Source organism: Thermodesulfovibrio sp. 1176 (assembly GCF_029946585.1).
Lineage (GTDB): Bacteria > Nitrospirota > Thermodesulfovibrionia > Thermodesulfovibrionales > Thermodesulfovibrionaceae > Thermodesulfovibrio.
On record NZ_JARZRZ010000001.1, the window covers coordinates 575,781 to 687,331 of the forward strand.

Annotated in this window: 124 protein-coding genes, 2 tRNA genes and 3 pseudogenes (1 of these 129 only partly in view); 102 read left to right on the plus strand and 27 right to left on the minus strand. The window is 33.7% G+C overall.

Annotated elements, in window-relative coordinates:
* Positions 1–276 carry the 5' portion of a phage integrase SAM-like domain-containing protein gene (locus tag QI155_RS03145; protein WP_281321070.1) on the minus strand. It extends 216 nt beyond the left edge of the window, so 276 of the gene's 492 nt are visible here — the first part of the coding sequence; it begins with the start codon at positions 274–276; its stop codon lies beyond the left edge, outside the window.
* Between the two features lie 222 nt (positions 277–498).
* On the opposite strand from QI155_RS03145, the gene QI155_RS03150 reads away from it, so the two are divergent.
* On the plus strand, positions 499–918 hold the full coding sequence (locus QI155_RS03150; protein ID WP_281321071.1) for a transposase: 420 nt from the start codon (positions 499–501) through the stop codon (positions 916–918).
* Between the two features lie 426 nt (positions 919–1,344).
* Here QI155_RS03150 and QI155_RS03155 read toward each other — a convergent pair whose 3' ends face one another.
* The 7 genes from QI155_RS03155 to QI155_RS03185 all read right to left on the minus strand — a co-directional run bounded on the left by QI155_RS03155 (position 1,345) and on the right by QI155_RS03185 (position 7,592).
* Positions 1,345–2,196, minus strand: a complete 852-nt coding sequence (locus tag QI155_RS03155; RefSeq protein WP_281321072.1) for a GGDEF domain-containing protein — start codon at positions 2,194–2,196, stop codon at positions 1,345–1,347.
* A 961-nt stretch (positions 2,197–3,157) separates the two neighbouring features.
* Complete coding sequence (locus tag QI155_RS03160) at positions 3,158–3,907, minus strand: DUF5131 family protein (protein WP_281321073.1); 750 nt, start codon at positions 3,905–3,907, stop codon at positions 3,158–3,160.
* Between the two features lie 102 nt (positions 3,908–4,009).
* Positions 4,010–4,504, minus strand: coding sequence for a hypothetical protein (locus QI155_RS03165; protein WP_281321074.1), 495 nt, complete (start codon positions 4,502–4,504; stop codon positions 4,010–4,012).
* Positions 4,501–5,442, minus strand: coding sequence for a hypothetical protein (locus QI155_RS03170; RefSeq protein ID WP_281321075.1), 942 nt, complete (start codon positions 5,440–5,442; stop codon positions 4,501–4,503). The genes QI155_RS03165 and QI155_RS03170 overlap by 4 nt, the downstream gene beginning before the upstream one ends.
* Entirely contained in the window at positions 5,439–6,290 is an 852-nt protein-coding gene (locus QI155_RS03175) for a DNA methyltransferase (protein ID WP_281321076.1), read from the minus strand. The genes QI155_RS03170 and QI155_RS03175 overlap by 4 nt, the downstream gene beginning before the upstream one ends.
* Before the next feature lie 2 nt (positions 6,291–6,292).
* On the minus strand, positions 6,293–6,799 hold the full coding sequence (locus tag QI155_RS03180; RefSeq protein ID WP_281321077.1) for a thermonuclease family protein: 507 nt from the start codon (positions 6,797–6,799) through the stop codon (positions 6,293–6,295).
* A 43-nt stretch (positions 6,800–6,842) separates the two neighbouring features.
* Positions 6,843–7,592: a helix-turn-helix transcriptional regulator gene (locus QI155_RS03185; protein ID WP_281321078.1), complete on the minus strand. Its 750-nt coding sequence runs from the start codon at positions 7,590–7,592 to the stop codon at positions 6,843–6,845.
* A gap of 184 nt (positions 7,593–7,776) precedes the next feature.
* Between QI155_RS03185 and QI155_RS03190 the strand changes: the two genes are divergently transcribed.
* From QI155_RS03190 to QI155_RS03245, 12 genes are all read left to right on the plus strand, one after another.
* The gene (locus tag QI155_RS03190; RefSeq protein WP_281321079.1) at positions 7,777–8,238 is read left to right on the plus strand and encodes a hypothetical protein; all 462 of its coding nucleotides are present in this window, start codon (positions 7,777–7,779) and stop codon (positions 8,236–8,238) included.
* 83 nt (positions 8,239–8,321) lie between these two features.
* Positions 8,322–8,480, plus strand: a complete 159-nt coding sequence (locus QI155_RS03195; RefSeq protein WP_281321080.1) for a ribbon-helix-helix protein, CopG family — start codon at positions 8,322–8,324, stop codon at positions 8,478–8,480.
* Positions 8,477–10,585 carry a VapE domain-containing protein gene (locus QI155_RS03200; protein ID WP_281321081.1) on the plus strand — a complete coding sequence of 703 codons (2,109 nt, stop codon included), beginning with the start codon at positions 8,477–8,479 and terminating at the stop codon, positions 10,583–10,585. The genes QI155_RS03195 and QI155_RS03200 overlap by 4 nt, the downstream gene beginning before the upstream one ends.
* A gap of 722 nt (positions 10,586–11,307) precedes the next feature.
* A complete protein-coding gene (locus tag QI155_RS03205) occupies positions 11,308–11,547 on the plus strand; it encodes a hypothetical protein (RefSeq protein ID WP_281321082.1) in 240 nt (79 codons plus the stop codon).
* A 362-nt stretch (positions 11,548–11,909) separates the two neighbouring features.
* Complete coding sequence (locus QI155_RS03210; protein ID WP_281321083.1) at positions 11,910–12,134, plus strand: hypothetical protein; 225 nt, start codon at positions 11,910–11,912, stop codon at positions 12,132–12,134.
* Positions 12,131–12,400: a hypothetical protein gene (locus tag QI155_RS03215; RefSeq protein WP_281321084.1), complete on the plus strand. Its 270-nt coding sequence runs from the start codon at positions 12,131–12,133 to the stop codon at positions 12,398–12,400. Before QI155_RS03210 ends, QI155_RS03215 begins: the two co-directional genes overlap by 4 nt.
* Before the next feature lie 103 nt (positions 12,401–12,503).
* On the plus strand, positions 12,504–12,740 hold the full coding sequence (locus QI155_RS03220; protein ID WP_281321085.1) for a hypothetical protein: 237 nt from the start codon (positions 12,504–12,506) through the stop codon (positions 12,738–12,740).
* 115 nt (positions 12,741–12,855) lie between these two features.
* On the plus strand, positions 12,856–13,203 hold the full coding sequence (locus QI155_RS03225) for a hypothetical protein (RefSeq protein ID WP_281321086.1): 348 nt from the start codon (positions 12,856–12,858) through the stop codon (positions 13,201–13,203).
* Positions 13,204–13,259: 56 nt separating this feature from the next.
* Positions 13,260–14,540 carry a hypothetical protein gene (locus tag QI155_RS03230; protein ID WP_281321087.1) on the plus strand — a complete coding sequence of 427 codons (1,281 nt, stop codon included), beginning with the start codon at positions 13,260–13,262 and terminating at the stop codon, positions 14,538–14,540.
* 3 nt (positions 14,541–14,543) lie between these two features.
* Complete coding sequence (locus QI155_RS03235) at positions 14,544–15,329, plus strand: hypothetical protein (RefSeq protein WP_281321088.1); 786 nt, start codon at positions 14,544–14,546, stop codon at positions 15,327–15,329.
* 607 nt (positions 15,330–15,936) lie between these two features.
* Positions 15,937–16,380, plus strand: a complete 444-nt coding sequence (locus tag QI155_RS03240; protein ID WP_281321089.1) for a hypothetical protein — start codon at positions 15,937–15,939, stop codon at positions 16,378–16,380.
* Entirely contained in the window at positions 16,381–16,854 is a 474-nt protein-coding gene (locus tag QI155_RS03245; RefSeq protein ID WP_281321090.1) for a transposase, read from the plus strand.
* Positions 16,855–16,943: 89 nt separating this feature from the next.
* Here the strand turns inward: QI155_RS03245 and mobF are convergent, their stop codons facing one another.
* Positions 16,944–21,911 carry a MobF family relaxase gene (gene mobF / locus QI155_RS03250; protein WP_281321091.1) on the minus strand — a complete coding sequence of 1,656 codons (4,968 nt, stop codon included), beginning with the start codon at positions 21,909–21,911 and terminating at the stop codon, positions 16,944–16,946.
* Between the two features lie 495 nt (positions 21,912–22,406).
* On the opposite strand from mobF, the gene QI155_RS03255 reads away from it, so the two are divergent.
* The 18 genes from QI155_RS03255 (at position 22,407) to QI155_RS03340 (ending at position 32,975) form a co-directional block, all read left to right on the plus strand.
* Positions 22,407–22,814 carry a hypothetical protein gene (locus QI155_RS03255; RefSeq protein ID WP_281321092.1) on the plus strand — a complete coding sequence of 136 codons (408 nt, stop codon included), beginning with the start codon at positions 22,407–22,409 and terminating at the stop codon, positions 22,812–22,814.
* Between the two features lie 39 nt (positions 22,815–22,853).
* Positions 22,854–23,036 (plus strand): hypothetical protein, encoded by a 183-nt coding sequence (locus tag QI155_RS03260; protein WP_281321093.1) that lies wholly within the window; start codon positions 22,854–22,856, stop codon positions 23,034–23,036.
* A 6-nt stretch (positions 23,037–23,042) separates the two neighbouring features.
* Positions 23,043–24,758, plus strand: a complete 1,716-nt coding sequence (locus QI155_RS03265) for a type IV secretion system DNA-binding domain-containing protein (protein ID WP_281321094.1) — start codon at positions 23,043–23,045, stop codon at positions 24,756–24,758.
* Positions 24,759–24,827: 69 nt separating this feature from the next.
* Positions 24,828–25,184 carry a hypothetical protein gene (locus tag QI155_RS03270; RefSeq protein WP_281321095.1) on the plus strand — a complete coding sequence of 119 codons (357 nt, stop codon included), beginning with the start codon at positions 24,828–24,830 and terminating at the stop codon, positions 25,182–25,184.
* Positions 25,165–25,443 (plus strand): hypothetical protein, encoded by a 279-nt coding sequence (locus tag QI155_RS03275; protein ID WP_281321096.1) that lies wholly within the window; start codon positions 25,165–25,167, stop codon positions 25,441–25,443. Before QI155_RS03270 ends, QI155_RS03275 begins: the two co-directional genes overlap by 20 nt.
* Complete coding sequence (locus QI155_RS03280) at positions 25,440–25,757, plus strand: hypothetical protein (protein WP_281321097.1); 318 nt, start codon at positions 25,440–25,442, stop codon at positions 25,755–25,757. The genes QI155_RS03275 and QI155_RS03280 overlap by 4 nt, the downstream gene beginning before the upstream one ends.
* Positions 25,758–25,820: 63 nt before the next feature.
* Positions 25,821–25,997 (plus strand): hypothetical protein, encoded by a 177-nt coding sequence (locus tag QI155_RS03285; protein WP_281321098.1) that lies wholly within the window; start codon positions 25,821–25,823, stop codon positions 25,995–25,997.
* Positions 25,994–26,179, plus strand: coding sequence for a hypothetical protein (locus QI155_RS03290; protein WP_281321099.1), 186 nt, complete (start codon positions 25,994–25,996; stop codon positions 26,177–26,179). The genes QI155_RS03285 and QI155_RS03290 overlap by 4 nt, the downstream gene beginning before the upstream one ends.
* Positions 26,180–26,195: 16 nt before the next feature.
* Positions 26,196–26,489: a hypothetical protein gene (locus QI155_RS03295; RefSeq protein WP_281321100.1), complete on the plus strand. Its 294-nt coding sequence runs from the start codon at positions 26,196–26,198 to the stop codon at positions 26,487–26,489.
* A gap of 46 nt (positions 26,490–26,535) precedes the next feature.
* A complete protein-coding gene (locus QI155_RS03300) occupies positions 26,536–26,988 on the plus strand; it encodes a hypothetical protein (RefSeq protein ID WP_281321101.1) in 453 nt (150 codons plus the stop codon).
* Between the two features lie 518 nt (positions 26,989–27,506).
* A complete protein-coding gene (locus QI155_RS03305) occupies positions 27,507–28,031 on the plus strand; it encodes a DUF481 domain-containing protein (protein ID WP_281321102.1) in 525 nt (174 codons plus the stop codon).
* An 81-nt stretch (positions 28,032–28,112) separates the two neighbouring features.
* On the plus strand, positions 28,113–31,088 hold the full coding sequence (locus tag QI155_RS03310) for an N-6 DNA methylase (protein ID WP_281321103.1): 2,976 nt from the start codon (positions 28,113–28,115) through the stop codon (positions 31,086–31,088).
* Between the two features lie 293 nt (positions 31,089–31,381).
* Positions 31,382–31,603 (plus strand): type IV secretion system DNA-binding domain-containing protein, encoded by a 222-nt coding sequence (locus tag QI155_RS03315; protein WP_281321104.1) that lies wholly within the window; start codon positions 31,382–31,384, stop codon positions 31,601–31,603.
* A complete protein-coding gene (locus QI155_RS03320) occupies positions 31,578–31,913 on the plus strand; it encodes a hypothetical protein (protein ID WP_281321105.1) in 336 nt (111 codons plus the stop codon). Before QI155_RS03315 ends, QI155_RS03320 begins: the two co-directional genes overlap by 26 nt.
* Before the next feature lie 14 nt (positions 31,914–31,927).
* Positions 31,928–32,230, plus strand: a complete 303-nt coding sequence (locus QI155_RS03325) for a hypothetical protein (protein ID WP_281321106.1) — start codon at positions 31,928–31,930, stop codon at positions 32,228–32,230.
* Positions 32,223–32,558: a hypothetical protein gene (locus tag QI155_RS03330; protein WP_281321107.1), complete on the plus strand. Its 336-nt coding sequence runs from the start codon at positions 32,223–32,225 to the stop codon at positions 32,556–32,558. Before QI155_RS03325 ends, QI155_RS03330 begins: the two co-directional genes overlap by 8 nt.
* Entirely contained in the window at positions 32,551–32,790 is a 240-nt protein-coding gene (locus QI155_RS03335) for a hypothetical protein (RefSeq protein ID WP_281321108.1), read from the plus strand. The genes QI155_RS03330 and QI155_RS03335 overlap by 8 nt, the downstream gene beginning before the upstream one ends.
* 8 nt (positions 32,791–32,798) lie before the next feature.
* A complete protein-coding gene (locus QI155_RS03340) occupies positions 32,799–32,975 on the plus strand; it encodes a hypothetical protein (protein WP_281321109.1) in 177 nt (58 codons plus the stop codon).
* Positions 32,976–34,061: 1,086 nt separating this feature from the next.
* On the opposite strand, the gene QI155_RS03345 is transcribed toward QI155_RS03340, so the two are convergent.
* A tRNA-Pro gene (locus QI155_RS03345) sits at positions 34,062–34,136 on the minus strand.
* A gap of 102 nt (positions 34,137–34,238) precedes the next feature.
* Here QI155_RS03345 and QI155_RS03350 point away from each other — a divergent pair.
* The 6 genes from QI155_RS03350 to QI155_RS03375 all read left to right on the plus strand — a co-directional run bounded on the left by QI155_RS03350 (position 34,239) and on the right by QI155_RS03375 (position 38,790).
* A complete protein-coding gene (locus QI155_RS03350) occupies positions 34,239–34,859 on the plus strand; it encodes an MBL fold metallo-hydrolase (protein ID WP_068861565.1) in 621 nt (206 codons plus the stop codon).
* Positions 34,860–34,865: 6 nt separating this feature from the next.
* Positions 34,866–35,672 carry a biotin--[acetyl-CoA-carboxylase] ligase gene (locus tag QI155_RS03355; RefSeq protein ID WP_068861566.1) on the plus strand — a complete coding sequence of 269 codons (807 nt, stop codon included), beginning with the start codon at positions 34,866–34,868 and terminating at the stop codon, positions 35,670–35,672.
* Entirely contained in the window at positions 35,666–36,421 is a 756-nt protein-coding gene (locus QI155_RS03360; RefSeq protein WP_068861567.1) for a type III pantothenate kinase, read from the plus strand. Before QI155_RS03355 ends, QI155_RS03360 begins: the two co-directional genes overlap by 7 nt.
* Before the next feature lie 9 nt (positions 36,422–36,430).
* Positions 36,431–36,871, plus strand: coding sequence for a universal stress protein (locus tag QI155_RS03365; protein ID WP_068861568.1), 441 nt, complete (start codon positions 36,431–36,433; stop codon positions 36,869–36,871).
* 5 nt (positions 36,872–36,876) lie between these two features.
* Positions 36,877–38,031: an NAD(P)/FAD-dependent oxidoreductase gene (locus tag QI155_RS03370; protein ID WP_068861569.1), complete on the plus strand. Its 1,155-nt coding sequence runs from the start codon at positions 36,877–36,879 to the stop codon at positions 38,029–38,031.
* 102 nt (positions 38,032–38,133) lie between these two features.
* Positions 38,134–38,790: an energy transducer TonB gene (locus tag QI155_RS03375; RefSeq protein WP_281321110.1), complete on the plus strand. Its 657-nt coding sequence runs from the start codon at positions 38,134–38,136 to the stop codon at positions 38,788–38,790.
* Here QI155_RS03375 and rsfS read toward each other — a convergent pair.
* From rsfS to QI155_RS03405, 6 genes are all read right to left on the minus strand, one after another.
* Positions 38,756–39,139 (minus strand): ribosome silencing factor, encoded by a 384-nt coding sequence (rsfS, locus tag QI155_RS03380; RefSeq protein WP_281321111.1) that lies wholly within the window; start codon positions 39,137–39,139, stop codon positions 38,756–38,758. The genes QI155_RS03375 and rsfS overlap by 35 nt on opposite strands.
* Positions 39,136–39,858: a 16S rRNA (uracil(1498)-N(3))-methyltransferase gene (locus QI155_RS03385; protein WP_281321112.1), complete on the minus strand. Its 723-nt coding sequence runs from the start codon at positions 39,856–39,858 to the stop codon at positions 39,136–39,138. The genes rsfS and QI155_RS03385 overlap by 4 nt, the downstream gene beginning before the upstream one ends.
* On the minus strand, positions 39,859–40,734 hold the full coding sequence (gene argB, locus QI155_RS03390; RefSeq protein ID WP_281321113.1) for an acetylglutamate kinase: 876 nt from the start codon (positions 40,732–40,734) through the stop codon (positions 39,859–39,861). It lies immediately after the preceding gene.
* Positions 40,731–41,789, minus strand: a complete 1,059-nt coding sequence (locus QI155_RS03395) for a DRTGG domain-containing protein (protein ID WP_068859660.1) — start codon at positions 41,787–41,789, stop codon at positions 40,731–40,733. Before QI155_RS03395 ends, argB begins: the two co-directional genes overlap by 4 nt.
* A 17-nt stretch (positions 41,790–41,806) precedes the next feature.
* The gene (acs, locus tag QI155_RS03400; protein WP_068859662.1) at positions 41,807–43,894 is read right to left on the minus strand and encodes an acetate--CoA ligase alpha subunit; all 2,088 of its coding nucleotides are present in this window, start codon (positions 43,892–43,894) and stop codon (positions 41,807–41,809) included.
* 186 nt (positions 43,895–44,080) lie between these two features.
* On the minus strand, positions 44,081–44,269 hold the full coding sequence (locus QI155_RS03405; protein ID WP_281321114.1) for a hypothetical protein: 189 nt from the start codon (positions 44,267–44,269) through the stop codon (positions 44,081–44,083).
* 360 nt (positions 44,270–44,629) lie between these two features.
* On the opposite strand from QI155_RS03405, the gene thrS reads away from it, so the two are divergent.
* The 7 genes from thrS to mnmE are packed head-to-tail and all read left to right on the plus strand — an operon-like array spanning position 44,630 to position 50,533.
* Positions 44,630–46,480: a threonine--tRNA ligase gene (gene thrS / locus QI155_RS03410; protein WP_254045441.1), complete on the plus strand. Its 1,851-nt coding sequence runs from the start codon at positions 44,630–44,632 to the stop codon at positions 46,478–46,480.
* Between the two features lie 29 nt (positions 46,481–46,509).
* On the plus strand, positions 46,510–46,983 hold the full coding sequence (gene infC, locus QI155_RS03415; protein ID WP_254045444.1) for a translation initiation factor IF-3: 474 nt from the start codon (positions 46,510–46,512) through the stop codon (positions 46,981–46,983).
* A 59-nt stretch (positions 46,984–47,042) separates the two neighbouring features.
* A complete protein-coding gene (gene rpmI, locus QI155_RS03420) occupies positions 47,043–47,243 on the plus strand; it encodes a 50S ribosomal protein L35 (RefSeq protein WP_068859670.1) in 201 nt (66 codons plus the stop codon).
* Positions 47,244–47,258: 15 nt separating this feature from the next.
* On the plus strand, positions 47,259–47,399 hold the full coding sequence (gene rpmH, locus QI155_RS03425; protein WP_012545609.1) for a 50S ribosomal protein L34: 141 nt from the start codon (positions 47,259–47,261) through the stop codon (positions 47,397–47,399).
* Positions 47,399–47,605: a membrane protein insertion efficiency factor YidD gene (yidD, locus tag QI155_RS03430; RefSeq protein ID WP_348650826.1), complete on the plus strand. Its 207-nt coding sequence runs from the start codon at positions 47,399–47,401 to the stop codon at positions 47,603–47,605. The genes rpmH and yidD overlap by 1 nt, the downstream gene beginning before the upstream one ends.
* Positions 47,606–47,609: 4 nt before the next feature.
* Positions 47,610–49,154 (plus strand): membrane protein insertase YidC, encoded by a 1,545-nt coding sequence (gene yidC, locus QI155_RS03435; protein WP_281321116.1) that lies wholly within the window; start codon positions 47,610–47,612, stop codon positions 49,152–49,154.
* On the plus strand, positions 49,151–50,533 hold the full coding sequence (mnmE, locus tag QI155_RS03440; protein WP_083200057.1) for a tRNA uridine-5-carboxymethylaminomethyl(34) synthesis GTPase MnmE: 1,383 nt from the start codon (positions 49,151–49,153) through the stop codon (positions 50,531–50,533). The genes yidC and mnmE overlap by 4 nt, the downstream gene beginning before the upstream one ends.
* On the opposite strand, the gene QI155_RS03445 is transcribed toward mnmE, so the two are convergent.
* From QI155_RS03445 to QI155_RS03460, 4 genes are all read right to left on the minus strand, one after another.
* The gene (locus QI155_RS03445) at positions 50,534–51,418 is read right to left on the minus strand and encodes a peptidyl-prolyl cis-trans isomerase (RefSeq protein ID WP_068859676.1); all 885 of its coding nucleotides are present in this window, start codon (positions 51,416–51,418) and stop codon (positions 50,534–50,536) included. It abuts the gene before it with no gap.
* Between the two features lie 126 nt (positions 51,419–51,544).
* Positions 51,545–51,907 (minus strand): hypothetical protein, encoded by a 363-nt coding sequence (locus QI155_RS03450; protein ID WP_068859678.1) that lies wholly within the window; start codon positions 51,905–51,907, stop codon positions 51,545–51,547.
* Positions 51,904–52,548, minus strand: coding sequence for a cytochrome b N-terminal domain-containing protein (locus QI155_RS03455; RefSeq protein WP_068859680.1), 645 nt, complete (start codon positions 52,546–52,548; stop codon positions 51,904–51,906). The genes QI155_RS03450 and QI155_RS03455 overlap by 4 nt, the downstream gene beginning before the upstream one ends.
* Positions 52,545–53,018 (minus strand): ubiquinol-cytochrome c reductase iron-sulfur subunit, encoded by a 474-nt coding sequence (locus tag QI155_RS03460; RefSeq protein ID WP_281321117.1) that lies wholly within the window; start codon positions 53,016–53,018, stop codon positions 52,545–52,547. Before QI155_RS03460 ends, QI155_RS03455 begins: the two co-directional genes overlap by 4 nt.
* Positions 53,019–53,110: 92 nt before the next feature.
* On the opposite strand from QI155_RS03460, the gene QI155_RS03465 reads away from it, so the two are divergent.
* The 31 genes and pseudogenes from QI155_RS03465 to QI155_RS03620 all read left to right on the plus strand — a co-directional run bounded on the left by QI155_RS03465 (position 53,111) and on the right by QI155_RS03620 (position 81,832).
* The gene (locus tag QI155_RS03465) at positions 53,111–55,303 is read left to right on the plus strand and encodes a molybdopterin-dependent oxidoreductase (RefSeq protein ID WP_281321118.1); all 2,193 of its coding nucleotides are present in this window, start codon (positions 53,111–53,113) and stop codon (positions 55,301–55,303) included.
* A gap of 1 nt (position 55,304) precedes the next feature.
* The gene (locus QI155_RS03470; protein WP_068859686.1) at positions 55,305–55,862 is read left to right on the plus strand and encodes a 4Fe-4S dicluster domain-containing protein; all 558 of its coding nucleotides are present in this window, start codon (positions 55,305–55,307) and stop codon (positions 55,860–55,862) included.
* Positions 55,862–56,848: an NrfD/PsrC family molybdoenzyme membrane anchor subunit gene (gene nrfD / locus QI155_RS03475; RefSeq protein WP_068859688.1), complete on the plus strand. Its 987-nt coding sequence runs from the start codon at positions 55,862–55,864 to the stop codon at positions 56,846–56,848. Before QI155_RS03470 ends, nrfD begins: the two co-directional genes overlap by 1 nt.
* Before the next feature lie 42 nt (positions 56,849–56,890).
* Positions 56,891–57,145, plus strand: coding sequence for a hypothetical protein (locus tag QI155_RS03480; RefSeq protein ID WP_068859689.1), 255 nt, complete (start codon positions 56,891–56,893; stop codon positions 57,143–57,145).
* Positions 57,146–57,357: 212 nt separating this feature from the next.
* Positions 57,358–58,149: a hypothetical protein gene (locus QI155_RS03485; RefSeq protein ID WP_281321119.1), complete on the plus strand. Its 792-nt coding sequence runs from the start codon at positions 57,358–57,360 to the stop codon at positions 58,147–58,149.
* A gap of 15 nt (positions 58,150–58,164) precedes the next feature.
* A complete protein-coding gene (gene tatB / locus QI155_RS03490) occupies positions 58,165–58,485 on the plus strand; it encodes a Sec-independent protein translocase protein TatB (RefSeq protein WP_068859693.1) in 321 nt (106 codons plus the stop codon).
* A 6-nt stretch (positions 58,486–58,491) separates the two neighbouring features.
* Positions 58,492–59,286, plus strand: a complete 795-nt coding sequence (tatC, locus tag QI155_RS03495; RefSeq protein ID WP_068859695.1) for a twin-arginine translocase subunit TatC — start codon at positions 58,492–58,494, stop codon at positions 59,284–59,286.
* Positions 59,270–59,533, plus strand: a complete 264-nt coding sequence (locus tag QI155_RS03500) for a hypothetical protein (protein WP_068859697.1) — start codon at positions 59,270–59,272, stop codon at positions 59,531–59,533. The genes tatC and QI155_RS03500 overlap by 17 nt, the downstream gene beginning before the upstream one ends.
* On the plus strand, positions 59,530–60,579 hold the full coding sequence (locus tag QI155_RS03505) for a DUF933 domain-containing protein (RefSeq protein WP_068859699.1): 1,050 nt from the start codon (positions 59,530–59,532) through the stop codon (positions 60,577–60,579). The genes QI155_RS03500 and QI155_RS03505 overlap by 4 nt, the downstream gene beginning before the upstream one ends.
* A 21-nt stretch (positions 60,580–60,600) precedes the next feature.
* Entirely contained in the window at positions 60,601–62,232 is a 1,632-nt protein-coding gene (locus tag QI155_RS03510) for a methyl-accepting chemotaxis protein (protein WP_068859701.1), read from the plus strand.
* Between the two features lie 27 nt (positions 62,233–62,259).
* Positions 62,260–62,350: transfer RNA gene (locus QI155_RS03515), tRNA-Ser, on the plus strand.
* Between the two features lie 12 nt (positions 62,351–62,362).
* On the plus strand, positions 62,363–62,971 hold the full coding sequence (locus QI155_RS03520) for a VTT domain-containing protein (RefSeq protein WP_068859703.1): 609 nt from the start codon (positions 62,363–62,365) through the stop codon (positions 62,969–62,971).
* A 151-nt stretch (positions 62,972–63,122) separates the two neighbouring features.
* Entirely contained in the window at positions 63,123–63,539 is a 417-nt protein-coding gene (locus tag QI155_RS03525; protein ID WP_068859705.1) for a universal stress protein, read from the plus strand.
* Between the two features lie 550 nt (positions 63,540–64,089).
* A pseudogene (locus QI155_RS11045) lies at positions 64,090–65,199 on the plus strand (TSUP family transporter).
* Between the two features lie 21 nt (positions 65,200–65,220).
* Positions 65,221–66,057 carry a phosphate/phosphite/phosphonate ABC transporter substrate-binding protein gene (locus QI155_RS03540; protein WP_068859710.1) on the plus strand — a complete coding sequence of 279 codons (837 nt, stop codon included), beginning with the start codon at positions 65,221–65,223 and terminating at the stop codon, positions 66,055–66,057.
* A gap of 175 nt (positions 66,058–66,232) precedes the next feature.
* Entirely contained in the window at positions 66,233–68,326 is a 2,094-nt protein-coding gene (locus QI155_RS03545; protein WP_068859713.1) for a molybdopterin-dependent oxidoreductase, read from the plus strand.
* 11 nt (positions 68,327–68,337) lie between these two features.
* Positions 68,338–68,844, plus strand: a complete 507-nt coding sequence (locus QI155_RS03550; protein WP_068859715.1) for a 4Fe-4S dicluster domain-containing protein — start codon at positions 68,338–68,340, stop codon at positions 68,842–68,844.
* A gap of 151 nt (positions 68,845–68,995) precedes the next feature.
* Entirely contained in the window at positions 68,996–69,520 is a 525-nt protein-coding gene (locus tag QI155_RS03555) for an NADH-quinone oxidoreductase subunit B (protein ID WP_068859750.1), read from the plus strand.
* The gene (locus tag QI155_RS03560; protein WP_068859717.1) at positions 69,502–70,707 is read left to right on the plus strand and encodes an NADH-quinone oxidoreductase subunit D; all 1,206 of its coding nucleotides are present in this window, start codon (positions 69,502–69,504) and stop codon (positions 70,705–70,707) included. The genes QI155_RS03555 and QI155_RS03560 overlap by 19 nt, the downstream gene beginning before the upstream one ends.
* On the plus strand, positions 70,704–71,276 hold the full coding sequence (gene nuoI / locus QI155_RS03565) for an NADH-quinone oxidoreductase subunit NuoI (protein ID WP_068859719.1): 573 nt from the start codon (positions 70,704–70,706) through the stop codon (positions 71,274–71,276). Before QI155_RS03560 ends, nuoI begins: the two co-directional genes overlap by 4 nt.
* A complete protein-coding gene (locus QI155_RS03570; RefSeq protein WP_068859721.1) occupies positions 71,276–71,656 on the plus strand; it encodes an NADH-quinone oxidoreductase subunit A in 381 nt (126 codons plus the stop codon). Before nuoI ends, QI155_RS03570 begins: the two co-directional genes overlap by 1 nt.
* Positions 71,641–72,162 carry an NADH-quinone oxidoreductase subunit C gene (locus QI155_RS03575; RefSeq protein WP_068859723.1) on the plus strand — a complete coding sequence of 174 codons (522 nt, stop codon included), beginning with the start codon at positions 71,641–71,643 and terminating at the stop codon, positions 72,160–72,162. Before QI155_RS03570 ends, QI155_RS03575 begins: the two co-directional genes overlap by 16 nt.
* A complete protein-coding gene (gene nuoH, locus QI155_RS03580) occupies positions 72,159–73,154 on the plus strand; it encodes an NADH-quinone oxidoreductase subunit NuoH (RefSeq protein ID WP_068859725.1) in 996 nt (331 codons plus the stop codon). Before QI155_RS03575 ends, nuoH begins: the two co-directional genes overlap by 4 nt.
* Entirely contained in the window at positions 73,151–73,654 is a 504-nt protein-coding gene (locus QI155_RS03585) for an NADH-quinone oxidoreductase subunit J (RefSeq protein ID WP_068859727.1), read from the plus strand. Before nuoH ends, QI155_RS03585 begins: the two co-directional genes overlap by 4 nt.
* A complete protein-coding gene (gene nuoK, locus QI155_RS03590; RefSeq protein WP_068859729.1) occupies positions 73,651–73,968 on the plus strand; it encodes an NADH-quinone oxidoreductase subunit NuoK in 318 nt (105 codons plus the stop codon). Before QI155_RS03585 ends, nuoK begins: the two co-directional genes overlap by 4 nt.
* Positions 73,961–75,424 (plus strand): monovalent cation/H+ antiporter subunit D family protein, encoded by a 1,464-nt coding sequence (locus QI155_RS03595; protein ID WP_068859731.1) that lies wholly within the window; start codon positions 73,961–73,963, stop codon positions 75,422–75,424. Before nuoK ends, QI155_RS03595 begins: the two co-directional genes overlap by 8 nt.
* A 1-nt stretch (position 75,425) precedes the next feature.
* Positions 75,426–75,638 (plus strand): hypothetical protein, encoded by a 213-nt coding sequence (locus tag QI155_RS03600; protein ID WP_068859733.1) that lies wholly within the window; start codon positions 75,426–75,428, stop codon positions 75,636–75,638.
* Positions 75,631–77,400, plus strand: a complete 1,770-nt coding sequence (locus QI155_RS03605) for a Na(+)/H(+) antiporter subunit D (RefSeq protein WP_068859735.1) — start codon at positions 75,631–75,633, stop codon at positions 77,398–77,400. Before QI155_RS03600 ends, QI155_RS03605 begins: the two co-directional genes overlap by 8 nt.
* 10 nt (positions 77,401–77,410) lie before the next feature.
* On the plus strand, positions 77,411–78,853 hold the full coding sequence (locus QI155_RS03610; RefSeq protein WP_068859738.1) for an NADH-quinone oxidoreductase subunit M: 1,443 nt from the start codon (positions 77,411–77,413) through the stop codon (positions 78,851–78,853).
* Complete coding sequence (locus QI155_RS03615) at positions 78,850–80,211, plus strand: NADH-quinone oxidoreductase subunit N (RefSeq protein WP_068859739.1); 1,362 nt, start codon at positions 78,850–78,852, stop codon at positions 80,209–80,211. The genes QI155_RS03610 and QI155_RS03615 overlap by 4 nt, the downstream gene beginning before the upstream one ends.
* A 37-nt stretch (positions 80,212–80,248) precedes the next feature.
* Positions 80,249–81,832: a methyl-accepting chemotaxis protein gene (locus QI155_RS03620; RefSeq protein WP_068859740.1), complete on the plus strand. Its 1,584-nt coding sequence runs from the start codon at positions 80,249–80,251 to the stop codon at positions 81,830–81,832.
* A gap of 69 nt (positions 81,833–81,901) precedes the next feature.
* Here QI155_RS03620 and QI155_RS03625 read toward each other — a convergent pair whose 3' ends face one another.
* From QI155_RS03625 to QI155_RS03650, 6 genes are read right to left on the minus strand one after another with little or no spacing between them, the layout of a single operon-like run.
* The gene (locus tag QI155_RS03625) at positions 81,902–83,248 is read right to left on the minus strand and encodes a sigma-54 dependent transcriptional regulator (protein ID WP_068859742.1); all 1,347 of its coding nucleotides are present in this window, start codon (positions 83,246–83,248) and stop codon (positions 81,902–81,904) included.
* A gap of 6 nt (positions 83,249–83,254) precedes the next feature.
* Positions 83,255–84,856 (minus strand): ATP-binding protein, encoded by a 1,602-nt coding sequence (locus QI155_RS03630; RefSeq protein ID WP_254045443.1) that lies wholly within the window; start codon positions 84,854–84,856, stop codon positions 83,255–83,257.
* Positions 84,822–86,438, minus strand: a complete 1,617-nt coding sequence (gene phnD, locus QI155_RS03635; protein WP_281321120.1) for a phosphate/phosphite/phosphonate ABC transporter substrate-binding protein — start codon at positions 86,436–86,438, stop codon at positions 84,822–84,824. The genes QI155_RS03630 and phnD overlap by 35 nt, the downstream gene beginning before the upstream one ends.
* A 13-nt stretch (positions 86,439–86,451) precedes the next feature.
* Positions 86,452–87,081 (minus strand): MBL fold metallo-hydrolase, encoded by a 630-nt coding sequence (locus QI155_RS03640; RefSeq protein ID WP_068861657.1) that lies wholly within the window; start codon positions 87,079–87,081, stop codon positions 86,452–86,454.
* Positions 87,081–88,634 carry a murein biosynthesis integral membrane protein MurJ gene (gene murJ, locus QI155_RS03645; protein ID WP_281321121.1) on the minus strand — a complete coding sequence of 518 codons (1,554 nt, stop codon included), beginning with the start codon at positions 88,632–88,634 and terminating at the stop codon, positions 87,081–87,083. Before murJ ends, QI155_RS03640 begins: the two co-directional genes overlap by 1 nt.
* 1 nt (position 88,635) lies before the next feature.
* Positions 88,636–89,346, minus strand: coding sequence for a tetratricopeptide repeat protein (locus QI155_RS03650; RefSeq protein WP_281321122.1), 711 nt, complete (start codon positions 89,344–89,346; stop codon positions 88,636–88,638).
* Positions 89,347–89,453: 107 nt separating this feature from the next.
* On the opposite strand from QI155_RS03650, the gene QI155_RS03655 reads away from it, so the two are divergent.
* From QI155_RS03655 to QI155_RS11050, 23 genes and pseudogenes are all read left to right on the plus strand, one after another.
* Complete coding sequence (locus QI155_RS03655) at positions 89,454–90,392, plus strand: hypothetical protein (RefSeq protein WP_281321123.1); 939 nt, start codon at positions 89,454–89,456, stop codon at positions 90,390–90,392.
* Positions 90,393–90,856: 464 nt separating this feature from the next.
* The gene (locus tag QI155_RS03660; protein WP_068861653.1) at positions 90,857–91,438 is read left to right on the plus strand and encodes a winged helix-turn-helix transcriptional regulator; all 582 of its coding nucleotides are present in this window, start codon (positions 90,857–90,859) and stop codon (positions 91,436–91,438) included.
* On the plus strand, positions 91,426–91,935 hold the full coding sequence (locus QI155_RS03665) for a UpxY family transcription antiterminator (protein ID WP_281321124.1): 510 nt from the start codon (positions 91,426–91,428) through the stop codon (positions 91,933–91,935). Before QI155_RS03660 ends, QI155_RS03665 begins: the two co-directional genes overlap by 13 nt.
* 71 nt (positions 91,936–92,006) lie before the next feature.
* Positions 92,007–92,147: pseudogene (locus tag QI155_RS03670) on the plus strand (GDP-mannose 4,6-dehydratase); the annotation flags it as partial.
* 235 nt (positions 92,148–92,382) lie between these two features.
* Complete coding sequence (locus QI155_RS03675) at positions 92,383–92,763, plus strand: hypothetical protein (RefSeq protein ID WP_068861650.1); 381 nt, start codon at positions 92,383–92,385, stop codon at positions 92,761–92,763.
* 98 nt (positions 92,764–92,861) lie between these two features.
* Positions 92,862–93,068: pseudogene (locus tag QI155_RS03680) on the plus strand (helix-hairpin-helix domain-containing protein); the annotation flags it as partial.
* A 224-nt stretch (positions 93,069–93,292) separates the two neighbouring features.
* On the plus strand, positions 93,293–94,609 hold the full coding sequence (locus QI155_RS03685) for a lipid II flippase MurJ (protein ID WP_068861648.1): 1,317 nt from the start codon (positions 93,293–93,295) through the stop codon (positions 94,607–94,609).
* Positions 94,610–94,622: 13 nt separating this feature from the next.
* Positions 94,623–95,627 (plus strand): class I SAM-dependent methyltransferase, encoded by a 1,005-nt coding sequence (locus QI155_RS03690; RefSeq protein ID WP_281321126.1) that lies wholly within the window; start codon positions 94,623–94,625, stop codon positions 95,625–95,627.
* 45 nt (positions 95,628–95,672) lie between these two features.
* Positions 95,673–96,554: a glucose-1-phosphate thymidylyltransferase RfbA gene (rfbA, locus tag QI155_RS03695; protein ID WP_281321127.1), complete on the plus strand. Its 882-nt coding sequence runs from the start codon at positions 95,673–95,675 to the stop codon at positions 96,552–96,554.
* A 7-nt stretch (positions 96,555–96,561) separates the two neighbouring features.
* Positions 96,562–97,125 (plus strand): dTDP-4-dehydrorhamnose 3,5-epimerase, encoded by a 564-nt coding sequence (gene rfbC / locus QI155_RS03700; RefSeq protein WP_281321128.1) that lies wholly within the window; start codon positions 96,562–96,564, stop codon positions 97,123–97,125.
* Entirely contained in the window at positions 97,122–98,114 is a 993-nt protein-coding gene (gene rfbB / locus QI155_RS03705; RefSeq protein WP_281321129.1) for a dTDP-glucose 4,6-dehydratase, read from the plus strand. Before rfbC (QI155_RS03700) ends, rfbB begins: the two co-directional genes overlap by 4 nt.
* Positions 98,111–98,947 carry a dTDP-4-dehydrorhamnose reductase gene (rfbD, locus tag QI155_RS03710; protein ID WP_281321130.1) on the plus strand — a complete coding sequence of 279 codons (837 nt, stop codon included), beginning with the start codon at positions 98,111–98,113 and terminating at the stop codon, positions 98,945–98,947. The genes rfbB and rfbD overlap by 4 nt, the downstream gene beginning before the upstream one ends.
* Before the next feature lie 13 nt (positions 98,948–98,960).
* Complete coding sequence (locus QI155_RS03715) at positions 98,961–100,037, plus strand: glycosyltransferase family 2 protein (protein ID WP_348650827.1); 1,077 nt, start codon at positions 98,961–98,963, stop codon at positions 100,035–100,037.
* 57 nt (positions 100,038–100,094) lie between these two features.
* Complete coding sequence (locus tag QI155_RS03720) at positions 100,095–100,280, plus strand: hypothetical protein (protein WP_068861163.1); 186 nt, start codon at positions 100,095–100,097, stop codon at positions 100,278–100,280.
* Positions 100,281–100,427: 147 nt separating this feature from the next.
* The gene (locus QI155_RS03725) at positions 100,428–100,592 is read left to right on the plus strand and encodes a hypothetical protein (protein ID WP_159426690.1); all 165 of its coding nucleotides are present in this window, start codon (positions 100,428–100,430) and stop codon (positions 100,590–100,592) included.
* Positions 100,593–100,759: 167 nt separating this feature from the next.
* The gene (locus QI155_RS03730; protein WP_348650816.1) at positions 100,760–101,161 is read left to right on the plus strand and encodes a DDE-type integrase/transposase/recombinase; all 402 of its coding nucleotides are present in this window, start codon (positions 100,760–100,762) and stop codon (positions 101,159–101,161) included.
* 175 nt (positions 101,162–101,336) lie between these two features.
* Positions 101,337–102,407 carry an O-antigen polymerase gene (locus QI155_RS03735; protein ID WP_281321132.1) on the plus strand — a complete coding sequence of 357 codons (1,071 nt, stop codon included), beginning with the start codon at positions 101,337–101,339 and terminating at the stop codon, positions 102,405–102,407.
* A gap of 217 nt (positions 102,408–102,624) precedes the next feature.
* On the plus strand, positions 102,625–103,848 hold the full coding sequence (locus QI155_RS03740) for a glycosyltransferase (RefSeq protein ID WP_068861160.1): 1,224 nt from the start codon (positions 102,625–102,627) through the stop codon (positions 103,846–103,848).
* Positions 103,849–103,860: 12 nt separating this feature from the next.
* The gene (locus tag QI155_RS03745; protein ID WP_068861159.1) at positions 103,861–104,970 is read left to right on the plus strand and encodes a glycosyltransferase; all 1,110 of its coding nucleotides are present in this window, start codon (positions 103,861–103,863) and stop codon (positions 104,968–104,970) included.
* Between the two features lie 53 nt (positions 104,971–105,023).
* Complete coding sequence (locus QI155_RS03750) at positions 105,024–105,275, plus strand: sugar phosphate nucleotidyltransferase (protein WP_068861158.1); 252 nt, start codon at positions 105,024–105,026, stop codon at positions 105,273–105,275.
* A gap of 34 nt (positions 105,276–105,309) precedes the next feature.
* The gene (locus QI155_RS03755) at positions 105,310–105,588 is read left to right on the plus strand and encodes a sugar phosphate nucleotidyltransferase (RefSeq protein WP_068861157.1); all 279 of its coding nucleotides are present in this window, start codon (positions 105,310–105,312) and stop codon (positions 105,586–105,588) included.
* Between the two features lie 548 nt (positions 105,589–106,136).
* Complete coding sequence (locus QI155_RS03760; protein WP_068861156.1) at positions 106,137–106,358, plus strand: type II toxin-antitoxin system HicB family antitoxin; 222 nt, start codon at positions 106,137–106,139, stop codon at positions 106,356–106,358.
* 56 nt (positions 106,359–106,414) lie between these two features.
* Positions 106,415–106,636: a type II toxin-antitoxin system HicA family toxin gene (locus QI155_RS11050; RefSeq protein ID WP_348650817.1), complete on the plus strand. Its 222-nt coding sequence runs from the start codon at positions 106,415–106,417 to the stop codon at positions 106,634–106,636.
* A 214-nt stretch (positions 106,637–106,850) separates the two neighbouring features.
* On the opposite strand, the gene QI155_RS03765 is transcribed toward QI155_RS11050, so the two are convergent.
* Complete coding sequence (locus tag QI155_RS03765; protein WP_281321133.1) at positions 106,851–107,930, minus strand: glycosyltransferase; 1,080 nt, start codon at positions 107,928–107,930, stop codon at positions 106,851–106,853.
* 746 nt (positions 107,931–108,676) lie between these two features.
* On the opposite strand from QI155_RS03765, the gene rfbA (QI155_RS03770) reads away from it, so the two are divergent.
* The 4 genes from rfbA (QI155_RS03770) to QI155_RS03785 all read left to right on the plus strand — a co-directional run bounded on the left by rfbA (QI155_RS03770) (position 108,677) and on the right by QI155_RS03785 (position 111,268).
* The gene (gene rfbA, locus QI155_RS03770) at positions 108,677–109,552 is read left to right on the plus strand and encodes a glucose-1-phosphate thymidylyltransferase RfbA (RefSeq protein WP_068861154.1); all 876 of its coding nucleotides are present in this window, start codon (positions 108,677–108,679) and stop codon (positions 109,550–109,552) included.
* Between the two features lie 8 nt (positions 109,553–109,560).
* Positions 109,561–110,118, plus strand: a complete 558-nt coding sequence (gene rfbC / locus QI155_RS03775; protein WP_068861153.1) for a dTDP-4-dehydrorhamnose 3,5-epimerase — start codon at positions 109,561–109,563, stop codon at positions 110,116–110,118.
* 305 nt (positions 110,119–110,423) lie between these two features.
* A complete protein-coding gene (locus QI155_RS03780; RefSeq protein WP_281321134.1) occupies positions 110,424–110,861 on the plus strand; it encodes a nucleotidyltransferase domain-containing protein in 438 nt (145 codons plus the stop codon).
* Positions 110,858–111,268 (plus strand): HEPN domain-containing protein, encoded by a 411-nt coding sequence (locus tag QI155_RS03785; protein WP_068861151.1) that lies wholly within the window; start codon positions 110,858–110,860, stop codon positions 111,266–111,268. The genes QI155_RS03780 and QI155_RS03785 overlap by 4 nt, the downstream gene beginning before the upstream one ends.
* Positions 111,269–111,551: the final 283 nt, after the last annotated feature.

Consider the following 111,551-nt stretch of genomic DNA (forward strand, 5'->3'; position numbering starts at 1 on the left):
TACTGATATAGCACTGAGACCTTTGCTAATAAGATAACTCTGAAAACTATCTACAGCTTTGGTGTCAATTTCTGAAAGAGTTAGTTCTCCGAAAAATGGAAGTATCCATTTTTTGATAGCAGGATTGATACTTCTCTCAGAGTGGATTCTGCCCTTTGCATAGTAGTAGTCGTAGTGATTGAAAAATTCAGAAAAAGTAATGTTGTTCTGGTTTTCAGGAAACCATTGATTCAGAATAATTTTTGCCTTGACTGTTTCGTAAATTTTTTCTGCCACTTTTCTGTCTGAGGTTATAGTGCTGTAATAAAAAATGCGTCCCTAGTGACGGATAACCATCCACCAGTTAGGGGGAGTCTTTTCTTCTGTAGAGTCCCATATTCTTTTTTACCTCCTTTTAATATGAGACCCTCCCAATAAAGCATAATCTTATCTAAGTTTTATTGGGAGGAATAAAGTCAAATTTGAAAAAAATAGAAAAATAAGTTTTTTAAGAAAATTTTGCCGATAAAACTACTTCAGAGTCCATCAGTAATAGAAGGATTAAACAAAAGGGGTGGGAAAAAATACATAAAGACAGAAGGACAAAACAGATATATTCTTGATGAATCTTTAATAAAAAGAGATAGGGAATTTGATGGATACTATGCAGTGCAGAGTTCTGAAAACCTTAGTCCAGAACAAATCCTTTCAGCCTATCACAGTTTATGGAAGATAGAGGAATCTTTCAGAATAATGAAGCACACCATAGAGGTAAGACCTGTATATCACTGGACAGAAAGAAGGATAAGGGGGTATCTGGTAGTATGTTTTCTTTCCTTTTTATTTATGAGGATGTTAGAGTTTGCATTAAACAAAGATGTATCAACAGAAAGAATAAAAGAAGCTTTAAGGAGCGTACATTTACAGAGTTTAGTATAGATGGCAAGGAATACTATTTAAAGAATAAGATGGATAAGATAGGAAAGACTCTATTTAGGGCATTAAAAATATCAGAACCAGCCCATATAACAGCCAAGGAAGAATTCGGAATCTAAAAATACAGGAAAAATCAAAGAATTACCCATCTTGTTGTATAAAAATTTGTATTTTTAAAAAATAAAATTCAATATTTTCAATAACTTACAAAATTAAGTTGATAAACTCAGGAAAAAAGAATCAATAAACATTAAAGAAACCCACACTTGAAAATTTAAAGAAAAAAACTTTGTTTTCGGAGATTCAAATGCAAAAAATGTATGATTGGCAAATTCTTTCTAAAACTATCAGGATCAGGGGAATGATTGGAAGAACTTATGTCCACTTTAGTCTTTTTTATTCTATAGGCAATCCTAACATTAAGATTCTTCAAATTTGATTTTCTATTCGATTCAATTCAAGAAAATAAACTTCATTCCCGGATTTTATTATGCCTATTTTACCTTTTTGGCTCCTTTTTACAGCATAAAGTGCTTTATCTGCTCTTTCTAATAATGAGTGGTACCCTTCATCAGTTTCGAAGACTTCTGTTAATCCGATGCTTACAGAAAGCTTTTTAATAAATCTTATTTCATTAATACACCTTAATATTCTTAACGCAACAATTTCAGCATCTTTTATTGAAGTATTTGTTAACACAATTAAGAATTCATCACCACTTAATCTACCAGTTACATCTGAAGCACGTATGTTCGCTTTTAAGCAATTTGATATTTTTATTATGGCTTCATCACCACTTAAATGACCGAAGTTATCATTTATTTCTTTTAGGTGGTCTATATCGACATATATTACAGAGAAGATTTGTTTATATCTTCTCCAAAGCGTGAAAGTTTTATCCAAAAAATTTTCCATAAATTTTTTGTTATAAAGTTTAGTTAATGAATCAAGAATGGCAGTTCTTACAAATTCTAACTTTGTTATATTTATAATGCTTTCATAAAAAAGTCCGCCTAATGGAATATTTCCATAACTTCTTAAATATACTTCGAAATCAAGAGTTATTGTATCTATATTAGTTTGTTTATGATAAACTGGGCATTTTATATTTTTTTGATAACATGGAGAATCAAATCCATAGATAATTTTATAGCATTTTTCGCCCCTGACATCTCCAAGCATATTTTGAGCAGTTGTATTAAGAGCTAAAATATTGTAATAGTTGTCGACAATAATACATGGAATAAGATTTTTTATATCTTCTATTTCTGAAAAATTCATTTTTTATTATCATATCATTTCATTTTTTACAAAATTTTTTCAACTGAAAATTTTTATCCTGAAATTGCCTATTTTCTTTTTCCTTAAAGGTTTTCCTGCAGTGTATGTAAATACATTGGAGTCGTCTTTATTTGGACTGTATCCCAAACTTCTTTTACTTCTATAAAAATAAAATTTCATTTGCTTTTTTCTTTTGATAGAGTTTTTTAAGGATTTCCCGTGCGATGTTACAAAATGGAATAATTTTTTCTCAGATTTTTTGGGTTTTAGGCTCTTTTTAATTTGTATTTTTACTATTTTTGTGTGAAAGTCAACATTATTCCACGGTTATTATAAATCAGTCTATCAATAAAATGTTTCCTTAAAAATTATTCTCACATTTTTACACAAAATTTTTTAAAGATATGAAATAGATAGTGAGAGTATATAGATTTTTCTTTATTTTTTAAATATTTACAATCGGGGCGAGTGGATTTGAACCACCGACCCCCTGCTCCCAAGATGTATGTTCTCATAAAAAGTCACTGAAAAGAAAGAAAAAATCAAAAAAGTAAGTAACCACATGTGGTTACCAGTCCACAGTTGTCCCCCAGGATTGCGTAGAATCGATTTAGAGCCTCTTTTTTGCCTTGACCTATAGTTAGGTATACCCCTTTTGCCTCTTTTCTTGCCTGAGAGGTTATTAATCCCTCTTTTCCCAGAAAATTATCTTAAAATCCTTTAAGATAATGGTCATTATCTTAAATTTAACCCTTTGACTACTAATTTCTTATACTCAAAAATGTATGATTAAAATTAGTAGTCAAAAGAGGAGATAAAGAAAGCCTTTTTGTCGCTTTTTATCATACCATCGTCGCTTTTTATCATACCATTTTCCATCTCATAGCCCGCAAGGTATCTCCTAAGAGGAGCCCTAATCAGGCTTTTTTATTGGCTTTATGTTTGGTGGAAAAATTTTCCACTAAGGGAATTGTTGAACAAAATAGTTTGAATATCTTTTGATATTTTCTTTAAAAAACAGAGGTATGTTGTATTTGTTTGATTGTTTGATAATTTCATCTATCCATTCTGTTTTAGGAATAAAAGGATTTTTTCCTGTCTGAGCACCTATTATTATCCAATCTATTCCTTTTAGGTCAAAAGTAATAGGTCCAAGGAGAGGTTCAATACTTAAGTATTTTATCTTTGCCTTTGATTGTTTGATAAAGTTTGATCGCTTGATATCTTTGTCTGAGTTTACTGAAGTTCCAACCCATGCATTATCGGGAAATTCATACTTAATGAGCCTTTCAGGATTTTTTGTAAGAAACTGAAAGGTATGCCAACTACAATGTCTTACTACATTTAAAATCTGCTCAATCCATTCCTCTGGAACCCAACCACCAAACATATCTCCCGTATCCACAACAAATATTTTTGCAGGATTTTTAACCTTAAGAGGTTCATTAAGCCTGTGGGGATAAAAGGTAGGGTCATAACCATAAGGGTATATTTCTCCCTTTTGGGCTATATGGCACTGTCCTGTTTGCCTGCTTTTCCAATTTTTCTCGTAGACAAGAGAACCATTCTTAGCTTTATATCTTGCTCCAAATCTGTTTAAGGGAGAAGTAGCTTTCATGGTGTTATAGCAATAGGTGTTTCTGCAGGGATGGAAACAGCCTGTTATAGAGTTCCAAGTATAGTCGCACCATTCAATTGAAGTTTTGTTCATAGAACCTCCTGCTCAAGGATATATAGAAAATATATTTTAAACTAAAAATTCTTTTATATGGGATTTATATAGTACCAGATTTCTTTTTCCACTAAACTTTTGTTATAATTTCCCCCGGTGATATCCAGGTGGTAAGATTGAACTCCAAACTGGTTCTTTTTTTTGAATATCCCATGTTAGAATTTTTATATTTCTATTTTTATCATAACTAAGAATGTCATATCTACCATAGATTTTTAAGAGTTGATAAAGAGGTTCTGACGTTCCTCTGGGCGAAATTAAAAAAGCTTCTATAGGTTTAGCAACCAGACTATAGCCCAAAAGTTGTCCTACATCTAATAATCGAATTGGTTTGATTTTGCATTCAACAAAAACTAATTTTAGATTATTTTTGTCTTTTATTATTCCAGTTATATCTACTTTTATATCATAGGCAGAATATTGAGGAATTAAGTTTTGTAGATTATTCTTCACTATAAAATCTGAAAGATTTACCTTATGAGTATCCTTTACTATAATTTCTTTTCTTTTGTTCCATGAATTTAAATAATTATATAACCACTTTGAAACTTGTGAATATAAATCTTGTTCTTTCATAATTCATCTTCGTAAAGCTCTTTTTGATTGCCTTCTTTCCCTTGTGTACAACCTAAAGCACAACATATTTGAAAATAAGTATCAAAATGTTTACCTCTTATTTCCGATGGCAATTTTTCATTACTTTCGTCAGAATGTCTTGGTTTAATTTGATTTGCTCTTATTTTTTTTATTTTAGGGTTACAGTATTTAGAATTATGACCTTTTTCTAAATTATATTTTGCCAGTTCTTTTAAAATTTCTTGTTTATATTCAAAGTTAAATCCAATTTTTACAAATTCTTCTGCATATATTCTCATTCTATGTTCTTTTGCCCAATGTCCTTCATCTTCTCCAGGAGTTCTTACATTAGGATGCCCCCATAAAATATGTTGAACCTTTATACCTAAATTTTCCTGTAAAAGCTTACAAACTTGTAAAGGTAATCGCCAATTTTGATATGGAAATTGGAAAACTATTCTTTGATAGCCAGCCTGATCTCTATCAGAATAACTTGGAGATGAAGCAGCATCAGCTATTCCTCTAATAAACTCTTTTTGAATATCTTCAGGCATTTCATACATTACTTCAGGAACCTCAAATTCATAAAAGTTTGTCTTGTTTTTACATAATAGTCTTAAATTTCTCCATGACATTGTATTTTTTGTAAATACAGCTTTTAAAGATATAACATTTTTGTTTCTTTCAATATCTACATTAACATCCAAAAGTTCATTAATTCTTCTTCTTATGTCATCTAAGCTAAGCCTAATTTTTTCATCTTGATTAAACCTTAAATTACTATTTGGTAAAGCCTGAACTTCCATTAATTGATAAGGAAAATGAATTATTAAACGCCTTACATCACCTTCAATATGAAAGGTTCCTCTTATCATTATCAATCCGAGCAAGTAAGCTACATCGTTATCCATATAATCATCTAAAATCCTGATACTCATTTCTTTTCCTTTTTTGGTTTAATAAAAATTAAGAGATATTCATGTATTTTGTTAATTCTAAACACGTAAGGATATCCAAGAGGCTTTAAATTGTTATATTCTTGTCTTCTATCCCAAATTATGATATCATCTAATACAAATCCAACTTTAGTCATAAAATTGCTAATATCCATGTGATAGGCATAGTACTTATCTTTTTTCCTTATATCCATAACATTTATCACGCAATATGACCCTTTTTTAAGAACTTTAAAGACTTTTTTGAATATTTCCTCTAATTCAAGTAAAAACTCCTTATAGCTTTTTATCTCACTTAAATTTCCTTCTTTTTTTTCGTAATCTTTTTTCTCTTTTAAATCCGCAGTTCTTTTTTCAGATAGAATATCCCAGTAAGGAGGAGAAGTAATACATAAATCAATTGATTCAGGCTCTAAATATTTATCTATGTTTCTTGCATCATCAATATAAATAATCGGAGTATATATTTCATCCGCAAACAACTTCTGTTGTGATTCCAACCTGTTTTTTGCAATTTTTGCATACTCTTCAGATATTTCAAATCCTATACCTTGTTTTCCACACTCTAAAGCAGCTACCAAAGTAGAACCAACGCCCATGAATGGATCTAATATTTTTTTCTGTTCATTATTTGTAAACATTTTAATTAGTCTTATAGGCAATTCCTTAGGAAACATGGCAGGATGTTTTAAAAAGGCTTCTTCCTTGGTTTTGACAATATCATTCCAAACGCTAATAGAATACTTTAACCAAGTTTTTCCATCAAGTTCATTTATTTTCTTTTTTGTAGGCTTTAACTCTTCTTGTTCAAATAATACTTGCTTTTTCATATTTATCTATTCCTCTTTCTCCACTCCCAAGGTGGAGTGGGATTGCTTTCTTGCCACAGCCCTAATCTCTGTTTTCTTGCCTGTTTCTCTGCTTCGTAAAACTCACTTGCATAGGGTCTATCTAAGTATTCAGTATATGCCCATGCCATACCTTTCTTTACCTGTTCAAGATTTATGTTGGTATTACCAATCCAGACATAAGCAACAACTCTACCATATCTATCTATGTCTTTAATCTCAAGACGCACTGTTTTGCCACCAATCATGTCCTTAAGAGATAACCTTGCATCCTCACCATAGGCTTGTCTCTTCTCAGGAGCATCAACTCCTCGCATGCGAACTGAAACGGTGCTATCTTTGTGAACCTTGGCACCAAACGGTGTTTTTTCAGGCAGGCAGTGGAATGTATCTCCATCAAGAACACGGGTAACAGAGCAGGAAAAAGCAAATACAAATGAGGGAATAAACAAAAATAGTATAACAAAAAAGACATGTATTACTTTTTTCATACAAAAATTATAACATAGAGTTTGGTGGAAAAATTTTCCACTGTTATAAACCAAAATTTTTTAGCACCTTTCCCAATCTTTTTTCATACTCTTCTTTGTCAACCTTTTCGAACTTAGTGCAATACTCAAGAACTAAATTTTGTAAATGCCTCCTTTTTTTTTCTTCGTTTGTTTCATACTGAATGTATTTATAGAAATCTCTTAAAATAGTTGCAATCGGGACTTCATGAACATAACTTGTAGAACCATCTGGCGTTTGGACTGGAACACGACGACTTTGATAAGAATATGTATAATACAAAAAATCATTCAAGTTTTCTTTTGTCATTTTCTTCTCCTGCAATAGCTGCTTAACTTGCTCATTTTCAGTTTCATTTTTTTGAATGGCATTTGTAAAAATTGATTTAACTACATTTTTTATTTCTTCTATGTTTTTCCCTTTAAAAACAATAATATAAAAATTGTCTGAAAAGTTTTCGTGTAGCAAAATAAAAGTTTCAAAAAACACAACCTCAGTAATATCTAATATTTTTGATACAGTTTTTAAATATTCAACATCTTTTTCATAATTCAAATAAAAATAAAAAACTTCATCCTTCCTTAAAAACCTCTTTTTCTCGTAATCAATGCCAATTTCTTGACATATTTTCCTGATTGTAGCTTCAGATAAGGTTGCAATTCCTCGTTCCCAATTTGCTATCCCCCCTTTACTTTTTTTAATTTTTTCAGCGATCTCTTTGATTTTGAGTCTTTGTAACTCTCTTGCAGCTCTCACAATTTTTCTTAGTTCCATGTTTTCACCTCCCATTTAAAAATAATGCAATCATAACACAAAATATTATTTTTTGTCATTCTGTATACCTGTCAATATACCTGTCAACTTTTTGTATATCAAATTTTACTACTTGACAAGAGTAAAGATATATAGAATACTAAAATTAGATATTTTGAATATCAAAGCAAAGAAAGGAGGTAAAATGATAAAAGTAAACAATTTTCAAGGGCTAAAAAAATATCTCAATGCAGCTCTTCGTCGATGTGAATGCAGCCTCGACGACGACAGAAAAAGCGAAATAGAACTTTTTCTCATCGAAAAATTTTGGCTACAAGGAAAAAACATCCCCACCCAAGCAGGCAAGAAAAAAGATGTAGGAGTCAAATGGGCACTTCGGACAAAACTTCGTGACATAGGCTTCAAAAATCATACGATTTCAAGCATTTGCAATGAAGATGGCGAGGAAGTGGATATTTTTGAATGCATCGGAGAAAACGAACAGAGATACACCGAAATCGAGCAGTGGCATGATATCTGTCGCACAGTAGGACCCGAACCCGCAAAAGCAATGCTGTTCGGACTGTACGAAGAGCAGGAAGAGCAGGAAAAAGAGACATCTGAGGAAAAAGAAAAGTGGGAAAGCAGGCAGGGAGTGCTTTTTTGAAAAAATTTCCCTTGCAAAATAAAGGAGAATTTTGAACCCCTATATATAGAAAAGTAAAACATTGAAATACAGGAGGTATAAAAATGAAGAGAAAAGGAACAAATATTAGGATGAAAGAGGAAGTAAGAAACAAGATATTCGATATAGCTCAGAAATCAGGCAGAACTCTATCGGAAATAGTTCGGGAAGCTGTAGAGGAATGGCTTAAAAAAAGGGAAAAAAGAGAAAGGAGTGTAAAATGATAGAGTTTGAAATTATATCAAGTTCTGTTGAAAAATTGAATGATTTTTTAAGACAAGTAAAGCAAGCTCAAGCAGAGAAAAATATTCATATAGTTTTTTCATCCCTAAGCCAGAAACTAAGAGAATCAGGCTATATAATAATTCCTTCTAATGGTAAAATTCCGATTCACAAATATAATTCTGAAAGCGACAAAAAGATAGCAAACGCTAAAAAAATAGAGAACAGTGCTCTATTACTTCTTCCAAGCTGGCTGGCTGTAATTGATATAGATGATGTAAACCTATTTTGCGAGAAGTTTTCTGTAGATATAGACGAAATTGAAAAAGTAGCCAACGTTAGAACGGGTAAAGGGTATCATATATATATAAATGACCCACAAAAAACACTTAAAAGTGTTAACTTGATCAAAAAATTTGGTTTCGAAATATTGCGAAGTGAGAATGATCTTGTAATGTTGCCAGGCAGCAGGATATATCACGAAAGATTACAGAAAAACGTAATTTACGAAGTGGTTAATCCCGAAGTTTTAGAAATAGATGATATTGGTATGCATCTTTTTTTAAAGAATTGCCTAAGTGTTGCAGGTATAGCAGAACAAGGGAATGGCAATGGACACGGAAACAATATAAGCAGAGAGAAAAGAATAACACAAAAAATAGATTTAGATAGACTCAGCAAAATAATAAAAAGGCATTACAAGCACGGTGACAGACAGAATATATGTATATACACAGCTGGACTACTCGCAAAGAATGGAATTGACATAGACACAGCAATAGCGATTGTATCTGAGATAGCTTCAGGAGATACTGAACTTCGTATGCGGATAGCTGGAGTAAGACATACATATCAGGACTTTGAGGCCGGAAAAGAAGTTAAGGGCATTTCAGGTTTAAAAGAGCTTGGAATTGAGGAGATTGAAGAAGTATTTTCCGAGAGCAAAGAAAAAGAAATAAAAATAACAATTCCTACAGTGACCGAACTTTTATTTGAATTTTGTACAGAAAACAACATAAAAATAGATTATGATGAATTTTACATTAAAATATTTATTAACGACAGGGAAATCAGTAGAGAAGTAGAAATATATATTCAATCAAAACTCGAAAAACGAATAAACAAGAGAATTCCAGATGATGTATTCCAGAAGTCTATAGAAAGTATAGCATACTCTAATAAAAGAGACCGACTAATAGAGTTCCTTAAACTATGCAAACATCAATGGGACGGAATTCCGAGAATTCATACATTCTTCTACGATGTATTTAAAACGCCTTTATCTCAGTATAGTATCACTGTCTCAAAAAACTTTTTTGTTTCTGCTGTTGCCAGGGCTTTTTGCCCTGGGTGCTTCCAGAAAAACATAGTAGTTATTCAGGGTGCTCAAAACATAGGGAAATCAAGGGCTTTGATGGCTTTAGGTAAAGAGTTTCATCGTGAAATCAATGTCTCAATCACCACTGAAAAAGACTTCTACATGGCGATTCAGGGAGTATGGCTTGCCGAGATTCCTGAGATGGATGCCTTGCGTAAGGCAGACAGAAATCGGATCAAGGCAATAATATCAAGTACGGTGGATAGATTTCGACCGCCATATTCAAGACACATGAAAGACTTCCCGAGAAGAAGCGTTTTTACGTGCACAACGAATGACCAGACTATATATGACGACCCCACAGGAGGAACAAGATTTTGGATTCTTGAGGCTCGGGGAAAAGCAAATATAGAATACATAGAAAAGTATAGAGAACAGCTTTTTGGCGAAGCGGTATGGGAGCTTGAGAAAGGCTACAAATATTGGGAAGTCGATGAGCAAGAAGCTCAAGAGATCCAAGAAAACGCACGCAGGCATGATGAATGGGAAGAAATTATATCGGAGTATATAGAAAAAAACAAAATAGAAAAAACAACGGTAGTTGAGATAGCCGAAAAAGCTCTCTATATTCCACCGAAAGACCTCGATAAAACCAAACAAATGCGAATCGCAGAATGTCTTACTGTTATGGGATTCGCCAAAAGAACAGTCAGAGAAGCAAGTAAGATAAAAAAGGTTTGGTTTAAAATTTTAGATTCAATTCAGCCCCAGGAAACTGACCCCTTTTAAGAGGTGGTAACACTAAAAAACTTTTGAGTTTCAACGAGTTAGCCTTATTATTCCCCATTTGTTACTACCGTTTCCACCAGTTTTGTATATTTTTCTTTTTTCATTTTTTTTCAAAAAATTTTTTTGGGAAATTTTACCCCCATTTTTTACCATTAGGTGGTAACAATCCAGTATTATCAACGTGTTACCACCTGTTACCACCTTATACCCTTAAAAATAGAGGTGGTAACAATTAAGGAAAGACAAGGGTAAAAAATGTTACCACCCTGTTACCACCTATAGGAATAGTTGATTTTGCTTGATGCATAGGGATAGGGAGTATATTAAAATGCTTGAAAAATCTAAACTTATAAAAACGAAGCTAATAAAAAAAACTTTGTAAGCCTTCCCAGGTGCTCCCCTGTCAAGGCTTACAACACTGCCCAAAAATCCCGCCTTTACAAACCCTTGCCGTTCCTGCATTTCCTCACCAGCTGCATTCAGCTGCATGTGTTGCCATATTTGACATACCACTTACTTCCCCAAGTGTCATGTTTTTCTTCCCCAGCTGTCATACCCCTACCTGTGCAAATCCTTGAATATCAACGGTTTATGCCACTTTCAAAATTGCTAACTGATATATCCCTACTGAGAGGGATATATATAGCATATCCCTCTCTCTCTTAAAGGGAGAGAGGGATATGCAACTGAAAAAAAACAGTTAAAGAAATAAGGAGGTTTTAATGAGAAGAAAAACAGCCAAAAAGTTCAGTAAATTAATCAGGACAAACGGATACAGGGTAAAATGGCTTGAAGTATTACATGATTTTTACCGTATCCCAGTCCCTTTTCCTTTATGTGAGATAAAAATATGGGACATGGTCCGAAAGAGGGGGTCTCAGTGGGAAAGGGTTATGGAGAAGTATGGTATGTTGCATATTATTACGTTCAGGTTTAAGCTTAAAGGAATTAATTTTAACTGAACATAGTCTTTCAGAAAAAAAACAAGCAAGTAGAAACTCGATCAAAGCAATACAGCAATAAAAGGGATACTGATTTAGCAGCTGAAATAGACATTTTAGAGTAAATAAAAATTAAAAATCTTAATTGCATTATATATAACAGAAACACATAGAAAGGAGGAATAAAAAAATGAAAAAGAATGTAGCAAGAATCGTCGAGAGAATTAAAAAGTTGGAAGAGATTAAGAAAGAACTGGAAATGGCTTTCTATGCTCAAGTAGGTAGATTAGTTCTAAAAAAAGATTGATCAAGAAGAAGTGACTATCGATGAGCTTAAAAATGAAATTAATCAACTTAAAAAAGAATGGGGGGTATAAATGCATATGAAAATTGAAGAAAAAGAAAAACAGTTAAAAATTTTATCGAGTAGCGATAGGGAGTTACTCATATTTATAAGAAACAAAATATGGCAACTGGAACATAGCCTTGAAGCAATTGTTCAACATATCGCAGAAACTGAAGATCTGGTTGTTAATGCATTTGAAATAATAGATGAAATTAGAGAATTGTTAAAAACTAACAAAAATAGAAAGGAGTTTGAATTATGAAAACTATTGTAAGAGTTTTACGAGGTAGAGAAAAAGAGAGAGCATATTCTGAATTTCTAAATGAGAGTGCCAAGAGGGTGTTCGGCTATCTCAAACAAAAGGGATTTACTGAGAGGGAAATGCTATCAATGTCAAAGGAGGAAATAGAAAAGATAGCAGAGAAAGGAAAATGCATTTCGATTTTGAGTTTGTTAAGGTATTTCAAAGACGGCGAAAAAATAGTTACTACAATGAAAAAGATGATAGAGAATGGCAGTTTAAAGTAAAAAGGAGGTAAACATGAATCTTTCAGGGGTTTTCAAAGCAGTAATAGTCGCGGCTCCAGTCGTAGCTTTGCTGCTATATTACGTTGTTATTCAGTAAAGCAAAATGAACATTGAAATGGAAAAGGAGTCTGTTCAATTTGAGCAAAAGTGGAATGAGTTTCGTTCTGAGTCACCGTTTACTGTTCACAAGCAAAGATATGAAGAAAGAGCAAAGAAAGCGGAAGAAGAGCTTGAGGAAATAAAGAAGAAAGAAAAGGAAAAGCAGAAGAAAATAGAAAGCTTTGAGGAACAGTTTGAAAAGTCATTAAATGAACAAGGACAAGGAGAGGGAGGGAAATAATGTTTGACGCTTTGTTTTGTTTAGCTTTAATTTTTGTTTTTCTGTATATGCTCAAAGGTGCGGTTGATTTTATGAAAAGTTTTCAAAAACAACAAAAGAAAGGAGGTGAAGGCAAATGAAAAAAATTCATTTCACTACAAAGCAGCGACATGAAATTCTATCAGCAATACTACTACTCGTTGCGGTAATTCTTCTTGCTTCGAATGTATTAGCCGCAGAGTTTAACACATGTAATATTTGCGTCGAACAGTACTGTCCAAATCAAGCTAAACAGATGACTGAAAAGAGGTCAACTTGTGGATATTATTCAGGTGCTATTGAAAACATAGTAACTACTGTAAATACTATAGCAGAGAGTGCTATTTCAGATCCGAATGTGTCTTCTTTAGATATTGATTGCGTACTCTATAATGCTCAACTGCAAAGAAGCTTCAGCCTCAGTACAAAAATCCAGAGAAATTAAAAAAACGATAGGGCAGGTATAACCCTGCCCTAAAAATTTAAAAAGGAGGCAACACTATGAAAAAAATAGTTTTTTTAATGTTGTTAACTTTGTTTATGCTAACATCTACAACAGCAGTTGCAGAACAGCAGAACAGTACACAGCAGCAACAGCAGGCTCAAAACGAACAGAAACAGAAATACAAACTCGAGGATTTTGTATTGTTGAACTTCGTCAATCCAAACTGTCACAGATTTCTCGGCATGCCAATCTCAAGTAAGTTTAACTTGATACAACTTGACGAACGTTTCGTAAATCGAGTTGGCTCAAACTATGCCCCGACGAGTTGCAAAGGTGAGTCATGTTGGTCATGGACGATTGCACAAAACATCTATGACTGGCAAGTTTTAACGAGCAATATACCTCTTTCAATCAAAAATACTAAAAAGCTCTCAGAGTCAATCAGTCAGACTATAAAGGAAAGTCAGAATATACGTAAAAGTGCTTCTTCTCTCGTTTCAGCTGCACAGGAGTTCATTAATTCATCTTTTTCCAGTTCAAAAGACAAATCTATATCTAAAGAAAGAACAATGTCTCAGTCCGAGACTCATGAGCAAGCTATTGAAACCAACATGAATGCAGACTTCCATAATTTTATTGCAAAAGGACTTCAGGGTACAATCCCAGCATCCCGCTATCCTTTTTGTATTTCATCTGCTGTTGATTTAGTGTATCGTGCTTACTTTTCAAATAGACTTGATGATTTAGTACAAGCATATGTGATCTATAAAACTATTAAACCGAGCGATTTAGACTTTTCTAACACTAATAATGTTCTTAATAGAGCTAAACTAATATATTCTATTGCCAAATCTCCAAGTGAAAATAAAAATGCAAGAAGTTTTGAGTGGGCTCATGCAGTGCTTTTTGCCAAACTTTTAGATTGGGACGAACTAAAAGAGCCAAGGCAGTTTTTGGATGCAGAGATTAAAAAACTGCATGAAAAATATACTCTTTTACAGCAGAAGACAACCACTGAGTTATCTCAAATCGACAGAAATTTAGCTTTGCAAAAGTTCTTAAAAGACAAAGAACTTCAACTTAATACAGAAACTGCCAGACAGAAACAGAACGAAGTTCGTGATGCATATATTAGTGCAGCAGTAACTTCTTTTATGATTGAAAAGCCAGCACAGGAGGATCTTAGAGCTCTTGAACAAGCTATAGCTAAAAATGACCCTCTTACTACTCAAAATTTCGTAACTCAAACTAAAGTATCAACTAAATACATTTTATTTGCCTTTCCTGCTTTAGCAGGAGTAGCAGTTTTAGTTCTTATCTTAAAGAAGAGGAGGTAAAAAATGAGAAAGTCAATCTTTTTAACTTTTTTGGTTATTACTCTTTTATCGTCAACCTCATTTGCAATACAGATGAATTGCACAGATAACGATTGCACTTTCAAAGTAGGACTAATAGAATTTAGTTTTTTTGAAGGTGAACGTGCTATTGCTACAGGAGTTAAAAACTTGCCCTTTTCAATTTCACAGGTCAAAAGTGTTGGGCAAAAAAGCTCTGCTTTTCTTACGTCTTCAGGAATTACAGCAAGAGAGAGTATGACATCATTTGCAACAAACTACACAAAAAACATAGATGTTGAATTCATGCAGTTTTTATTAGACACTTCCAAAACAATTGACGGAGGCATAGCATACTACGTAGGAATGCTTCTAACTGCTCACAGCATGAATCCTAAAAACGTAGACTTATTTCTCGAGGCTTTTCATTGGTACAAGAAAGGATATACTAAAGGAATCTTAGAACAAGTTACAATTACAGAAGAGAAAATTAAAAGAAAAGATAAACTTGCTTGGTTAAAATTCATTTTACTTGTTGACTCGGGGCTATATGAAGACTTATACGCAGGCTATGGTGATTATCTCAGAACATATATTTTTGAGCTTTTGTATCCAGCTAATAAAAGCGATATAACTGCAATTAATAATGCAATCTCAGCACTCAGAAAAGCACAAGAAATTTTAAAAGAAAATCCTGATCCAGAAATCCCAGAATTTATGAAAAAGTACAAACTTTCAAAACTTGATAAAGCTTTATTAGGCTTAGCTTTCAGTTTGAAAAAAAATGAATAATTTAGAAAAAACAACCAAGGCTCAGAGGTTAAATCTGAGCCTGATTTTTTTAAAAAATGAAATGCCAAAAACCTATTGAATTTGAAAGTTTTTTTGATTTTTGTCTGTGAAAAAATGTAATATAAATGTATTATTAACGTATTATAATCAGATTATTGACATAAAATTTTTGCATTAACTTGGCTTTATATTAAGTTTATATTACATTTATATTACAATACAAACTCTCAGCAAACTCAAACCACCGACCGCTCGCTAAAGCAGTGCCAATATGTTAGCTCTATTCAAGAGGAGCGTTTTTGAATAGCCTCGATGGTTTTATCCGCTCGCTTGCCGAGCCCGGTGGTGGCTCGGCATCGGTGGTTTGGCTTGCAGTATTCCTTAGAAGTTCTCTACCGACAAGCAGCAGAGAACTTCTAAGGAGTTTGGTATAGAGTTTGAAACATAGAGCAGTAGCAACGCCACCCATCCACCGCCCCGCCCTCGGCCTATGTACTACTGCTCAGTCCATTAATTTTAATGCATTTTTTTTAAAAATTTTGAAGTTTAAAGATGCATTAATACTTATAGAAGAAAAACTTTATAAAAAAACAACAAGGAGGTTAATATGAAAGTTTTATTTCTTATTATCCTTATTTCTCTGTCTTTAGCTTTAGTTTCAGTTGCGGTAGGTGCAGAAATTTATATTTGGAGTTCATACGCAACTACAGAAAACAGTAAAGGGAATTCGTATGTAAGTTTTTCAGCTGATGAACGACTATGCGGATTTGGTTTCTCATCTCATTTTTTACAAAAAAATAAAGATAGATTTGATTTTAGATTAGGTTTAGGAAAAAGTACTTCTAATATTAATATTTCACAATCCTTCAATTTCATGGGGAAAAACTACATAATTGAGAAGGAATTAAACTATAAAACTGGTATGTACTTGTTTGAATCTTCTTATAGATATAAATTTTTTAAAAATTTTGATGTAGAAGTCAGTTTTCAGCAGAGTAAAAATGTGCTAAAAAGAAATGAATATTTAATAAAGCTTACTTATATATTCTAAATGAAAGGAAAACTTGACTTCAGAAGCCCAGAACTTTCAAAGAGAATGAACAGGCTTATCCAGAACTTTGGCAAGAGGTTTGTAAAGAAAAAACTCAAGCGTCTGCAGGAGATGTATGGCATAGAGGTAATAGAAGTCAATCCTTCGTATACATCTCAGGAGTGTAGCAGTTGTGGTTATGTAGACAGGAAAAACAGAAAGGATACACAGACTTTTGAATGCAAATTGTGTGGAAAGAAAACAAATGCACAGGTAAATGGTGCAAGAAACATTCTCAGAAGAGCGTCTCTTCTGGGACTGATAAAGACCACTGCCACGAAAAAGCAAGTTCTCAGTGTGCTCATAAAAAAGCACATTGAGAAACTAAAGGGCTGTAATAGTGCTGCCCTGGATATCCTGAAAGGTAATCCTTACTACAGGAATTATCTGGATGGATATCCTAAACCCTGTGGTAGTGGGAATAAATTTCTATAAAAGGGGGAACTATATATAATTGTAATTACCATATAGTGTTCTACCTAATAGTCCACAGCTATCCCTTTTTCCCTTCCCGAAGTGTCACCCTATCGCCCCCGCCTAAGGGATTGGGATTGTTCAGCTGCAACAGTAGAGCGAGAGAGTTCTTGAGTTTGAGCCCTTTCTTGAGTCTTCATTTTTTCTTGAGTCTGAACTCTCTCTCTAAGACTTTTAGTATATCCTTTGTGTTTTGAGTTTGTCGCTTCTTGAATTTTCTTGTCTATTTCTTCTTTGCTTAGCCCCGAGCCCTTTGTTTTTTCTATCACCGCCTTGACCAACTGTTCGTCTGCTTTTTGCCTTATACTTCCTTCTTTCTTTAACCATTCCTGTTTGTTCTCTTTGAACCTATCTTTGTTTGAATACACCGCTTCTATCTTGCCATCTTGATTTTTTTGAAACCCTATAATGCGAACGTCTTGTTCTTGAATATACTTTTCAAGTCTTCTCTCGTTTATTTCATGACCATTTTTTTTCATATTTTCGCCGAGCTCCTTACTTGTGAAAGCACTTTTTGTTGAATTTACATAAATTTTAACTATTTGTCTGTCTTGTATTGCCATGAGTGTGTTGTTTAAGTTATATTTACCTTCTTCATTTGCTTTGCATATGCATGTTTCAATGTGTTTTTTAAGAGTTTTACTTGATATCTCAATTTTTTCTTTTTCTAATTCTTTTTTTATGTCTTTTATAGTAATATGTTCCTTTGCAGTGTTTTTGTAAATGTTCATTATAGCTTGTTCCACAGCCCGTCTTTGCTCAGAGAGTTTTGTCGTAGATATAAATGTTATTGTTTTTGTCTTTTTATCGTATTTGTCACTATATATTTTTCCTGCAAAGTTAAGTTCTTTCATCGCAGAAATAGCATTCTCTGTTTTTATTTTATTTTGCTTAGCCCACCTCAATACCTCTTTATTTGTTATTTTTCCTTGTTTTCCAATCGTTTGTATAACAAACTTTTTCACTTCATCCTTCTCGTTCCTTTCTACTTTCTTTTCATCCACCTTTTCCTGCTTTTTATTTTGTTTTTCCTGCTGTTTTTCTTGCCTTTCCTGCTGATGCTTGACTATCTCTTTTGCCCGAGCAGATGCCTCGTTTGAATATGTCTTCTTTATCTGTTCTACTTCTTTTTCTTGTTTTTGTTCATGTTTGATTTGCTCGTGAGTTATGAATTTTATCTCTCTATCTATCTCTCTTTCTATTCCAAAAAGTCCTTTTTGCTTTTCTATTCTGAAATAGCTAATTCCGTCCTTTGTGAGTGTGTAACCTTCTGTAATTGTTTTGCTACCTCGAACTTTTACATGCAGTTTTTGAATTCCTTTATGCCACTGTCCATTTTGGTCTTTTGTATAAACCTCGTAAGTCTTCCAGTAGTCTCTTCTTTTCTGGCCAGTGAGTTTTTCCAGGTCACGGTTTAGGTTATTCTTCCACCATGTTTTTATCTGATCTTTTAATGTCCATTTCTCAAATTTATCCCGAGTCTTTCCATTTAGCCAGTCCTTGAACTTTCTATCAACATAATTTGAATCCACCATTGCATTTGCTATTTTCTTAACAATGTTTGGCTTTTGAGGTTTCTGAACTGCTTTGAAATCTTTTTCACTGAAATGTTTAGCCCATTCTTTGTATTGCTCTCTTTCATAATTCTTCAGTGCTTCACTTGCAAAAAATACAGACTCTTTGTATCTTTCATTCTGTTTTTCATACTGAAATCCTTGCATTCCTTCTCTTTCCTTTTCAAACCCTTTAAACTCCTCTTTTCCCTGCCCTGCATCCTGCTCTTGTTGCTTTTCTTGCTGTTGAAAATTCTCATAGACTTGATCTTTTACTGCATTAAACACTTCGTCATTAAACCGATATGCCATTTTTTCTATTCTTTCCTTTGTCGCTTCCTCAGAAGCTCTCTCAATGAATTTCTCTTTACTCATAGTAGAGTATATAGTCGCATTCTGTTTGGCTCTTGTGATTGAGACGAGGAAATTTTCATGGCTCCTCGTCTCAAACGCTATTACATTCTGGGTCGTCTTGCCCTGCATACGGTCAGCCGTCACTGCATAGCCATGTTGAAAATGAACACCTTTTTCAAGCTCTTCTTTCGTGAATGTTGTAATTTTAGCTTTATCTGAATCAAGTTTGTTTACTACAGTTATAGAACCATCCTCGTTTATGCTTTTTATGTATGCAAACTCTGAATTTGCAAAGTTTTTATCCTTGTATGTATTATTGAAGATAAGTTTTTCACCCTCTACAATAGTGATACTTTCCCTTTGAAAAGCCTGAACCTTGTCACCAAGCTTTTCGATATTGAAAACTCTTTCTTTAACTTCACCTTTCTTTGTTGTATATTCTACTTTTAAAGTATTCTTGACAATATCAACTTCTTTCACGAAAAGCTCTTTTCCAACGCTAACTCCACTGCCCGAAGACATTACAAGTAATTTATCGCCAACATTGTAGCTACTTGCCTTTAGCCTCTCTACATTATCTAAATTCTTGTTTACCCACACATTTACCTCTATAGATTTAGCCCCTTTAAGCTCGCCATTCCGCAATTCTTCGCTGATTAAACTGTTTAAGATTTTAGCGTCCTGATTTGTAGCTACAGATATGGCAGAATTTTTATAGCCTTGACTTATATACTCTTTCGCTATCTCTCGCAGAATTTCCTTTTGTTGCTGCTCTATTTGCTTTTGATACTCCTCATATTTTTCACCGAGAACTTCTCTAATCCGAGATGGGTCAACCCCGAACAATCCAGTCTTTTGATATGCTCCACATTTCTTGCCATTTACCTCTACCTCTGTAGCTACTACCCAGCCCATTTTAATCATTTGCCTAATACTTTTTTTAGCTTGATCCTCTTTTATTCCATGAGGATTTTCACCTTCATGAAAACCGAAATCTTTGTAGAAAAAGAAAGCTTCTCTCTGTCCTGCGTCCTCTATGCCAAGTTTCTCTATTATTTCACGTTCAAACGGTGCAGATTTAAACTGCTGAACATATTGAGTAGCAGAGCCTTGACCTTCAAACATTTCTTTTACTTTTTCAAAGATTTCTCTATCTACTATATTGATTGGTTTATCGCTTTTAAGTGCATGCGTAGCAATTTCAAGAGCCGAATCCCTCTCTATAGTTTTGAAAGTAATTTTATTAAGTGCAGATTCAATGTTTTTGTGGTATATGTCATATACAGCACTCTTAAGCTCTTCGTTGCGTTGCCTTACAATATCAGTCATTTTGACGTGGTTGATTTTGTTTTCACGAATCAAAGCCGCAAATGGAGAGCCAGCCTGAACTCCAGGCAGCTGACGGTCATCACCAATAAATACTATCCGACAGCCTGATTCCCTTGTTTTATCCAGAATAGTCGACATGTCTTTAGTTGAGAGAAAACTTGCTTCATCAACGATTAGAATTGTCTTAGAGTCAAGGTTCTGCAGTGCCTTTGCAGAGTTCAAAAACTTTGCAGTAGTCATCGCTTCTATACCAACTTCTTTTAACTCGTTCACAGCCGTGTTTGTGTTAGATACTCCTATAAGCCGATATCCAGCTTCTTTAGCAATTTCATTAATTTTTCCAAGCTCTTTCGACATTTCGCCAACAAACGTTGTTTTTCCGACACCTGCCCAGCCTACAACGGCAGTGTATCTGTCAGTACTTTGAAGGATATGATTGATAGCTTCAAGTTGAGATTTGGTTAATTTTTCATTTTCATATTTTTGCTCTGTAATTTTCTCAACTGAACCTTTGCCTTGCTCTACACTTTTCAATATGTTATATTCCCACGCTATAACTTCCTGAGATGTAAAGTATTTTTCTTGATATGTTGCATTTGCTCTATTGTGTTGCTTATCTTGCATACATCCCATTTCTATGATTCTTTCATTTTCTTTTACAGTTTGAACAAGTGTATCAGAATCAACACGACCAGCACTGATTTGGAATGCAGCTTTGTATAAGTCAGATTGACTAAAAGTCGAATGTCTATCGATAATTTCATCTATTGCTTTATTGACTATCTCTTTTGCAATTTCTTCTTTGCTTTTTTGCTCCAAACCTTGAACTTTTTCTTGCTCTAAAATTTCTTTTTGTGTTGTGACTATGTCAATTATGTCTTGTTTACTTAATCCCTGCTCTTTCAAAGCATCTTCAACTTGCTTAAAAAGTTCTTCAACTGTCTTACTTTGCTTTGATTGTCTAATCTCAAGATAAGCATACTCTCTCAGTTGTGACTCGCTTGCATTTTGATATTTCTGAAGTAGTTCCTCTCTATGTTGCTCAAGATATTTATCAATCAGCTCAGAAGTCCTCGCTATACCTTTCCAATGTTCTTCATTTAATCCAGCTATTTTTGTCACATATTCCTTACTATTGCCCTCTTTTACAAGTTCAGTATTTATTCCTTGCTGTTTAAGCTGATACGCTAACTGATTCTCAAGGTATGCTTCTATCATGTATTTGTTGCTGTAAAGAGCATCAGAGTTCAAAGCCTTCCAGTCACCATTTTCAGTCTTGGTGAAATTGAAAAAAGAAATGTGGTTGTGTATTTGTGGGTCTAATCGTCCACAAAGATGGGTATTAACCAGAACGGTTGCATTGTCACTTGACTTTGAAATAGTTTTCCCATTCACAGTTTCACGATATTGAATATAGCCCTCTTTCTCAAGAAAGTTGACCAAATTTTTAGTTGCTTCATTCATACTGTTTGTTACAGTTTGCAGGTTTTCTTTTGAAGTAAAAGCATACAGTGTTATTGACTTATGTGGTGACCATACAAAATCAAAACCCTGCCTGTGGTCTTTTTGCTCAAATTCCTTACTAAGATAGTTACCATTCAAGTCTTTTCCATGCGCAAGTTTTTTGAAATCCTCAGATGTGATTTCATAGCCTTCCTTTGCATTCAACTCTTTCCATCCAGAGCCTAACTGAAATCTTGTCTCAACCTCTGAGTCTTTCACATAATAGTTGTCTCTATCATATTGTTCTAAAGATTGATAAATTTGCCCAAAACTTATCATAAATTATCCTCCTTCTTTCTATCTATATATTTATTAATGCAGGAAAAAATTATTAGATTTTTTTTCGATGATTAGAAGAATTTTTCTATTTGTTTTTTTCCCTTTCAAAGTCCTTATCCAGTAAAGATACTCTGATGTACCCTATTTATAGAAATTTTTGTTCCTTGAAAAGTGTAAAAATCAAAAAAATAAAAATAGCCCGGGGGAATCCCCCGATCCCCCGCTTTTTTACATCACACCACCCGCAACCTTCGGTTGAGGAATGGATTTTTGCCAGACCCACGCCAGAACCAAGCCAGACAAGGCTTTAATCGGTTTTTGGAGTTTTTAAGCATAGTAATAGGAGATTAAGGTTTTTGATGAGGCTTAAAGGTAATACTACCAAAGGTTTACGACATAGGAGATATAGTTTTCAAGAAAACATAGGAGATTCTCCTATTAGGGAAAAGTTGCATTAATTAATAGTAGAGAACAATAAGAAAGGAGGATTAAAGGATGGCTAAGTATGTAAGGATTTATATGAGTGAAAGTGATTATGAATTGATTGAGAGAATAGCTAAGAACTCTGGTAAGGGAATAAGCACACTGGCAAGAGAGATAATTACTAACGGGCTTAAACAGGAACTGAAAGACACAGCACTGCTTAATAAGCTTATCCAGAAAATAGAGAGCCTCTCAGAGTCCCAGCCACAGAACCAGCCATTGCAGCTGCAGCAGACCGAACAATTCCACGAACTCAGAAACCTCATTTTCATGGTGTATCTGGTAGCACGAAATACTTTGCTCAACTCAAGCATTCCAGAGGCAACCAAGCACAGCCTGATGAACTTTTTTGACCGCCATGAGAGAGAGGTATTTGGTGGGACTCTTTATGAAATTTTTGGCTTAAAGAAATCTGAGTAAGTGAACTGCATTATATATATCAGAAAGGGGGTGAGTAAAGTGAAAAGAAACATTTCTAAACTTCAGGAGAGAATGAAGAAGTTGCAGAGGCAGATGAAAGAGTATGAGAGGCTTTATTATGTAGAGCTTGGTAAGGCAGTGGAGCAGTGGTTTTTGAATAGTGACAGTGTAGAAGTTTTGAAAGAAAAAATTGAGAAAATCAAAAAAGACTTTGGGAGGTAAAAGCATATGAAAGAGGGTTACAAAGAGGCAAAAACCTATAAAGGCTTTGAAAAGTGGTTTCATGAGTTGCAGATGAGTTTTAAGATGCACGTTTACACGTTCATGATAGTGTTACTTATTCATTTACTTATTCCAGCTGTTTATATGATTTTATTCCAGAGTAAACTGCTTGGAACAGTGATTCAGGTTTTCACTGGTTTTTATGTGCAGTTATGGCCAAAGGCATTAGAGGTTTTATTCAAAAAAGGCTTCTGGATATTTCTTCTTGCAACCCCCGTATGGTTACTGTATCCGATACTGTTGACAAAATTCAAACTCAAAGCAAAGGCAATCACAAGAGACGAGCATATGAGAGGGCAGAGGATAGTAGAGCCAGCTGAACTGGTGGCTGCAATAAAGAAAGATCATCCTGGTGAACCAGTGACATTTACACTCGGCAGGATACCAGTACCCAGAAAATATGAAACAACACATTTCTTTATAGTAGGAAAGTCAGGCTCTGGAAAGACCACAGCACTTAATCAAGTAATTGAGAAAATCAGGCAAAAAGGGCATAAGGCAGTCATATATGACACCAAAGGAGATTACATTTCAAAATTCTATGACCCACAGAGAGACCTAATATTCAATCCTCTTGATAGCCGGACACTGCACTGGAACATATTTGATGAACTCTACCTTGTCAGTGATATTGAATCCTTTGCTTACTCATTAATCCCGCCAGTGCCTTCAGGACACGAAGATGAGTATTTCATCACAGGAGCAAGAGAGGTTTTTTACTCTATCCTGTATTATCTTTATGCCACCAACCAGAGGACAATGCAAGCACTTTGGCAAACAGTTTCACAGGGAGAAGCAGGAGTGATAAAGACATTGAAAGACGCAGTTGAAAAATACAAACTTGATGACTGCAAGAGAGGGCTTGGGCTTTTAGAAGGATATGAGAAAGGAGTAAAGTCAGCAAGTGATATCATAAGCACAATGAAGAAATACAGTAACTGTTTTAAATATGTTGAACACCACCAGAGCAGTTTTAAAATCCAGGATTGGCTCAATAAGCAAGACGGTGGATTTTTATTTCTTGTCAACTACGACAAAATCAAGAACGTGCTAAAACCTCTTGCCTCGGTGTTGTTAGAGCAGTTAGGCAATGCAGCTCTTACACTTACAGACGATAGAGAAAGGAGACTTTTCTTTGTTTTGGATGAGTTCGCTTCGCTTCAGAGAATGCCGAAGTTTGTGGACTTTTTAGAGAGAGGACGTTCAAAAGGAATTTCTCTTTGGATAGCCACACAAGACATAAATCAAATAGAAAAGGAATACGGAAACAAAACAATGAACACAATCATAAACAACTGCACAACTACGGTAGCCTTTGCAGTGCAGGACGTCAATACTTGTGAGTATCTCTCAAAATTCTTTGGTGATAGAGAAATTCTTGAAACTGATGAGTCTCTCTCTATGGGGCCAGCAGATTTAAGGGACGGATTAAACCTTACCCGCAGGAGAAAGACCGACAGGCTAATTCTTCCAAGTGAGTTTGCTTTACTTCCTGTATTTCATTTCTACATCAAGATTGGTGAGTACCCAATATCAAAAAGCCGAATAGACCTGAAAATATACCCAGATACCCAGCCAAGCTATATTCCTGATGAAAACAGGTTCAGAATAGCAACTGTATCGGAACAGTCAGAACAGGCTCAGGAGCAGGTAATCAAGTGATTGGTGACTGCATTAATTATAGTAGAGGGACTCATCCTGAGTCCCTAATCCCTCTTAAGGAGGTAAAAAATGATACCTACAAAAGAGCAACTTGCAGCCAGACTGGTGGCACTTGCCTTGACAGGACTTGCAGCTGGATATGGAGTTAGTGAACTTGACAAACTTACAGAGAATAAACATATGCAAGAAGTGACCAAGCAAGCAGTAGAACTTATTAAGCAGCCAGAGAAAGCCTTTCAATCCCAAACCCAAACACAGCAAGTAGACCCTCAAAGGCTAATTGACTTCACAAAGCCATTCCAGTATGAGTTGCCAAAGCCTCTTGTGATGGAGGATTTATGCCAGTATTACCCCGCCATGCAACAGTGTAAAGACAAAGCAATAGCAAAGAAAGGAGAGGAGAAAGATGAAAAAGCAGAAAACTAAACCACATTTCTTTGGTCTGCGTGCAAATGATTACGAAAGGCTTCTTGAGCTTGGAATGACTCATGCAGCTTTGAATGTACTTAGACACAATCCAGCAAGGTTTTTTAGTGAGTTTTCAAGATACACAAAGAACGTAGCAGACGAATTTAAGTCAGAGATATACATGCTCTGCTTTCAAATAGCCACTCAGCCAAACAGAGCAAGAATTGAAAGCATTATATATAACAGAAAAACTAAGAGAAAGGAGGTAGTAGCATGACAAATCTTTTCAAGATAGCAATCATTGCAGCTCCATTGGCAGGGCTGATTTTTTACTATGTAGTCATGCAACAAAGCAAGCTTGACACAGAAATTGAAAAAGAGAGTTTAAAATTTGAACAACACTGGAACGAATTCAAAGCAGAAAGCCCATTCACACAGGACAGGCAGAAATACCAGAGTCGAGCAGAGCAGGCAGAGCAGAAACAGAAAGAGTTAGAACAGAAAAAGAAAGAGAAAGAGCAGAAAATAGAAAAATTCACATCGGATTTTGAAAAAGCTCTTGATGAAGTGGATAAACAGCAAGGCAAATAGTTGCATTAATAATAGTAAAGGGACTGCATATAGCAGTCCCAAACCCCTTGTAGGAGGTAAAAAATGATTGAAGTAATCACAAATCTAATTAACCATGTGGTTGATCTTGTTGTCAAGCTATTCTACATTTGTCTTCTGATTGCAATCTTTGGGCTTGGATTCCTGAACTGGCTTGGAATGGAAGTAGAGAAACAAAAAAGAATGAGAGAATTTCAAACAGGAAAGGAGGGCAGACAGTGAAAGAGTATATTTATTACCTTGTTTTTCGTTCAAGTTTGCCAGCTGAAGAGTGTAGAGAGTTTTCTTTCAAAAAATACTGTAACCTTGTAGGACTTGATTACGAAAAAGCTCTATTTAAAGCTAAAAAACAGTTTGGACTTACATTTACCTTTACGGTGCTTTTAGCACTTTTAGCGATTTAGTAAAGGGGGTGATACGATGAGAAAAACGTTTGCAGTTATAGCAGTGGTGATAGGTCTTGCAGGACTTGCATTTGCAGCAGATGAAAAGAATCTTGATTATGTTTGCAAAGTATGCTATGAACCTGTTCCGACAGACAGAGCAGCATGTGAAACCTTGGTATCCAACAGCCTTGAGGGAGTGCAGCAAATGGTAATATCAACAGTAGAGGAAAAGCAGGGAGTGGACAGAGTGATAGTTGAGTGCAGTTTTCCACAGTGCACAAAAAAGGGCTATACAGGCTACAAGGCAGTTATTGATATGAAAAAATAACCCAAAGGCAGGCTCTAAAGCCTGCCTGATTAAAAAGGAGGTAAAAATGAGACTAATAATAATCTTAACTTTGTTAGTCGGTCTTTTAACAAGTGCTTGTGTGTCAACAAAGGCAAACAACCCATATCTTGTCTTGCTTGACAAGCCTGAGTTTCAGTCAGGGGTTTCCGTGACGGAAGTAGTGCAAGGGCTAAAAGAGGCTAAGGAGATATTGCCAAGTGTTCCAGCTATTTCAAATCGTATTCAGTGTAAACAACTCTACATTGAAATAGCAGACAGACCTAAACTGCTATTGAACAAGCAAAAAATATTTGCAGACTCAATTTATATGAATATCTCAAGCAAATTCAATATAGAGAAGTCCGCAGCTTCTGAATTTGCAAAGGCTACAGAGAAAGCCTCGCAGACTATAACAGAAAGTGCAATGTCTCAGAAAGAGTCTGTAGAACGCTCAAAATCAAGCAGTGCAACAGTGAAAACACCTTCCTTGCCACAATAACACCCAGGGCCACTGCCCTGGGTGGCTTCGTAGAATCGATTTAGAGACGATTTTTTGGTTTGACCCATAGTTAGGTATACCCCTGCAAACGGAAGCAAACCACCGAGCCACCGACCGCTCGCTAAAGCAGTGGCAATATGTTGGCTTTATTCCAGACGACTGATTGATTCACCCTCGTTGGTGTTTTCCGCTCGCTTGCCGAGATACCTTGAAGTCTCGGCATCGGTGGCTCGGCTTTCAGTATTCTGAGAGCTTCTCTAACGCTACATCGTCAGAGAAGCTCTCAGAAGTTTGACTTTTCAGTTTGAAGTTTATAGAGCAGTAGCGTGTATGGCTTGTAGCGTGGGTCTGCGGTGGGGGGCTTGCTACTGCTCTATATATAAAAATGTGTCGCTTTTTATAATACCATCGTCGCTTTTTATAATACCATTTTTTTTAAAAAATTTTTTCTTTCAAACTGCATTAATTATATCAGAGAGCAGAGAGCTCTATATATAACAATTAATGGAGGTAGCAGTATGAAAAAACTTTTAATGCTTCTAAGAAGTCTTTTTAGACGCAGACAGAGAGAGCACACTTGTGAAGAGCTTGATCCTTTTTTCTCTATCTCTTTACTTCTAACAGTTTTTCTTTTTTTATCTCAAGTAACTCATGCAGCAGAAGCAGCAGAAGTCTATCTTTTCACACAGCATGCAGATATAAAAAACTCTAAAGCAAGTGAGTATGTTGACTTTAAGAGTTCTGAAAACCTCGCAGGAGCGGGATTTGCAACGCATGTCATCAGCAAAGACAAAGACAAACTTGATATCAAGATAGGGCTTGGAAAGTCGGACACAAACATAAAAATATCTCAAAGTGTAAATGTGTTAAATAAAGTTTATAGCGTAAATAAAAAACTTGAATATAACACTTCTATGTATCTTTTTTCTGTTTCATACTCATATAACATTTCAAAATCTTTCTCAGTTGCAGCTAAATTTGAACAATCAAAAAATGCTTTGAAGCGAAATACATATATATTAAAAATTTCATATGAGTTTTAATAGCAAATATGAAAAAATGCAAAAACTGTGGCAGGGAATTTTATCCTTCTACAGGATTTAACTTAAGAAAGGAGCAGAGAAATGAATAAGAAAGCCTTTGCTATCTATCAATGCTTTAATGTATTTAGAAGCTTAATACAAACCAAAGAAAACGTTTCTCAAATTATCTCACAATTTAAGATTGGTAGGTACACTATAGACAGAGCTATTGTTGATCATTCTGGAATTATAGGAATAGAACTTAAACCGTTGATAAAGCTACAAGGCAAAAAAATAATATTAACCAAATTAAGTGAAATACTATCAGAAGTACGAGTTCAGGAACAACTTCAACATTATTTACTTTATCCTAAAATGAGATTTTTAGTTTTAACCAATTTACATGAGGTTTTTATATTTACAAAGTGGAATTATAGCAAAGATAAAGTAGAACCTCAAATTAGGCTTAATTTTTTAGATTTTGTCAGACACTATTTGGGCGTTAAACGACTTAAAGATTTACTTGTTAAGTATTTTAAAGATTATCCTGTTTTAGAGTTAGACCAACACTTTTTGAAAGATTTAAAAGTGTATTGGCAAGAAATCGACGAATTAATTCCTGATAAAAAAGAAAAGATAAAATTTATTAATACTCTAATGATGATAAGACTTTTGGAAGATGCTGGAGCTCTTCCTTTCGGAACAGTAGAGGGAGAGTGGAATAGAGCAAAAGAGTATCATGGTAGCAACGCAAAGCAAAGAATTAAGACGTTTTTAGAAAACTTTGTTGTTGATACTTTATATGAGTACTATAATACAGAATTATTGAATTGGGATGTTAAAACTTTTATTGAAAATTATAGAGAAAATTTAGATAAGATTTTAAGCTCTATTGGAAGAATTTTAGGCTACGAAGGATTTGATAGTATATTTTTTAAAGGACTTAAATTTTATGATTTTAATGCAATAAATGAAGATATATTTGGCAAAGCTTACGAAAGTTTTCTTGCTGAATTAAGGAAAGAAACAGGTATATTTTATACTCCTGCTTTTATAACAGAATACATAGCTCAAAAAATAGTCGTAGAAAAGTTTGAAAGTATTTACAAAGAAGTTAATCTATTAATTAATTCCTTAGAAACAGAAGAGCCAGAAAAATTGTATTCAAAAACAAAAGAGATTCATAAGAATTTAAATAGTATAACAATTCTTGATCCTGCCTGTGGTTCAGGAAGTTTCCTTGTAAAAGTATTCAAAATTATACATCTGTACTATAAAAGAATGTTGTATCTTTTTGAAGAAAAACATCGTTATTATGATAATTTACATTCTAAATCAGGTGGAACTCTCTTTAATGACTCTGAGTTGTTGGAGAAAATAAGCACTCTTAGAAAATTAAAAAACATTATTTTTGACTGTAGCGATAACAATATCTACGATTTTCTTAAAAAAATGGTAACAAGGCATATTTTTGGAGTTGACATAGATCCAGCTGCATTGGATATCGCAAAGCTAAATATATGGAAAGAGTTAATTAAATTAGAACCAGATCATTATTTAATTGAAAATGTAAGGAAATATGGACATCATTATGTTTTTCCTGATTTAACAACAAATTTTAAGAATATGGATAGTATTTTATCATCTATTGATGAGTGGGAAAAATCTTTTCCAGAAGTTTTTGCTCAAAGTGGCTTTTCAGTAGTAATAGGGAATCCTCCTTATGTAAGGGGAGAAAACATTGAAAAATCGTTAAGAGATAGTTTGAGGAATATGTATCCTAATTTATTTTTAGGACACATGGATGTTTATACTGCTTTTATAAGAAGAGCAGTGGATTTACTTAAAAATGAGGGGATTCTTGGCTTTATTGTTTCTAATAAATGGATGAGGGCAAAATATGGAAAGCCATTAAGGAAAATCTTTATAGAGGAAGGAGATATATTAGAATTAATTGACTTTTCTGGATATAAAGTATTCAAAGAAGCAACAGTAGATACAGTAATAGTTTTATTTCAAAAAGGGATCAAGAGTAGAGCTAAGTTTTTATCTTGTGTTGTAAAAAATGATGATTTCAAGAATTATATTAACGATAATAGAAATTTATTTAACTATGTGTCAGATAAAAAAGTTGAAACTGATATGACTTCCTTATCAGAAGAATCTTTTCTATTTCTATCGCAAAAAGAGTATAAGTTGAAAGAAAAAATTGAACGCATTGGCAAACCTCTCAAAGATTGGGATGTAAATATATATCGTGGAATAAAAACCGGTTTAAACGAAGCTTTTATTATTGATAGCAAAAAACGTGAAGAGATACTCAATAATTGCAAAACTGCTGACGAACGCCGCCGTACCGAGGCTATCATCAAACCCATCCTGCGAGGACGAGATATTAAACGATATTACTACGAATGGGCTGGGCTGTGGGTAATTTTTATTCCATGGCATTTTCCTTTACATGAAGATTTATCAATTCATGGTGCAAGTGAAAAAGCAGAAAAAGAATTTCAAAAACAATATCCTGCTATTTACAACCATTTATTACAATTTAAAGATGTTTTATCAAAAAGAAATAAGGATGAGACAGGTATAAGATATGAGTGGTATGCATTGCAAAGATGTGCTGCCACCTACTACCCCGAGTTTGAGAAGGAGAAGGTGGTGTATTCTGAGATTGTTAGAGAACCACAATTTTATTATGATACAGAAAAATTCTATGTAGAGGCAACAAGTTTTTTAATGACAGGTAAGAATATGAAATACTTATGCGGTCTGTTAAATTCGCACCCGGTAACATATTTCTTTAAAAAATGGTATGCAGGTGGTGGATTAGGTGAGGAAGGTTTTAGATATAAAAAAGCTTTTTTAGAACAACTTCCCATTCCTTTAATAAAAAACGAAAACAAACATTTCATTTCTCAAATAGAATCTCTTGTCGACCAAATTCTTACACTTAAAAGTCAAGACTGTTCAACTGATACTACAGAATTAGAAATTGAAATCGACAAACTTGTTTACGAACTTTACGAGTTAACTCCTGAAGAAATTGAAATAATAGAACAAAAGTCAGGATAATTAATTTTTCTCCTTGTTTTCTTTTTGGAATTCTTCATCTTTCTTTTTGCAAATGTAGTAGTCTTGATAGAAACTGCAAAACATGTCCTGTTGCGAACTATTTTCTGCTTGAATATAGCTATGATTCCACAAGTTGATGCAGAATGGCGAAAGTATTACATGAAAGAAAACTTTAAAATCCTTGTAATGAAATTAAAAGAGATTTAGAATATTTAAGATAGCGATTCTGAAAGATTCGGAGTCGCCCATCTGGTTTTTAGAATTTTCAGAGGATAGTTGAGCCAGCTGAACTGGTGGCTGCAATAAAGAAAGATCATCCTGGTGAACCAGTGACATTTACACTCGGCAGGATACCAGTACCCAGAAAATATGAAACAACACATTTCTTTATAGTAGGAAAGTCAGGCTCTGGAAAGACCACAGCACTTAATCAAGTAATTGAGAAAATCAGGCAAAAAGGAATATCGCAAAAACTATATGAAAACCCTTATGCAACAGAAAAGAAATTCTGTTAGCAAAATCCACCGCTACTTACCCCTTGACCTTAACACTTCAAAGCCTCTAAAAGCCTTTAAACGAACAATAGAGGTTAATTTTGAGACTGAATACGGTAGTCATGAGAACTACCAGATAGCCAAAACCTGTTGCAACTGGGAAACCAAACAGAAAAGTGGATACTGTATCACCTTATATGAACCCTACTTCCTTTTTAAAAAGGCATGCAAGGACTGCCATATACTGGAAATGCTCAAAATGGATGTTCAGAAAAGACAAGCTCAGAAAAAACTGAAAAAGGAAAGTGCATTATATATAGTAGAGACATAAAAAAGGAGAATGCCATGAAACAGTTTTTGAAAGCTTTAAAAGGAGTTTTAAAAGAAACAAAAGATGAGTTTTTTTCTGATGACAACATAGTAATACTATTGATTAAAAAAGCTATTCAGAATCACCCAGCATTAACACATCTTTTGAGTTTTCTCTTTGGTGCATCTTTTATCTCAGTTGTTTTCTACGACCACATAATCACTGTGTCTTTTTTTTGTTTTGTAGCTCAAATAATTCTTTTGCTGAAAATATACAGAACAGCAAAACAAGATTTAATTAAAGAAGAAACTTACATAAAGGAGAAAAGCAATGAATGAACTCAAAGAATACCTTACACCAGAAGAGATTGAACAACTTAAAAACAACAATGGATTTATCATTGCAAGAGTTAGAATACCCGCCAATGTTTTTGACCGAATTTGTGACAGATGCAACACTCAACTGATTGGTGAATGCTACGCAGTAGCTTATTTTATGCCATTCCATCCAAGAGGACAGTTTTATCCAAATCGGTGGTATCTGAGATACCTTTTTTGTCATAATTGTGGCAAAGAATGGAGTAAAGATACTGTTTTTGTAGACAATTACATTATCCCAAGCTTGCAAGCTTATTTAGAATGGTATTTAGGAGAAACAAATGAATGAAAAAGCCTTTGCTATTGCAAACGCTTTAGCTAAATACTACGGCATACCTGAACCAGAGTTTACCTCTGCTCAGGAATGCTACCAGTGGATTAAGTCAGTGCTTAATAAAACCAATGCTCAACTAAGAAGATGTCCTCACTGTGGAACCCCCATGCCAAGAAAACTTATTAATGGCAAGCTTAGATACTACTGTAAGCAATGCAATAAAACCTTTGCACTTAAGGGAGTGTAAAATAGATTATGAGTGAAATCCGAGAAATCAAAGAAAAGCTTGAAAAAGTTGAAAAGATGCTTGAATTTCTTTGTCAGCATTTCCAGAAGCCTGAAACACCACCACCAGCTAAGGTATACCAGTTGAAAGAAAAAGCAAGAAAAAAAGCACTTGAAATAAAGAAAAAGTTTGAAGTAGAGTTGTAAATATGTCAGTTAGGTCCTACAAAAATAAACCAGACAAATGGCTCATTGATATCCGACTTGGTAGAAAAAACCGCTACTACGAAGTTTTTGAGGGAACATATGAGGAAGCAGTAATCTACGAGCAGGAACTGAAAAAGCACTTATCCCAAAAAGACACAAAAGCCTCTAAGACAATTTCAGACATTGCTTTTGAGTATCTTGATTATGTCAGAATCCATCAGGCACAAAAAACTTGGCAAGAAAAGCATAGAATTATCATCAAGCATTTAATTCCCTACTTTGGAAATTTTACTTTTGAATTACTTACCCCTAAAATTATAGATGCTTACAAACTAAAGAGACTCAAAGAACTCAACGACAAAGGCATAAAAGGCTATAGAACTGTCAACATAGAACTAAATACCCTATGCAATATGTCAAAATTTGCTTACGAGTATGGCTATACCTCAGAACCCCTGAGGAATGTAAAGAGACTCAAACACAGATATAGACTACCCGATCCTCTTGACCCTGAGACAGCCTTGAAATTCATCGAGGCAGCTAAGACAGAACCTTTTTATTATGCTCTCTTCTTATGCTTATATCATGCAGGAATGAGAAAAAATGAAGTGTTTAATCTCAAATGGGATAACATTCTCTTTGAGTACAACCTCATTAGAGTAACCAAAGCTAAAAACCAGAAAGAGAGATTTATCCCTCTTAGCAGCCATTTAAAACAAGCACTTTTAGCCCTCAAATCCCTCAGAACTACAGCTAACCCCTTTGTTTTTCCATCATCAGTAACAGGAAAGCCCTTAACAGATATCAGAAAAGCAATTAAGAGAATTGCAAAACGTGCAGGCATTGATAGACACATTCACCCTCACCAACTGAGACACACCTTTGCAACCCACCTCTTAGAGCAAGGAATTGACATTAGAGCCATTCAAGCACTTTTAGGCCACGAACAGATTACCACTACTCAAATCTACACTAAAGTAGCCCTTCCAGTGCTTCAGAAAGCCATTCAGACCCTTGAGGCTATATGTGGTGACCATGTGGTTACCAACGTGGTGACCACTGATTTAAAAATCCCTGAAAATCCTATCGGGGCGAGTGGATTTGAACCACCGACCCCCTGCTCCCAAGGCAGGTGCGCTATCCAAGCTGCGCTACGCCCCGATAACTTTTTAATCTAATAAAAATATCTGAAAAAAGTCAAATTGTTAAGCTCAATAAAAATTTAGTATTATATATTCAACAAACTTTAAGGAGGTATACGATATGTTAGAAAATATTAAATGGCTTGGACACGATACTTTTAAAATTGTCGGAGAAAAAGTTATTTATACTGACCCATTTCAGATAACTCAACCAGACAAGGCAGATATTATTCTTATAACCCATGAACATTATGATCATTTCAGTCCAGAGGATATTAAAAAGATTTTGGATCCTGATACTGTCGTAGTATTACCAAAGGATTGTGCTGGAAAAATAAAAGCTAAGGAAATTGTTGTTAAACCTGGTGATAAAGTCACAGTTGAGGGTATAGAAATCGAAGTTGTACCTTCATATAATACAAATAAAAAATTTCACCCTAAAGAAAAAGGTTGGGTTGGATACATCTTTAAGGTATCTGGAAAGAGATTTTACATCGCTGGTGATACTGATTATATTCCTGAGATGAAAACATTTAAAGATATTGATATTGCATTATTACCTGTTTCAGGTACTTATGTTATGGATGCTAAAGAAGCTGTTCAGGCAGCTCTTGATATCAATCCTAAAATTGCCATACCAATGCACTATGGAAGTATTGTAGGTTCAGAATCAGATGCTAAATATTTTGCTGAAGCATTAAAAGGCAAAATAGAAGTTGTTATACTAAAACCAGAGAGGTAACTTATTATGGAATTTACAGCGGAAGAAATAAAAAAAATAATATCTTCAAAAATATCAGAAGTAGGAACAGAGATAGTTATTTATGATGAAGTAGAATCTACTAACAGCCTTGCCTATGAACTTATTAAAAAAGGATATCCATCCGGTACAGTTGTTATAGCTGACAGGCAAACAAAGGGGAAGGGGAGGTTAGGAAGAAAATGGATTTCTCCAGAAGGAAAAAATCTTTATATGAGTATTGCTATAAAGCCTAATATTACACCTAAATATGCTACTTTAATAACCCTTACAAGTGCTGTTGCCTGTACTACTGCATTGAGAAGATATGCGGAAATACCTGTAATAATTAAATGGCCTAATGATATGCTTGTTGATCATAAAAAAGTTGGTGGGATTCTTACGGAGATGAAGATAGAGGGTGAACGAATTAAAGCAGTTGTTGTTGGTATAGGGATTAACGTAAATATGGCTGAAGATGATATCCCAGAAGAGATAAAAGAGATTGCTACATCTTTGAGAATCTGCAAAGGAGAAGAATTTTCCAGAGCCATGTTAGCATCGGAAATAATAAAAGAGTTTGATAAATGGTATCAGTTGCTTGAAAAGAAAAACAGAAAAACAATAATAGATAGATGGATGCAATTAAGTGGCACTATTGGTAAACAGGTTAAAATCGTTCTTACTGATAGAGAAATAAGAGCTGTAGCAGAAGCAATAGATGAAGAGGGTAGATTGATTGTTAGACTGCCTGATGGAACATATGAAAAAATAAGTGCTGGAGATGTTACTTTACTTAGGGATAAGGAATGTTAATCGGAGTTAAAATTGGTAATTCCACTTTCAAAACTATTGAATTTGAAAATCCAGAAAATAATAATTTTTCAATATTATATCAATGTTCTTTAGATAAATTAGATTGGATTGTTCTGGAAAGAATAATAAAATTCAAAATTTCTGCATTTAAACCTGATTGTATTATATGTTCTGTTGTCCCTTATATTTCCGAAAGATTTTTCAGCGTATTTAAAGACCAATTTAATAGAATTTTTAATATAAACAGCAAATTAAGAACTGGACTTTTATTAAAAGTTAATAATCCAGAAAAATTTGGCAGTGATCGATTGACATGTTGTGTATCTGCCTATGAATTATTTAAAGAAAATATTGCTATCGTTGATGCAGGAACAGCTACAACAATTACTGTTGTTACAAAAAATGGTGAAATTCTTGGTGGTGCAATAATGCCAGGGATAGAAATGATGAATTATTCATTACATGAAAAAACAGCTCTTTTGCCGATAGTAAATCTTTCTGATTCTGTATACCCTCTTGGTAGTGATACAGATTCAGCCATAAGAAGTGGAATTATTTTAGGAACTATTTATGGTATAAAAGGAATCATAAAGGAAATTGAACAATTTCTAGATATTAAACTGAAAATTATTCTCACAGGAGGGAATGCAGAATTAATCGAGAAGCACATAAATTTTCCATATGATTATTTACCACATCTTGTATTTGAAGGTATGAGATTGATATACTTAAAAAACATAAAAAATTAGGAGGGTGTTATGAAGTTTCAAAAAATTCTTTTACCAACAGACTTTTCTGATGAGTCATTGTATGCACTTTCTTATGCAGCAGACCTTGCAAAAATGTTTAATGCAAAATTATATCTTCTTCATGTTATTTATGATATTGAAAAAGCATCAAATCTACATATTCCTCATCCATCAATTACAGAGCTTTATAAGGATTTAGAAGCCCATGCAAAGAGAAATTTGGATTCCTTTGGAATTGATATGGTTGAAGGATTAAAGGATGTTGAGACTGTTGTAAAACGAGGGATACCCTATGAAGAAGTTATTAAATTTGCATCCGAAAATGGTATTGACTTGATAATAATTGGTACTTTGCCAAGAAGTGGTGTTGAAAGATTTTTTGTTGGAAGTACAACTCAAAGGATTATAAGAAATGCACCTTGTCCTGTGCTTGTGGTAACTAAAAAATAATAACTATGGATTATGAAGTTTTAGTTGTAGGTGGAGGGCCTGCTGGTTCATCCGCCGCAATTTTTCTTTCAAAAACAGGCATTACTTCATGTTTAATTGAAAAAAATTTACAGTTTGACAAGCCCTGTGGAGGAGGAATTCCCTCTGCAGGGTTAAAAGATCTTGATTTATTAGATGAAGTAAAGAAGGAATTGAGTTTTAATATTTTAAAAAAAATAAAAATTGTACCCCCATTTTCTTCTCCCATTGAGGTTTCTTTTAAAGGTGGTGAACTTTTTATTTTTGAAAGAAAAGAATTTGATTCTTTTTTAAGAGGATTGGCTAAAAAAAGCGGTGCTGATATATTAGAAGGAGAATTAATAAAAATAGAGAAAGGCAAAAATAATATAGAATCAACAATAAAAACAAAAGCAGGAGATGTTAAAAAAATATATTCAAAATATGTTATTGCCGCAGATGGAGTTAATTCAAGGGTATGTTCTCTCATAGGAATAAAAAAAACTCAATATTTTTGGACTGTAAGTTTTCACATGCCTAAATTAGATATTAATCCAGACAGCCCATGTGAATTCTGGTTTGGTAGCTCCCATGCTTCTTATTTTTATTCATGGGTTTTCCCAGGAAAAGATTATTTTTCTGTTGGCACAGGTGCAGAAAAAGTTACTCTCCTTAGAGGCTTCATAGAAAATTTTGTTAAAAAGCGATTTCCTTCAATTTCTACTTTAAAGGATTTTAAATTAAGAGTCTATAAAATACCTCGCTGGAGCAAAAGAAAATTTTTTAAAGATAACATTATTTTTTGTGGAGATTGTCTTGGGTTAGTAATGCCTGTTTCTTTTGAAGGAATTTATTATGCAATGAAATCAGGACAGTTTGCTGCTGAAGCAATCAAAAAGAAAGATTTAACTCTTTATGAAAAACTCTGGAATGATAGATTCGGAAGACAATTTTATATAATGAAAAAGTTTCAAGACTACATGTTTGGAAATGATGAAAGAATTGATCAATGGTTAAACATCCATAGAGACCCTAATATTCAAGAGATTGCAATGGCTTTATGGCTAAGAAAAGAAAAAGGTAACCATTTAATTCCTCTGTATTTCAAAGCCTTCGGATCTTTTATTTCAAGAATATTTAAGAAACACATCTCTAACAGTTAAAATAAATATGTGAAAAGGGCAATTGTTTATTCTTTAATCTTCCACATTTTACTTTTTACTCTGCTGACTTTTGTTCAAAAGAATGTAAAAACAAAGGAGTCTTTGCCAGAACCAATTTCGATTTTAATATTACCACAAAAACCAGATACCATGGAGCAACTAAAACCAAAATCTGTTCCGAAGAGCTTAGAAAGAATACATCCTTTAAAATTGGACAGACAGCCTAAAACTTTATCTTCTATTCCAAAGGGACAATACGGAACTGAAGAGATAAAAAAGGAATCGGCTAAAGAAAATATAAATCAAACATTTAAAGAAAATGTTCAATCTAAAAATTTAAAAAAAGAACCTGATATTTTTGATAAAGATATAATTGCTAAACTATCCAAACACCAAAAAGGAAAAGATGAAGAGATTGAAAGTTCAAAGGGTTTGAGTTTTTCAGCAAAGGAATTCAATGACTGGGGTTATTTGCAAAGATTAAAGGAAAAAATAGAGCGAGTATGGCAGTATCCTCCACAGGCAGCAGAAAGAGGAATTTATGGGGATCTTTACATAAAATTTACCATAGATAAAAGAGGAAAGCTTATATCTGTTGAATTACTCAGGACATCAGGTTATAGAATGCTTGATGATGCAGCTATTAAAGCATTAAATGATGCTCAACCCTTTTGGCCCTTACCAGAGGAGTGGCAAAAAGACAGCTTAACTATAACTGGACATTTTATCTATACACTGCGCGGGTTTTATCTGAGATAGAAGATTCAAAAGGAATTCTTGGTGCATCTAACCACAGACGTTCAAGGTCATAGTAATGTCTTGTTTCTTCTAAAAATATATGGACAATTACATCCCCATAATCTAATAAAACCCAGTGAGCATATTTAAATCCTTCAATATGCAGTGGCTTAAATCCTTCTAAATCCATTTTTTCTTCAAGATACTCAGTTAGAGCCTTCACCTGTGTTGTGCTGTCAGCAGAGCAGATTACAAAGTAGTCTGTTATTATAGTAAGATCCTTTAATTCAAGAATTTTAATGTCTACAGCTTTTTTGTCGTCAAGGAATTTTGCAATCTGTAAGGCTTTTTCTTTTGATGTATATGTCATTTTTTAATTATATCATAATTTTGTAATAAAAAATTAAGTATTGATAAAGAAACTATCGAGGCAGTTTCAGCTCTTAATATTCTTTTGCCAAGAGAAGCTGTTTTTATTCCTTTTTCTCTTGCATTTAATATTTCTTTTTCAGAAAAGCCGCCTTCTGGTCCGATTAATAAAAAGATTGGTTTAGATATATCTAACTCTTTAATTAAAGATATTAAAGAGTTTTCCTCCTTCTCCCAAAAAAGTAATCCATTGTCAATTTTATTAATCAGATTTTCAAAGTTGGTTAAATCAGATATCTCGGGCACAAAATTTCTGCCTGACTGTTCTGATGCCTCTTTTGCTATTTTGCGCCATCTTTCAATTTTGTTTGTATTTTTTAAGATACATCTTTCACTTACAAAGGGAATTATTTTTTTTACACCAAGCTCAGTTGTCTTTTGAATAATCATATCCATTTTTTCACCTTTGAGTAATGCCTGACAAAGAATTAAAGAGAATGGATCTTCAATATCCTTTTTGTCTTCTTCTATAATTTCAAGTTTATTTTTATCTATAATTTTTGCTTTAAAACTTTTACCTTTTCCATCAATTACAATAATTGAATTCCCAATCTTAAGTCTTAAAACATTAAAAATGTAGTTTCTGTCTTCTTTGGAGATTTCAACGATTTTATTTGGAAAAATTTCAGTATAGGAAATAGTAAGTCTAATCTCTGTCATTTAGAGAATAATTTCTGTCCCTACACCTTTTTTTGTAAAGATTTCAAGAAGAAGACTGTGAGGAACTCTACCATCAATTATGTGGGCTTTTTTTACTCCTCCTGTTAATGCATTCAAACAGGCATAAACTTTTGGAATCATTCCACCAGTAATAATTTTTTCTTCGATCAACTTTAAAGATTCGTCGATTTTTAAAGTAGGAATATGATTACCTGAGTTATCAGAAATACCTTTTACATCAGTAAGCAGTATTAATTTCTCAGCACCAATAGCAACAGCAATACTGGATGCAACTGTATCTGCATTTATATTGTAACTGTTTCCCTGTTTATCAAAGCCAATTGGAGCAATAACTGGGATAAATCCATCTTTGTGAAGACTTTCCAGAATATCTATTGAAACATGCTCAATTTCTCCTACATAACCAAGATCTACATTTTTTTCATTTATTTTTATATTTTTTTTACTTGTCTTTAAGAGATTTCCGTCTTTTCCTGTAAGTCCTATGGCTTTACCTCCATGGGCATTAATTAACTGGACAATTTCTTTGTTTATTACACCTCCAAGAACCATTTCTACTATTTCCATGGTTTCTTTATCAGTAACTCTATGCCCATGTATGAATTGAGGTTCTTTTCCAAGTCTTTTCATCAATTCACTTATTTTAGGACCGCCACCATGAACTACAATTGTTCTTATTCCTATGAAGTTCAATAAGACTATATCTTGGGCAAAACAATTTTTAAGTTCTGGTTCCTTTTGAGCAGCTCCACCATATTTAATTACAAAAGTTTTTCCGTAGAACTTTCTTATGTAAGGAAGGGCTTCAATAAGAGTATTTGCCTTTTCTAGTAATTCTTTTTCAGATTCACTCATTGTTTCACACGTCTAAGAAATTCTTCTAAATCAAACTCAGTACTTACTAAATCCTTAGCTTTCATAGCTTTGTTTTTTTCTCTAATTACAGCTTTACCCATTAATTTCTCCATTCTGTCTACAGCAGTAAAAGTATCTAATGCGGTAACAATGATAGGAATTCCCTTTGCTCTTGCTATGCCTGTAACAGTTTCACTTACATGCATACCGCCTGTAAGTATAAGGCACTTTGTAGATGTTTCCATGGCAACTAATTGAATGTCTGTTCTATGAATTCCAGTTATTACAGCCTTATTGGGTATCCGTAGAAAATAAGACAAAGCTGTTTCAGGATCCATAGCTCCAATTGAGAGATTTTCAACAAATTCATCTAATTTATCCTCACAACAAACAAGACCTCCATTGATTGCTTCCATAAGTCTTCTTACTGTTACTGCTTCGAGAATTTTATCTTTTTTAAATATTCCTAAGACCTTTATGCCTCTTCCTTCCATAAAGGGAACTACTTTTTCTTTGACATGATGGTACTGCTCTACAGGAACTTTATTTATCACAGCACCTATAAATCTTTCACCGCTTAAATCTTTTATGCCAAATATATCATCCATTGCAAATTCGCTATCCCAATGTTGAATTGCTATAACTTTTCCCTTTGTATCTTTGACAAGATTTATTGCATCAATCCCAAGACAGTATCCTTCAAAAATATTATTTGCTCCCACAATAATCAAAAAATCTTTGTTGTTTTGTTCTGAAATAGCTTCTTTAACTTTTTCTTTGATTCTTAAATCTTCACCATTAAGTAATCTGTATTGAGTTTCATAGGTAAATACAAAGGGAGAAATGATATTTAAAGGGTCTTCAAGCCCGAGCATTTCTTTTATAAAAAATGCCTCTTCATCATAAACCTCTTGTCCTTTTTTAAATGGTATTCTACCAAGAGGTCTCATATATCCCACATTGTAACCTTTTTCTTTTAAAGTCATTGCTAATCCTAAGGCAAATAAATTTTTCCCTGTAAATGCTCTGTTTGATATTATAAAAACGGGTATCATTTTGTCCTCCCTATACCCTAAATAATTATTCTTGCATCTAATCCTATACCACCATTATTCATAACGAGATAAGGATTAATATCAACTTCCTTTATTATTGGAAAGTCTTCAACTAATCTGGAAAGCCTTCTTAAACAATTTGCTATATCCTTTTTGTCATAGGGTTTTTCACCTCTTACTCCATCAAGAATCCTGCTTCCTTTAATTTCATTTATCATATCAAAAGCCTCTTCCTCTGTAATGGGGACAATTCTAAAAGAAACATCTTTCAATACTTCTACATAAATACCACCTAATCCAAACATAATCATATGACCAAAAGTTCTATCATAACTAACACCTAAAATAACTTCTTTACCTCCTGTAACCATTTCGTAAACCATAACTCCTTCAATAAAAGCATCTGGCATAAATCTTTTAACATTAGTAGTAATTTCAATAAAGGCATTATATACTGCCTTTTCATTGTTTAAGTTTAATTTAACACCTCCTACATCGGTTTTATGAAGTATGTGAGGAGATGAGATTTTCATGACCACCGGATATCCGATTCTTTCTGCTATTGCAACTGCTTCCATTGGTGTTTTTGCAAGAGCTCTTTCAGGGAAAGTAAAACCGTATAATGATAAAATTTCTAAAGCTTCTTCTCCTCCTATTTCTGAAATTCCGCTTTCTTGCATTTTTTTGATAATTTTTTCTACTTTTAAAATATTTTCTTGAGGTATTGGTAATGGGTGTTCTTCTGATATTTTTTTGTTTTTAAGTTCAACAAAGTTAATTAATTTACTATATGCATTTATGGCAACAGAAGGATCAGTAAAATTAGGTATTCTGTTTTCTTTAAGTTTTTTTATTGAATTTTTTATCCTCTGACCTCCAATAAAGGTAGTAAAAATCGGTTTATCTGTCTTATTTGATGTAGCAATAACAACATCAGCTACATTGTCAACATCTGTCATTGCTTGTGGAGTTAGTATAACGCATATTCCCTGTACTACTTCATCTTTTATAGCCTGTTCTAAAACTACCTTATATCTATCAGAAGTGGCATCTCCTATAACATCAACAGGATTATACAGAGAAGCACTTGAAGGAAGTTTTTCAGCTATTGTATCTATGGATGCTCTACTCATCGGATCTAATTTTATTCCAAGTTTATCTGCTGTATCTGCAGCAATAATTCCAGGACCACCTGCGTTTGTAATAATCAAAAGTCTTTTACCCTTAGGTTGTTTTTTAGAAATAAACATTTCTGCTGTATCAAAAAGTTCTTGAATCCCATTAACTCTTATTATTCCTGTTTTCCTGAAAGCCTCTGTAAAGGCTCTATCAGAACCTGCTAATGCTCCTGTATGAGACGAAGCTGCTCTTGCTCCTGCTTCAGTTGCACCTGATTTTATCAAAATAACAGGTTTTATTTTTGTAACTTCTTTGGCAATATTTAAAAATTTCTTTCCATCAACAATATCTTCAATATATCCTAAAATTACATCTGTATCAGAATCCTTTGCAAAGTATTCTAAAAAGTCAGTTTCATTAAGGTCAGCTTTGTTGCCAAAACTTACGAACTTAGAAAAACCAAAGTTATTCTCCAATGCCCAGTCTATTATTGCTACTCCTAATGCACCAGATTGAGAGAAAAAGGCTACTCTTCCTTCTGGTGGCATCTCAGCTGCAAAGGAAGCATTCATTTTTATTTTTGTATTCATTACACCAAGACAGTTTGGTCCAACCATTCTCATCCCCGAGTTTCTTACAATAGAAATAATTTCCCTTTCTCTGTCAACACCCTCTCCGCCAACTTCCTTAAATCCAGCGGTTATAACAACTACGCCTTTTACTCCAGCTTTACTACAATCCATTAATGCATCTGCAACAGCTTTAGCAGGGATAACTATTATAGCGAGGTCAATCTTATCTGGTACTACTGAAACAGAAGGATAACAGGGAAGAGATAAAATCTCATTCTTGCTCGGATTTATTGGATATATTTTACCTACAAAGCCTTGCAATAGATTTTTTAAGACAGCATGTCCTACTTTTTTTTCTTCTGCAGAGGCACCAATTACAGCTATTGAATTTGGATTAAAAATAGCATCAATCATAAATTTTTAAATTTTATCATGGGAATATATTAAAAGTAAACTAATATGAAGATATCATTAAGTAAGGCATACTTAATAAATTATCAATTTTTAGTGCCTAAAGGATGGATTTGCTTTGAATAAGAAAAAATTAGTGAGCTTTTTTATAATTGCCTCTAATTATAAAGTTCTACCTCAGTTTCGTTTTCATATTCTACATATATTATTTGAATGAAACTCCCTGATGATTTTTTCAGCTTCTTCTGGTGTTTTGCCACTATTAATTAAAATTCTTTTAATATCAAGTTGCAATTTTATTAACTTCTTTTCAATCTCAGTGAATTCAAACTCATCATCTTGGGATACAAAGGTGCAAAGCCCCTTTGAGAGTTTCATCATAAACTGCTAAGCCTGCTCTTACCGTTATTTCATCTTTTGTGTGGGATAACTTGAAAGAAAGTATAGTTTGTTTTATCATATCGATGAGCCTTTTTTTATTTATTTAATCTATCGGAGGATATTTTATATCACCCTTAAAATTAAAATCTTATAAAAAGGAGGCTCACTTTTTTATATGCCTATCGGCAATTTCAGGATAAACCTAAAATTGCCGATAGAAATTTCAGGGTAATAGTTGATTATGGATAATGATTTAGATTAATATATCTTGGTAAGAAATTTTTTTGGAGGTTTAGGATTAAACTTAAGAAAGAAGATAAAGTAATAGAAATTAGTTCTGATGACTTGAAAAAATTTTTGATAGATAATCAGGCATTAGCTATAAAAGTTAATGGGGATCTTAAAGATTTATCAGTAATATATTCATTAAATTCTAATGATGAAATTGAGATAATTCATATTAACTCTAAAGAAGGTCTTGAAATCCTCAGGCATAGTACTGCCCACATAATGGCTCATGCTGTGAAAGAATTATTCCCAGAGGTAAAAGTTACAATTGGTCCAGCAATTGAAGAAGGTTTTTACTACGATTTTGATAAAGAAACACCTTTTACAGAGGAAGATCTTCAAAAAATAGAAAAGAAAATGCAGGAAATCATAAAATCAAGAAAACCATTTATAAGAAGGGAAATCTCAAAGGATGAGGCGGTTAAACTTTTTGAATCTCTTGGTGAAACATATAAAATAGAAATTTTAAAAGAAATAGAGGATGACAAAGTTTCTATATATGAAGAGGGTGGTTTTATTGATCTTTGTAGAGGACCTCATATACCTCATACAGGTATGGTTAAAGCTTTTAAGCTTTTAAGCATTGCTGGTGCCTATTGGCGTGGTGATGAAAGAAATAAGATGTTACAGAGAATTTACGGTACTGCTTTCCCAACAAAACAAGAACTCGATGAATACTTAAAATTTCTCGAAGAAGTTAAAAAAAGAGATCACAGAAGACTTGGTAAGCAACTTAGGCTTTTTGATATAAGTGAAGAAGTAGGACCTGGACTTATTATTTGGTTACCAAATGGAGCAATGGTTAGAAAGATAATAGAAGACTTTTGGAAAGATGAACATCTAAAGGCAGGATATCAACTGCTTTATACGCCACATATTGCAAAACTTGATCTTTGGAGTAAAAGTGGACATCTTGATTTCTACAGAGAAAACATGTTTTCGCCTATGCAAATTGATGAAGTTGCATATCAACTTAAACCAATGAATTGTCCTTTTCATATTCAGGTATATAAGTCTGAACTTCGCAGTTACAGAGATCTTCCATTAAGATTTGCTGAACTCGGAACAGTTTACAGATATGAAAGATCAGGAGTATTACACGGACTTTTACGGGTTAGAGGATTTACTCAGGATGATGCTCATATATTCTGTACAGAAGAACAACTTGAGGAAGAGATTCAGAAGGTTCTTGATTTCACAGTATTTATTTTATCAACCTTTGGCTTTGACAACTACGAAATATATATTTCAACAAGACCTGAAAAATATGTAGGAACTCTTGAAAACTGGGAAAAAGCAACCTTTGCTTTGCAACAGGCTTTAAAAATGAGAAATCTACCCTATCAGATTGATCCTGGAGAAGGAGTTTTCTATGGGCCGAAAATTGATATAAAAATAAAGGATGTATTAAACAGAGCATGGCAGTGTAGCACAATTCAGGTTGATTTTAACATTCCAGAGAGATTTGATATAATTTATCGAGGGAAAGATGGACATGAACACAGACCTATAATGATACATAGGGCATTAATGGGATCACTGGAGAGATTTATTGGAGTATTAATTGAGCATTATGCAGGAGCTTTTCCCACCTGGCTAGCACCTGTTCAAGTTGAAGTAATGTCTATATCAGAAAAACATGTAGGTTATGCAAGAAAAATTTATGATATTCTTATAGAGAGAGGAATTAGGGCAAAATTGAATATAGAGAATGAAAAAATAGGATATAAAATACGACAGGCAACCATTGAAAAAATACCTTATATGCTTATATTGGGTGATAAAGAAGCTGAAAAAAATAAGATTACTGTTAGAAGAAGAAATGGTGAAAATTTTGAACTTATAGACACTGAAAAGTTTATTGACTTTATAACCAAAGAAATAAAAACAAAAAAACAAATTTTGGAGGTGGTACAATAGCAACAAAAGACATTAGAGTAAATGAAGCCATTAAGGCAAAGGAAGTAAGATTAGTTGATGAAAATGGAAAACAACTTGGTGTATTAAGTATTAAAGAAGCAATAGCAATAGCAAGAGAAAGAGGTTATGACCTTGTAGAAGTTGCTCCTAATGCAAATCCCCCTGTATGTAGAATAATGGATTATGGAAAATACAAGTATCAACTTGAGAAAAAAACTTCTTCTAAAAAGACAGCCACAGTAAAAGAGATAAAAATAAGACCACAAATTTCAGACCATGACCTTCAACTAAAAGTAAAGCATATTAAAAGATTTTTAGAGGATGGAGATAAAACAAGGGTTACTTTATTTTTCAGAGGACGAGAGATTGTTCATCCTGAGCTTGGTATGAAAGTTTTTGATAAAATTAAAGCTCTTCTTGCAGGTTTTTCTCATAAAATTGAGCAAGAACCTCGTCTTGAAGGAAATAATATGAGCATGATTATAGCTCCTGGAAAAGATTGATAATTTCATCAGAATTTTATTAAAATATTTGTCTAAACTTAGGTAGGAGGATACTGTTTATGCCAAAACTAAAAACCCACAAAGGAGCAGCTAAAAGATTTAAAGTTACTGGCACTGGTAAAATTATACGTAGAAGAGCAAATAAAAGTCATTTGCTCACAGGTAAACCTTCAAAGAGGACAAGAAAATTAAGACAGTCTGCCGTAGTTCATGAAACTCAGTATAAGTCAATAAAAGCAATGATTCCTTATAAATTTTAATCGGGAGGTTAAAAATTGGGAGCCTATACAACCTATCATCCTCATAAGCTTAAAAAGAAAAGAACACACGGTTTTCTCAAAAGAATGAGCACACCAGGTGGAAGAAGAGTTATAAAAAGAAGAAGAGCAAAGGGTAGATGGAGATTAACTCCTTAATATCTAAATTTTTTTTAATTTTAATAAAAATTTACAGGAGGTTTATATCACCGATTATGCCTCCTTGTTGTAGATTTTATCCGACCTGTTCAGAGTATGCTGACCAGGCAATTAAAAAATATGGAGCAAAGGGGATCTTACTTACTATTAAAAGAATACTTAAATGTCATCCCTTTCATCCTGGGGGATATGACCCATTAAGGTGAAAATATGGAAAATCAAGGATTAAGAGCATTTTTAGCAGTCCTTTTAAGTATGGCTATTTTATTTGGGAGCCAGTATTTATATACAAAATATTATCAACCACAGACACAACCCGTTCAACAGACCGAAGAGACAAAAAAGGAGGAAAAACTATCTCCATCACCAATCCTTCAAATTCCATCTGCTAAGAAGGAAGAAGCAAAACCAGTAGTTAAAGATACGAAATATAAAGAAGTAACTGTAGAAAATGAAGTTTTTAAAGTCGTGCTTTCAAATGAAGGAGCAACTATAAAATCCGTTGAACTTAAAAAATATAAAGATTCAAAGGGAAATCCAATTCATTTATCTTCTGGTCAAATCCCAGCAATTTCAATTATTAAGGATGGCAAATTTGACTACACAAAAATTATTTTTAATGTTGATGATTCAAAGGCATCCTTTAAAGATTCAAAGGAAGCCATTGTAGTATTTAACTACAGTGATGAAAATGTTTCAATTAAAAGGATTTTCTCTTTTAATAAAACCGATTATTTAATAGATGTGAAAGAAGAAATAAGTGGTATAGGTATTTACTATGTAACCCTCGGTTTGAATTTTGGAATTTTTGACAAGGAGAATGCACCCCATTGGGGTCCTGTAATATTGAAAGAAGTTGATCGAATAGAGCTTAATCCATCAAAAATAAAGGAGCCTGTATCATACATGGGTGATGTAAAATGGATTGCTCAGGAAGACAAATACTTTTTCTCTGCAATTGTTCCTGTTAGCAAAGCAAATCAATTTTTTGTATTGCCCTATAATGGAGATGCCCTTACTGCAGTGGAATTTCAGGATGGAATAAATCATTACAAAGTTTTTGCATCCCCTAAGGACTATGATTATCTTAAAAAGTTTAATTTGGGACTTGAACATATAGTTGACTTTGGATTTTTCTCAATTATAGCCCTCCCACTTTTTTGGTTTTTAAAGCTTCTACACAGTTTTGTTGGTAATTATGGTGTTGCCATAATAATTCTTACCATAATTGTAAGAATTCCCTTTATTCCTATAGTTAATCGTGGGCAGAAGTCAATGCAGAAACTAAGCGAACTTCAACCAAAGTTATTAAAATTAAAAGAACAGTATAAAAATGATCCTCAAAGACTTCAAAAGGAGATGATGGAACTTTATAGAAAATACAAAATCAATCCAATGAGTGGATGCCTCCCAATATTGCTTCAAATTCCTGTATTTTTTGCTCTCTATCAAATTCTTACATTAGCAATAGAACTAAGACAGGCTCCTTTTATGTTATGGATACAAGATCTTTCAGCAAAGGATCCTTACTATATTCTCCCAATTTTAATGGGTGCTACAATGTTGATTCAACAAAAAATGACTCCTTCTACAGCAGATCCAACTCAACAGAAAATAATGCTTATTTTGCCAGTAGTTTTCACATTTTTGTTTCTTACTTTCCCTTCAGGACTTGTTCTTTACTGGCTTATAAATAATATATTTGGTATAGCTCAACAGTTCTACATAAATCAGAAAATTAAAAAGGCTAAGTGATTTTTTCAGAGTTTGACACAATTGCTGCCATAAGTACTCCTTTAGGAGAAGGCGGAATAGGAATAATCCGTTTAAGTGGAAAAGAAGCAATTTCGATTGTAAATAAAATTTTTAAATCTCCTAAAGGAGTGAATCTCTCAGATGTAAAAACTCACACTATTCATTATGGCTTTATAGTTGATCCTTTAACCAGACAGAGAATTGATGAGGTTTTAGTTACTGTTATGCGTGCACCAAATACATATACAAGAGAGGATGTTGTTGAGATTAACTGTCATGGAGGATATTTAACCTTAAAAAGAATTCTCGAACTTGTTTTATCTCAAGGTGCCCGTCTTGCTGAACCCGGTGAGTTTACAAAAAGAGCATTTTTAAGAGGTCGAATTGATTTAAGTCAGGCTGAATCAGTAATTGACCTTATCAGGGCTAAAACTGACCAGGCTCAAAAGATTGCTTTAGAGCATTTAAGTGGTAGACTGTCTGAAAAAATTAATGAATTGAGAGACTCACTTATGAGAGTTTGTGCCCATGTGGAAGCATATATTGATTTTCCTGAAGAGGATATAGATGGTCTCACAGAAGAAGAGATAACACAACAAATAAATTGCTTAAAAGAGGAGATAAAAAAACTCATTGAAGGATATGAAGAAGGAAAAATTTATAGGGAAGGACTTACAACTGCTATTGTAGGCAAGCCTAATGTTGGCAAATCCTCTCTTTTAAATGCTTTGTTAATGAAAGACAGAGCAATAGTAACAGAAATTCCAGGAACTACAAGGGATATTATTGAAGAATATGTAAATATTAAAGGAATACCTCTTAAAATTGTTGATACTGCCGGTATTCGTGAAGCCCATGACTTGGTAGAAGCAGAAGGAATAAAAAGAAGCTTGAAGGCAGTGGAATCAGCTGAACTTGTCCTTTTAGTCATTGACAGTAGCCGAAGTATTGACAGGCTTGATGAAGAGATAATAAACAAGGTAATTCATAAAAAGGTTATTGTTGTAATAAACAAAAAAGATATAAAAAGCACAGAATTTCATTTGCCTGAATCTTTAAAAGATAAACCAGCAGTTGAAATTTCAGCTTTAAATGCAGAAGGCATAGAAGATTTAAAGGAGCTTATTTTCAATACAACAATTTCTGGTAAATATGAGAAGGAAGGTATAGTAGTTACAAAGTTAAGACATAAACTTTCTCTTGAAAAAGCCTTTGAATCATTAAATAATGCCTATGAAAGTTTCAAAAAAAGAGAGCCCCTTGAGATTACTGCTATGTTTCTCAGAGAGGCTCTAAATTTCCTTGGTCAGATTGTTGGTGTTGTAACCACTGAAGAGATATTAAATTTAATCTTCAGTGAATTTTGTATTGGTAAATAGTTATTTTGCCTGCTGGGGTAGTTGTCCAGTCTTACCTCCAATTAAAGCCTGATTGAGCATTTCCTGTAAAGCCTTTTCATTAACTTCGACTTTATGTTTCTTTTTAAGTTCATCAATATAACTATTGAACCAGTCCTGCTGTTTTTTGGCTTTTAGTTGTTCCATTAGTTGAGTTTTTATTTGCTCAAAATCAACTGGGGTTCCTTTGACATCAGTAACTTTAAATATATAGAGGTCTCCTTTTAAATTCATAGGCATGCTTACTTGACCTTTTTTAAGACTGAATGCAACATTTTCAATTTGTGGAGCAAGTTGTCCCTTTTTGAAAAATCCCATATCTCCACCAGAGGCTTTTGTTTTTTCATCTTTGGAAAGTTCCTTTGCAATCTTGGCAAAATCTTCTCCTTTGTCAACTCTTTCATAGACTTTTTTAGCTTCTTCTTCATTTTTTACAACAATCTGGCTTAATCTAACCTCTGTTGGATTTATAAATTGTTCTTTATTCTTATCATAATAATCTTTTGCTTCCTTTTCTGTTACCTGTTGAATATTTTTTAGTTCCTGTTCAATCAACATGTTAATGAGGGTAATTTTCTTAAATTCTTCAAGTCTTCTTTTAAATTCCTCTGATTTGGCTAAATCTTTTTTCTTAGCTTCTTCATATAAAACTTCCCTTTTAATTAGTTCATCTTTTAGTCGATTAACACCCTCTGGAGTTGCAAGAAATACCTTTGTTTGAGGCGGAAGGCTTTTTATATCCTCCTCAAGGTCTTTTTTAGTAAGTTTTGATGAACCAGCTTTTACAATAACTTCATCCTTTTGTTGACTGCAGGAAAAGATAAATAAAACAACTATAAAAAATGCAAGAAATTTAAGAAACTTCATTAGTTTACTCCTTTCTGATAATTTTTCCTTTAATTTAACATTAAAATTTACATTTAAGCAAATAAATATTTTGCCCTTTGACTTTATCCATCTCTTCCTTCACCCAAGATAATTATTAACCCTAATCTATTGATAAAAAACTTCAACAAGGGTACCGATTAGAAATATTAAAAAAAACAGAAGTCCTAATAAAGCAGTCAATTTCCAGCCAATGTATCTTTCAATCCATGGAATGAATATAAGAAATCCAACAATAAACAAAGGAATGACAATTCCTCCAATAAAAACCATATCAGTTGAGAAAAATCTCAATAACCAAAAAATCCATAGATAATACCATTCCGGTCTTGGCTGATAGGCTGAAGTAAAATCTATTTCTCTGCCAATCACAGGAGGAAATAAAAAAGCAAGCAAAAGGATTATCTCAAATGTAACAATTGCAAAAAATAAAATTTCAATTAAGTAATCAGGATAAAACTTTTTTTTCATAATGGTTTTGATATACCAAGTTTTTTTATCATATGAAAATGTGCCCATAAAAGAATTGCTAAGATTAATGGAAACCAAAGTACATGGAAACTATAAAATCTGGCAAGAGTTACACCAGTTACCTCATATCCGCCCCTAATAATTAATAACAAACTTTCACCAATAAAAGGAATAGACCCAATAATATTTGTTCCTACTACAGTTGCCCAATAGGCTTTTTGATCCCATGGAAGAAGATATCCTGTAAAACCCTCTAACATAACAATAAAAAATATAATAACTCCAACAATCCAATTTAACTCTCTTGGAGGTCTGTAACTTTTTGTGATGAAAACCCTTATGGAGTGAATAATAATGCTTATGATTAAAACATTGGCAGACCATTTGTGAATTCCTCTTATTAATTTACCCAGATATACTTCTTCATGAATTCTTTGAATGCTCAAATAGGCTTCTTTTTCGGAAGGTACATAATGAAGGGATAGAAAAAGTCCGGATATTAAACATAATAAAAAGGCTGTAAAGGCAATTCCGCCAAAACAGTAAAAATAGTTAATTCCTTCTGGAATCTCTCTTTCAAAAATTCCTCTGTGAGCTGATTTTAATCTGAATCTATCAAGAAACCAATCAATGAAATTCATATTTTTATTCCAATAAAAATCCTGTTATTTTCTATTTTAACTGGAAATCTTATAAGATTTTCCTTTGGCGGACCTTCAATTACCTTTCCTTCAATATTGTATCTGCCTGCATGACAGGGGCATATGAACTCATTTATGTTTATGTCAAAATTTACAAAACATCCAAGATGAGTGCATACAGGCGATAGAGCAAATATTGAATTGTTATATTTTACAAGAAATATTTTTATAGTCCTTTCCTCATCAATGGCTATATCAACTTTTTTAACTCCTTCTTTTGGAATTTTGTCATTGGAGATTTCAAAAAAATTGTAGGGCTTGTTTTTCGGTTTTTTAGGCTTTAAAAAAATTAAAACTGAGAGAACAAAAACAAAACTTGCTATAATAAAAAATAAATTTATAACTTTTTTTAAAAAAAGCCTTCTTCTTGAGTTATGTAACTGATTGTCTTTAAAATCAATATTTTTCATACCCCCATATCCTATTGTGAAAATATATTGACAAAAAAATTTTTTTTAGATACCATTTATATATAGTATAACAAAAGCAAGGGGGTGAGGGTATGAGTATTACCCGACGAGATTTTTTAAAAATTGCAGCAGTAACTGGTGGCGTTGCAGTTGCTGGAACACCAGTAGTAAAGTCAGTTTTAGCCCTTGGTAAAAAACCTGTTTCATTACCCCAATATGTTCCTACAACCTGTGAGATGTGTTTCTGGCGATGTGGTGTAATTGCAAAGGTTGTTGATGGAAAGGTTGTAAAGCTTGATGGGAATCCTATTCATCCAAACTCTCGTGGAAAATTATGTGCAAGAGGGCATGGAGGAATTGGGCTTCTTTATGATCCTGATAGATTAAAAACGCCTCTTATTAATACTGGTAGTCGAGGAGAAGGAAAGTTTAAGAAGGTTTCATGGGATGAAGCTTTGGGTTATGTGGCAGATAAAATGGAAAAAATTAAAGAAAAATACGGTGCAGAATCAATAGCTCTTCTTACACATGGAACAATTTCAACCTATTTTATCCATCTTCTTCAAGCCTTTGGCTCACCAAATTTTGCATTTCCTTCCTTTGCATTATGTAGAGGTGCTCGTGATACTGCCTTTGAAATAACTTTTGGTGAAGCAGTTGGTAATCCAGAAAGAGTTGATATTCAGAATAGTAAAGTAATTGTTCTTATAGGTAGTCATCTTGGGGAGAATGCCCATAATTCTCAGTGTCAGGAGTTTGCAGAGGCAGTAGGTAAGGGAGCTATTGTAATTGTTGTTGACCCAAGATTTTCAACAGCTGCAGGAAAAGCAAAATATTGGCTGCCTATAAAACCAGCCACTGACCTTGCACTTTTGCTTTCATGGATTAATGTAATAATAAATGAAGGACTTTATGATAAAGAGTATGTTGCAAAATATACTGTTGGATTTAATGAAGTTGCAAATGCAGTAAGAGAATATACTCCAGAATGGGCTGAAAAAGAAACAGATATCCCAGCAAGTTTAATTATTGAGACAGCTCGGATTATGGGGAAAAATAAACCCAGTGTTTTAATCCATCCAGGAAGACATACCGCATGGTATTCAGATAATGTACAACGTCAGCGTGCTGTTGCCATACTTACAGCCCTTTTAGGTGCCTATGGAAGACCAGGTGGAATTTATCTTAATCCAAAGAAAAAGCTTGAACCTGTATTTCTTTCAGATAAAGATTATCCTGACCACCAAAAACCAGAGATCCATAAGGGTAATTATCCCTTTGCAGGTGAAGAAGGTTTAACTCATGCAATTGTTAAAACTACATTAACAGAGCAACCCTATCCTATAAAGGGCTGGTTTACCACAGGAATAAACATAATTAAGGCAATGCCTAATCAGAGAGATACTTTAAAGGCTATTCAAAAACTTGAGCTACTTGTTGCAGTGGATATGATGCCCTATGATGGTGTAATACTTGCCGATGTGGTACTTCCAGAATGCACCTATCTTGAGCGCCACGATGATTTATTTACAGTGAAAGAGAGAGCCTTTGGAATATCAATCCGTCAGCCTGTTGTCCAGCCAATGTATGATACAAAACCAGGATGGTGGATAGCAAAGGAACTTGGTAAAAGACTCGGACTTGAAGATCACTTTCCATGGAATACTTTTGAAGATTTCTTAAAAATGAAGTGTGAAACATGGGGAATAGATTACAGCGAGCTTACAAAAAAGGGTTATATTAGTTTTCCAGAAAGTGAAAAACCTTACATATCAGCTGATAATGAGCCAAAATTTAAAACACCTTCAGGAAAAATTGAGCTTTACAGTAAAGAACTTAAAGATAAAGGATTTGATCCTGTTCCAAAATACACAAGACATGAACAACCTCCTGAAGGGTGGTTTAGACTTATCTATGGTAGATCTCCAGTGCATACATTTTCGAGGACAACCAATAATCCTTCTTTGTGGGAATTGATGGAAGAAAATACAGCATGGGTCAATGCAAAGGTTGCGAAAAGAAAGGGGCTTAAAAATGGTGAATATATTGTACTTATAAATCAGGATGGAGTTAAATCAAATAAAGTAAGAATAAAAATAACAGAGAGAATTAGACCAGACTGCATATATCTTGTCCATGGTTTTTCATCAACTTCAAAACTTTTAAGAAAAGCTTATTTAAGAGGTGCCGATGACCAGCAACTTATAACAAGATATGACATTGACCCAATTGCAGGAACTGTTGGAATGAGAGTTAATTTTGTAAAGATTGCCAAGGAGGTCTGATATGCCAAGATATGTTATGGTCATAGATGTTGAAAGATGTATTGGATGTATGGCATGCGTTATTGCTTGTAAAAAAGAGAATGGAGTTGCTGATGGATATTTTAGAACAAGAGTTGTTGAAGAAGTAAGAGGTGAATTTCCATATTTGAGAATGGAACAAAGGTCAGAGCTTTGTAATCACTGTGAAATAGCACCCTGTATTGATGCCTGTCCAACAAGAGCTTCTCATAGAGCAAAAGATGGAACAGTTCAGATTGAAAAGAAAAAATGCATTGGGTGTAAAGCCTGTATTTTAGCCTGCCCCTATGATGCAAGGTATTCTACACCAGAAGGTGTTGCTGATAAATGTAGCTTTTGTGAACACAGACTCAAAGAAGGCAAAAGTCCTGCTTGTGTTGAAACATGTCTTGGACATTCAAGGATATTTGGTGATTTAGATGATCCAAACAGTGAAGTATCACAGCTTATTAAAAAATACGATGCTTCAGTGAGACTTGAATTCGCGGGAACCCGTCCAAGAGTCTTTTACATTAACAAAAAATTTGCAGGAGGTCTATAATGATAGAGCTTAGTATTACAGGAACAAATGCTATTACCTTTCCCCATCTTGAAGTTTGGGATTGGAGAATTGTAATTTACTTATTCTTAGGAGGTCTTTCAGCTGGAATGCTTGTCATGTGTTCAATTGCAAATTTGAGGATTCCTAAACAACCTGTTGAAGAGCTTGCTCAATGTGTTAGAGCGCCCTTTATTGCCTTTATAATACTTTCTGTGGGTGCCCAATTTATAATCCTTGATCTCGGTGCACCTTTCAACCTTTACTGGGGTTATTTAACTTTTCAGCCTCTTTCTCTTATGTCTTGGGGTACCTGGGGAGTCCCTGCTGTTTTATTTGCAAATGCACTTTACATTTTAGCAGTTATTCCTAATGAGCAGAGACATCGTCTAAGATTTCCATTTCTTATAAAAATTTCTGAGAAACTTGTACCTAAAATGAGACCAATTGCAAAGTTAAATTTCGCTATGGGAATATTTCTTGGAATATACACTGGTGTTCTACTTAGTTCCTTTGCAGCAATCCCTCTTTGGAACAATGCTACACTGTCAATTTTATTTCTTGTTTCAGCTCTTTCTTCAGGTGCTGCAATGATTGTTATTATTGCTAAAAAAGCAGAGATTAAATTTCTCTTTACAAAAATTGATATATGGTTAATTGTTGCAGAACTTGTTGTGATAGCTTTGTTTTTCTATGGATTATATACATCGACTGCTCCATATAAAAGGGCAATTGAACCCTTTTTCTCACTAACAAGTGAACATTTCATATTTACTATTGCCCTTATTTCTATATTTCTTTTGCTTCCTTTAGCGTTAAGAATTAAACTTGGAGAATTAAAAGAGTTTGAAGATGGTTTTCATGGTGAATTTACCCGTGCTCAAATTTTTAGAATGAATTTTGCAGCTATATTAGTACTTACAGGAACATTGATTTTAAGAGCAGCAATAGTTTATGCTGGGCAGTTAACAAAACTTTCATTTTATTGATATAATCTAACCAAATCCTAAAAAGAAAGGAGGTGAAAGGGAATGAAAAAAATATTAGCAATAGTAGTAATGTTAACCTTTGTATTTGGTTTTGTTGTCTCTTCCTATGCAGCCAATATTAGCGGAACCATAACCAATATTGACGGAAACAAGATAACCGTTAAGAAAGCAGATGGAAAAGAAGTTACTGTTGAACTTAAAGTTGGTGACAAAATAACAATCAAGCAGGAAGTACCAAAGGAAAAGGCTAAAGAAGGGACAGCACCAAAGAAAAAGAAAGCAGTAGAAGGCTGTTAAAAAATTTTTATAGGGAGGGGGGGTGTATTTATCCCCCCTATAGGATATGCAGATAATGTTATATTTCAACATTCAAAAGTCCTTCAGTATAGAAGTCCTTTCAAGAAAAATCAGAGAAGTTCTTGAAGGAAAATAATAGAATCAATCTTTCATCAACTAAAATTTTCAAACATAAATTGACAGATTTTAAAAATTTTGATATGCTTACCTAAATGAAGAAGTTATTTATTTCGTTTTTGATTATAATTGTTTTTAGTTCACCTGCGTTTTCATTTGACAGAAAGGGATTTTCACCAACAGCTCCCTTTGCAGTTTTTTCAACCTTTTCTGCAGAATCTCCGAACAGAAATCAGGTTGCCATTGACCTTAATTTTGATTTTACAAGAGAGCCAGCTATAAAAAGATTGAATCTAAATCTTTCTTATGGATTAACAGATAGAGTTGAAATTATCACCAATCTTCCCTATAACATTTCTTATAAAAATTCCTTCAATGACAATGGAGCAGAAGACCTAAATTTTGGATTTAAACATAGATTTATTGATGAAACAACTTTTTTGCCAGCCTTTGCTTATATGCTTTATTTATCAGGTGATATCGGGCATGAAGATTTTTCAACAGGCGGTGGATTAGGTGCAGGTTTTGTTATAACCAAAAAGATAGGTCCTGTTAAAGCCCATGGAAACATAATTTATTTCAATCCCGAGAAAGAAGGATTAAATGAATCATGGAATATTAATCTTGGTTCAGAGTTGAAGATAAGTTACAATTCAAAGATTTTATTTGAAATAATTGGCAGAAAAGCTATTAATAAAAATAAAATAGACCTCCTTGAATGGCGGCTTGGTTATAGAGTCAGGGTAACAGATTTTTCATATACTTCTGTAGGTATTGGTTTTGATATAAAAAACAGAACTCCAGATGTTAGATTACTTTTTGGTGTAACTGTTCTTTTCCCCCAAGAAAAGAAAAAGTTAAAGAAAATTGTAGATGATGTTCATTAATGTTATAATAAATTCATGTTTGATTTAGGAATTCAGGAGTTAATTGTTATATTCATAGTGGCATTATTAGTTTTTGGTCCTAAGAGACTTCCAGAACTTGGCTATTCATTAGGAAAAGCACTTAATGAAGTTAAAAAGGCTTTTCAGTCTGCAAAAACAGAAATGGAAAAGGAAATCGAAGAGGTTAAAGAAACCGTTGAAGAAGCAAAAAAAGATATAAAAGATCCTCTACAATTAAAAGATGAACTTTTCAAAGATATGCCAAACCTTTCTGATTTAAGAATTGATAAACATATTGAAAACATTGCCAAAAGAGAGATTGAAAAGAAGGAGTAAGAATGGATGGAAGAACAAAAGATGTCTTTAATAGAACATCTTTCAGAGTTAAGGAAAAGAATTGTTGTATGCCTTGTTGCTCTGTTAATTGCCTTTTTGATTACCTTTAGTTTTTCTGAATATATATTTAAGCTTTTACTTTTTCCTCTTAATTATTCCCCTCAACTTTCATTGAAGGAAGGATTAGTTTTTGTTCCTGATCAGAAGCTTCAAAATACAAAGCTTGTATTTTTGGGACCTGCAGAAGCTTTTTGGATGAATATGAAGATAGCCCTTGTAAGTGGTTTTATTCTTATAATTCCTATAGTTTTTTATCAGCTTTGGAAGTTTATTTCCCCAGGGCTTTATCAACATGAAAAAAAATATATTATTCCCTTTGTTTTAAGTGCCTCGGGTCTTTTTCTTGTTGGAGTAACCTTTTGTTATTTAATAGTGCTTCCATTTGCAATGAGTTTTCTCCTTAATTATAAGGTAGGAGATTTTCTCATGCCCATGCTTTCTGTGGGACTTTATATAGATTTTCTCTTAAAGTTTTTACTTGCCTTCGGTTTTGTATTTGAACTACCTATTCTTATTGTTATTACTACCAGAATGGGTTTGATAACTCCACAGACACTGAAAAAATACAGAAAGCTTGCAGTGATTCTTGCTTTTGTTGTTGCTGCAATTATTACTCCCACTCCCGACGCTTTCAATCAAACATTGATGGCTGTTCCAATGATTATTTTATATGAATTTGGTATCTGGGTTTCAATTATATTAAATAAAAAGAAGGGGCAAGATAATGGAGGGCAGAACTAAGTCTTTACAGGCAATTGCCTCTGATATTGCTGAAGGATTTGTTATAGTAAATCCAATTTTTTTAAAAAAATTTAAAGAAAGAGAGCTTAAAGAACTTCAGGAAGCATTAATAAAAAAGGAAAGACAAATTCGAGCAGAACCGTTTCCCTTCAACGATGCCTTTCAAATCAGACAGAGAAATATGAAACTTCAGCGAATTGCTCAAGCTATGGTGGTATTAAAAAATTTCCTTGAAGGTAGAATATGAAAATAGCTCTCATTGGTTTTTCTAACTCTGGCAAAACAACTCTTTTTAATGCAATTACCCATCAAAAAATTGATACATCACCTTCAATAACTCCTCCTGATGTAATTCACAAAGGTATAATACAGGTCGAAGATTCAAGATTAAAAAATATTAGCGAACTTGTTAAACCAAAGAAGACAACCTTTGCAACAGTTGAATGCATTGATACTGCTGGACTTTTAAAAAACAATCCAGTTCATAATTCAAAGATAATAAAAAATATAACAGAAGCAGATGCTTTAATATATGTTTTAAGGGGATTTGAGGATTTATCTATTCCCTATCAGTTTGATTCAATAGATCCTTTAAGAGATTTTTCAGAACTTGAGTATGAATTTTTAATCATTGATTTAGATTTGGTCACTAAACGAATTGAAAGAATGGACGAACAAAAAAAGAAAGGACAAAAAATAAATGAAAGAGAAAGGGAGGTTTTAATTTTTTTGCAAGAACATCTTGAAAATGGAAAACCTTTAAGAACAGCCCAAATATCAGATGAACAATTTATTGAAATAAGACATCTGAATTTTTTAACTTTGAAACCTCTTTTAGCAGTAACAAATGTAGATGAGAAAACCTTCAATTCCGGTAAATACAAAGACTTAGATTTTATAACGATTTGTGGAAGCCTTGAAAGCGAAATTTCTCAACTTCCATATGATGAAGTATATAATTTTCTGGATGCTATGGGAGTAGATGAACCAGTTAGTAAAAAAATTATAAAAAAAGTCTATGAAATTTTAAATTACATAACATTCTTTACAATAATTTCTCAAGAAGTAAGAGCCTGGAGTATTCACAAAGGAACAAAGGCTGTAGAAGCCGCAGGTAAAATTCATTCAGACATTCAAAGGGGATTTATCAAAGCAGAAGTAATATCTTATGAAGATTTTCTATCAGTACAGGGAGACCTTGGTTTAGCTAAACAAAAAGGAATTTTACGATTAGAAGGAAAGGAATACGAAGTAAAGGATGGTGATATAATAACATTCAGATTTAAAGTTTAATCTTTAAAAAGGAGGGGGAATATGGGGTTTTTACAGGAACTTGACAAAAAAGTTAAGTTACGCTGGAAAATGGTTATTCCACTTGCATTTGCAATTGCCTTTGGAGTAATTGCAACAGTAATTGTAACAGGATATGGAGCTTATAAGATTGCTTTTGATTCAGCAGTTCATTTTGGAGCAAAAGAAGTTCCAGAGACAATAATGAAAGAAGTAAGAAATATGCAGATTGCTTTTGCTGTTTTGGGATTTTTAGGGATTATATCAGCTTCTTTGATAGTTTACATAACTTATATGATTACTCATAAACCCATTAATCTTCTTGCTCAGACATTGCAAAAAATTTCAGAGGGAGATTTAACTGTAAGTGTAGGATTTAAGGATAGAGTAGATATTGTAGGAAGGCTTGCAAACAGTATTGATAGAGTCTTACAATCTTTTATAAATCTTACAGACCGCTCTTTGGAATACTCTCAAAAACTTGCTTCAACCGTTGACAAATGTAACAAAGTTATTGATGATACAATTGAAGATGCCAAGAAACAATCTCAACAGGCAAATCAGATCGCAACTGCAGCAGAGGAGATGACTCAGACAATTACAGATATAGCAAATAATGCAGCTAAGGCATCAGAAACTGCAACAGAGGCAATGGAAATAGCTAAAAAAGGGCAGTCCTCAGCAGAGCAAGCAGTAAAGAAAGTAAATATTGTCTACCAGACAACTAATGAACTTGGTAGCATGATTGATAATCTCAATAAAAGAGCTACTGAAATTGGAGAAATCGTAACTGTTATAAAAGACATAGCGGACCAAACTAATCTCCTTGCCTTAAATGCAGCAATTGAAGCAGCTCGTGCAGGCGAGCAAGGCAGAGGCTTTGCAGTTGTAGCAGATGAAGTAAGAAAACTTGCAGAAAGAACGATTAAAGCAACAGAGGAGATTGCAAATAAGATAGGTCTAATTCAAAAGGAGACATTACAGACAGCCCAATCAATGAATAAAGAACTTACAGAAGTAAAAGAGGTAACCGATGCAGTAAATAGTATCGGAAAGGCATTAGGTGAGATTGTGTCGGCTGTTATAAAAGTTAAAGATCAGATAACACAAATAGCAACAGCAGTGGAAGAGCAGTCTGCGGCAAGTGAAGAAGTGACAAGAAACATTGAAGAAAGTGCAAAAATTGCATCAGAAATAGAAAAACTCGCATGGGAAATTGTAAAGGATTCATATGCAATTCTTCATATTTCATCGGATTTAAGACACACAGCTTCATTAGTTAAAACAAAAAAATCTCAAGAAATGCTTTTTGATATTTTCAAAGGAGACCATGAAAGATTAATGGTAAGAGTACATGCCCATCTGAAAGGTATTGACAGACTTGATCCAGAACGCCTTGCTGATTATCGTGCTTGTGGTGCAGGAAAGTGGTATTATGGAGAAGAAGGACAGAAATATAGAGACTTACCAGGTTTTATGGAGTTTGAGGAAGTTCATAGAGCCTGTCATAGTCTTGGAAGGGACATAATAGTTGCTTATAATTCAGGAGACTATGATAAAGTAAATAAATTAAAAAAAGAAATTGAAAGAAACAGTGAAAGATTAAACAAAATTTTAGATCAACTTAAAAGTGGTTATCTTGCAAGAATTAGGTAAAGAATGCTATTATTAACCATAGAGTTTGGAGAGGTGGCCGAGCTGGTCGAAGGCAGCCGCCTGCTAAGCGGTTGTGGGGCCAAAAGCTCCACCCAGGGTTCGAATCCCTGCCTCTCCGTTTTAATTATTGATGGATTCCTATTCATTTATAGCTAAATTTTCATATCCAGGTTTATTTTTTCTACTAATTCTTGGAGGATTAGGCGTTCCCTTTTTCCCAGAGGATTTGATACTGATTGCCTGTGGGATGTTGATATCTTTCAAAATAATTAAACCGATTCCAGCAATAATTATTGCCTATTCAGGATTAGTAATTTCTGATTTTATGCTTTATTATGCAGGAAAAAAATTTGGAAGAAAAATTGTAACCAATAAGAGATTTGAAAAAATCCTCTCACCTGCTAAATTTCTTATTCTTGAAAGAAAGTTTATAAGACACAGCACACTTTTAATGTTACTTGGAAGACTTCTTGTAGGTTTTAGAACCCAAGTATTTATTCTTGCTGGAATAACAAAAGTTCCCGTTTATAAATTTTTAATTATAGATGCCTTTGGTTCTGCCGTTGTCCTTTCGGTGATGGTTTCTGCAGGATACATGGGTGGTAAATTTCTCGAAAACATTCAAAAAGGTATAATGTACATTGAATATATTGTTGGTATGATTGTGATATTTGCTATTATCTTAATTTTGATTCATTTTTCTTACAGATATTTAACTCGTAATAATATTAAACAGTAAAAGCATAATTGTCCCAAATGGGACAGTAGATTTTAAGATTGTTCCCTTCAGCACAGTCCAATAAATAAAATTTTCTTATTTTTCAATTAAATCAATCTGGCAAAGTCTTTGCTTTTTAACTTTTCCTGAAATACTTTTTTGGAGAAGTGTTATGCAAAAAATTTTAGTGTGTTTTGATGGTTCAGAATGGTCGAAGAAAGCTTTAGAGCAAGCAATAGAGATAGCTCAAAAATTTGATTCCCATATTACAGTTTTATCGGTTGTCCCAAAGGTTTGTTTTTTAGAAATTGGCATTGATTGCGCCACTGTTGAAGCAATATTTAAAGCAGAAACAGAGGGAAATCTTAATTCTGCCAAAAAAATCATGAATGAAAAGGGGGTGAGAGGAGAAACTTTAATTTTAGAAGGTACACCAGCAGATGTAATTGTTGACTACGCGAAGGACAACAAAATTGACTTAATCGTTATTGGTTCAAAGGGTAAGAATGCCACTGAAAGAACGCTTTTTGGAAGTGTTACTCAGAAAGTAGCAGTCAATGCTACTCAATCTGTATTGATTGTAAGATAATAATAGGAGGGGAGAAAATATGAAAATTTGGATATTATTTTTAGCTTTAATTTTCTTTGCTTCAGGTAATGCCTTTGCAGAACAAACGCAAGAACAAGTTACATTGCCTCAGGAACAGGTTACGTTGTCTTTAGACAAATCTGTCTATGAAGGAGGAGAAATAATCAAAATAAAAGGAAAGGCTCCTGCAGGTAGACCCGTTTATATTGAAATAGCCTCTGAAAAAAAAGTTCAAGTTTCAAGGCTTGATGCAAGAAGAGATCCAGATACAGGGAAAATACCCTATATATTTTATTTAAGTAAAGATATTCCCGCTCTTTATATGATTCTTATGCCAAAGGAGGTTGAAGAGGCATATAAAATTGAAGCAGCTAAGGATAAAGACTGGAGCGTAAGCAGAATGCTTACAACAACTGGAGCAGATGTAGCTTATATAACTCCTGGAAAGGCTGTCGTTGAAAGATGGCAGGCATCTATTTTAGCCACTATAATGGGCTCAAGAGGTGAAAAACTTGAACCACTCGATGAAAAGGGTAACAGAAGACAATCAATGCCTCTTATGAAAGCGAGATTTAGATGGCCTGAAAGGATGTTTAGTCCAACAATAAAGATAAATGAAGACGGAACCTTTGAGGCGGAATATAAATTGCCTGATAACGCACCAAGCGGTAATTATACAGTAATTGCTGTTGTTGATAAAGATTTGAAAAGTGAAACTGTAACTTTTAAACATGAACTTTCCTTTGGAGAACTTTATTTTGACAGAGCAGGGCAGAGTCTTAACGTAATCGGACCATTCTTACTCGCAACTGTCGTTACCACATTTGGCGTTTTAATGGGTGCTGGTGGAGGTTTTATTCTAAATCCTCTGTTGATATTTATATATGGAATACCTCATACAATTGTAGCAGGCTCTGTTCTCCCAACAGTTTTATTTAGCCAAGCAAGTGGTATATATAACTATACAAGAATAAAATTCATAAGCTGGAAATTAGGTGTTGGTGTAGGATTGGCGATGTTAGCAGGAGGATTCATTGGTCCTAAGCTTACAGAGATGATAACTCTTGAACAATATAAGTTTCTCTTTGGTTGGGTGCTTTTAATTCTTGGTGCTATTATGCTTTGGCAGACAACGCCAAAATACATTGAAAGAAACAAAAAAGAACAGGCTATTCTGAAAGAATTCAAGAGAAGGGCAGAGGAAGCAGCTGCTAAAAAAGCTGAGAAAAAATTACAAAAATAGTAAAGGAGGTATGCTATGAAAATTGAATTCTGGGGACAAGAATTTAAAGCAAATATGATAGTTGGCTGTACTGGTGGTTTTTTAATAGCAGTAATGTCAAGTATGTTTGGTTTTGGTGGCGGTCCTTTCATGGTTCCTTTAATGACTGTAATAATGGGACTTCCTATGTATGTCGTTGTCGGAAGCTCTCTTTTAGCCATATTTTTTAACACTTCAATGGCAACTGCTAGAGTGATTGGCTTTGGAAATGTAGATTTCTTACTGTTTGCTATAATGGCTATTGGTGCTATAATTGGAGGTAATGTTGGTCCAAGAATAGCTCAAAAATTGAATCCTCTTTGGGTCAAAAGGGTAGCTGTTATTGGTCTTACAATACTAGCATTCATGCTTTTAGGCGTAATACCTACGCCAAGATAAAAAAATAAAAGGAGGTTTGTCATGAGTAAGAAGTTGTTGTTAATTGCCTTAGTTGTATTGCTGGTGTTTCCTTTCAATGCAATTGCAAAGGAGTTGAAGTTTGGTGTTCTGCCAAGGCTTACAGAGAAGGAAATGAGAGAAGGTTTTACACCCCTTGCTGACTATTTAAGTAAAGAGTTAGGAGTCAAGGTTGTTCTTGTGATACCAAAGGATTTTGACACATGGAGAAAAGAAGCTGAAGCAAGACAATACGATTTTGTCTACACCAATCCCTATCTTTATGTTTTACTAAAAAAGGCAGTTCCTGAAACAGAACCGCTTGTTATAGCTTCAGAACCAGAGATTGGTGATGATATCAAAGGAACAATAATAGTTAAAAAGGAAAGTCCTATTAAAACAATTGCTGATCTTAAAGGAAAAACCATTGCTGCAACAGATCCAGGTTCAGCAGGTGCGTACCTTGTACAGATGATGATGTTAGCAAAGGCTGGTATAAAAAAGGATGATGTCAAAATAATATTTGAAAAGAAACGTGATCCTGTTGCAGAAGCTGTACTTACTGGAAAGGCAGATGCAGGTTTTGTAAGAGATGATGATGTTGAAAAATTAAAAGTTGGTGCAGGTAAATTCCGTAAGTTAGCAGTAAGTGAGCCAATACCTAATTGGCCTATAGCTATATCAAAGAAAATGGATCCTGAATTAGCAAAAAAATTAAGAGATGCATTGATTAAACTCAAAAAAGGTGATCTTAAGACTATATCAGTATTAGGACCAGCAAGAATAGAAGGTTTTGTCCCAGTAAAAGACAAAGATTATGATATTATGAGAGAAGCTGCCAAGGCAGTTGGTGCATGGTAAATGTTTTTGATTTAAAATTAAGAAAGTGGGGACTTAGTTCCCCACTTTCTTAATAAATTTAAATTTATATTTATAAAAAATCAAGTTAAAACTCTTTGGGATTTCTATAAACAATGTAAAAGAAAGTTTTAAAAATTATAGAATAAAAGGTTTTGAAATTAAAAGGAGGTGAAAAATGTCTAAAGTTTCATCTGTATACAGCAATTGTGGAATGTGTTCAGTAAGATGTCCCATACAGGTAGAAGTTATTAATGGAAGAGTTACTTGGATAGAAGGAAATCCCTATGTTGCAGGCATAGAAAGCAGTCTTTGTGCTAAGGGCTCTGCTGGACTGTCTCTTCTTTATGACTTTGAAAGACCTCAATATCCCATGATAAGGACTGGTGAAAGAGGTTCTGGTCAGTTTAAAAGAGCAACATGGGATGAAGCCTTTGCCTATGTAGCAGAGGCATTGAATAAAATTCAATCTCAGTATGGCAAAAAATCTGTTGCACTACTTGACAGAGGTGCAGGATTATTTGGTGAAATTCAAAGATGTTTTCTAAGAGCAATTGGTTCACCAAATTATTTTAGTCATGATGACTTTTGCAGAAAAAATGTTGACCTTGCCTATCAAAGCCTTCTTGGATATGGAAGGCCAGAGATTGGTTATGACTTTGCAAATACCCGTCATATGGTTTTTTATGGTAGAAACGCCATTGAAGCATTGGGTGTAAGGGAGGTTAACAATATTGTTAAGGCTCTTACAAATGGTGCTAAACTTACATACATTGATGTAAGAGCAACTAAAACTGCAACAAAGGCTACAAAATTTTTGCAAATAAGACCAGGCACTGATTATGCTTTAAATCTTGCACTAATTCATGTAATTTTAAGAGAAAACCTTTTTGATAGAGACTTTGTAGACCGCTTTGTAACTGGACTTCCAGAGCTTGAAAACTTCATTAAACCCTACACTCCAGATTGGGCTGAAAAAGAAACAGGAATTCCAGCCTATGAAATAATTAATCTTGCAAGACAGCTTGCCTCTGACAGCCCTAAAGTAATCCTTTATCCTGGATGGTTTGCTGCAAGAACAATGGATTCCTTTTATTTTGCAAGGTCAGTGATAATTCTGAATGCCCTTCTTGGAAGCATTGAACAGAAGGGTGGGTTAATTTTAGCAAAAACTCCAAAAGAAGTTGGAGCAAAGGGACTTAATAGTATTCTTGAAAGAATTCCCGCACCAGCTGACAAAAGAGTTGAAGCAGAGGAAGGCAAAGGCTTCCTTTATGATGGTGCAGGACATATTCTTCACCTATACAGAGCTATAAAAACAGGTGAACCCTATCCAATAAAAGCACTTTTTGTTGTCCGTTATGATCCCTTTGCAGGTATCACCCATAAAGACATAAAAGAAATTTTAAATGGACTTGATCTTCTTGTTGCAGTAGATACAAATTATTCAGCTACTGCCTGGTATGCTGATGTGGTTCTTCCAGAGTCTACCTATCTTGAAAGGGATGATATAATAGGGCTCCAAAGAGGAGCAAAGCCAACATTAGTAATGCGCAGGAAAGCAATAAATCCTATCTATGACACCAAAGGTAAATGGGAAATATTCACAGGACTTACAAAAGCCTGTGGTGCAGGTGAGCACATGCCCTATGAAACAATAGAAGATATATGGAATTATCAACTTGAAGGAACAGGAATAAAAATTGAAGATTTCAACAAAAATGGACAGGTTGCACTTTGTAAAAATCCAGTGATGTACAGTAGAGATGAGCTTAAGTTTAAAACACCTTCAGGAAAAGTAGAGATACTTTCAAGTAAGATGACAGAAAGAGAAGTTCCATATTTTCTTGATTTCCAGACACCTCCGAAACCAAATATTGAAGAAGGAGAATTTAGACTTGTCTTTGGAAGAATGGCAGTTCACACCCATGTTCAAACCCATAACAACAAGTACCTAAATGAGATTGTACCAGAGAATGAACTCTGGATAAATGAAGGAGTAGCTAAAAAACTTGGTATAAAAGATGGAGATACTGTTGAGGTTTCCTCTGGTGATTACAGTGGAAAAATTAAGGCAAAGGTAACTCCATTCATTCATCCAGAGGCTGTATTTATGTACCGTGGATTTGAAAATGAAGTTCCTGTCAAAACTCGCTCCTATGGGAAAGGTCTTAATGAAGGCAGGCTCCTTAAAGGTGCCTTTGAAAAGATGGCCTATGGAAGCCATACAGGTGCTCTTTTTGAATGTTTTGTTAAGGTAAGAAAGGCATAGGAGGTGAATAGATGAGCATTTATTACATATATCAAGATCATGAAAAATGTATAGGCTGTTATGCCTGTGAAGTTCATTGTAAAACAAAAAATGACTTACCTGTTGGTCCAAGGCTTTGTAGAATCATAGAAACTGATATAAAATTGGTCGGAGGACTGCCAAGACAGAGATTTGTATTTATGCCTTGTTTTCATTGTGAAGACCCTTGGTGTGTTAAAGCCTGTCCAACAGGGGCAATGCAAAAACGTTCAAAGGACGGAATTGTTTTTATTGAACAGAGCCTGTGTATAGGTTGTAAATCCTGTATTACAGCCTGTCCATGGGGAGTTCCTCAATGGAATTCTGAAACAGGAAGGGTTGTCAAATGTGATTACTGTAAAGACAGAGTTGATCAGGGATTAAAACCTGCATGTGTAACTAAATGTACAACAAAGGCATTAAGATTCATCTCAGCCGATGAAGCATCAAGGTTAAAAAGAGAGAGATTCGTTAAGGATACTTATGAATCCCTTTATTGATTTAAAATTTTTTAAATATGAGATTCTTCACCTTCGTATACGCTTAGGGTCAGAATGACAAATACTTAATCTGTCATTCTTAAGGACAAAATCTGGAAGAATCTCAAAAAAGTTAATTTTGATTTCTGACATCACTTTGGAAAAGAAAAAAATGACAGATACTAAAGAAATAAAAGAACTAATTGAAGTTGATGACGGAGTAAGGATTATCAAGGGTAGTAATGTAATCTTTACTACCCTTGATAAAATTGTTAACTGGGGGAGGTCAAATTCTCTTTGGCCTCTTACTTTTGGACTTGCCTGTTGTGCTATTGAGATGATGGCTGCAGGAGCATCCCATCATGACCTTGACAGATTTGGAATACTTTTCAGAGCGTCGCCAAGGCAGGCAGATGTGATAATTATAGCTGGTACTGTTACCTATAAAATGGCACCTGTTGTAAAAAGAGTTTATGATCAGATGCCAGAGCCTAAATATGTTGTTGCAATGGGAAGTTGTGCCTGCACAGGAGGAATTTTTAATACCTATAGCACAGTTCAGGGTGCAGATCAGTTTTTACCTGTTGATGTCTATATTCCAGGATGTCCACCCCGTCCAGAGGCTTTAATGTATGGCTTACTTAAACTTAAAGAAAAAATAATGAAGGAGCAGGGAAGATGGGGCAGTTGGAAATAGAAAAATTATCTGAAACAAAATTTGTTCTTCAGATGGGTCCCCATCATCCTGCAACTCATGGGGTTTTAAAGCTTTATACTGAGTTTGAGGGTGAAAGGGTTTTAAAAATTGTCCCTGATGTAGGTTATCTTCATCGAGGTATTGAAAAGCTTGCAGAATCAAAGACATATCCTTCAGCAATGACCCTTACAGACAGACTTGATTATATATCAAGTATGACTAACAATATTGGTTACTGTCTTGCTGTTGAAAGGCTTATGGGTATTGAGCCACCTCCAAGAGCAAAATATATAAGAACAATGGTGGCAGAGCTTACAAGATTAAGCAGTCACTTACTTTGGCTTGCCACCCATGCTCTTGATATTGGAGCAATGACAGTCTTTCTTTATGCCTTCAGAGAAAGAGAGCAGATTCTTGAGCTTTTTGAAAAAATCTGTGGAGCCCGCCTTACAGTAAGTTATCCGAGAATTGGTGGTGTCAGAGTTGATATAAAAGAGAAGGTTTTAGAGGAAATATCCAAATTTACTGAAATTATGCTTAATCGCATTGATGAATATGAAGGATTACTTACAGAAAACAGAATATGGATATCAAGAACAAAGGGAGTTGGAGTTGTATCTTCAGAGGAAGCCCTGTCTTTGGGACTTACAGGTCCTGCTTTGAGAGGTTCAGGTGTTTACTATGATATCAGAAAGCTTATACCCTATGATGCCTACTCTGAGGTTGATTTTGAGGTTCCCCTTGGAGAAAATGGTGATACCTATGACAGGTACCTTTGTAGAATTCGAGAAATGAAACAGTCTGCATTGATAATAAGACAGTGTATTGAAAAGATGCCTGAAGGAGAGATAATAGCTGAACAGACAATTGATATTGATATTCCTCATCAAGGGAAAAGAAAAATTTCTGCAGGAGATTCTCTATGGAGTGGTTTTATTAAGTTTGTTGATGAGAAAGCTGAGTTGATACCTCCTGGAGAAATATATTCAGCAATTGAAGCACCGAAGGGTGAGCTTGGATTTTATATTGTAAGTGATGGTTCAGGAAGACCTTACAGAATGAGGGTCAGGGCACCTTCTTTTGTTCATATTTCGGCAATTCCAAAGCTTTGTGAAGGACATTTACTTGCTGATGTTATTGCCATAATCGGAACCCTTGATATTGTTATGGGAGAAGCTGATAGATGAATAATTTGCTGAAAAAAATTTTATTTTTAGATATCATCAAAGGTTTGCTCATAACCTTTAAAACAATATTTACTCATCCAGTAACAATAAGATATCCAAAGGAAAAAAAAGAACCTGAAGAAGGTTTCAGAGGAAGACATGCCTTTGTTCGCGATCCTGAAACAGGGAAAGAGAGATGTGTAGCCTGCACAAAGTGTGCTCAGGTTTGTCCTTCTCAATGTATTTATGTTGATTTTTCATTGAATGTGGAAACAGGTGTAAGAGTTTTAACCAAGTATGAGATAGATGCGTTAAGATGCATTTTCTGTGGATACTGTGAGGAGATATGTCCTGTAAATGCAATTGTCTTAACAGAATTTTACGAGTATGCTTCCTATGACAGAAAAACAAACTATTTTAATAAAGAATCTTTACTTAAAAACTGGGATGAATTCATAAGCCAATACAAGGGTAACGAATATATTAACAAATTCTGGTATTTACCGGGGATTAACAGAATGCGACTGCCTGTTGGTAAAAGACAACCAAAACCAGTTCCTATTAGAAAAATTGCAGGGGTGAGAGATTAATGGAGCCAGGAACTTACATACCCTATAAATATCTACCAGTTTTTATTGCATTGGTCTTTTCCACAATTTTTGGATTAGGAGGACTTTTAATTAATAAATTAGTTGCACCAAGAAAATTTAATCCTGTTAAATTTATTGCCTATGAGTCAGGAAATCTTCCAAGTGGAGAACCGAAAGAAAGATTTTTCATTGGCTTTTTCCTTCTTGCTATTCTCTTTGTTGTCTTTGATGTGGAAGTTATTTTCCTTTATCCCTGGGCAGTAGCCTTTGATTTATTATCCATTGAGGGATTCTGGGTGATGATTATTTTTATAGGGCTTATTCTTGTAGGTTACATCTATGAAATTCTTATAGGAGCACTCACATGGCACAGGAAATAGAGAGAAATTATCAGGATTCTCTTAAAATTGCTTTCCTTCTGAGGGAGCAATTTCCTGAGGAAGTCCTTGAAATAACTGAATTTAGAGGTCAGGTGTCAGTTACAGTAAAAAAGGAAAAAATTAAAGAGATACTTAGATATGTGAAAGAAGAGCAGGGATTTAATCATCTTCAGGACCTCTGCGGAGTTGACTATTATTTAGAAAATCCAAGATTTGAAGTTGTATATAATCTTTTCAGCATATGGAGAAGGCTTCATATAAGAGTGAAAGCAAAAATTGATGATAAGGAACCAGAAATAGACAGTATTACCGATCTTTGGGAGGGTGCAAACTGGCATGAAAGAGAATGTTTTGACATGTTTGGAATAAAGTTTACAGGCCATCCAGACTTAAGAAGAATTCTTATGCCTGAGGACTGGGATGGTCATCCTTTAAGGAAGGACTATCCTTTAAAAGGTAGAGAGCTCTGGAGAGGTTTCAAAGAAATTCTTGAGGAGCAAAAATGATTGAGTTAATAATCATTTTCATAAAAACTGCTGTTGTTTTTGGTGTTGTCTTAGCCCATGTAGCTTATACAACCTATGCTGAAAGAAAAATCATTGGAAGGGCACAAGCAAGAATGGGACCTATGGAAGTTGGTCCCTATGGACTTCTTCAGCCAATTGCAGATTTTATAAAAATATTTTTCAAAGAAGATATTGTTCCAATGAATGCAGAAAAAGTGCTCTTTCAGATTGCACCTTTGATTGTTCTTGTTTTTACAATGATAAATCTTACAGTTATTCCCTTTGACAGAAATTTCATTCTTGCAGATTTAAACATAGGACTTCTTTTCATTCTTGCATCAGCCTCTGTAGCAGTCTATGGAATAATCCTTGCTGGATGGTCATCAAATAGTAGATATTCTTTCTTAGGAGGGTTAAGGTCTGCTTCACAGGTGCTTAGTTATGAGATTGCTCTTGGATTAAGCCTTGCTGGAGTTGTGCTTTCAGCAGGTTCCCTTAATCTGAGAGAAATTGTAATTGCCCAGCATAACACAGTCTTTGGAGTATATGCAATTCCTCAGATAATTGGTTTTATTGTCTTTGTTATTTCTGCTTTTGCAGAGACAAACAGAGCACCCTTTGACCTTCCAGAGGCTGAAACAGAGCTCGTTGCAGGATACCTTACAGAATACAGTGCCTTTAGATATGCTCTCTTTTTCTTGGCTGAATATGTGGCAATGTATATTATGGCATTCCTTTGTGCCCTCTGTTTCCTTGGTGGATGGACAATTCCAAAATTTATTATTGATATATTGCCCTTTCTTGAAAAAGTTCCCGGGATTCTTTGGTTTGCAATAAAAGTTTATGCCTTTATTTTCCTTTATATCTGGGTTAGGGCAACACTGCCAAGATACAGGTTTGACCAGTTACTTAACATTGGTTGGAAAGTGCTTATTCCAGCAGGAATTGTAAATTTATTAATCGTGGCATTTATAAAGAGGTTAGGGTTATGATTTATCTGATATTTGCTTACTTTTGTGCTTCAATGATTGGTATTACTTTAATGGCTTTGACAAGAAAAAATCCTGTTCATTCTGTGCTCTGGCTTTTATTGCTTTTTTTACATATTGCAGTCCTTTATCTTTTTCTTAATGCAGAGTTTTTGGCAGTAGTTCAAGTAATTGTCTATGCTGGAGCTATTCTTGTTATGTTTCTTTTTACAGTTTTTTTATTAGGTGCTAAGGAACTCCCAAAAGGGAAAAGATACACAGACTTACCAGAGGGTAAGGCTCTTATAGGATTATCACTTACAGGAGTTTTTATAGGTGCCTTTTCAAGTATCACTACAGCATGGAAAGGTAAATATACCATTGAATATATTGAAAAGATTGGTAATACAAAAGCTTTAGGTGTTATGCTTTTTAACGAGTATCCCCTTGCAGTTTTTCTGTTAGGTATTATTCTATTGATTCCCATGATTGCTGTTGCTGTTATTGCATGGAGGGCAAAATGATACCCCTTGAATGGTATTTGGCTTTGGCAGGATTAATCTTTGGGATGGGTGCATTAAGTATTCTAATCAATAGAAATCTTATCATTGTGCTTATTTCTCTTGAGGTAATGCTTGCAGGAGTAAATCTTGCACTGGTTGCTCTATCCCATTACATGAATGATATTCGTGGGCAGGTTTTAGCTTTATTTAGCATTGCTGTTGCTGCTGGCTCTGTGGCTGTGGGATTGTCTCTATTGATTGCCAATTTTAATTTAAGAAAAAGCATTGATATTGAAGACTTAAGGGAGTTGCGGGAGGAACAGGGAAATGATTGATTTTCTTCCTCTATTTGCTATATTAGTGTCTGTTTTGGGAGCAGTTCTGATTGTTCTTATAGGAGATAGAAATCCCAATTTAAGGGAAGCGGTATCAGTAATTGCAGGAGTTTTAAAATTTAGTTTTGTATCTCTTTTAATTCCACCATTTCTCAATGGTCAGGAGATTTATCTCAAAATTGCCACCGTATTGCCCGGAATAGAACTCGCCTTTAAAGTTGACGGACTTGGTCTTTTATTTGCCTTTGGTGCATCATTCCTGTGGATTGTTACAACTTTTTACTCCATAGGATACATGAGAGGATTGAATGAACATGCCCAGACAAGATACTTTGCCTGTTTTGCACTTTCTTTAAGTTCAGCCATTGGAATTGCCTTTTCTGCTAATCTTTTTACTATGTTTATTTTTTATGAAGCATTAACAATTGTTACCTATCCTCTTGTTGCTCACCATGAGGACAAAGAGGGCCTTGAAGGAGGAAGACAATACATTGTTTATCTTCTTGGAACAGCAAAGATATTCCTTTTTTCTGCAATAGTTTTAACTTATATTCTTACAGGAACTCTTGATTTCAGAAGGGGAGGAATTTTTTCACAGGAGCTGGCTGAAAACAATAAATTTCTTCTTCAAATAATGCTCATATTTTTCATTTATGGATTTAATAAGTCTGCTGTGATGCCCCTTCACAGCTGGCTTCCTGCGGCAATGGTAGCTCCTACACCTGTTAGTGCCTTGCTCCATGCAGTTGCAGTTGTAAAGGCAGGAGTCTTTACTGTTTCAAGAGTATTATTAAATGTTTACGGAGAAAACACAATAAAAATAATTGGAATGCAGGATTTGCTATTTATACTGACAGGAGTAACAATCATTGTTGGTTCATTAATTGCCCTTACAAGGGATGATTTCAAGGCAAGATTGGCATTCTCAACAGTTGCCAATCTCTCTTATATAATAATTGGTGTTTCCATGTTTTCTCCCTCTGGAATTCTTGGTGGTTTAATTCATATAAGCATGCATGCCTTCTCAAAGATAACAATGTTTTTTGTGGCAGGTTCAGTTTATGTATCCACCCATGTTAAAAAAATAAGTGAGCTTGATGGCATAGGTAAAGCAATGCCAATAACGATGTTCTCTTTCTTCCTTGCCACACTAAGCATGATAGGAATACCTATTTTTGCAGGATTCATAAGTAAGTTAAATCTTGCTATTGGAGCCCTTGAAATAGGAAGACCTGAGCTAATAGGCATATTTTTAGCAAGCTCTTTTTTAAATGCTGCCTATTTTTTACCAATCTCTTATAGAGCTTTTTTCAGAAAACCAGAAAACTCATTGAAATGGTCTCAAACAAAGGAAAATTATTTTTGTGCAATTCCACTTTTAATTACAGCCTTGTTTACCATATTTTGGGGAGTTTATCCAGATTTTTTAATAGAGATAATAAGGAGAGTGCTCTAAAATGGGAAGGAAGATAATATATCTGTCCTGTGCAGTGATTTTAGTTTTACACATTATTTTGATTAAATTCATGCATCTTGGACATGGTTATTTTGATTTTGAAGAGTTGCCTGCCTTTGGAGCATTGATCGGATTAATTGGAACTTTATTTATAGTTATTTTTGCAAAGTCTTTAAGTAAGGTGGTTACAAAGAGGGAGGATTACTATGATTGATTTCATACATCCTGCGTTGATTTTAACAATAGGAGCCATTATTCTCCCTTTACTACCCAAAAATCTGCGTTCACCTTATAGTGTAGCAGTAGCAACAATAGGGTTTTTCTTTACTCTTAATGCATCACAGGGTTTTTATGGAGCTTTCTCTTTATTTGGTCATGAAATTTCTCCCCTCGTAAGGGTTGATAAACTGAGTCTTCTTTTTGCCTACATATTCAGCTTTATCGGACTTATTGGTATTATCTACTGCTATCATATTGATGATTGGATTCAACAACTTGCAGGGCTTTTGTATACAGGTGCCTCCATTGGTGTAAGTTTTGCAGCGGATATTCTTAGTTTTTATCTTTTCTGGGAAATTCTTTCTTTCTGTGCAGTTATCTTAATCTGGAGCAACAGAACAAAGGAGGCAACTTCTGCAGGTTTCAGATATATACTTGTTCATGTAGCAGGAGGACTTTCCCTTTTTGCAGGAATAATGATTTATATTTACAAAACAGGGAATTATGATTTTTCCTCTCTTATGAATTATTCTGGAGAAACTTTCTGGTGGCTCATATTAATAGGCTTTATTCTTTGTGCTGCTGTTCCTCCACTGCATGCCTGGTTACCTGATGCATATCCCTCTGCAACTATTTATGGAAGTGTTTTTCTTAATCCCTTTACAACAAAGGCAGCTGTTTATGCACTTATAAGGGGTTTCCCGGGAGCTGAAGTGTTGATATATCTTGGTTCAGTGATGGCAGTTTACGGTGTTATCTATGCATTGCTTGAGAATAATCTAAGAAGGCTTCTTTCATATCACATTGTAAGTCAGGTTGGATACATGGTTGCAGGAGTAGGGTTAGGTGTTGTCTCTCTTGGACTTAATGGCTCTGCATCCCATGCCTTCAATCACATTCTCTATAAATGTTTGCTTTTTATGTCTGCTGGTGCAGTTATATTTGCTACAGGTAAAGAAAAAATGACAGAACTTGGAGATTTTGGTAGATATGCACCTCTTACTGCATTGAGCTTCTTTGTAGGAGCATTTTCAATTGCAGGATTTCCTCTGACAAACGGATTTATAGGAAAATCACCCATTATTTCAGCAGCTGGCGAAATACAAAATGCCTTTGCTTATCTGATGCTTAATATTGCTACTTGTGGAACTATTATTAGCATCATATGTAAAATGGGTTATTATACTTTCTTTTCAGAAAAGAAATCTGATTATTCAGTTAAAGAAATCCCAATAAATATGAAGATTGCCATGTTAACCACTTCTGCTCTTTGTATACTTATTGGAATCTTTCCACAGGTTTTTTATCAATTTCTTCCCTATCCGATGAGTTATGAACCCTATACAGTTCAGCATATTATGGATACCCTGGCTATCTTTAGTTTTACAGGTTTGGTTTTTGTTATATTTTTGAAAAAATTAGAGCCAAAACCTTATATAAATCTTGACCTTGACTGGTTTTATAGAATAGGTGCAAAAGGTTTTATGAAAACCATGGATTTAACAGTTGCGAAGGCAGAGTATGATTTTATAAACATACAATGGAAAAAATTAATGGATAATTTAGTAATTCCAGTATCTAAAAAATCAGCAAAATATGAAGACTTAAGAATGAATAGGATACCTATGTTCATATCAAATCTTGCAAAAACTTTAAGCGATGGTATAGCCCAATTTGGAACAGGTAAGGTTCAGGATTATGCCTTTTATATGTTTGGTTTTTTAGGTTTGGTAATTTTGATTTTATTACTATTTTAGAGGAGACGAGATGATTGAGTCATCATTTATATTTTTAATTCCTCTTTTAGGTGCTCTTTTGATATTTATTCTTAAAAATCGGGAAATTTCAAAGTTAATTGCTTTGTTTTCAGTATCAATTGCTTTTTTTGTGACTTTGTCTATTTATCTTCAGCTTGAACGGAATATTGAGGGATTTCAGTTTGTTACTCTTTTTTCATGGATTCCTCAGTGGAATCTATATTTTTCAACTGGACTTGATAGAGTCAATGCTCCCTTTGTTCTTCTTACAAGTTTTATCTCCCTGATTGTGATTTTGCTATCTCTTAAAACAATAAAGGATAAGTTACAATCCTATCTAACTTTATTTTTAATTCTTTCTTCCTCTGTTAATGCCTTTTTTATTTCCACAAATTTTCTTCAGTTTTTCTTTTTCTACGAAGCAATGCTCATTCCTTCAGTTTTACTAATTCAGAGATGGGGTGGAAGTAAAGCCCGTGAAGCAGCCATTAAATTTCTTATATACACCTTTGGTTTTAGTATTTTTCTTTTTATTTCAATAATTGCTGTTTATATTTATGGTGGAGGCTTTGAATTTGAAAGGCTTTATTCAATGAATTTGAGTATTCAGGCAAAAACTCTTCTTTTCGTTGGCTTTTTATTGGGTTTTCTGGTAAAGATTCCTGTTGTTCCCTTTCATGGATGGCTTCGGGATGCCTATTATGAATCACCCATGCCTGTTACAATTTTTCTCTCTGCTGTTCTTGGTAAAATGGGAATATATGGTATTCTCAGGATTGTTCCAGCCTTTTCAGATGTTTTGATAAATACAGGTCAATGGATTGTACTGCTTTGTTTGATTTCCTTTATTTATGCTGCATTTCTTGCCCTGTCAGAAAGAGATTTAAAAGCATTGTTTGCCTATATGAGTTTAAGCCATGTTGGTATAATTACAGCTGGTGCTTTAACGGGAAATATTTATGGTTATCAGGGAGCTTTGCTACAAAGCATTAATCATGGTGTGCTTGCAGCCACCTTTTTCTACATAGCCGATTTAATGCACAGAGATACTGGTACCTATGATTCAGAAAAGTTTGGACAGCTTGCAAAAAGAGTACCTGTTTTGACCTTTTTTACCTTTGCCTTTGTAATGGCAATGGGTGGTTTCCCTGGACTTAATTATTTCAACGGAGAATTACTGCTTCTTAGCGGAATTTTCAAAAACAATATTCTTTTTGGATTTCTCGGAGTTATTGGAGTTGCTATTGGAGTAGTTTATCTTTCATGGTTTTTCTATAGAGTGTTCCTCAGAAAACCAGGAGGTGATTATAGTGCAAAAATCCTTGATATAGGTTCATGGGAATTTTTAATTTTTGTTTTTAATTTCTTTATTGCCCTTTATTTTGGCTTAAATCCAGAATTTATCTTAGGTGGATTTAAAGAGCTTTTACTGACCTTTGGAGGTAAAGGATGAGCCAGTACAGTATTTTAATGCCTGAAATGATAATGCTGATTCTATCTATAGCAAGTTTTATTTATGGCGTTTTAAGGAGAAATGATAACGAGATTTTTTTCATTGGAATTCTCACTTTTCTATTACCTATATCATTGCTGATTTTTTCGTCTTCTTCAGGTGAAATGATAGGTGGATTGATTAAAACTGACAAGATTGTCAATATTTTTAGATTTTTACTTTTAATGACTGGCTTTTTTATACTTTTGCTTGCCTATGGGGAAATCAAAGGAAGAACAGAGAGATTTGCAGAATTTGTATTTCTGCTAACAATCTCATTCTTTGGAATGAATTTAATGGTGCTATCAAATGATTTGCTTTTACTTTATCTTTCTCTTGAGACTTTCTCCCTTTCCCTTTATGTACTTGCAGGATTTTTCAGAGAGGACAGAAGAAGCGTTGAATCAGGTATGAAATATTTTATACTCGGAACACTTTCATCAATTCTTCTTCTTGCTTCAATAGCTTTCTTTTATGCTGTTACAGGAACTACTTCCTTTGATGCCTTTAAAACAGTGGAGTTTAAAAACGTTACTGTTCTGTTAAGTTTAATATTCCTTCTTGCATCCTTTGCCTTTAAACTTTCATTAGTACCCTTTCATGCATGGTCACCAGATGTTTATCAGGGAGCACCAACTTCGGTAACAGCTCTTTTTTCAACAGCTCCTAAAATAGCAGTCTTTGTTGCCCTTGTAAAAATATTTTTGAGTGGTGCTGAAAATGTTGCTTCCTCAGGACTCATAATAATACTTTCATCACTTTCTATGATTGTTGGAAATATTCTTGCATTAAGACAAAGGGATTTAAAAAGAATGTTTGCTTACTCTTCTATTGCCCATGCAGGTTATATCTTTATGGCTTTTTTACTCATAGATGAGGCATTGCTCAGATCCATTATACCCTATTTGATTATTTATTTATTCATGAACATAGGAGCCTTTGCAGTAATAATGAGCATCAAAAATGGTGAGAATATTTACAGTTTTAATGGTCTAAATAAAATTAGTTCTCTCCTTGCCCTATCAATGACAGTGATTCTTTTTTCACTAACTGGAATTCCACCAACAGCTGGATTTATAGTAAAGTTTAATATTTTTAAAAATCTATTTATGGCAGGATATGGAGGACTTGTATTTTTGGGACTTTTAATGAGTATAATGTCTGCTTTTTATTACTTAAGGATCGTTTTTTACATGTATAGTGAACAGATAGGCAATGTTACACTTTTAGAAAGCAATGCTATAAACCGATATATTGCAATGGTTTCAACAGGTGTTTTGCTGATTACAGGGTTATTTCCTAATTTAATTTTGTTATAATATTATTAAAATTTTTTATAAATGGAGGAAACAAATAATGAACATTAAAAGATTGCTTCAGTTTATTAATCTCATGATTTTAGTTGTTCTTGCAGGGCTTTTTATTCTTTCCTATTTTAATGAAAAGGGATTTCAGGAAAGGGTTGAGAGCCTTACAAAAAGGGATTTAAATATTCTTATTGCTCTCAATGATATGTATGCTCAGGGACTTCAGACAGGACAGGCAACGAGGAATGTATTTATTAATCCAAAGGATGAACAGGCAAAGAAAAATTATCAAAAGGCCCATCAGGAATTTATTAAATCCAATGAAGAGGCAATTAAACTTACAACAGGAGAATTTCAAGCAGAGTTAAAGAAAATAGCCCAGTTATGGCAGTTAGACCATGCAAAGAAAATGGAAATCCAACAACTTGCTGTTGAAGGCAAGAAAGATGAGGCAGTGCAAAAAATTATTGAAGAGACAAAGCTCTGGCGAGAGATAAAAGATTTAATTTTTAAGTTGACGGAAAATCATAAAAAGGAATTTGAGAGATTAAATCAGGAAGTTTCAAGTGTAAGAAAGAGAAACTCCATAATTTATTCATCTGTGCTTTTAATTTCCCTTGCCGGTTTAAGTGCTTTGCTTTTTTACTCCTATAAATCATATGAAAAAAGCATGTCTTCAGCTTTATCCTGTTTTACAAAACTTGAACAGGGTGACCTCAGAGATGAAAAATCAGAAGCCTGTGATTTAATTGGAGATATTTATCAAAGAATTGTTGGAAGTTTAAAGAGTACTATCGGTAAAATCAGAAATGTAGTAAAAAATATAAATAATATAGTTAGTTCTCTTTCAATTGAGACAGACAGATTAGAGAAAAACTCCAAAGAACAACTCTCAAGAATTGATCACATGGCATCAGCATCAACCCAGATATCACAGACAATAATTGATGTAGCAAAAAATGCTGCTTCTGCCTCAGATTCTGCCAAACAGGCAAATGAAACTGCTCAAAAAGGGAAATCCGCAGTAGAAAAAGCTGCCAATGCAATGATTGAAATTGCCAGTTCTATTAAATCAGCTGCAAACACAATTGAAGAACTTGGGGTTAGTTCTCAGGAGATTGGAGAGATTGTATTAACGATTAAAGACATTGCGGATCAAACAAATCTCCTTGCCTTAAATGCAGCAATTGAGGCAGCAAGGGCAGGTGAGCAAGGCCGTGGCTTTGCGGTAGTTGCCGATGAGGTACGTAAATTGGCTGAAAGAACTGCAAAAGCTACAGAGGAAATTGCAGAAAAAATAAGGAATATACAGACAAAATCTGATGCCTCTGTTAATGCGATGAATCAAAGTAGTAAAAAGGCAGAGGGAGGAGTCTCTCTTGCCAATGATGCCATGAAAGCCTTAGAAGAGATAGTCTCTGCCACAGCAGGTGCAATGGATATGATTCAGAGAATTGCTGTAGCAACAGAAGAGCTTTCTGCCACAAGTGAAGAGATTGCACAGAACATGGAAACCATAAAAGAAAATGTTAATGCTACAGTTAAAATGATAGAGGCTGTAAGAGAAATTGCAACGAAACTATATGCAGAAACAAAAACTCTTGATGAGAGCGTTGAATACTTTAAGGTATAACTAAAAAGCTTACCTCCCCCCAGCCCCACCCTCCTTAAAAGGGTATGGGAGATTTCTCCCATACCCTTTTTATTCATCTTCTATTGAACCATTAAGAAGTCCATGATGTTTCATTTTTGTGCGAAGCTGTTTTCTAGAAATTCCTAAGACCTGAGCAGCCTTTGTTTGATTCCAGCCTGTTGAATTTAATGCTCTAAGAATTAAAGATTTTTCAACTTCTAATAGGTTCAAACTACTTTCTTTATATAATGTCCAACCTGTTTTTTCTATTATTCTTTTTGGTAGATGTTTCATTGAGATAATACCAGAAGGAGAAAGTACTATAGCTCTCTCTATAACATTTGCAAGTTCCCGAACATTTCCACTCCACTCATAATTTATTAAGGTATCCATAACTTCAGGTTCAAGTTGTGGAATTGGTTTATTATTTTCCTTTGAATATTTATTCAAAAAATGGTTAACAAGCAAGGGTATGTCTTCTTTACGTTCCCTTAATGGAGGAAGATTAATTCTTACAACATTAAGTCTCCAGTAAAGGTCTTCTCTGAATGTGCCTTCTTGTACTAATTTTTCAAGGTCACGATTTGTTGCAGATATAACGCGCACATCAACCTTTATTCGTGCAGTGCTACCTATTCTTTGAATTTCCCTTTCCTGTAAAAATCTTAAAAGTTTTTTTTGTAAGGACATTGGTAGTTCACCAATTTCATCAAGAAATACTGTTCCTTCATTGGCAATTTCAAAGAGTCCGGTTTTTCTTTCCACAGCACCTGTGAAGGCTCCCTTTTCATGTCCAAAAAGTTCTGATTCAAGAAGATTTTCAGGAATGGTTGTGCAATCAACGATAACAAAAGGTTTTGTATTTCTCAAAGATTTTTTATGAATTGCCCTTGCAACAAGTTCTTTACCTGTGCCAGACTCTCCTGTAACCAATACATTTGCATTACTTTCAGCAACCATCTCCATTATGTAGAAAACTTCTTGCATTGCCTTACTTTTTCCGATAATTTCAGGGAAAGGACTGTATACTTTTTCCTTTTCTTTAAAAAGAATTGATGATTTTTCAATAGCCTCCTTTAAAACATTTATTAAAAGTTCAGTATCAACAGGTTTTATTAAATAGTGATAGGCACCTAATTTCATTGCTTCAACTGCTTTTTCTATTGTGCCATAGGCGGTAAGCATTACTGTCGGGATATTAATTCCATTGTATTTTAGCCATTTTAGTAATTCAATTCCGTCCATCTGAGGAAGACGATAATCAAGAAGAAGGCAATCAACAGATGTTTCTTTTAAGAGGGAAATTCCCTCTTCAGCGGTTGTGGCAGTAAGAACATCAAAGCCTGCTTTTTTTAAAATAGCAGAAATAGCCTTCAAAGCGCTTATTTCATCGTCTATATAAAGTATTTTTGCCATATATTCTTAAAGTTTAAGAGGTAATTCTATTATAAACTCTGTTCCCACACCTTTTTTACTATTAACAATTATATTACCATCATGGTCTTTGATGATTCTTTCAACACAGGCAAGACCTAATCCTGAGCCAGTTGTTTTAGTAGTAAAAAAGGGTTCGAAAATTTTATTTAAAAGCTCATCGGGAATACCCGTTCCTGTATCAGATATTTTTATTAATACTTTACTGTCTTTCTTAGATGTTGTAATTGAAATTGTATCCCCCCTGTTTGTAGCATCCATTGCATTAACCAAAAGATTAAGAATTGCCTGTTTTAATTGATGATTGTCAAAATAAAATTCTGGGATTTTTTCATCAAATTCTGTTTTTAATATTTTACCGTCCTCTTTTACTTCTGTTTCGATAAGTTTGATTACTTCTGTAAGGGATTTGTTTACATTAGCCTTTTCGTATTTTAAAGGGATTGGCCTTGCATAGGAGAGAAAACTGGTTATTAATTCATTTAATCTTTCAGTTTCTTTGTCAATGATTGATAGAAATTCTTTTAAAACCTCGCCTTCAAAATTTGATTTTATGTATGCTGTTGATGCCTTGATTGCATTAAGAGGATTTTTTATTTCATGGGCAACAGTCATAGCCATTTCAGCCATTGCCGAGGATTTTTCAAGTCGCAGTTTTTCCTTTGTAGCTTTATCAAGTTCTTCAAGAGAATTTTTAAGTTTTAATATCATCTCATTAAAGGTTTCAATTAGATATCCTATTTCATCGCCACAGGAAATTTTATAAACATAACAGTCATTGCAATCAATACTATGGCATTGTTTACAATTTTCCTTTGCCTCTCTTATTAACCAACATCTTTCCTTGCCATAGGCAGGGCATTCAGTTTTATTACAAGAAAGAATGTCTTTACAAAGTACAATAGAAGGATTTTGACAAATTTCAAGTCTGTCTGCTTGAATATGGGACATTTTATTCTTAAGTCTTTGTAAAGGTTTTATGAGGGTTTTTGAAAGCATAAAGGACATAAAAACAGTAACGCCAAAGGCTAATAAGCTGAGAATAAAAATGTAGTTTTTTAGATTTTTTGTTACCTCTGTAATATGTTGATCTATTTTATTTTCAGAAATCCCAGATCTCAAAACTCCGATAAAGGTATCACCAGCCATAATTGGAATATTTAAATGCCATATCCCTTCATGGTCAACATATTGCCATTTTTTAAGAGTATTTTTATCAAATTTTATAGAATTCCCCAACTCTTTTTTACTGCTATGTCCGATGATTCTACCATTTTTATCAGCTATCATTATATATTCAATCCCGGGATTATTCATAATTAAAGTTATTTTTTCATCAATTGCCAGAGGATCAAAAAGTACAATATGGTCTATAGCATCCTTTGATAGATTTTCAAGGACTGTTGATATATTCTCATTAATCTGGTTTTTGAGGGATTTTTTTTGATAATTAAGTATCAATAAATTAACAGCCACTATAAGAATTATAAAGAGAATTAAAAATGAAAGAAAAATTTTTCTTCCAATGCTTATTCTTTTTATTTTAATTAAAAATTTATTTGTTACTGAGCTTTTTAAGTGTTGCAACATCCTTATCAGTAACCTCTTTGAATCCTTTAATCTTTGCTTTTTTTAGTATATCAGGCTCTAAATTTGTGATTATTTCTTTAACTTTCGCTGTTAGTTCCTGATTTCTGTTTCTAACCACTGAAAAGGGCCAGTTTGGAAGATATTCTCCGTAATCAAGAATCTTTATTTTTGATATATCTACTTCATCTGACCACACACTTAACGCCGCCTCTCTTATAAACCCTGCATCTGCTTCACCTTTGTAAACACCTATAATGACCTTTTCCTGCCTTTTTGCATCTATGAGTTTAAAATCCCGTGTTAAATTAAAACCTTTTTTTTCAAGATAAATTTTTTGGGATAAAAAACCACCTGCAGAAGTGGGTGAGACAATCATTATTTTTTTACCTTTAAGGTCTTCTATTTTATTTATATTGCTATCCTTTCTTGTTATAATAATTCCCCTAAATCGTTCATCTCCGCATATACCTTCTTCTTGGGTGCAATCCTCACCAATTGTTATAGCAAGGGCTTTTACTGGATATCTTTTTGATACAATTGAAAAAACATAGGGATTTTGATAGGAAAAATCTACTTTTCCTTCACTTACAATTTGAATAAATTCTTCAAAATTTTTTGGAATAACAAGTTTAAACTCGTAACCAGTTTTCTCAGATAAATATCTCATTAGAGGGTCATATCTTTTATATATTGTAAGGGGGCTATAAAGAGGAAGAATAGCAACTTTTATTGTTTTTGGAGTGTACTCAATATAATCTTTTCCTTTTATATTTCTTATGAGCACCCTTATGTAATCAAAGTCTCTGTCTTCCGCATAGGAGAATTTTTCAATGTCTAAGGATTTCAGAACTTCCTTGTCTAATTGAGCAAGCAGATAAGATTTTATTTTTTCAATTTCGTCTCTTTCAATATTATTTAAATGAGCAATTAAAAATCTTGGAGTTGGTTCAGAATATCTTATTATTTTAAGTCCATCCTTCAAATATTTATTAGCTGTTAATTCACTTACTGCTCCAATATCATAATCGCCGATAAGTACCGAAAGAGCAATCCTTTGCTCCTTTTGTAACATATCAACAGATTTAAAATCTTTCAGGGATATATCAACATCCTTTAACATGGAAAGGGGAATTAGATAACTGAATGATGATTTTTCATCTCCCAATGCGAGTTTTTTGCCGAGAGAATCAAAAATTTTATCTATATTTTTACCTTCCTTTGTTATAAAAACACTTCTTGTTTCAGCTATTCCACCCTCTGGCTTAACTAATGGTAAAATATTATTTTTCATAGACCATTTAAGTTCACAGTATGTAGCAGGGTCAACAATAAGAAGATTTAATATGTTATCTTTGATTTTCTTTTCTAAATCATTAAAATCCCTTGCAATTTCAATTGATACTGGTTTTTTTAGGCTTTTTTCTATATATTTTTGGAGAGGATAAAATTTTTCATATATAACTTGAGGCGAGTCTTCCGAGAGGATACCAATAATAACTGGTTTTCCTGAAAGTTTCTCTGATTCAGTTTTTATATTTTCTTCCTTTGTTTTGCTACAAGAAATAGAAAAAATAAGTATCAAAAAAATTAATACTTTAAAAAATTTCATGGTAGTAGGGATTTGTTTTTCTTTCTATGCCAATTTTAGTTTTTGGACCATGTCCAGGTAAAACTATAGTTTCATGAGGTAAAGATGCAATTTTTTGTAAGGAATTAAGTAATGCCTGCATACTACCTCCTATCAAGTCTGTTCTTCCAACTGAACCAGCAAAGAGGGTATCACCAGTAAATATATATCCATCAGTGTAAATTGAAATACTTCCTGGAGAATGACCAGGAGTATGGATAAATTTTAAATTAATATCTCCAATTGTTAATAATTCTTCGTCTTTAATGAGTTTATCTGGTTCGGGCTGGGGGTCAATCTCTATTCCAAAAAATTGGACTGCTACATGAGGTGAATTTCTATATATTTCAAGGTCTTTTTCATGGAGTATTATTTTTGCACCGGTCTCTTCTTTGATTTCCTTTACTGCACCAATGTGGTCAAAATGTCCGTGAGTGCATATAATGTATTTTACAGACAAACCTTCTTCTTTAACAAAATCTAAAATTAAATCTGGTTCATCCCCTGGGTCTATTACAATTGCCTCTTTTGTATCTTTATCGTAAAGGATATAGCAGTTTACAAACAATGGACCAACTTCGAATTTTTTTAAATTCATTATGACCTCCTTATCTTTCTTAAAATATAACTTAGTTCTTCATGTTTCATCAAATAGCAGAAGATAAAATAGAGAATTACAGCAACAGCAATTGCAAATCCAAGCCACAGAAATTTTAAAAGCATTTTTTCACTGTGTACCCAGAGTTCTGGATTAATCTGGCAAATCAATTTAGCAATTCCAATACTAAAAATAGATGCCGCTGTACTTTTGATAAAGGAAGGTAAAATAGAGGGAAATGAAATTTCTGGGATTTTTCTTTTTATAAAAATTCCAAGCATAAAAAATTGTGTAGTTGCAGCCATAGAGTAAGCAAGGGCTAATCCATTATGCTTAAGGGAATTCATCAAAAGAAGAGATACTCCTATATTTATCAACATACCAGTTGTTGCACATATAACAGGAGTTTTTGTATCCTGAATAGAATAAAAGGTTGCTGTAATTGTTCTTGAACCAACAGTTCCAATGATTCCAAGACTATAAAACAATAAAGCACTTGCAGTATTTAATGTTGCATTGAGATCAAAGGCACCTCTTTGAAATAATGTATTTACAATTGGCTCTTTTAGCATAATGAGTCCTAATGTTGATGGGATTGTCAGGAAAAATAAAAATTTCAAGGCAAAAGTGAAATCTTTATTAAGTAAATCCCTTTTACCTTCTGCTACGTGTCCAGAAAATGTTGGCAGCACAGCCATTCCAACAGCTACTCCAAATATACCAATCGGAAGCTGTATAAGCCTCATTGAATAATAGAGATAAGTAACACTTCCCTCTGGAAGAAAGCTTGCTATTATGGTACTTACAAAAATATTTATTTGATTTACTGCCATTGATAAAGTTGTAGGAATAATAAGAATGGCAATCTTTTTTAAAGCTGGATGATACTGAGCTATGCCAAACTTAAATCCCTTTTTATAAAAAGATGGAATCTGAATGACCCATTGAAGAATTCCTCCTAAGGTAACACCGACTGCAACAGAAATTATGGGATTAAAAAAAAAGGAACTGAATCCTATAACAAGTATGATTATAGCTATATTGAGAAAACAAGGAGCAAGAGCTGGAATAAAAAATACATTATTAGTGTTAAGTACTCCCATTGTAAGGGCAGCAAGACTTATAAAAAGTAAAAAGGGAAACATTATTTTTGTGAGTAATACAGTAAGTTCAAACTTTTCTGGATTGCTTATGAACCCTGGAGCAATAAAACTTACAACTACTGGACTAAATATGATTCCTAAGAGAGTTATTATTCCTACTACGAGAATTATGAAAGTAAATAGACTTTTTATAATTTTTTTCGTTTCTTCTACTCCATTTTTTACTTGAGATTCCTTTAAAACAGGAATAACTGCAGAGGACATTGATCCTTCAGCAAAAAGCTCCCTCAGTAGATTTGGAATGCGGAAGGCTACGAAGAAAACATCACTTAAGCCAGTAGCCCCAAAATACTTAGCAAGAATCATGTCTTTAATATATCCAAGAATTCTACTAAAAGAAGTTGCTAAAGAAATAGCTCCTGCTGCTTTTACTATTTTACCCTTTGCCATTTTAGTATTTTAGAATTTCAAGAAGGTCAAGAATGTCTTCCTTTGGCATGTTACTTTGCTCAGTTTTAATTGATTCTTTTAAATCCGTTGAAAATTTATTCAAATCACCCTTATAGTTTGCATCAAGCCTGATGGCACTTTTTAGAATTTTTGAAGCTTCAGAATATTGACCTAATTTTTGATAGGTTAATGCAATATAAAAATGAGCTTGTATAAGGAGAACATTTCTTTTAATTGCTTTGTCAAGGGAATTTTTTGCTTCTTCATATTTACCAAGTCTGTAATATGATAATCCCTGACCAAAGTAAGCTTTGTCTTGGGTAATAAAAAGGGGATTACTTAAAGCTTTGCTAAAAGCATTGATTGCCTCTTCATGCATATTTAGTTTTTGATAACAAAGTCCTAGATTAAACCATGCATCAGCATAATTTGAATCAATTGAAAGGGTTCTTAAAAATAAATCCCTTGCCCTTTCATATTCCTGAAACTCCATATGAACAAGGGCTAATCCATGAAGGGCATCTTTATTATTAGGGTCAATCTGTAAAGCCTTGTGAAATTCTGCATAGGCAAGCTGATAATTTCTTTCGATGTAATAGGCAAAGCCGATTTCCTTATGAAAATCAGATTCGTTTGATTGGATAATTCTTTGCTCAGAAACACAGGCAGATAGTAATAATAGAAAGAGGATTATGAGAAATTTTTTAAACATAATTTATAGTATAGCATTTTTTATTTTAGTGGACAATTTATTTGTATCTTATACTTTCTCCCTAAAATTTATTGAAAATAAGGCTTTATTTTTGATATGATTATTTCATGAAAAGCTATATTGAAGCAATAGATAATCTTCCTGAGGAGCTTAGATGGCCTCTTGTTAAAGCCTTTGAAATATTCAGAGAAGAAATAGCAGATACTGTAAAAAAGGCTGATTTTGATGAGCTTAAAAAGGTCGTAACAGAACTTATTGAAGCCCAAAAAAGAACTGAGCAGACACTTTTAGAGCTTGCGGAGGCGCAGAAGAGGTCAGAGGAACGACTAACAAGGCTTGAGATAACAGTTCAGGAACTTGCGGAGGCGCAGAAAAAGGCAGAAGAGAGGCTAACAAGGCTTGAGATAACAGTTCAGGAACTTGCGGAGGCGCAGAAAAAGGCAGAAGAGAGGTTAACAAGGCTTGAGGTAACAGTTCAGGAACTTATTGAAGCACAGAAAAAGACAGAGCAGAGGGTTAATGAGCTTGCGGAGGCGCAGAAGAGGTCAGAGGAACGACTAACAAGGCTTGAGGTAACAGTTCAGGAACTTATTGAAGCACAGAAAAAGACAGAGCAGGCAATACAGAGACTTACACAGGAACAGGTTAAAATAAAAGAAGAACTTGGTGGACTTAGTCATACTGTTGGATATCGTCTTGAAGATGAGGCAATGAAGTCACTTCCAAAGCTACTTAAACAGGATTTTGGAGTAGAAGTAGTAGGCAGACTTAAAAGAGACTTTATAGAGATTAGCAAAAACAACTATATAGAAGTAAATATCTTTGGTGAAGGTAGAAAAAATGGAAAAGAATATGTAATTGTAGGAGAAGCAAAGAGCCAGCTTAAGAAGAGAGGCATCGATGATTTTCTTAAAAAAGTGGAGAAACTAAAAAGACACATAGGCAAAGAGCCTATACTTCTTTATGTAACCTACATATCCCATCCGCAGATAAGAAAGTATGCAGAAGAGAAAAATATAAAGATATATCACTCTTATGAATTATAAATCTGAATTTACCGATAGAAATTTATATTCTGGATGATCCTTTAATTATAAAGGCATTAACCAGAAGAATCTCATCCGCCTCCCTGTCATTCTGAACGAAGCGATAGCGTAGTGAAGAATCCCCTCCGAATGCTGTCATTCTGAGAGCTTTAGCCCGAAGAATCTTATTCTTTTTTATGAGACCCTTCGGCTTTGCCTCAGGGTGACAATAAAAGAGTCATTCTGAACGAAGCGATAGCGTAGTGAAGAATCCCCTCCGAATGTTGTTATTCTGAGGGCTTTAGCCCGAAGAATCTTATTCTTTTTTATGAGACCTTTCGGCTTCGCCTCAGGACAACGCCTCTTGACATTGAACCCATCGAAATAACAGGATTAGCAAAAGACAATTTTTCTTTAATCAACAATTTAAGGATGGCGATGAAAGCACTTGACATTCAACAGTCTTTAATGTTATTGTTCTAAACATGAACAAAACAAATCCATCTGATGAAATATCAATGCGAATTCTTGAACACATCCATGAAAACCCTACAATTACCCAGAGAGACCTTGCATCAAAGCTTGGTATAGCCCTTGGGCTTACAAACTCATACATAAAAAGACTTTATAAAAAGGGATGCATAAAGATTAAAAATCTTGATGGCAAAAGAATAAAGTATATTCTTACACCAAAGGGATTCATAGAAAAAGCCCGTCTTACCTGTAATTACATGGCAAGGTCTTTTAATTATTTCAGAGAGATTAAACAAAAAATTGACCAGACATATAACACAATGATGGAATCAGGAATAAACAAAATTATTTTATGGGGCAATAGCGAGCTGGCAGAACTCTGTATAATTTCATCGAAGGGACTTCCAATTACAATTGTAGGAATAGTCAGTCTGAACGAAGAAAATAATAAAAATTTTAACTACAGATTATATACAAAAGATGAAATAAAAAAGATAGATTTTGATGCGGTGCTTGTAACAACCTTTGATGAGAAAGAGATTGCTCAGTTAAAAAATATAGATGCAAAGATATACTATTTATGGCAGAATTAACTTTAAACTGGTATTGTATATATGTAAAATCACGGCATGAGTTTAAGGTTTTTGAAAGGCTTTCAAATCTTGGGATAGAAGCATTTTTACCTGCCGTTGAAAGGCTTAGAAGATGGAAGGACAGAAAAAAGCTTGTTAAATTCCCTCTTTTTCCGGGATATCTTTTTGTTAAAATTGCAAAAAGCTATGATTTGATATTAAGTGTGCTTAAAACACCCGGAGTTGTTTGTTTTATAAAAAATACCAATGGAGAACCTGAGGTTGTGCCTGAAGAACAGATAATTCCATTAAAAATGGCAATAGAAAACAAAAAAGAAATAGACCCCTATCCCTATCTAAAAGAAGGTCAGATAGTACGAATAAAAAGAGGGGCTCTTGAGGGAGTAACAGGGATACTTAAGAGCAAAGAAAAAAAGCATTATCTTATTATTAAGATAGATATACTTCAGAGGGCAGTGAGCGTTAAAATAGAAGCCTCTGAAGTAGAACTGGCTTAATTTTTATCCTGTTCGGTTACATTTGCTTTTATGCTTATGTAACTGAGGAGGCGGAGCATTGGGAAAAGTTATTGGAACGGAGAAAAAAATATAAAAAAACTTTAATCACAGGGATTACAGGACAAGATGGCTCATACTTAGCAGAATTTCTGCTTTCAAAAGGCTATGAAGTTCATGGCATAATTCGAAATGTTCAGTGCTTCTCTTCCAAATCAGAATGAAGAATAAATTGATGAGGATGATATTGTAAGATGTGAGTATTTTTATGGTGGAGAATCTTAAGGCTTTTATTACCAATCTTTTTAAATTAAACTCAAAGCCAGAATCAATAAGGATAGAGTTTTACCAGAGGCTAAGAGTCCAGACTGAATTAGATAAAAAATGTTCCAGAATCTTCAGCAATGTGATAGAATTTATTACAACGCTACGGAAAAAAGGAGGGTTTTTATGGATGAGCAACTTTTAGCAAAATTAATTAAAGAGACGATTGGAGAGGAACTTAAAGCCATAAGGCAGGAGATGGTAACAAAGGAAGACCTCAAGGCTTTTGCAACAAAAGAAGATTTCCTTGAATTTGAAAGCCGTTTAAGCTCAACGATTGAGAAAATTAGAGAAGGTGTAAGACTCTACATTTTTGAATTAGAGCAGGAAGTGAGAGATATAAAGAGCAAATTAAGGTTTTATGACTTTGATTATATAGCAAGGCAAAATGATACAATGATAAAGATTTTAAAAGATCTCTATGAAGAAAAGACTATAATATCAGGCAGACTTAAAGAGCACGAAAGTAGAATCGAAGCCCTTGAAGTCATGCGTGAAGGAAAGTGAAAGAGGAAAAAATAAATAGGAGGTCAGTCATGAAAAAGGCATTGGTATTATCTCTGGCGGTGTTATTATTGAGCGTGCCTTTTGTTGTTTATGGAGGTGAAAAGATAGACATAAATACTGCTACTGCAAAAGAGCTCATGAAGTTGCCAGGTATTGGGGCAGTGCTTGCAGAGAGGATTGTTGAATACAGGGAGGTAAACGGTAAATTCAAAAATATAGAAGAGATAAAGAAGGTAAAAGGCATAGGCAATGCAAAATTTGAAAAAATAAAAGACATGATTACTGTTGGTGAAGTGAATAAATAGCAGGTTTTTTATGTCACAGTCCAGTTGGATTAATACAAGACAATATAGTTTCATCACTTAGGCAAAAAGGAATAAATCCTTTCAGGATTTATTTTTTAAGGAAGACTTATAAGTGGTATGTTTCTTATTGACTTGGAATGTCAATAAGCAAGTCTCACCTCAAAAGGCATCTCAGAATGAAGAATAAATTGATGAGGATGATATTGTAAGATGTGAGTATTTTTATGGTGGAGAATCTTAAGGCTTTTATTACCAATCTTTTTAAATTAAACTCAAAGCCAGAGGCAATAAGATATGCCCTCATAAGGTCTTCTTTTTTAAACATTCTTGCAAGGTTTGCAGGTTATCTAAAACATTTGGCTATTGCCTTTCTTCTTGGCTTTAACTATCAAACCGATGCGGTCTTCATGGCTTTATCTTTGATTGGAATTTTTCTTATATTTGCCGATGTGTTTGATTCCATTGGAGTGCCGAATTTGGTTGAAGCACGGCTTAAAAATGATGATGAGTTTAAAAAATTATCTGCCCTTTTACTTACCTTTACGTTAATCCTTGCTACTTCAATCTTAGTTCTTTCAATTTTATTCTATCCTCTCGCGAAACATATTCCCATAGGCTTTAGCAAGGAAGCCAAAGATTATTTAGGATTTTCCTATTTTCTTCTCCTTCCTTATTTATATTTTAGTTTTATCTTTCATCACTTTGGGGCACTTTTAAGAAGTCTTCGGAGGTTTACAGAATATTTTATAGGAGAGCTAATTTTTTCTGTTTCAAGCTTTGTCTTTATAGCCTTAGGTCTTTATTTTTTTCACGATTTTAAAGTAATCCCTATTTCTCTTTCAATATCTCAAGTTTTAGCAACTATTTTTTTGCTTTTTAGAGCTAAAGAATTTATTCATCTTAAATTATACCAAGATGAGAAGGTGAACTTAATATTAAAGCATTTTTTCTATCTATCTGCTCTTTATGGAGTTTTCCATCTTTATATTCTCGTTGACAGAGCCTTTGCCTCTTTGGTGGGGGAGAAGGGAGTTTCTGCATTAACATACGGTTTATTAGTTGCTTCCATACCAAGGGGAATAATCAAACTTGAACACATGGCTATTACAGCCCTCTCCGAAGTAAAGGCATCAATGGAAAAAATAAAACTTTACATAAAGACTTCATTTTTAATCAGCTTTCCTTTTATGATAGTTTTTTTCTTTTTTGGAAAGTCTATTGTATTAATTTTTTTGGGATACGGGAAGTTTACCATGACAGATGTTAATTTTACTGCGGAAGCAGTACAATATTATGTCCTAAGTCTTGCTTTTATGTTTATTTGGCCTATTCTTTACCGTGCATTTCAGGTTTTAAACTGGCTAAAGCCCATATTTTTTATAGCTCTCATTGGAGTTCTTGCAAATGGAGTTTTAAATTATTTTTTTGTAGTAATTTATAAGCTTGGAATAAAAGGGATTTGTTTAGGTACTTTTTTTGCTTACTTTTTTCTTTGTATGTTAAGTTATTTGATGTTATATATAAACAATAAAAAACTTTAACGAGGTAATAAAAATGGGAGAAAAAACAAAGTGTCCAATTTGTGAGACAGAAGTAGAAAAAGAAGCATTTAAAGATATTTATATTTCCCCTTACAACAACCAAGAATACAAGCGCTACGAATGTCCAAACTGCAACCTTCACTGGTGGGAGCCCTTAAAGATTATCCCAGAGTTTTACGAAAGCGAAGTGTTTGAGTGTTACACCGTCTTTCACGAAGTTGCAGGAGTAAGCCTTAACGACAACCATAAAGCCTTTTTTAAATACTTTCCAAAGGAAGTAAAAGGAATGCTTTTGGATGTGGGATGTGGAGATGGAAGGTTCATCAGGCATGCCAAAGAGCATGGTTTTGAGGTTTGGGGTATAGACTTTGATAAGAAGTCTGTAGAAAACGTAAGGAAAAGCTTAGGCATAGACACAGTTTTTGCCATGAGCCTTGAAGATTTTTACGAGTATGCCAAAAAGAACAATCTAAAGTTTGACGTAATAACCTTTTTTGAGGTGCTTGAGCATCAGGACAAGCCAAGAGAGTTTTTACAGATGGTCAAAGGGCTACTAAAAGATGGTGGCTACATCGCTGGAAGCGTACCGAATAGGGAGAGACTTTTTACAGAAATTGATTGGCGATATTTTTATGGAGACTACCCCCCTCATCATTTCTTACGTTTTTCCAAATCTTCTCTTGAGAAGGCTTTAACTCTTTGCAGTTTCAGAGATGTAGAAGTCCATAGACTTGATTTTCCTTTTAAAGAGCTTTTTCCCTATCTTGAAAAGAAGGTCTTTGGCAACTTAGATGGCATAAAAAGAAAACTTAAAGCCAAAGCCCTTGGCGATAAGAGAAAAGCCTTAGCTTATGCGGTTGAAGACCTCCCTTCTGCGGGAGCCAACAAAGGGGTTGCCCTCTTTCTTCTTATACTAAAGTACCTACGAAACCTTCTACTTTTACCCTTTGCTTTGATGTATGTAGGAAAACGGAAAGGAAATAGTTTATATATGTATTTTCAAGCAAAGTTAAAGTAAAGGGAAACAGAGTTATATAATGACGATAATAGGCTAATATGCAACATGAAAGGAATATTATTAGCTGGTGGTTCTGGGACAAGACTTTATCCGATAACATTAGCTGTCAACAAACATTTACTTCCCATTTACAACAAACTCATGATTTATTATTCGTTATCATTACTGATGCTTGCAGGTATAAGAGACATAGCTTTAGTAGTAAATCCTCATGAAAAGGATATGTTTAAGTATCTTTTTAAAAATGCTGAAGCTCTTCAATTAAATTTAAATTATGTTGAACAAGATAAGCCCCTTGGACTATCTCATGCTATAATGAAAGCTTGTGAATGCCCTGGGTTTAAGGACAGTCCTTTAATGGTGGTACTGGGAGATAATATACTGTATGGGCACACTTTGCCAATTACATTAGAGAAGGCAAAGGAGCATTTGATGAAAAAAGGCGGAGCCTATGTTTTTGCTTATCATGTGCCAGACCCTCATAGATACGGTACCGTTGAATTTGACCAAGATGGTAGAGTTCTAAGTATAGAGGAAAAACCAGAGCATCCAAAATCAAACTACGCTATAATCGGTGTTTACATGTTTGATGCCACCGTTTCAGAAAAAGTGAAAAAAGTTAAACTTTCCCATCGAGGAGAATATGAAATAACCTCCCTTCTTGAAGAGTATCTAAAAGAAGGTACTTTAAAAGTGAGTCTTTTGGGAAGAGGTTTTGCATGGTTTGATGCTGGAACTCACGATAGTCTACTGGAAGCAGGCGAGTTTGTAGCAACCATCGAAAGAAGAACCGGGCTTATGATAGCATGTATTGAAGAAATTGCCTTCAGAAATGGTTGGATTGATAAAGATACCCTCCTTAAAATAGCCAAATCATTAAGTAAAACTGGCTACGGCAAGTATTTAAAGAAGTTAGCAGAGGAGTAGAATAGTTATGCCTTTTGACTTTTTTAAACTTGAAATTCCTGATGTTTTATTAATTAAGCCAAAGGTTTTTGAAGATGAAAGAGGATTTTTTTTAGAAATTTATAAAGCTTCTGAATTTGCAAAAGCTGGGATAGATTTACCTTTTTATCAAGTTAATCACTCTAAGTCCAAAAAAGGAGTTCTTAGAGGTCTTCATTTTCAACTTGAACCAAAGGCTCAAGGAAAGCTTGTATGGTGTATAAAAGGCAAAATATGGGATGTTGCCGTAGATTTAAGGAAAGGCTCGCCTTGGTTTAGTAAATGGGTTGCTGTAGAACTATCAGAAAAGAATAAACACCTCCTATGGATTCCGCCAGGTTTTGCTCATGGTTTTGTTGCTCTTGAAGATTGTGAGATAATATACTTAACTACCAACGAATATGCGCCTGAGTTAGATAGAGGAATAATTTGGAATGATCCAACTTTAAATATTTCTTGGCCTGTAAGGGAACCTCTTCTTTCTCACAAAGATTCTACTTTACCGAGATTAGAAGATGCTGAGATGAATTTTTACTATAGGAGTGGAAAATGAAGTTGCTTGTCACAGGAGGAGCAGGTTTTATTGGAAGTGAATTTGTTAGGCAGGCAGTGAAAAAAGGGTATGATGTCGCAGTAGTAGATATTCTTACCTATGCAGGCGACTTGGAAAGATTAAGAGAAGTGATAGATAAAATAACTTTCTATAAAGTAGATATTAGAAATTATTCCGAACTTCAACAAGTGTTTGAGCGGGAAAAGCCCGAATGTGTGATCCATTTTGCAGCTGAAAGCCATGTAGATAGGAGCCTTCTTCAACCCAAAGCTTTTATTCAGACAAACATTGAAGGTACATTAAATTTGCTTGAGTTATCTAAAAACTTTAAGATAAAAAGATTTATTAATATATCAACTGATGAGGTATATGGAGAGCTCGGAGATACTGGAAAATTTACAGAGGAATCACCGCTTAAGCCAAATTCACCTTACTCGGTTAGTAAGGCTGCACAAGATATGCTTGGTAGAGCCTATTTTAGAAGTTATGGGCTACCTGTAATTACAGTTCGTCCGTCTAACAACTACGGACCTTGGCAGTATCCAGAAAAATTAATTCCTTTAGTTATAGCAAAGGCTTTAAAAGATGAGCCCATACCAATATACGGCACTGGGCAAAATGTAAGAGAATGGTTTTATGTATCCGATTGCGTAGAGGCAATTTTAGTTATCTTAGAAAAGGGTAAACCGGGTGAAGTTTATAATATCTCGAGTGAGACAGAAAAAAGAAATATAGAAGTGGTAAAAGCTATACTTAAGCTTCTTGGAAAGCCTGAATGTTTAATTGAGTTCGTAGTAGATAGGCCAGGCCATGATTATAGGTATGCCTTGGATTCAAGCAAGATAAAAAGGGCTCTTGGTTGGAGTACAAAAGTTGATTTTGAAACAGGACTCTCCCTTACAGTGGAATGGTATTTCAATCACATGGATTGGCTTGAAAAGAAGGTTGAAGAACTTAGAGATTTTTGGCTGAAAGTTTATAAAAAATGAAGTTGATAATTACTGGAGCGCAAGGACAGCTTGGGAGAGAATTTATTGCTTATATTAAAGAGAAAGGTTTTGATTTTATTGCTTTTTCTAAGAAAGAGCTTGATGTTTCTAATTTTGTAGTGGTTTATCAAACAATTAAGGCAGTAAAACCAGATATAATTATAAATTGTTCAGCCTACAATCATGTGGATTTAGCAGAAAAAGAGACTTATCTTGCCTATAAAATTAACACTATAGGAGTTTACAATTTAGCTAACTGTGCATCAGAAATTAAGGCAAGGCTTGTCCATTATTCTACAGATTATGTTTTTGACGGAACGAAACAGGGATTTTATACAGAAGAAGATGACCCTAATCCCTTAAATGAGTATGCAAAAAGTAAACTCTACGGTGAAACCCTTTTACAAGATTTCTTGGACAATTATCTAATTTTTCGTACAAGTTGGGTTTATGGCGCAGGGGCGCAAAATTTTCTTTATAAGTTAGAACAATGGGCAAAAGATCATGAAATCATAAAAATAGTGGTGGACGAATTTTCAGTTCCAACCTCTACAAGAACGATTGTAGAAGTTACTCTCAAAGCTTTAGATATGGGATTAACTGGTTTATATCATCTAACAAATTCTGGATATGCTTCCCGTTATGAATGGGCAAAAGAGTATTTAACATTAAAGGGTATAAAAAAACTTATCTACCCTGCACTTCAAGCCGATTTTAACCTTCCCGCTAAAAGACCTAAATGGTCTGTAATGAGCAATGAAAAATTGAGCAAAATCTTAGGAACCGATATCCCAGATTGGAAACACGAGTTAAAGAAGTTTTGTGAAAATTAAATTATCGTTAGAAATGAAGTACCCTAAGGTTTATATAGTTATACTTAACTATAATAATTGGACAGATACTATTGAATGCTTAGAAAGCGTTTTGAGAAATGACTATCCAAATTATCAAGTGATTGTGGTAGATAATAAATCCCCGAATAATTCTATGGAATATCTGAAGGCATGGGCTGAAGGAAAGCTTGATGTTTGGGTTAATCCCGCAATTACACTTAGAGGTTTAACTTTTCCACCACTTCCAAAACCTATTCCATATGTTTTTTACTTTAAAGAAGAAGCTGAAAAAGGAGGGAACCTTGAATTAGAGAATAGACTTGTGAACTCTATACCACCAGAGATAACTTCTAAGTACCCTATAGTGTTTATACAAAGTAGACACAACTTAGGATTTGCTGGAGGAAATAATATAGCAATAAAGTATGTATTGTCCAAAGGTGATTTTGATAGTATTATACTTTTAAACAATGACACAGTAGTAAGAAAAAATTCCATATCAGAACTAATGAACATAAAGAAAAAATATGGAGATAAAGCTATATATAGTGGAAGGATTTTTTACTACCATGACCCACAGAAAATTTGGTACGATGGAGGTCATTTTAACGAATGGATTGGTAGAACTAAACATTTAAACATGGGTAAATATTTGCATGAAATAAAAAATGAACCCAAAGTAGAGGAAGTAATTTTTATAACCTTTTGCTTTGTTCTAATTCCAAAATTCATACTTCAAAAAGTTGGTTTGCTTGATGAATCTTATTTTATGTATGTGGAAGATTTAGACTATTCATATAGAGTTTGGAAATCTGGATATAAATTGTATCACGTAAAATCATCTGAAATTTGGCATAAAGTTGGAGCAAGCTCTGGAGAAGAAGAGATAAGTGAATTTTCAGCATACTGGATGATGAGAAATAGGGTGAAGTTTATAATATCGAAATTAGCTTTGTCAAAGAAATTAATAAGTCTATTACTACTAACTGCATCTAGACCTATTAAATTTGTTCAATATTACATTCGCGGTAATAAGTTTATAATAAGTGCTCAAATTAAGGGTTTTATAGATGGAATTGGAAAAAATTAAATAACGAGTTGCACAAGTTAAAAGAAAAATAGGAAAATATAAAGAATAAAATCTAAAATGTACATACAAAAAATAAAATCATTAGAAAGAAAACTACTCAAAACAATTAAAGAAAACGATGATTTAATCTCTAAACACTCAGAAATATTATTTAGACTCACAGTCGTTGAATTTGCCCTTAAAAACTCTGTAAGACTTGCAGTAGAAGTTTACAAAGTCTCTAAATCTAACATCTACAGATAGATTAAAAAATACAAACAATCTAACAAAGATATACTATCTCTAAAAAATAACTACAAACCAAAAAAAGAACTAAACTACCAAAACTATCTAAAATCACAAATAAACATACCAAAAATATCAGCTTCTACAATTGGAAAGATAATAAAGATGCTAAAAGAAGAAAATAGACTACAAAACGATTATTCAAAACCAAAGATAACTATAAATGGAAGAACAGGCAACTTAATAGATAGGAAAAAGAAAATAAACAAGAAAAAGAGATTTAAAGATAAAAAATCTCTTAAACCCCCTTTTGGGGTTACAGGAGAGTAACAGCTTGGTTAAGGCACAGGGAAGGATTTTTAATAAATCACAAGACTGTAAGGAAAATCATGAAGGAAAATGAATTACTAGCAACACAAACAGTACATAAGGCAAAAAGAAAAGTTAGCCAGAGAAAACCGAAAGCTGTTAGACCGAAACAGATCTGGGGAATAGATATGACGAAATTTATCATACTCTCAATTGGTTGGGTATATCTTGTAGTAGTGCTTGACTGGTATACGAAGAAAATAGTAGGCTGGAATTTATCTTTAAGGAGCAGGAGTTTGGAGTGGCGTGAAGCTATGGATTTAGCCATCCAGAGAGAGTTTCCAGAGGGAGTAAGGGGTAATGAATTAAAACTTGTGAGTGACAATGGCAGTCAGCCAACTTCAACATCCTTCATGAGGGATATGTCATTGTTTGGAATTGAACAGATATTTACCTCTTATGATAATCCCAAAGGCAATGCAGATACAGAAAGGGTAATGCGGACAATCAAAGAGGAACTGATATGGCTCAATGAGTTTGGAAGCATTGAAGAAGCCAGAGGAAAGTATAAGGAATTGGATAATAAATGATTACAACAGGTTTTATGTTCACAGTAGTTTGGGATATTTATCTCCTGAAGAATTTGAGTTAAAATACTACATTGAAAGGGAAAGAAATATTGCATAGACCTCTACAAATTGAAACACTAAAAAGTGTCCACAAAATTGGGGTGCAGTACAGTAAATTATATATTGAGTTGAAATTATGGAAGAAAAATTATTATATCTAATTTCATGGATAATTTTATTTTGTTCTATTTTAATAATATTTATAAAATATGGTATTAAGGAAAATTTGTTTTCCCCTCTAAATATATTTGTTTTTTTTCAAATACTTCCTTTAATTTTCCACATTCTACCTCTCTTTTCCAAAGAATTGTATATTTCATTTCAAGCAAGCTATTTAGCAGGATATTTAGATTATTTCGATTTCTACTATCATCAAAGTTTGAATTTTATAGGATATGCTTTTTTTAATATTATGCTATTTATTTTTTTGGTGTTTTTTAAATATTCTAACTTGAAATTTAGTAATAATTACTTTTTTAGACTGAACAAGCTTGAAATTCTTTCGCTTTGTATTTTTCTTACACTTTATTTACTTTTTATTTTAAAAGATTTTGACATTTCCGAATTTAATAAAAATGTTTTACAACTAAGATATAACTTGGAGCATGGGTATGTTGTTTTATTAAAAAAATTTGCAGATATCTTTCTTGTATCTTTTTTAGTATATTTGTTTTCCTTTAAAGGAAAACGAAATATTTTTTTAACATTTATATTTATTTATATTCTGGTGGTTTGGATTTTGTATGGGATAATGACAGGTACAAGAGGATTTTTAATTTCCTCTATATTTTTTATATTATTTATTAAATATAATTTCTTAACTGCAGGCCACCTTATAAGAAGATTTTCCAAAGGATATATACGTGAATATGTATTAGTGGGAGTAATAATACTTATTATTTTCACCTTCTACTATTATTATAGTGTAATAATCAGAAGTTATCAGGGACATTTTTTATCTGTTTTATCTCAACGTTTTGATTATATTGCTGGAAGCTGTATTACTATAGCAAAATTAGGCCCGAGCATCCATTTAGAATATATAATTTTTCCATTAATTTCTTACATACCTAGGGATTTATTCCCAAGTAAGCCATACTCAGTTACTGCTACTATAACATATGAAATTTTTGGATTTGATGAATCATGGTCTGTTGCGTTTGGGGTTGTTGGTGAGAGTCTGTATGTTCTACCTGTTTATGGTTAATGATCACAGCATTAATTGCTTCTTTGTCATTATTATGGTATAAAAGAGTGATAAAAAATGGAATAAGAAATATTTATGTTTTGGCACTTATTCTAGTATTACATTTTTATCCTTCTAGTATAGTAACTGGAGGTGTCTTGAATCCCTATACAGGTGATATTATATATATTGGAATTTTATTAAGCATTCTAAGTTATATCAAAGAGAGGTGATTAAAATGAAGATTCTTTTTATTTTATCTCAAACACCATATCCCTGGTGGTTTTACGGGAGAACTAGTTATTATTTTACACTCATTTCACTTCGCAAGTACGCTGATGTTCATGTGTCTTTCCCTACATTAAGTATAAGTAAAGAAGATTTAGAGCACTTGAATGAAATAGGATTAAATGTATACCCCTATATATTAGATACAAGAGATAAGTACCATAAAATTCTTTTAAACTTTTTTGAAGCAGAACCTTTTAAAATCAGAAAATATTGGGACATAAGGTATAAAGATTTTATTGTTGAACTAACCAAGAAATTAAGTCCAGATATTATACAGATACATACTCCGCATATGGCACCATACGGAATCGAGCTTAAAAAAAACTTTCCAAATATACCAATAATAATAAGAATTCATGACATCGTTTCAGAACAGATTAAAACTTATTTTCAAGTTAATAATAATCCAATAGCAAGAATCATTGCCAGTTGGCAACTCAAAAAAACTGAAAGTTTTGAAGTCAAGGTTTGGAGTTTTTTTGAGAAGACGATTTTCTTTACAAAAACGGATATGAAAAAAGCCATATCAATATCTTTGAATTATGGTATTAGTCCAGAAAATAGATTCATGTGTATAATGGATGGAGTTGACATTAAAGAAAATTTATATCTTAAATCTGTGGATAAAGAAAATTCTATTAGTCTGGCTGCGAGTGGTCAGATTCAAAATGTTTTATCTTTAAGACGGTTTTTAGATGAAGTTTGGTTCAAGATATATAAAAATACCAGTTTTGTTTTAAATATTTATGGTAAGGTTTGTCAATTTTTTAAAAGAGATGAAAAAATTTTAAATGAGAAAAAGGTATATTTAAAAGGTTTTATTGAGGACAGAAGCAAGTTAGACTTTGAGCTAGCTAAAAGCAAAATTTTCTTATCCTATACAGTAGTTGGAAGTGGATACAGGACCAAAATATTTGATGCTGGCGCAATAGGTATGCCAGTTATATGTAATTCTTTTGACTTCGAACCCCTTTCGGAATATCTGCAACCAGGGAAACACATTTTAGTAGCAGATAGTAAGGAAGATTTTTTAAAGATTTTAAGGGATATTGAAGAAGGATTTATCTCATTAGAAGAAATTTCTAAAAACTTTCATTTAAAGTTAAAAGAACAATTCAGTTGGCAAGTAACTGCTGAACAGTTTATAAATCTATATAATCAATTAAAATAGGAAATTATGCACATGAAAGTATTACACCTTGGTAAATTTTGTCCATCAAAAGAGGGGGGCATAGAAATTTTTTCATTCGATTTGCTTGAAGCCCTAAACTCTAAAGGAATTAAAGCTGACCTGATTTGTTTTTATAATTACACAGGAGAATCATCTTATAACGGATTTAAATTTATTCCCTGTAAGACTAACCTTATACTAAATTCTGCTCCATTATCTTATGATTATGTAAAAAAATTTAAACAATTAGCAAAAAATTACGATATAATTCATGTTCATGCTCCTAATCCATTGGCAGAAATTTTATCTTTGACTACCGATATTAAAACAATCATACACTGGCACTCAGACATTGTTAAACAGAAAATACTCTATCAATTTTATAGACCAATACAAAGAAAAGTGTTAGAAAGAGCAACGAAAATTATAGCTACATCGTCACAATATTTAGAAACATCTAAACAACTAAAAGATTTTAAAAATAAAACTACTGTAATTCCATTGGGTTTAAATTTTAAAAGACTTGAAATTAATCCAGATAATACAGCTGAATTTAGAAGATTAAATTTAGAAATTAACAATAAAAAGATAGTGCTCTCAATAGGAAGGCTTGTTGAATACAAAGGCTTTGAACATTTGATAGAAGCATCAAGGTTCTTAAAGGATGATGTTTTAGTTTTAATAGTAGGGGGTGGTCCTTTATTTAATGATTTAAAAGAGAAGATAAGTAAATTAGGTTTGAACCACAAAGTTAAATTGCTTGGTAGAGTTGATGATGTATCTATTTTTTTAAAAAACTGTGATTTATTCTGTTTGCCATCGATAAGTAGAAACGAGGCTTTTGGTCTTGTTTTAGTTGAGGCATTGTACTTTGGAAAACCTTTGGTTACAACAAATGTATTTGGTTCTGGAATGAGCTATGTTAATAGACATAATGAAACAGGTTTGGTTGTTCCTCCAAGTGACCCTAAATCCTTAGCAGAAGCAATAAACAAAATTCTTTCAGACAAAGGGCTGTATAGTAGATTTCAAAAAAACGCATTAGAGAGATTAAAGGAATTTGATATAAATGCAATTACAGATAGAATGATTGAAATTTACAAAGAGCTATTAAAATGTTAATACGTTCTGTTAAAGTTTATTAAAAATGAGATATAAAATTACAGGAGGTAAAGATGAAAGCAATAATTCTTGCTGGAGGAAGCGGTACAAGATTATTCACATTGTCAAGAAAAAACCTACCAAAACAATTTCTCAAAATAGCAGATGAAAAGTCTCTCTTTCAAAAAACTTTAGAAAGGTTAACAAAGATAGTAAACAGCCTTAGAGATATAGTAGTTGTATCTAACAAAGACTATATTTTTCCCATAAAAAAACCAATTGAAAGAAATAAATATATCAGAGAAAGATGTAAACATTATAAATAAGCCTGTTGGATAAAACACTGCACCAGCAATAGCTTTGGCAGTTAAATACCTAACTGATACCCAAAACACACCCACAAACGAAACAATTTTCGTAACACCATCTGACTATATAATAGAACCGTCAGATGAGTTTGTACAATACATAAAAAAATCAGCAACCTTGGCTAATAAAGGATACATAGTAACCTTTGGAATAAAACCCACAAAACCAGAAACAAGATATGGTTACGTTGAAGCAGGAGAACCTCTTGACATAGGAAACAAAGTTATAAAATTCTATGAAAAACCGAGGCTTCTCTTTAAAATTGTCTAAATCATTATAAAACAACCTCATTAATTTTTTCTATTTCAAGTTTCAATATAAAGCTCTGCTTTAATTCATATGAGGCTCCTGCTAATTTGCTGTTTGGTTTTTCCATCCATTCATCATGCAAATTTGATAGCTGAATAAAAAGATTCCTCTCTAACATATTAATTGTATGTCTTTACAAATTCTACCAAATCATTGAAATAATTTAATCCTTCATCATAACTTTCTATCTCTAGAATATTAAGCTTGAGATTACCAAAGCTGAGTGCGAGATTTCTTCTGTAAAATCCATTACAACTTGAAGAAGTTGTTTCAATATAAAACTGTATTTCTTTAAGAATAAAGTAGTTTAGGAGTTTTTGGATCAGATAAGTTAAAGAGAAGAAATTGAATTAAAATATCACATTGAAAGAAAAAAATGTTTCATAGACCTTTACAAATTAAAACCCTAAAAAGTGTCCACAAAAATGGGGTGCAGTACATTTTATAATCTGTGATGATGGTATAATAAGAGAGAAAAGGTAGTACAAGATAAGAGGAGGTATTTTAAAATGTCTACTCGAAAAGAGATAATTTTTATCTTGGAAGAGGATATCGAAGGCGGATATACTGCCCATGCTCTTGAGTTTCCTATATTCACTCAAGGTGAGACATTGGAAGAGGTAAAAAGAAATATCAAAGATGCCCTGAGATGTCACTTTGATGAAGAAGATGATATTCCAAAGGTAATAAGGCTGCATATGGTAAAAGAGGAAGTTTTCAGCTATGCCTAAAATACCGAGAGACATCTCAGGAAGGGAACTGGCTAATCTTCTAAAAAAATTTGGATATGGAGATAACACGAAAGACAGGAAGTCATATACGGCTTACAAGCTTCATTAAAAATGAACCTCATCACATCACTATTCCAGATCATACACCTTTAAAGATAGGAACATTGAGCCAGATTTTAAAAGATATTGCGAATTATTTAAAAATAAACAAAGATGATCTTGTAAAGAAACTTTTTGAGAAGTTATGGTTTTGTAATTACCGCTTATTTTTTAGATAAGGAATCTAAAGGAGAAATAATGAGGTAGTCATGCGCTTTGCAATTCTCTCAAGAGAGGCAGATAGTGAGGAAATCTAAAATAGATCAAACAACCATAGATGAAATTGTAAGGCGGATAGTCAACACGGCAATGCCTAATAAGATTATCCTTTTTGGTTCCTATATTTATGGGTTGTCAAGATGAAAGCGATATCAAAAAAAGGGTAAAAAATGGTCATTTAGATTTGTCTAACCTTTCTAAAATCCTCACAGGTAATGCCATGAAAATCGGCGTTCTAAACCTGATTATCCTAAAATAAATCCATGTGTAAAAAATTGCGAAGAGGGCGCTGAATATCATCAAAAGGTAAGTATTATCCCAGAAAAGCACTGCAGGAATTGTGCAAAGAATTTGCATAAACCATAAATATGGTGAAGTAAGAGAGTTAAGTAAAAAAGCAGGAAGTTTATTAACAAGATGCGATTTTATCAATCTTCTATAAATTAGTGTATGAAAATGAATCGAATCTGGCTCAAAAGGAGAGTATGACTTTAAAAATTTTCTCCTTGCAATTGAAAATAAAGTCTCATAAATAGGATAGATTAAAAGAAGAAAGGGAAACCATGCAGAAACTTGTTGATTTCTTTCAACAAGCAGAACTCCTGTAAGACCTGCAAGAAAGCCTAAAAGATATGCTCCACCATCTCCAAGAAAAATATATCCAAATGGAAAATTCCAGAAGAAAAAACCAATCAAGGCTCCAACTATTGTGAGACTTGTATAAAGCAAGAAATAATCTCCCACCAAGTAGGAAACATAAGAGTATGCTAAGAAAACCATGATAGAGACACCACAAGCAAGCCCATTAAATCCATCTATAATGTTTAATGCATTTGAAACTCCTGCCAAAGCAAAAGATGTAAAGATAATGGAAAACAATAAAAAATTAGAAAGTATCCAGTCAAAACCCGGTATGTCAACTCTATTAAGATGGGTATCTAAAAGAAAGTAAGCAAGAAGTCCAGAAACTATCCCTCCAATAAGTCTTTGCTTTGGTCCTACTTTTTTAGTTAAATCCTCTAAAAATCCTCCCACAAAAACAGGTAAAGTGGATAGGATAAAGTAAAAGTGTAAAGAAGTAAAATCTTTTTTACCAATAAAGAAAGCTCCAGAAGTAGCAAATAGAGATAAAATTATGGATAATCCTCCAATTCTTATCGCATTCCATTGATGGAATTTTTGAACTCCTTCGTTGCAGTCAAGACAAGCCTCGTTAGCATTTTTGATAAGAAAATAACAAGCCAAAAAAGCCATTAAAAAAGCCACCAAAAGATAAAGCATAAAAAAGTATATTAAAAGGGTAATGAAAAATTCAAATAATTTGCTTTAATTTGCTGATAAAAAATTCTGATTTTGTCATTCCTGATTATTTGGTCATTCTGAGGGAGCGTAAGCGACCGAAGAATCCTCTCCTTTTTCCCCATATCCAACGAATAATGAGAGATTCCTCGGAGTATTGAACTCCTCGGAATGACAATTTCCTTCGGCTTTGCCTCAGGGTGACAATAAAAGAGTCATTCTGAACGAAGCGATAGCGTAGTGAAGAATCCCCTCCGAATGCTGTCATTCTGAGGGCTTTAGCCCGAAGAATCTTATTCTTTTTTATGAGACCCTTCGGCTTTGCCTCAGGGTGACAAGAGGAGGGAAAAAAGGAATGAGACCCTTCGTCCCTCAGGGCGACAAAAAGAGGTATTATTGTGAGCATATTTCCCGAGCATAGAGAGGTAGAACTCTTCCTTGCAGGGTGACAAAAAGAGGTATCATTGTGAGTATATTTCCCTGTCATTCTGAGCCGAAGGCGAAGAATCTCCTCCTTTTCCCATAATCGGGCTGAATTCCTCCTGCTTCGCCTCAGAACAACATCTCTGGACATCGAGCTCCTCGGAATAACATATAAGCGAAAATTCAATTTTTTCTATCTGAAAATTCAGGATTTATTGCTTTTTCAGCATTTTTGATAGTAAAATTTTAAAATTCAATCTAAAAAATGAGGTTTTATTATGAAAACAGTCATTTTAGCAGGAGGCTCTGGAACAAGGCTTTATCCTACAACACAGGTTGTAAATAAGCATCTTCTTCCAATTTACAATAAACCAATGATTTATTATCCCTTAAGTCTTGTTATGCTCGCAGGAATAAGGGATATTGTTATGGTTGTAAATCCTGAAGATTTAGATAGTTTTAAAAAGCTTCTTCAGGATGGCTCTCACTTAGGAATTTCAATAAGCTATGTTATACAAAATAAACCAAAGGGCCTTGCACATGGGCTTATGGTGACAGAATCAGTTGTTCAGGAAGACAGTGTATGTTTAGTTCTTGGGGATAATTTATTTTTTGGACATGGACTTCCAGAGATTCTTAAAGAAGTCAAAAAAGATGTTGAAAAAAACAAAGGAGCATACATATTTGGATACTGTGTCCCAGACCCTCAAAGATTTGGTATAGCAGAGTTTGATTCACAGGGAAATGTAATCTCTATTAAGGAAAAGCCAAAGAATCCAAAAAGTAATTATGCTGTTGTTGGGCTTTATTTTTATGATAAAACGGTATTTGAAAAGACAAAGAAAATTAAACCATCTCACAGAGGTGAATATGAAATAACCTCTGTAAATGAAGAGTATTTAAAAGAAGGCAATCTCAGAATAAAACTTCTTGGAAGAGGTTTTGCATGGTTTGATACAGGAACTCATGACAGTTTTCTTGAGGCTGGTGAGTTTGTTGCAACAATAGAGAAGAAAACAGGGCTTATGATAGGATGTATTGAGGAGATAGCTTACAGAAATGGCTGGATTGACAGAGAAGTCCTTTTAAGGCTTGCAAAACCATTAAGTAAAACTGATTATGGCAGGTATCTGATAAAATTAGCTGATGAGTAATTAATTCCATGACCTTTGAATTTATAAAGCTTGATATTCCAGATGTAATTCTTATAGAACCTAAGATTTTTCAGGATGAACGAGGATTTTTTATGGAGACTTATAAGGCATCATATTTTATAGAAGCTGGAATAAACTATACTTTTGTGCAGGATAATCACTCAAAATCTAAAAAAGGAGTTCTACGAGGACTACACTACCAACTAAATCCAAAGGCACAGGGAAAGCTTGTAAGATGTATAAAAGGCAAAATTTGGGATGTTGCAGTGGACATAAGAAAAGGTTCTCCTTGGTATGGTAAATGGGTAGGAGTGGAGCTGAGTGAGGAGAATAAATACATGCTCTGGATTCCACCGGGGTTTGCTCACGGATTTGTTGCATTAGAGGATTCTGAAATAATCTATAAATGCACAGAAGAATATGACCCTGCCCTTGATCGAGGAATAATTTGGAATGACCCTGAAGTTAATATTACCTGGACTGCTGTAGCCCCTATTTTATCTCCGAAGGATTCGAAACTTCCAATGTTAAAGGATGCTGAAATAAATTTTTATTACAAGAGTTAAAAATGATTGTCACCCATTACATTAAGGCTTTGTCATCTTTTCTTGTCACCCTGAGGCAAAGCCGAAGGGTCTCTTCTTTTTAATAGGATGAGATTATTCGGTTGCTTACGCTCCCTCAGAATGACAACATTCGGAAGGGATTCTTCACCTTTGGCTCAGAATGACCCTCAAATTGTCACTCTTAGGCGAAGCCGAATTTTATTTTACATTTTGCTGTAATTCAAATTTATTGTATGATGTGGTAATGCAGACCTTTTACCTTGACGGATTATTAAAAAGCTTGATAAGATAAGGCTAAGAAAATAATGAAAACTTATTTTTACATAAAGTTAACGAATAAATTGTCAGAGCTTATTGAGAAGATAAAGGTTTTATACAAAGAAAATCTTATAGCAATTGTGCTTTTTGGCTCAGCAGCCCGAGGAGATTTTTCTCAATCCTCTGATATTGATTTACTCTTAATTTTAAAAGACTCAATTGAAAGTAAAAGACAGAGAATTTTAGATTTCTATGAAAAAGTTGGGTATGAGTTTGAAAATTACTTTCTTTCACCTATAATTTTAACGCAAAAAGAATTAAGCGAATATTTTCCTTTTTGCGTTGGAATTTTAAAAGACCATAAAGTCCTTTATGATGATGAAAACATAGTAGGAGAACTAATTAAAATGATTGATAAAAAAAAACAAAACAAAGAAATTATTGAAAAAGAATTTAAAGGTATGACTTACTGGATAATAAAATGAATAAAAATAGACTTGTGAAAGACTATATTTTTAGAGCTGAAAAGAGAATCAAAATGCTTGAATTTTTGAAAAATGAAGAAGCTTATGCAGATGTAGTAAGAGAATCTCAAGAAGTTGTAGAGCTTTTGTTAAAAGGTCTAATGATTGCTTTCGGGCTTGATGTTCCAAAAGTTCATGATGTAACAAAGTATATTGAACAAAATATAGAAATTTTTCCAGAAATAGTAAAAGGGAATATAGAAAAATTAAAAACTATTTCAAAAACTCTAAGAAAAGAAAGAGAACTCTCTTTTTATGGACTGATAGATTGGATTCCTTCAGAAGAGTACACTCTTGAAGATGCTGATAAGGCAATCAATTGGGCAAAAGAAGTATTTCATATTGTTACAAATGCTTTAGACTTTTAAAATATATTTATCCTGAGTTTATCAACTTAGGGTCAAATTTTGGCAAATTGCACTTGTAAACCCTTGATTTTACTTGATTCAGTTTTTTATTTTTAATTTTTGTTGTATAACTTTTTTTGATTTTTATCTAATTTTATATTGACTTTTATCCTTATTATTCTGTATAATTATTCCATGTTCCTAAAAATTGTACGTTCAGCTCAAAACATTGATTATGTTTATGTTGTAGAAGGATACAGAGATAGTTCTGGAAGAATCAAACACAAGTATCTATTCAGTCTTG

Bases quoted from the DNA above. Each gene is read 5' to 3' on its own strand.
- QI155_RS03155 (WP_281321072.1), bottom strand. From the start codon at position 2,196: ATGAATTTTTCAGAAATAGAAGATATAAAAAATCTTATTCCATGTATT.
- QI155_RS03160 (WP_281321073.1), bottom strand. From the start codon at position 3,907: ATGAACAAAACTTCAATTGAATGGTGCGACTATACTTGGAACTCTATA.
- QI155_RS03165 (WP_281321074.1), bottom strand. From the start codon at position 4,504: ATGAAAGAACAAGATTTATATTCACAAGTTTCAAAGTGGTTATATAAT.
- QI155_RS03170 (WP_281321075.1), bottom strand. From the start codon at position 5,442: ATGAGTATCAGGATTTTAGATGATTATATGGATAACGATGTAGCTTAC.
- QI155_RS03175 (WP_281321076.1), bottom strand. From the start codon at position 6,290: ATGAAAAAGCAAGTATTATTTGAACAAGAAGAGTTAAAGCCTACAAAA.
- QI155_RS03180 (WP_281321077.1), bottom strand. From the start codon at position 6,799: ATGAAAAAAGTAATACATGTCTTTTTTGTTATACTATTTTTGTTTATT.
- QI155_RS03185 (WP_281321078.1), bottom strand. From the start codon at position 7,592: ATGGAACTAAGAAAAATTGTGAGAGCTGCAAGAGAGTTACAAAGACTC.
- QI155_RS03190 (WP_281321079.1), top strand. From the start codon at position 7,777: ATGATAAAAGTAAACAATTTTCAAGGGCTAAAAAAATATCTCAATGCA.
- QI155_RS03195 (WP_281321080.1), top strand. From the start codon at position 8,322: ATGAAGAGAAAAGGAACAAATATTAGGATGAAAGAGGAAGTAAGAAAC.
- QI155_RS03200 (WP_281321081.1), top strand. From the start codon at position 8,477: ATGATAGAGTTTGAAATTATATCAAGTTCTGTTGAAAAATTGAATGAT.
- QI155_RS03205 (WP_281321082.1), top strand. From the start codon at position 11,308: ATGAGAAGAAAAACAGCCAAAAAGTTCAGTAAATTAATCAGGACAAAC.
- QI155_RS03210 (WP_281321083.1), top strand. From the start codon at position 11,910: ATGAAAATTGAAGAAAAAGAAAAACAGTTAAAAATTTTATCGAGTAGC.
- QI155_RS03215 (WP_281321084.1), top strand. From the start codon at position 12,131: ATGAAAACTATTGTAAGAGTTTTACGAGGTAGAGAAAAAGAGAGAGCA.
- QI155_RS03220 (WP_281321085.1), top strand. From the start codon at position 12,504: ATGAACATTGAAATGGAAAAGGAGTCTGTTCAATTTGAGCAAAAGTGG.
- QI155_RS03225 (WP_281321086.1), top strand. From the start codon at position 12,856: ATGAAAAAAATTCATTTCACTACAAAGCAGCGACATGAAATTCTATCA.
- QI155_RS03230 (WP_281321087.1), top strand. From the start codon at position 13,260: ATGAAAAAAATAGTTTTTTTAATGTTGTTAACTTTGTTTATGCTAACA.
- QI155_RS03235 (WP_281321088.1), top strand. From the start codon at position 14,544: ATGAGAAAGTCAATCTTTTTAACTTTTTTGGTTATTACTCTTTTATCG.
- QI155_RS03240 (WP_281321089.1), top strand. From the start codon at position 15,937: ATGAAAGTTTTATTTCTTATTATCCTTATTTCTCTGTCTTTAGCTTTA.
- QI155_RS03245 (WP_281321090.1), top strand. From the start codon at position 16,381: ATGAAAGGAAAACTTGACTTCAGAAGCCCAGAACTTTCAAAGAGAATG.
- mobF (WP_281321091.1), bottom strand. From the start codon at position 21,911: ATGATAAGTTTTGGGCAAATTTATCAATCTTTAGAACAATATGATAGA.
- QI155_RS03255 (WP_281321092.1), top strand. From the start codon at position 22,407: ATGGCTAAGTATGTAAGGATTTATATGAGTGAAAGTGATTATGAATTG.
- QI155_RS03265 (WP_281321094.1), top strand. From the start codon at position 23,043: ATGAAAGAGGGTTACAAAGAGGCAAAAACCTATAAAGGCTTTGAAAAG.
- QI155_RS03270 (WP_281321095.1), top strand. From the start codon at position 24,828: ATGATACCTACAAAAGAGCAACTTGCAGCCAGACTGGTGGCACTTGCC.
- QI155_RS03275 (WP_281321096.1), top strand. From the start codon at position 25,165: ATGAAAAAGCAGAAAACTAAACCACATTTCTTTGGTCTGCGTGCAAAT.
- QI155_RS03280 (WP_281321097.1), top strand. From the start codon at position 25,440: ATGACAAATCTTTTCAAGATAGCAATCATTGCAGCTCCATTGGCAGGG.
- QI155_RS03285 (WP_281321098.1), top strand. From the start codon at position 25,821: ATGATTGAAGTAATCACAAATCTAATTAACCATGTGGTTGATCTTGTT.
- QI155_RS03295 (WP_281321100.1), top strand. From the start codon at position 26,196: ATGAGAAAAACGTTTGCAGTTATAGCAGTGGTGATAGGTCTTGCAGGA.
- QI155_RS03300 (WP_281321101.1), top strand. From the start codon at position 26,536: ATGAGACTAATAATAATCTTAACTTTGTTAGTCGGTCTTTTAACAAGT.
- QI155_RS03305 (WP_281321102.1), top strand. From the start codon at position 27,507: ATGAAAAAACTTTTAATGCTTCTAAGAAGTCTTTTTAGACGCAGACAG.
- QI155_RS03310 (WP_281321103.1), top strand. From the start codon at position 28,113: ATGAATAAGAAAGCCTTTGCTATCTATCAATGCTTTAATGTATTTAGA.
- QI155_RS03320 (WP_281321105.1), top strand. From the start codon at position 31,578: ATGCAACAGAAAAGAAATTCTGTTAGCAAAATCCACCGCTACTTACCC.
- QI155_RS03325 (WP_281321106.1), top strand. From the start codon at position 31,928: ATGAAACAGTTTTTGAAAGCTTTAAAAGGAGTTTTAAAAGAAACAAAA.
- QI155_RS03330 (WP_281321107.1), top strand. From the start codon at position 32,223: ATGAATGAACTCAAAGAATACCTTACACCAGAAGAGATTGAACAACTT.
- QI155_RS03335 (WP_281321108.1), top strand. From the start codon at position 32,551: ATGAATGAAAAAGCCTTTGCTATTGCAAACGCTTTAGCTAAATACTAC.
- QI155_RS03340 (WP_281321109.1), top strand. From the start codon at position 32,799: ATGAGTGAAATCCGAGAAATCAAAGAAAAGCTTGAAAAAGTTGAAAAG.
- QI155_RS03350 (WP_068861565.1), top strand. From the start codon at position 34,239: ATGTTAGAAAATATTAAATGGCTTGGACACGATACTTTTAAAATTGTC.
- QI155_RS03355 (WP_068861566.1), top strand. From the start codon at position 34,866: ATGGAATTTACAGCGGAAGAAATAAAAAAAATAATATCTTCAAAAATA.
- QI155_RS03360 (WP_068861567.1), top strand. From the start codon at position 35,666: ATGTTAATCGGAGTTAAAATTGGTAATTCCACTTTCAAAACTATTGAA.
- QI155_RS03365 (WP_068861568.1), top strand. From the start codon at position 36,431: ATGAAGTTTCAAAAAATTCTTTTACCAACAGACTTTTCTGATGAGTCA.
- QI155_RS03370 (WP_068861569.1), top strand. From the start codon at position 36,877: ATGGATTATGAAGTTTTAGTTGTAGGTGGAGGGCCTGCTGGTTCATCC.
- rsfS (WP_281321111.1), bottom strand. From the start codon at position 39,139: ATGACATATACATCAAAAGAAAAAGCCTTACAGATTGCAAAATTCCTT.
- QI155_RS03385 (WP_281321112.1), bottom strand. From the start codon at position 39,858: ATGACAGAGATTAGACTTACTATTTCCTATACTGAAATTTTTCCAAAT.
- argB (WP_281321113.1), bottom strand. From the start codon at position 40,734: ATGAGTGAATCTGAAAAAGAATTACTAGAAAAGGCAAATACTCTTATT.
- QI155_RS03395 (WP_068859660.1), bottom strand. From the start codon at position 41,789: ATGATACCCGTTTTTATAATATCAAACAGAGCATTTACAGGGAAAAAT.
- acs (WP_068859662.1), bottom strand. From the start codon at position 43,894: ATGATTGATGCTATTTTTAATCCAAATTCAATAGCTGTAATTGGTGCC.
- QI155_RS03405 (WP_281321114.1), bottom strand. From the start codon at position 44,269: ATGAAACTCTCAAAGGGGCTTTGCACCTTTGTATCCCAAGATGATGAG.
- rpmI (WP_068859670.1), top strand. From the start codon at position 47,043: ATGCCAAAACTAAAAACCCACAAAGGAGCAGCTAAAAGATTTAAAGTT.
- yidC (WP_281321116.1), top strand. From the start codon at position 47,610: ATGGAAAATCAAGGATTAAGAGCATTTTTAGCAGTCCTTTTAAGTATG.
- QI155_RS03445 (WP_068859676.1), bottom strand. From the start codon at position 51,418: ATGAAGTTTCTTAAATTTCTTGCATTTTTTATAGTTGTTTTATTTATC.
- QI155_RS03450 (WP_068859678.1), bottom strand. From the start codon at position 51,907: ATGAAAAAAAAGTTTTATCCTGATTACTTAATTGAAATTTTATTTTTT.
- QI155_RS03455 (WP_068859680.1), bottom strand. From the start codon at position 52,548: ATGAATTTCATTGATTGGTTTCTTGATAGATTCAGATTAAAATCAGCT.
- QI155_RS03460 (WP_281321117.1), bottom strand. From the start codon at position 53,018: ATGAAAAATATTGATTTTAAAGACAATCAGTTACATAACTCAAGAAGA.
- QI155_RS03465 (WP_281321118.1), top strand. From the start codon at position 53,111: ATGAGTATTACCCGACGAGATTTTTTAAAAATTGCAGCAGTAACTGGT.
- QI155_RS03470 (WP_068859686.1), top strand. From the start codon at position 55,305: ATGCCAAGATATGTTATGGTCATAGATGTTGAAAGATGTATTGGATGT.
- nrfD (WP_068859688.1), top strand. From the start codon at position 55,862: ATGATAGAGCTTAGTATTACAGGAACAAATGCTATTACCTTTCCCCAT.
- QI155_RS03480 (WP_068859689.1), top strand. From the start codon at position 56,891: ATGAAAAAAATATTAGCAATAGTAGTAATGTTAACCTTTGTATTTGGT.
- QI155_RS03485 (WP_281321119.1), top strand. From the start codon at position 57,358: ATGAAGAAGTTATTTATTTCGTTTTTGATTATAATTGTTTTTAGTTCA.
- tatB (WP_068859693.1), top strand. From the start codon at position 58,165: ATGTTTGATTTAGGAATTCAGGAGTTAATTGTTATATTCATAGTGGCA.
- tatC (WP_068859695.1), top strand. From the start codon at position 58,492: ATGGAAGAACAAAAGATGTCTTTAATAGAACATCTTTCAGAGTTAAGG.
- QI155_RS03500 (WP_068859697.1), top strand. From the start codon at position 59,270: ATGGAGGGCAGAACTAAGTCTTTACAGGCAATTGCCTCTGATATTGCT.
- QI155_RS03505 (WP_068859699.1), top strand. From the start codon at position 59,530: ATGAAAATAGCTCTCATTGGTTTTTCTAACTCTGGCAAAACAACTCTT.
- QI155_RS03510 (WP_068859701.1), top strand. From the start codon at position 60,601: ATGGGGTTTTTACAGGAACTTGACAAAAAAGTTAAGTTACGCTGGAAA.
- QI155_RS03520 (WP_068859703.1), top strand. From the start codon at position 62,363: ATGGATTCCTATTCATTTATAGCTAAATTTTCATATCCAGGTTTATTT.
- QI155_RS03525 (WP_068859705.1), top strand. From the start codon at position 63,123: ATGCAAAAAATTTTAGTGTGTTTTGATGGTTCAGAATGGTCGAAGAAA.
- QI155_RS03540 (WP_068859710.1), top strand. From the start codon at position 65,221: ATGAGTAAGAAGTTGTTGTTAATTGCCTTAGTTGTATTGCTGGTGTTT.
- QI155_RS03545 (WP_068859713.1), top strand. From the start codon at position 66,233: ATGTCTAAAGTTTCATCTGTATACAGCAATTGTGGAATGTGTTCAGTA.
- QI155_RS03550 (WP_068859715.1), top strand. From the start codon at position 68,338: ATGAGCATTTATTACATATATCAAGATCATGAAAAATGTATAGGCTGT.
- QI155_RS03555 (WP_068859750.1), top strand. From the start codon at position 68,996: ATGACAGATACTAAAGAAATAAAAGAACTAATTGAAGTTGATGACGGA.
- QI155_RS03560 (WP_068859717.1), top strand. From the start codon at position 69,502: ATGGGGCAGTTGGAAATAGAAAAATTATCTGAAACAAAATTTGTTCTT.
- nuoI (WP_068859719.1), top strand. From the start codon at position 70,704: ATGAATAATTTGCTGAAAAAAATTTTATTTTTAGATATCATCAAAGGT.
- QI155_RS03570 (WP_068859721.1), top strand. From the start codon at position 71,276: ATGGAGCCAGGAACTTACATACCCTATAAATATCTACCAGTTTTTATT.
- QI155_RS03575 (WP_068859723.1), top strand. From the start codon at position 71,641: ATGGCACAGGAAATAGAGAGAAATTATCAGGATTCTCTTAAAATTGCT.
- nuoH (WP_068859725.1), top strand. From the start codon at position 72,159: ATGATTGAGTTAATAATCATTTTCATAAAAACTGCTGTTGTTTTTGGT.
- QI155_RS03585 (WP_068859727.1), top strand. From the start codon at position 73,151: ATGATTTATCTGATATTTGCTTACTTTTGTGCTTCAATGATTGGTATT.
- nuoK (WP_068859729.1), top strand. From the start codon at position 73,651: ATGATACCCCTTGAATGGTATTTGGCTTTGGCAGGATTAATCTTTGGG.
- QI155_RS03595 (WP_068859731.1), top strand. From the start codon at position 73,961: ATGATTGATTTTCTTCCTCTATTTGCTATATTAGTGTCTGTTTTGGGA.
- QI155_RS03600 (WP_068859733.1), top strand. From the start codon at position 75,426: ATGGGAAGGAAGATAATATATCTGTCCTGTGCAGTGATTTTAGTTTTA.
- QI155_RS03605 (WP_068859735.1), top strand. From the start codon at position 75,631: ATGATTGATTTCATACATCCTGCGTTGATTTTAACAATAGGAGCCATT.
- QI155_RS03610 (WP_068859738.1), top strand. From the start codon at position 77,411: ATGATTGAGTCATCATTTATATTTTTAATTCCTCTTTTAGGTGCTCTT.
- QI155_RS03615 (WP_068859739.1), top strand. From the start codon at position 78,850: ATGAGCCAGTACAGTATTTTAATGCCTGAAATGATAATGCTGATTCTA.
- QI155_RS03620 (WP_068859740.1), top strand. From the start codon at position 80,249: ATGAACATTAAAAGATTGCTTCAGTTTATTAATCTCATGATTTTAGTT.
- QI155_RS03625 (WP_068859742.1), bottom strand. From the start codon at position 83,248: ATGGCAAAAATACTTTATATAGACGATGAAATAAGCGCTTTGAAGGCT.
- QI155_RS03630 (WP_254045443.1), bottom strand. From the start codon at position 84,856: ATGTTGCAACACTTAAAAAGCTCAGTAACAAATAAATTTTTAATTAAA.
- QI155_RS03640 (WP_068861657.1), bottom strand. From the start codon at position 87,081: ATGAATTTAAAAAAATTCGAAGTTGGTCCATTGTTTGTAAACTGCTAT.
- murJ (WP_281321121.1), bottom strand. From the start codon at position 88,634: ATGGCAAAGGGTAAAATAGTAAAAGCAGCAGGAGCTATTTCTTTAGCA.
- QI155_RS03650 (WP_281321122.1), bottom strand. From the start codon at position 89,346: ATGTTTAAAAAATTTCTCATAATCCTCTTTCTATTATTACTATCTGCC.
- QI155_RS03655 (WP_281321123.1), top strand. From the start codon at position 89,454: ATGAAAAGCTATATTGAAGCAATAGATAATCTTCCTGAGGAGCTTAGA.
- QI155_RS03660 (WP_068861653.1), top strand. From the start codon at position 90,857: ATGAACAAAACAAATCCATCTGATGAAATATCAATGCGAATTCTTGAA.
- QI155_RS03665 (WP_281321124.1), top strand. From the start codon at position 91,426: ATGGCAGAATTAACTTTAAACTGGTATTGTATATATGTAAAATCACGG.
- QI155_RS03675 (WP_068861650.1), top strand. From the start codon at position 92,383: ATGGATGAGCAACTTTTAGCAAAATTAATTAAAGAGACGATTGGAGAG.
- QI155_RS03685 (WP_068861648.1), top strand. From the start codon at position 93,293: ATGGTGGAGAATCTTAAGGCTTTTATTACCAATCTTTTTAAATTAAAC.
- QI155_RS03690 (WP_281321126.1), top strand. From the start codon at position 94,623: ATGGGAGAAAAAACAAAGTGTCCAATTTGTGAGACAGAAGTAGAAAAA.
- rfbA (WP_281321127.1), top strand. From the start codon at position 95,673: ATGAAAGGAATATTATTAGCTGGTGGTTCTGGGACAAGACTTTATCCG.
- rfbC (WP_281321128.1), top strand. From the start codon at position 96,562: ATGCCTTTTGACTTTTTTAAACTTGAAATTCCTGATGTTTTATTAATT.
- rfbB (WP_281321129.1), top strand. From the start codon at position 97,122: ATGAAGTTGCTTGTCACAGGAGGAGCAGGTTTTATTGGAAGTGAATTT.
- rfbD (WP_281321130.1), top strand. From the start codon at position 98,111: ATGAAGTTGATAATTACTGGAGCGCAAGGACAGCTTGGGAGAGAATTT.
- QI155_RS03715 (WP_348650827.1), top strand. From the start codon at position 98,961: ATGAAGTACCCTAAGGTTTATATAGTTATACTTAACTATAATAATTGG.
- QI155_RS03720 (WP_068861163.1), top strand. From the start codon at position 100,095: ATGTACATACAAAAAATAAAATCATTAGAAAGAAAACTACTCAAAACA.
- QI155_RS03725 (WP_159426690.1), top strand. From the start codon at position 100,428: ATGCTAAAAGAAGAAAATAGACTACAAAACGATTATTCAAAACCAAAG.
- QI155_RS03730 (WP_348650816.1), top strand. From the start codon at position 100,760: ATGACGAAATTTATCATACTCTCAATTGGTTGGGTATATCTTGTAGTA.
- QI155_RS03735 (WP_281321132.1), top strand. From the start codon at position 101,337: ATGGAAGAAAAATTATTATATCTAATTTCATGGATAATTTTATTTTGT.
- QI155_RS03740 (WP_068861160.1), top strand. From the start codon at position 102,625: ATGAAGATTCTTTTTATTTTATCTCAAACACCATATCCCTGGTGGTTT.
- QI155_RS03745 (WP_068861159.1), top strand. From the start codon at position 103,861: ATGAAAGTATTACACCTTGGTAAATTTTGTCCATCAAAAGAGGGGGGC.
- QI155_RS03750 (WP_068861158.1), top strand. From the start codon at position 105,024: ATGAAAGCAATAATTCTTGCTGGAGGAAGCGGTACAAGATTATTCACA.
- QI155_RS03760 (WP_068861156.1), top strand. From the start codon at position 106,137: ATGTCTACTCGAAAAGAGATAATTTTTATCTTGGAAGAGGATATCGAA.
- QI155_RS11050 (WP_348650817.1), top strand. From the start codon at position 106,415: ATGGAGATAACACGAAAGACAGGAAGTCATATACGGCTTACAAGCTTC.
- QI155_RS03765 (WP_281321133.1), bottom strand. From the start codon at position 107,930: ATGGCTTTTTTGGCTTGTTATTTTCTTATCAAAAATGCTAACGAGGCT.
- rfbA (WP_068861154.1), top strand. From the start codon at position 108,677: ATGAAAACAGTCATTTTAGCAGGAGGCTCTGGAACAAGGCTTTATCCT.
- rfbC (WP_068861153.1), top strand. From the start codon at position 109,561: ATGACCTTTGAATTTATAAAGCTTGATATTCCAGATGTAATTCTTATA.
- QI155_RS03780 (WP_281321134.1), top strand. From the start codon at position 110,424: ATGAAAACTTATTTTTACATAAAGTTAACGAATAAATTGTCAGAGCTT.
- QI155_RS03785 (WP_068861151.1), top strand. From the start codon at position 110,858: ATGAATAAAAATAGACTTGTGAAAGACTATATTTTTAGAGCTGAAAAG.